The organism is Candidatus Pelagibacter bacterium nBUS_29, assembly GCF_051200905.1.
Classification (GTDB): Bacteria; Pseudomonadota; Alphaproteobacteria; order Pelagibacterales; family Pelagibacteraceae; genus Pelagibacter.
Map to the genome: position 1 here is coordinate 1 of NZ_CP172843.1, position 115,343 is coordinate 115,343.

A 115,343-nucleotide genomic window follows, 5' to 3' on the forward strand; every position below is an offset into this window, starting at 1 on the left:
ATTAAATTCTACAATCATAGATTTAATTTATTTTTAAAAAAAAATATTAAGTAGTTGCAAATTTTTTTATTTCGTTCTAACTGAGATTTCCCTACAAGTTATGAACAAATCTACAAATATAAATAATTTAAACAGTTTTAAGTCTGAAAATTTTGATTGGAAATTAGTTCAGTCTGAAATGAAAAATAAGCTAGGACAAGACGTTTATGAAAGCTGGCTTAAAAAAATTACTTTTGTGGATGAATTTAATAATTATTTATTATTATCTGTTCCAACAAGATTTATTAGAGACTGGATTACATCAAGATACATTGATCAAATTTTGCAAATAATTCGTTTATATAAAAAAGATATTATTAGAATTGAATTTAAAATTGATGACAAAAATACAAATCAAAATCTTGAAAATGTAAATGTTAATGAACAATTACCTGATAGAAGTGAAAATGTATCATTTATAAAAGATTCTTATTTGCAGTATAATCGAATTGATCCAAATAAAAGATTCGACAACTTTATAACTGGTACAAGCAATAAACTTGCTTATGAAGCATCGTTAAAGGTTTCAGAAAATATATCTCATTATAATCCACTTTACATTTATGGTGGTGTGGGAATGGGTAAAACCCATCTGTTAAACTCAATTGGAATTGAACTTAAAAAAAATAACAAAGTAATGTTTATATCAGCTGAACGGTTTATGTATCAGTTTGTGAAATCGATCAAAGCTAATGATATGGTTAAATTTAAGGAATATTTTAGAAATACCGATATTTTATTAATTGATGATATTCAATTTATAAGTGGTAAAGAAGCGATGCAGGAAGAATTTTTTCATACATTTAATGCATTATTAGATAAAGGTTCTCAAATAATCGTATCAGCTGACAGAGCACCAAACAAACTATCAAGAATTCAAGATAGAATTAAGTCTAGATTTTCTGGTGGTTTAGTTGTCGATATTCAAAAACCTGATCTTGAACTTAGAAAAAAAATTGTTGAAAAAAAAACTGAGGAATTAAACAATTTATATGCAGACCAACTACAAGTATCAAAAGAAATACAAGATTTTATAAGTACTGAAATTACAGCAAGTGTTAGAGAATTAGTTGGAGCAATAAATAGAGTAGTTTCATTTTCTAGAATCTATAACAAAGTTCCAAATTTGGCTGAAACAAAGGTTGTTTTGAAAGATTTGTTAAATCTGGCTGAAAATAAAGTAACAATAGATTTAATTCAAACAACAGTATGTAAATTCTTTAAAATAAGTAAGAATGAAATGCTTTCATCAAGAAGATCTAGATATTTAGTTAGACCTAGACAAACCGCTATATATTTAACAAAAATTTTGACATCAAAATCTTTACCAGAAATTGGAAGAGAGTTTTCAAATAGGGATCATACAACCATAATACATTCGGTAAAAACTATTGAAAAAATTAAAGAAAAAGATCCTGAGATGGTAGATAATATTAATAAATTAAAAAACCAGATATTATATAATAATAAAGATAATGAAATTTAACGTAAATCAACAAGATCTTCAGCAAGCATTGAATTACTGCCAAGGTGTAATTGAAAAGAGAAGCACTCTACCTATATTGTCTAATATTTTATTAGACGCAAGTAATTCCAGATTAACAATTACAGCAACAGATTTAGACTTAATATTTATTCACCAATTAAATAATGTTGAAGTGTTAGAAGAAGGAAGAACAACAACAACTTCTTCAATTATGTATGATATCATAAGAAAATTCTCTTCTGGAAAAAAAATTAATTTATCTTTGACAGACGTCAGTAAATTACAAGTAGAGTCAGAAAAATCTATATTCAACTTAAATTGCATTAGTGCAACAGAATTTCCATTAACTGATGAAAATTTTAATCAAAATGAATTTACAATAAAATCTAAACAGCTTTTAAAATTATTAAATAAATGTAAATTTTCAGTTTCTAATGATGAAACAAGACATTATCTAAGTGGAATTTATTTTCATCAGACAGAAGTTGAGGATAAAAATTATTTAACAGCTGTAGCAACTGATAGTCACAGAATGTCCATTTCAAAAATAAGATTAGATCAAAAAATTGATTTTGAACCAATTATACTTCCAAAAAAAACTATTTTTCAATTATGCTCGTTGCTAGATAGTTATGATGGAGATGTTAAAGTATCTAACATTAAATCAAAGATAAAATTTGAGTTAAATAATAGCATATTGATTTCAAAACTAATTGATGGGAAATTTCCAAATTATATTCAGGTAATACCAAAGAATAATCAAAAAAAACTAGAAATAGATTTAAAGTTATTTTTAAATTCTGTTGATAGAGTTGCCTCTGTATCTTTGGATAAAAAAGATGGGGTTAAATTTAATTTATCAAAAGATACTCTAGACCTTTCGGTCAATAATACAAATAGTGGTGATGGTAAAGAAACATTAAATGTAAAATTTGATCATGATTTAGAAATAAGTTTTAACTCAAGATACTTAATTGATGTTGCTTCGCAATTAGATGGAGAAAGAGTTGAAATATTTTTTAATGACACAGGCTCACCAGCTTTAATAAAAGATCCAGGTGATTTTGATAGTATTTTTGTGGTTATGCCTATGAAGGGTTAGTTTAACAAATTAAGTTCTTCATAAATATTATTTTCTAAAATTTTGATAAAATCTTTCTTCGAGTAACCTGCTATTATTGGTTTTAAGATTGAAATAGTTATTACTTTATTGCTATGTTTTAGACCCTTTTTAGGCCAAACATAACCCGAATTAATAGCAACTGGCTGGCAAGAAATTTTTAATTCTTCATAAATTCTTGATGCACCTTTTTTAAAAGGAGGTCTTTCACTTGGCAGAACCCTAGTACCTTGTGGAAAGATTATTAATGGTCGTTTAGATTCATCAATTATTTTAGAGATATCTTCAAAGAACCCCAAGTTATCTTTGGTAACTTTATTTCTCTTAATTGATATTGATCCAATTTTTTTAAGATACCAGCCAAAAATTGGAATTAAAAGTAACTCTTTTTTTAAAATGAAAACTGGTGAATTGAAAATAGTTTGAAGATAAAATGTTTCAAACATTGATTGATGAGATGCAGCAATAAAAAATTTTTCATTATTTAGAATATTTTCTTTACCTTTAATTATTATTTTCGTGGATAAAAAAAACTTTAAACAAAAACTTGTCCAATAACCCATCAATTTACCACCAAATAAAACAACTTTTTGAGGTAAAAAAAAAGCAGGTAAAAAAAATAATGAAATAATAATTATTCCAGAAAAAAAGAATATTGAAAATATAAAGTTTCTTATCATTAAAGCTACATCAAATCTTTGTGCTTTTGCCTTTTTTTAATAATTCTAATTTTTGATCCTTCAATTAGTAATTCTGCTGGTTTTGGCCTTACATTATAATTTGAGCTTAATGACATCCCATATGCACCAACATCACACATCATAATAATATCTTTTTCCTTTAATTTTTGAAAATTTTTTAATGATGTAAATTTGTCTGTACTCTCACAAATGGGACCTACAAATTCATAGATTTTTTTTGATTTTTGATTTGTTTTGATTGAGGGTAATGTTTTGTGATTTGCTCCATATAAGGCAGGTCTCATCAAATCATTCATAGCCGAATCTAGTATAATAAAATCTTTCTCATCATTTTCTTTAATGTAAATGACTTTAGAAATTAAAAAACCTATATTTCCGACTATAGATCTTCCTGGTTCAAAAATTATTTTTGTAGAGTGTTTTTTTAAAAATTTTTTAATGGCAATATTGTATTTGTTGTAACTAAGTTTTTTATTATTATCACCATAAGAAATTCCCATTCCTCCACCTAAGTCAATAAATTCAAAGTTATGTTTAGTTTTAACAATAATTTTATCAATCACATTAAGCATTTTTTCATAAGGTCTATGGTCTAAAATTTGACTTCCAATATGAACACTTAAACATTTTAGACTAATGTTTTTTGAACCCGTACAGTAATTAACAAGCTCTAAAAATGTCTTTTCATTTACACCAAACTTATTTTCTTTTTTACCAGTTGAAATTTGACTTAAAGTATTTGCATCTGTATTTGGATTTAATCTAATACCAATTTGTACTTTCTTTTTTTTATTTTTTGCTATTCTATCAATTTCTTTGATTTCACTTTTTGACTCAGCATTTATTAATAATATTTTTTTATCAATAGCATAAGCTATTTCCTTTGATGTTTTGCCAACACCTGAAAAGACAATTTTTTTTGGATTAATACCTGCTTTAAGAGCCATCATAAGCTCTCCTATTGATACAACATCTGCTCCTAAACCAAATTTTTTGATTTCTCTAATTAAATTTACATTAGTATTAGATTTAATTGCAAAACAGATTAATGGAGAAAAAGATTCAAAATTTTTTTTAAAGTCATTAATATTTTTTTTTAACTGATTATAAGAATAACAATAAGTTGGTGTATCAAATTTTTTAGCAATATCTCGAACTTTTACTTTTTCAATTGTTAGTATTTTTTTGATATATTTCATCAAGCCTTATTGGTAAGGATTATTATTTCAGCTTTTTGTTTTGGATCTTTATATTCAGGATCTCCTTTTTTTCCACAAGAGATCAATAAACAACTAAGTAAAAAGGTAAAGATAATTTTTTTAATCATTTTTGTTTCTTATATTTTATTATCATTTTTTTAATATTTTCAAAAGCTGTTCCTCCATAAGATTTTTTAGAATTTACAGAATTTGTTAAATCAAACACTTTTAAAACATCGCTAGTTAATTTTGGCTCAATTTTTTTTAATTCTCTTAAGCTTAACTCATTAAGTTTCTTTTTTTTCTTTTCAGCCAAATTAACAACAGCAGCTGTTTTTTGATAAGCTTTTCTAAATGACATGGAGTGGTTTTTTACAAGATAATCTGCAAGATCTGTTGCGGTAATGTAGCCCGTATTAGCAAGTTCAAGCATTCTTTTTTTATTAGGGCTAGAATTCTTAAGTACTTCATCAAATATTTTTAGACTATTTATTAAAATGTCATTAGATTTAAAAACAATTTCCTTATCATCCTGAAGATCTTTGAAATAAGATAAAGGCAATCCTTTCATAATCGTAAGCATAGAGAATAAATTTCCATAACTGCTCCCAGATTTTCCTCTTAAATATTCTAGAAGATCAGGGTTTTTCTTTTGTGGCATTATGGAGGAGCCTGTTACGACTTTATCTGATAAATTTAATAAACCAAATCCATCTGAGCTCCATATGATTAATTCCTCTGCAATTCTTGAAATATGCATTGAACATACAGAAATACTATACAAAAAATCTAAAACAAAATCTCTATCCGAAACAGTATCAATTGAATTATTTGTTGGTCTTTTAAAACCAAGTTTTTTACTAGTATAATTTCTATCTATATTAAAAGAAGTGCCTGTCAAAGCAGCAACTCCTAATGGATTTTCATCTAAGCTATCTAAATTATTATTAAATCTTTTTTTGTCTCTATTAAACATTTCGACATAAGCCATTAAATAGTGTGCAAATGAAATAGCTTGAGCATTTTTAAGGTGTGTAAAACCAGGCATTATAGTGTTAATATTTTTTTCAGCTAATTTTAATGTACTTTTAATTACTTTATCTAAATTAAAGTTAATCTCTTTAGTTGCAGATCTCATCCAAATTTTAAAATCTGTAATAACTTGGTCGTTTCTTGATCTTGCTGTATGAACATAGCCTGCTTCATCACCAATTATTTGAAAAAGTCTTTTTTCAATATTCATGTGAATATCTTCATATTTCTTATTAAACTCAAATTTTTTATTTGATATTTCCTTTTCTATTTTATTTAGACCATAGATAATTTTATTTTTAATTCTAAAAGAAATAATTTTTTGTTTAAAGAGCATTTCAACATGTGCAATTGACCCTTGAATATCTTCTAGGTAAAGTCTCTTATCGATATCTAAAGAATTACCTACTTTTTGAAATAAAGTTGAAGAACTTTTTTTAATTCTAGTATTCCAAATTGCCTGGTTGTTTTTATTTTTTCTCATGTTATTTAATTATACCTATTTAACATGAGATTTTTAATATTATTTATTTTTTTGATAACAAATGTTGCGGCAAATGAATTGTCTGAAATAAAAAATATAGTCATACATAAAGACCTAAAAACATACGATAATCTAATTTTTTTAGACAAAAAAGATCAAAAAATTAATATTAAAGATTTTAATGGAAGCTTGGTTTTAATGAATTTTTGGGCAACTTGGTGTGAGCCATGTAAGGAAGAAATGCCATCATTGGATAGGCTTCAAAATGATCCAAAACTTAATAATTTAAAAATTTTTGTAATTAATATTGAAAAAGAAAATTTAAAAAAGGTTAATAAATTTTTACAAGAATTGAATATTAAAAATTTAGAACCTTATTTTGACAATCCAATAACTTTAGCAAAAAAACTTTCATTACGTGGAGTTCCAACAACAGTACTTTTTAATACTGAGGGCAAAGAATTTGCAAGGATTATGGGTTCAATAGATTTTGATGATTTAAAATTTATTGAGTGGTTAAAAAATTACAATTAGTTTTTAAAAAAATAGGCAAACGCAACAAGAACAAGTATTGCTATAAATTGCAAAAGAACTCTTAATTGCATTAATTTATTAGAGTATTTTTTACTAGTCTCACCACCTTTAAATAGAGTTCCAATACCTAAAATTAGAACAATTCCAACTGCTAATAAAAGTACAATAGATATAATTTTAACTAATATTCCTGAAATCATATAATTATTGTAGTGTGTTTTAAAAAATAAAAAACATAATTAATTGACTATGACATTTTGCCTAAACTCTATAATTATAAAACCAGAAAATGGGAACGAGATCAAAAATGCTATAATCTTACTTCATGGGTATGGAGGTGATGGCAAAGATATAAGCATGCTGTCTTTAAATTGGAAAAGACATATGCCAAATACAGTTTTTATTTGTCCTAATGGACATGAAATTTGCTCAATTAATCCATCAGGATTTCAGTGGTTTGATTTAACTAAGGATGATCCTGAATATATCCTTGAACAATCTATAAAGGCTGAAAATAAAATTCAAAAATTTATTCATGAAATTAAGCAAGATTTTAATTTAACTAATGATAAAATATGTTTATCAGGATTTAGCCAAGGATGTATGATGTCAATTAATGTAGGTTTAACTTCTGAGAAAAAATTTTCATGCATTGTTGGTTTTTCAGGAAAAATTATCGATCAGGATAATCTAAAAAATAGAATAAAAAATTCTACAAATACTTTATTGATACATGGCGAGTTAGATCAAATAGTACCTTCAACAAGTTTATTAGAAGCAAAAGACTTTTTAATTAGAAATAATATTGAAGTTGAGACTCTATTAATTAAAAATTGTGATCATAATATTCCTATGGAAGCATCAAGTACAGCTCTTAATTATATTTTAAAAAATTTTTAATACCTCTTATTATTGATAAAATAACTCAACTAAGTTAAAAATAGTTAATGAATAATTTTTTTGAACAAAATGTTTCATTAGAAAAGTGCCCAGCTTTAGTTCTTAATGCTGATTATAGACCATTAAGCTACTATCCATTATCTTTATGGTCTTGGCAGGATACTGTTAAATCTGTTTTTCTGGATAGAGTTATAATTGTTAGTAATTATGATCGAATAATCAGAAGTCCATCATTTGATATGAAATTACCAAGTGTCATTGCTTTAAAAGATTATATCGTACCACAATCAAAACCTAGTTTTACAAGGTTTAATGTATTTTTAAGAGATAAGTTTTCTTGTCAATATTGCGGAAGTAATGAAGAGCTTACTTTTGATCACTTGTTACCGAGATCAAAAGGAGGTGAAACAAATTGGGATAATGTGGTTACCGCATGTTCTTTGTGCAATGTGAGAAAGGGAGGAAAATTATTAAAATATTCAGGCATGTCGCTTAATCAAAATCCTTACAGACCTTCAACGGAAGATTTACACAAAAATGGTAAAAACTTTCCACCTAATTTTTTGCATAAAAGTTGGATGGATTATTTATATTGGGATGTTGAGCTAGAGTCTTAAATTTTTTCAGAAATATTGATTGCAATTTTAGAGCCAGTTTTAATCATTAAATCTAAAATTGAATAGGCACCCTTTTTTGTTGCACCCTTTTCGTAAGCTATATCTTTATGATTTAACTCATCTTGTCTAAATTTAGTAATCTTTTTCTTTAAATTTTTTTCATTACTTCCAAGTTGTTTTATTTGATTTAAGTAGTGCTCATCAATTACCTCTTCCACAGAAGCTGTACACAGCATTGCCGCTTTTTTACCAAGTAAAGTTGAACCAAAACCTAAACCAACGCCAAGCAAATCCCAAAGAGGCAACAATTTTGTCGGAGGAATTTTTCTTTTTTTAATTTCATTTTCAAAAAATTCACAATGTTCTTTTTCATGTGTTTTCATTTCCTCAATAGTTTTTTTTAAACTTTCATCTTTTACAAATGTATTAAGAGCAAGTAATTGACCTTCATATATTTTAACTGCTCCACGTTCACCAGCATGATCAACTCTTATAAATTCTTCAATTTTCTTTTTATCTATTTTTGTCATATTCAAAATACATTTTTATTAAGATAATAGTTATTAAACATGAAATAATTATATTAAATGTTGTAAGTGATAATCCAAAGATTTTAAATGTTACATCTTTGCAACTAACACTTTTTTGTTGCAATTGCTTGAGTATTTCTTCTTTAGATAGAGTCTCAGATGCATTTTGAAGATCACACACAAGTGATTCTTGTATTAAGCCTTGCTCAATACCGAAGTGGTATAAAGATAGTAGTGTTGCACCAAGAAACACTATTATTAATAAGAAAATAAAAAATTTTTCAAAATGATTAAATTTTAAATTTAGAATAATTATAATTATTGAAAAGAAATAGGGTATTCTTTCCAATAAACAAAGATTACAAGGTTGATGGCCTAGAACAAGCTCAATAAAGTAAGCTGAAATTAATGCAATTAAACTAATTAGAAAAATAGTTTTGAATAAATTTTTTTGAATTAGACTAAGCATTAAACTTGTGAATTAAATATATAATAACAAATATTAAAACTAATAATATGCCAACAATAGTAAACCATTTAGAACCATATTTGCTCATGAACTGTGTAAATAAATGACCAAATCTATATGATAAATAAGCTATGATAAAAAATCTTAAACTTCTTGAAATTAAGCTGACCAATATAAAGCCTAAAAAATTAAAACCAATTAATCCACTTGCAATAGTAAACACTTTATAGGGTAATGGAGTAAAGCCAGCGAGAAAAAGCACCCCTAACCAAGCCAGAAAACCTTCTTCAAGTGTTAGACTATTTTTTAAGGCAGAAACTTTGTTTTCATATCCATAAAACTCAATTACTCCCATTGCCATATCAAAAAATATAGCACCTAACATGTATCCGAATATACCACCCAAAACTGAAAAAATAGACGCTATTATAAAAATCTTAATATATTTAATCTTTTTAGCAATGACCATTGGAATGATCATAACATCAGGAGGAATTGGAAAAAAAGAACTTTCAGCGAAAGAAACTATACCTAAAAAAAAATTAGAATTTTTATGAGAAGCCAAATTTAAACATTTTAGGTAAAGAGTTCTAAACATTTTTTGGTTTTATTATAATTTTAGTTCTTATACTATTTAAAATATTATTTTATTAATAATTAAGGGCGAATGGCGGAACTGGTAGACGCGCACGACTCAAAATCGTGTTTCGCAAGAAGTGAGAGTTCGATTCTCTCTTCGCCCACCAAGAATTTATGAATATAGATCAATATAATAACCTTTTAGAATTGTTTCATTATCAATTGGTAAAAGAAAAACCTGATCAAATTTTTCTTCAATCACTAAAAGACCAGAACTTGAAATTTACTTGGCAAGATACATACCTAAATATTTTAAAGTTGGCTGAAGAATTAGATAAAATTATTGATAAAAGTGATCGATGCTTGTTAATTTCAGAAAACAGGCCAGAGTGGATGATTTCCGATTTAGCCATTATGTTATCTAATGGCGTAACAGTTCCAGCTTATACCACCTATACCGAAAGAGATTATGAATATTTGATAGACGATTGCGAACCATCAGTAATAATTGTTTCTGATGAAAATCAATACAAAAAAATAAAGAATTTTATAAGTAATAAAATATTTATTAAGAAAATAATTTCATTTGAAAGCTTCAAAAACGTTCATAAAATAATTTGCATAAAAGATATTTTTAAAAAAAAACAATTTAAAGAAAAGAATTTATTAAATCTTGAAATAAAAAGAAAAGATTTAGCATGTATAATTTATACATCTGGTACACAAGGTAACCCAAAAGGTGTAATGTTAAGTCATGGAGGCATACTAAGTAATTGTGAGGGATCAATTTCATTATTAAATGAAATCATTTCAGTAAAACCAAAATTTCTTACTTGGTTACCTTTGTCTCATTCATATGAGCATACCGTACAATTTGTTCAGATTGCAATTGGTGCTCAGGTTTTTTATGCAGAAAGTATTGATAAACTAATTAAGAATATGAGTGATTGTAGCCCTGATATAATGACGGCAGTGCCACGGTTTTATCAAAATTTGTATCAAAAAATTGGTACAAGCTTTAACAAGACCAAGGGTTTCAAAAATTATCTAATAAATAAAACATTACAGCTAGGTAAAAAGAAATTATTTAAAGAAAAATTTTCCTTACTTGAGTCTTTACAAAATTTAGTTTGTGAAAAATTAGTTAGAAAAAAAATAAAATCTCAATTTGGAGGATCATTAAAAGCTTTTATATCAGGTGGAGGAGCACTTGATAAGGAAGTTGGAGTATTTTTAAACTCAATAGGACTTCCAACACTGCAAGGTTATGGTTTAACCGAAACCTCTCCAGTTGTGAGCTGCAATCCAATTCACGATATAAGAATTCAAACTGTAGGACCTCCCTTCACTGGAAATCAAGTTAAAATAGCTGATGACGGAGAAATTTTGATCAAGGGAGAAAATGTGATGTTAGGATATTGGAATAATAAGGCAGAAACAGACAAAGTGTTAAAAGATGAGTGGTTATATACAGGTGATATTGGTCATTTTGATAATAGATATTTAAAAATTACTGATAGAAAAAAAGATATTATTATTACTCTTGGAGGAGATAATATTTCTCCAGTCAAGATAGAAAATGATCTTGCTAAAATAAATTTTATAGAACAGTCATTAGTATATGGAGATAGTAAACCTTATTTAGTTGCTCTATTAATCCTAAATAAAGAATTTAAAAAAACTTCTATCAATGAAATTAATCGTGAAATAGAAATAATAAATAAAAACTTACCAAAAATAGAAAAGATAAAAAAATTTATTGTTGTTGAAGAACAATTCACAATTGAAAATGGATTAATGACTCCAACGTTAAAATTAAAAAGATTTAAAATAATTAATAAATATAAAAATCAATTAGAAAAACTTTATTAAATATTATTATTAAGTGTGTTTATTATCCGCATAAACATTAATTAAATTGATTAAATAAAATTTTGAATAAAAAATAAAAAATAAAAAATTTATTTAAAAATTCAGTTTTAATTAAAGAATTGACATAACTTACATAAAAAAATAAAAATATAGTAATAGCGAATCAACTTGATTCGTTTAACTTAAACAGGGAGCTAAAGATGCCTAAGAAAAGAAAAAAAGCTGCTAAAAAAACTAAGAAAAAAGCAGCAAAGAAAACTAAGAAAAAAGCAAAAAAGGCTAAAAAAGCTAAAAAAAGAAAAAGATAGTAATTTACTAATCTTTACTAAAAACGCTTCTCATTACAAACTGTATGAGAGGCGTTTTTTTTATTCCTCTAAATTTTCGTCTTGATCAGTTATAGGCTCTTCAACAGGTAATTCTGCTGTGGGTGATTTTGGTGCAGAGGCTATTGGTTGAGCTTGGCCCCCTAAATTTCTTTTTAATGCCTTATCAAGTTTCTTTTGCGTATCCTCTAAAGATACATTCAATATAATTTGAAACTCTGATAAAATTCTTTCATATGCCTTTTCAAACAATTGTCTTTCACTATAAGATTGGTCAACCATAAGATCATCACCCTTATTTAAATCCCTAACTACCTCTGCTAATTCATAAATTTTACCAGAAGAAATTTTAGCTTCATATTCTTGCGCTCTTCTACTCCACATAGATCTTTTAATTTTTGGCTTACTTTTTAAAATGGAAATGCATTTATTAACTTGATTGATTGTTGCTAGAGGTCTCAAGTGAGATTGCTTATTAACTGGAACCATACCGTTGGCTTTATCTTTTTCAAACTTTATGACGTATGTTTCAACATCAATACCACCAATATTTATCTTTTTAAATTCTGTGATTTGACCAACGCCATGTTTTGGATAAACAATATAGTCTTTTATTTTATATTCTCTTTTTTCAGTTTCTTGTTTTTTAACTTTTTTAATTTCAGGTTTTATTTCATTACTTTTAGAAATTCTCAAGTTATCAACTTTTGGTTCTTCTTTGGCTACAGAAGCTTTTGTTGTTTTTTTTATCTTACTTGGTTTAGGAGCAACTTTTTTTAAAACTTTAATTGTTTTTTTGGTTACAACTTTTTTAGTTTTTTTTACTTTTTCTTTAACTGATTTTTTGGCTTTAACCACTTTTTTTATTGTAACTTTTTTTTTCACTTTTTTTTCAGGTTTTGTTTTAAAGATTTTCTTTAAAATATTTTTCGTACTTATTTTGCTCATTTTTAAATTTTTCGTGATCCGTGGGAGGATCTTTTTTTTCACTTATATTAGGCCAGATTTCTGAATATTTTTTATTAATTTCTAACCACTGTTCACTCCCAGACTCAGTATCTGCTTTTATGGCATCAACTGGACATTCTGGCTCGCAAACGCCACAATCTATACACTCATCCGGTTTAATTACAAGCATATTTTTGCCCTCATAAAAACAATCCACCGGGCAAACGTCAACGCAGTCAGTTAATTTACACTTAATACATTTATCATTAACTATATAAGTCATTATAATTTTTCTTTTTTAATTCTGTCTTTAATATCGCCCATTGTTGAGCTGTCAATATAAAGTAAACCAGCTAAACGTCTCATCAAATTTGTTTCATAAATATCAGCATCATTGTTAGAGTAAATAATAGACCATAGAGCTTCAATTATTCTAATTTTGTCAGCTTCAGGTAAGTTTTTTACTTCTTTTGTAAAATCTAATATTTGATTTGAATTTTCTTCAATAGTTTTCGCCTCTTGAATAATTTTAGATATATCTTTCTTGTCTGCACCTAATTCTAAAAGAGTTTTTTTAATAATTTCTTCTTCACTTTCAGTATAATTTTCATCAATTTTAGCTGCATGAATTAATAATGCACATGTTTTAACTAAAAAGTTAATTTCAGTAACAGGTAAATCTTTTTTAAAAAACATTAGAATTAACTGAGATTTAAATTTTTTAAGATTTTAAACGGATTTTCATTTGAAACTTCTTTTGTTGAATTCTTTTTAAATTTTTTAATTGGATTATATTTAAAAAAAGTTTCATCATTTTTATCAAAAATTTTATAATTCATTTTTTGTAAAAGTTTCTTAAAATTATCTTTGCTACAACCTAATAAATTAAGCATTTCTGGTATCATCTTAATTTCTTTATTTTCTTTTGAATTTGATGTGTTTATGATTAGCATAAATAATCTTTCAAGGATGTCTATTCTTACAAATAGTGTATCAAAATTTTCAAACCCGCATAAAAGCATAAAATTTTTATTTCTAAGCTCTTTATCGTCTAAAAAATTTAGACCAAATGTAGGTGGCTTGATATTATAATATTTCTGATGGAAATTTTTCCACAATAATGTTCTTAATGATACTGCTTCTGGCTTAATTAATTGGTATAAAAATACGTGGTATCTTCCAAATTTTACACCTAAATCTCTTAAAATTTTTCTTTCATTTTGACCAAGCGACTTAAGATATTCAGAAACTTGTTCTCTTTTTAACACACCATTATTTTCATAAAGTTGATAGGCTAAAGCTTTGATCGATGAATTTTTATCTTTAAGATTCTTTAGATCTACTAAGCTTTTAAGAACCAAGTTAATTTTATTTTGTATCCATTTATTAATATAGTCACTAAGTTTTTGTTTTTGAATAGGTTCAATAATATCATCAACCATGAGTTCAAAATTTGGATTTAAATAATCATGCCCAGAAAATAATTTAGCAATTGGAAAATCATTCCAATAAATTTTAAAATCATCATTTAATTCAATCAATCCTGTGTCAATAATAATTTGAATTCTTTTTTCTAGCTCTGGTCCAATAGTCTGTCTTGCAGCTTTTTTTAAAGATTTGATATCCGTTTCTAAAGCACCTTTTTTTAAATCTAGTACCAATTTAAGACCATTTATTTTGCCAATAAATTGGTCATCAATCATTACATCGTTATTTTCAAGTATATCTGTTTTGAATTCCATATCTTGTTTTAAACCTCTTGCAAGAACACTTGCTCTTTTATCAATAAATGTTTTGGTAAGTTCTTCATGAAGTCTGTCTGAAAGTTTATCTTCTAGGTGTTTTGTTTTTTCGATCCAATAATCTTGATTTTCTGTCCAATTATTTTTATTTGAAACATAAGACCAAGTTCTAACATTTGCAATTCTATTTGATAGAGAATCAACATTTCCCTCCAATTTATCAAGCTTTATAAGCTGTAATCTCATAAAATCATCTGTGATTTGATGTTTTCCACTACTTAGATATTTAAAAACATTTCCTATGACTTCATAATGATTTCCATAAGTTTTTTTAACAAAATCAGGAATCTGACAACATTCCCATAAAAGACTGAGTAATTTTTTATCAAAATCTAAATTTAATAGGTTTTTATCTTTTAGAAAGTATTTAAGAGCTTTTTCATCTTCACATTCATGAGTTTTACGTAACCATCCCATCTGTGGTTTTTCGTCTAAAGATTTTATCAAACTAAATGTATTATTAAAATTCAAGTTTGAATTTCTCCAAAATAAAGTTCTTATATCCTCAAATTTATGGTTTTCTAATAGCTCTACATCTTCAGCTATAATTTCTTTACAATCACCCGTAACACCAAAATTACCATCATTTAAATATCTTCCAGCTCTACCTGCAATTTGACCTATTTCAGATAAATTTAGTTTTCTTAATTTTTTTCCATCAAACTTTTTAAGATTAGAAAAATAAACATAATCTAAGTCCATGTTAATGCCCATTCCTATTGCATCCGTTGCTACTAAAAAGTCAACATCACCAGATTGGTAAAGTTCTACTTGAGCATTTCTAGTTTTTGGACTTAAGGACCCCATCACAATTGCTGCCCCACCTTTTTGTCTTCTAATTAATTCAGCTATTGCATAAACTTCTTCAGCTGAAAAAGCTATAATTGCTGTTTTTCTATTTATTCTTGAAATTTTTTTATGACCTGCATATGTTAATTTTGATAATCTTTCTCTATTTATAAATTCTATATCACCATCTAATTTAGAAATTATGTTTTTGATCGTATTAGAACCCATAAGCATTGTAAGTTTTTCACCTCTCATGTTTAAAAGTCTATCTGTAAAGATATGACCTCTTTCATGATCAGCACACATTTGAATTTCATCAACACCAACAAAATCTAAATGTTTATCAATTGGCATGGACTCCACTGTGCATAGGAAATATTTAGCATTAGTTGGAATAATTTTTTCCTCACCAGTTATTAAAGCAACTTTATCTACACTGACTTTTCTTATGATCTTGTCATAAACTTCTCTGGCTAATAATCTTAGGGGAAAACCAATCATGCCTGACTCAAATGAAAGCATAGTTTCGATAGCCAGATGTGTTTTTCCAGTATTAGTGGGTCCGAGAACAGCAGTAATTTTGTGTTTAGTCATTTCTACCTTTGGTGTACTTTTTTTTACTCCTACCAGATATTGTTGGTGTTAAAGAACAAAGATAGACTAAAACATGACCGAAATCGGAGGATAAAAAGTTCTCATTTTGCTACAAACTATACTTAGATTAGCATAATTAAGATTAATTCTATAATAGTAATTTAAAAAAAAAGAATGCTAAAAAATTTAGTTAAAGATTTAAAACCATCGTCTACTTTACTGATCAATGAAACTTCAAGAAAATTAGAGGAACAAGGAAAAAAAATATATAAATTTGGCTTTGGACAGTCACCATTTAAAGTTCCAGAGGATGTTGTTGAAGAACTTAAAAATAACGCACATCAAAATAAATACCTACCAATGCAAGGTCTATTGGAATTAAGAAAGGTAGTAGCAAAATATACATCAAAAAGAAAAAATCATGACTATAAATCTGAAAATGTAATTATTGGACCTGGTTCAAAAGAATTAATGTTTTTATTACATGTTATATTTGATGGAGAAATAATATTGCCTGCTCCTAGCTGGGTTTCATACGCTCCACAAGCAATATTGGGCAGAAATAAAACACAAATTTTACAAACAAAAAGAGAGAATAATTGGTTTCCAACCGCTTCAGAAATTGAGGAGATTATTTTAAAGGATAAAAATAAAAATTATTTATTATTCTTAAATTCACCAAATAATCCATCAGGTCAAATTTGTGAAAATTTAGAGGAAATTGCTGATATTGCTAAAAAGTATAATCTTATTATTTTGTCTGATGAAATATACTCAGAATTAAGTTTTAAAGATAATTATCAATCTATTTCAAATTTTTGCCCTGATAAAACAATTGTTAGTACTGGATTAAGCAAATGGTGTGGAGCTGGTGGATGGAGGTTGGGTTATTTTTTAGTACCAGACTCATTAATACAAATTAGAGATATGATTAATGTCTTAGCTAGCGAAACTTTTTCTGCTGTAAGTGCACCTATTCAATATGCAGCGATAACAGCTTATAACAATGATCACTCACACTATATCAATATATCGAGAAAAATTTTAAGTGCAGTTGGTAAATATGTTTATGAAAATCTAAGATCTAATAAAATTTTGATCAATGAGCCTCAAGGAGGCTTTTATTTAATGCCTGAGTTTTTAAATAAAAAATTTAATACTTCATCAGAAATGTGTGACAGTATATTGAATGGTACAGGTGTAGCCTTGCTACCTGGATCTGATTTTGGTTTTGACCAAAACAAAATGTTGGCAAGATTGAGCTTTACTGATTTTGATGGTCAAAAATTTATGAATAAAATTGATGTAAATCAAAAAATTGATAATGATCTTATAAATGAATTTGCACCTAAAATTATTGAAGGTGTTGATAAGTTAAAAAAATGGTCTGAATCAATATAAAATCTTACTATACATACCTAAACATTTACTGTTAAAATTAATTTATAAAAATAACGATATAGAGGGAGAAATAATGAAAAAAATAATTACATCTCTATCAAGTGCTTTACTGATATTGGTTGCATCTTTGTCTTTAACTGGTGTAGCAAAATCAGCTGAGTTCTTCACGATAGGAACTGGTGGACCTACTGGAGTTTATTTCCAAACAGGTAACGCTATTTGTAAAATGTTACACAAATCAGCAATAAGTGCTGAACATGGAAGAAAAAAAGGTACGGCTAAAGCATATAGATGTACTGCACCATCAACTGGTGGATCAAATTATAATATTGGTCAAATAGCAGCTGGTGAATTTCAATTTGGTGTAGCTCAGTCTGACTGGCAATATCATGCTGTAAATGGATCTAGCAAATGGGAAGGAAAACAGTACAGTGATTTAAGAGCTGTTTTCTCAGTTCATAATGAACCTTTTCAAATTTGGGCTAGAAAAAAAGCAAAGATTAAAGATTTTGCTGGATTAAAAGGAAAAGTTGTTAACATTGGTAACCCTGGTTCAGGACAAAGAGGAACTATGGAAGAATTAATGAAAGCAATGGGTGTTGATAATAGTTATTTCAAATCAACAACTGAACTTACATCTTCTGAACAAGTAAAAGCTTTGTGCGATGGTAAAATTGATGCTTTTGGTTATTCAGTAGGTTTTCCTAATGGTGCCATGGAACAAGCTGCAACTTGTGCTGCTAAAGCATCTCCAATAAATTTAACAGGCTCTGAAGTTCAAGGTTTAATAAGTGGTGCTGACTATTATGCACAAGCTATTATTCCTAAAGGAACTTATACAGGTCAGAAAAAAGATGCTACAACTTTTGGTGTAAAAGCTACTGTAGTAACTTCTGCCGATGTTTCTGATGAACTTGTGTATTTAGTTGTAAAAGCTGTGATGGAAAATTTTGATGATTTTAAAAAACAACATCCTGCTTTTGGATTTTTGGAAAAGAAAAACATGATTAAAGATGGTTTATCTGCTCCACTACATCCAGGTGCAATTAAATACTATAAAGAAGCTGGATTAATGTAATCCAATTAAATAATTTAATTAAAAGGCCTGATTTTTATCGGGCCTTTTTTTTATAATAGAGTATCTTTTTCATAATGAATCAAAGTATTAATGAAAATGTAAAAAGTAAGATTAACGAAGATTTGTCACCAACTAGAAATCTTACAGGCTTTCATTTAAAAGTGGTTGCAGCTATTGCAATCATATGGTCTTTATTTCAACTTTGGTATGCATCACCATTTCCCTTTATGTTTAATGTTGGAATGTTTAAAGGGCTACCAGCTAGAGCTATCCATTTAGGTTTTGCTTTAACTTTAGCATTTTTAATTTTTCCAATTACCAAAAATAAAAAAATTTCAATATTTGATATTATAATTAGTTTGGTTGCTGCTTTTTCATGTCTTTATATATATTTTTTTTATGATCAGCTTGTTGATCGTGGTGGAGTACTTTTAAATCTTCAAATTGGAGACAACATTAATCTTCCAATTGAATTAATAATTGGTAGTTGTGGCATTATAATTTTACTTGAGGCAACTAGACGTGCAATAGGTTTACCTTTGGTTATTATTGCAATATGTTTTTTATTATTTTCTTACTTTGGTAGATACGCACCAGAAATAATTTCTCATGGTGGGCTTTCATTAAATAGATTGGTTGGTTTTCAGTGGTTAGATCAAGAAGCTATCTTTGGAATTCCAATAGGTGTTTCTGTAGATTTTATATTTTTATTTGTATTATTTGGAGCTCTTCTTGAAACAGCAGGAGGTGGAAAATATTTTCTAGACTTAGCTTTTGCAATGGTAGGAAAAATGAGAGGTGGACCTGCAAAAGCTGCAATTCTAGGCTCAGGAATGACAGGTTTAATTTCAGGCTCATCCATAGCCAACACAGTGACCACAGGAACTTTTACTATTCCTATTATGAAGAAAACCGGTTTTTCAAAAGAAAAAGCTGGTGCTATTGAAGTTTCATCATCTGTTAATGGTCAATTGATGCCACCTGTTATGGGTGCTGCAGCTTTTGTAATGGCAAGTTTTATCGGAGTTACGTATTTTGAAATAGTGAAGCATGCTTTTTTACCAGCAATAATTTCATACGTAGCGCTATTTTATATTTCTCACTTAGAAGCTTTAAAATTAAATTTAAAAGGAATGGATGAAGAAGACGTACCAAATTTAAAAAAAACATTTCTTTCCGGTCTCCATTTTTTGATACCTATTTTTGTATTAATTTATATGCTGGTTTACCTAAGGTTTACCGCTTCCTATTCTATTTTTTACGCAACTATTTCGCTCATTATTGTTAATTTAATTTACCTATCTATTAAAGGTGAGGATTTAAAAAACTCACTTAAAGTTTGGTTTAATCAAACTATTGTAGGTTTTGAAAAAGGTGCCTTAAATATGGTTGGTGTTGGAATAGCTATAGCAACAGCAGGAATAATAGTTGGAGCTGTTGGATCAACAGGATTAAGTACAAACTTAATTATAGTTATAGAGTCGATAGCAAAAGATAATGTTACAATATTATTATTTTTAACTATAATTTTATGTTTGTTATTAGGAATGGGATTGCCAACAACAGCAAACTATGTAGTTGTTGCCTCATTAATGGCGACTGTTTTAGTTGATGTTGGTAATGCATCAGGGTTTATCTTTCCATTAATAGCAGTTCACCTATTTGTATTTTATTTTGGTTTAATGGCAGATGTAACGCCTCCAGTGGGTCTTGCCTCATATGCTGCTGCAGCCATTTCAGGAGGTGATCCTTTAAAAACTGGGCTACAAGCATTTTGGTATAGTTTGAGAACAGGAATACTACCAATTGTTTTTTTATTTAATCATGAATTACTTTTAATAGGAATAGAAAATATTTGGCATGCATTAGTTGTTATTATTTCTTCTTTAGCAGGAATATTAGTGTTTACTTCGGCAACACAAGGTTGGTTTATTAATAAATTAAAATGGTATGAAATAATCATTTTTTTAATAATTTCTATCTCATTATTGTCCCCAGAGTTTGTTCTTAATAAATTTTATCCTAAATATAATTATCAGAATATTAGTGTAATTAATTCAGTTATATTAGATCCAAAAAAGGAAGTGCAATTTAAAATTATAAGACCTAGTCCATATGGAGAAAGATATAAATTATTTGTAATTAACAAAAATACTTTTGAAAAAGAATATAATTTAGAAGAATACGGAATTAGTTTAGTGAAAGAAGAGAATAGAATTATCGTTGACAATCTAAAATGGAATGGACAAGCTAAAAAAAGTGGATTTGAGATGGGTGATTATATAAGTGAATTTAAAATAGAAAATTTAAATAGACCTAATAAGGGTGTTATTTATCCTATTGCAATTTCGCTTTTAATTTTCTTTGGTTATCTGAATTATAGACGAAAAGAATAATTAACCACCTGGACCTAAATTTGAAGGTTTAACTTTTAAAATTTTCCAAACCCCAGAGGCTGAAGTAATGATCTTGTCATTACATCTTAATTCACAAAATAAAAATACAAGTGTATTTGTTTTTTTTAGTATTTTTGTGAATCCCGTTATTTCATCACCTTCTTTAGAAGCACCAATAAATTTTAAATCTAAAGAAATAGTTACGCAAGGTGCATTGCCAGATGTCCTATGAGCTGCTGTGCCCGCTCCAGCATCTATTAAAGCTGATAAATAACCACCATGGGTTATTCCAGCAGCATTTAAATGATTTTCATTTATAGTTGATTTAAATTCATATTCTGTTTCTGATATTGTTTTAAACAAAACACCCCCATTGTGTTTCATAAATCCTGGCTTAATGCTTATTTGTTCATAATCATTGCTCATAGTTTTTTATAATACAAAAGTTAAAATTAATAAAATTATTAAAACAATTATAAAAAAATAAATAACTGATTTTTGTAATGATGCTTTTAACAACCAATCTAACATTTTAACTCCTTTTTTGGTGGACCGCCCAGAACTCGAATCTGGAATCTCCCGGTTCGTAGCCGAGCGCCTTATCCAATTTGGCCAGCGGTCCTTATTAAATAATTATCTCCATATATCAAAGTTTTTGATGTAATTTAACTTATTAAATATTATGTTGAGCTATCAATGAGCAAAAAACTAGATGATGTTGTTATAACATCTGCACTAAGAACACCTATAGGTGCATATAAGGGATCTTTAAAAAGCATTAGTGCGGATAAATTAGGTGCACTAGTTATTAAAGAAGTTATTCATAATTCAAAAATAAAAGCAGATGAGGTTGACGAAGTAATAATGGGACATGTTCTTACTTCTGGTTTAGGTCAAAATCCAGCTAGGCAAGCATCTATTCGTGCTGGGGTACCTGTTTCAAAACCTGCACATATTATCAACCAAGTATGTGGATCTGGATTAAGAGCTGTAATTTCAGGCTATCAATCGATTAAACTTGGAGAAAACAAAATAATTATTTCAGGTGGGCAGGAAAATATGTCAAGGGCACCTCACTCAATATTTTATAGAGAAGATAAAAAATTATTGGAAAAAAAATTAGTAGATACCATGATTAATGATGGGTTATTAGACTCTTTTAATGATTACCATATGGGAGTTACAGCAGAAAATGTTGCTGAAAAATTTCAAATAACAAGAGATGAGCAAGATATCTTTTCATTAAATTCTCAGGAGAAAACTCAAGAAGCAATGAATAAAAATAAATTTAAAGATGAATTAATTAAATTACAAATAAATAATAATGAAGAAAGCTTCGAACTTGATAAAGACGAGCATCCAAGAAGTAATTTAAAAATAGAAGATTTAAAAAAGTTAAAAACTGTTTTTAAAGAAAATGGAACAGTTACTCCAGGTAATTCTTCAGGAATAAATGATGGAGCAGCAGCAGCAGTATTGATGACAAGAGAACAGGCGGAACATAAATCACTAGAACCATTAGTTAAAATAACTTCCTGGGCCTCTTGCGGTGTTGAACCATCTTTAATGGGTCTTGGCCCAATACCAGCTGTTAAAGAAGCACTTAATAAAGCAAATTGGAGATTAAAAGATGTTGATCTGTTTGAAATAAATGAGGCATTTGCAGCTCAAAGTATCGCCGTGATAAAAGACTTAAAAATCGATCAGTCTAAAGTAAATGTAAATGGTGGCGCAATAGCATTAGGACATCCTATCGGTGCATCAGGGACTAGAATATTAGTTACACTTATTCATGAAATGATTAAACAAAATAAAACAAAAGGATGTGCTGCACTCTGTATCGGAGGTGGAATGGGTATCGCAATGTGTGTTGAAAGAACCTAAAAAGTGCCAATTTGTTTTATTTTTACAACTTTTTGCTCAATTAAAATACATGTTCTCAAAAAAACCCTAATTAATGTGCTAAAATAAAAATCAATAAATTTTTTTTAGGTATATAAAACATTAAAAATAATGAGTGAAAAATTACTTGTCCCTGATATTGGAGATTTTGACGAAGTTGAAGTTATAGAGGTTCTTGTAAAACAAGGAGATCAACTAAATATAAATGATCCAGTAATTACGATCGAAAGTGACAAATCGAGTGTTGAAATTCCGTCAACAGTCTCAGGTAAAATAGAGACAGTTGAAGTTAAAGTAGGAGATAAAGTTTCAAAGGGAAGTTTAATCTTAAACATTGTTTCATCAGGTGAAAATAAACAAACTGCTCCAATCCCAAAAGACACTGAAAGCATCATAAAACAAGCCGAAGTAGCTATGACTAAGAAAGAGGAAGAGATTGTGGTTTCTAAACAACCAACTCAAAAAAAAGAACAATCAATTATTCAAGTAACTAATGGAAATGATATTGATCCTTTAGAAACTCAAGATTGGTTAGAATCTTTGTCGGAAGTAATTTCAAAAGACGGAAATCAAAGAGCTCATTTTTTAATTAAAGAATTAATTAATAAAGCATATCGTGAAGGAGCAAACATTCCTTATACGCAAAATACACCATATATAAATACAATCCCACCAGAAGCAGAGGTTAAATCAAATGGAGACCAAAATATTGAAAGAAGAATTAGGTCTTTAATAAGATGGAATGCAGCCGCAATGGTTGTAAGAGCAAACAAAAAGTTCCCAGAACTTGGTGGACACATAGGAACATTTGCATCGGCTGCTACATTATATGATGTTGGAATGAATCATTTTTGGAGAGCAAAAAATAATAAATTTGGTGGAGATTTAGTTTATTTTCAAGGACATAGTGCTCCAGGAGTATATTCTAGAGCATTTTTAGAGGGAAGACTAAACGAAAAACAATTGGATAGTTTTAGACAAGAAGTTAATTCTGGTGGACTTTCCTCATATCCTCATCCATGGTTGATGCCTAAGTTTTGGCAATTTCCAACTGTCTCAATGGGTCTTGGTCCTATGCTTGCAATTTATCAGGCAAGATACATGAAATATCTTATTAATAGAGGTCTTATAAAAGATGAAGGTCGAAAAGTTTGGGCCTTTTTAGGTGACGGAGAAATGGATGAACCAGAGTCTATGGGTGCAATAGGATTAGCTGCTAGAGAAAAACTAGATAATTTAATATTTGTGATTAATTGCAATCTACAAAGACTTGATGGACCTGTACGAGGAAATGGAAAAATTATTCAAGAATTAGAGGGCAGTTTTCGTGGAGCTGGTTGGAATGTAATAAAAGTAATATGGGGTTCGTATTGGGACTCGTTGATAGCAAATGATAAAACAGGTCATTTAGTTAAAATAATGAATGAAACAGTAGATGGCGAATATCAAGCGATGAAAGCTAGAGATGGTGCTTATGTAAGAGAAAAGTTTTTTGGTAAATATCCAGAAACACAAGAATTAGTTTCAAGCTTATCAGATAAAGATATTTGGAGATTAAATAGAGGTGGTCACGACCCTCATAAGGTATTCGCTGCCTATGATAAAGCCACAAAAAACCAAGGAAGCCCGACAGTTATTATTGCCAAAACTATTAAGGGATATGGAATGGGTAAGACAGGCGAAAGTGTAAATACTACTCACCAAACAAAAAAATTAGATGTAGATGATTTGTTGTATTACAGAGATCGTTTTGATGTTCCTCTAACAGATGAACAAGTTAGAAATATCGAATATTTTAAACCAGATGAAAAATCACCAGAAATTAAATACTTAAAAGAAAGAAGGTTGAATTTAGGTGGCTATTTACCTGAAAGAACAACTTATGCAAAACCAATTAAAGCACCATCAAAAGATATTTTTGATTTTATGAAAGTTTCAACTGGTGAAAAAGAGATGTCAACAACAATGGCAATGGTAAGAATGTTTACTAATTTACTAAGAGATAAAAATATTTCACCAAGATTAGTTCCAATCATCCCTGATGAAGCAAGAACATTCGGAATGGAAGGTTTTTTCCAAAAAATTGGAATATATGCACACGAGGGACAAAAATATGAACCAGAAGATGCTGCACAGTTAAGTTCTTATCGTGAAGATAAAAGTGGCCAAGTATTAGAAGAAGGAATTAACGAAGCTGGAGCGATGTCATCTTGGATTGCAGCTGCTACAGCATATACAAATCATGATATAGAAATGATACCAATTTATATTTTTTATTCTATGTTTGGTTTTCAAAGAATAGGTGATCTTGCGTGGGCTGCAGGCGATAGTCAAGCAAGAGGATTTTTAATTGGTGCTACTGCTGGGAGAACAACTTTAGCTGGAGAAGGACTTCAACACCAAGATGGACACAGTCATTTAATAGCCTCTACAATACCAAATTGTGTAACTTATGACCCAACTTTTCATTATGAACTAGCTGTAATTTTTCGAGAAGGTCTAAGAAGAATGCATGAGAAGAAGGAAAATGTTTTTTATTATATTACTACAATGAATGAAAATTATTCTCATCCTGAAATGCCAAAAGATAAAAATTGTGAAGAAGGTATTCTTAAAGGAATGTATAAGATTAAAGAATTTAATAAGTTTAAGAAGACAAAAATCCAACTTTTAGGATCAGGCACTATTCTTCGTGAGATGATAGCTGCAGCCGAAGTGCTTCAAAATGATTATCAAATTGATAGTGAAATTTGGAGTGTGACAAGTTTTAATGAATTAAGAAGAGATGGAATGGAGGTTGAGAGATATAATCTTTTAAATCCTGACAAAGAACAAAAAACTTCATTTGTTGAAAAATGTCTAGGAAAATCTGAAGGTCCAATAATGGCAGCATCAGATTATATGAGAATGAATTCAGATCAAATAAGACCATATACTAACAAAAGTTTTTACTCTCTAGGAACAGATGGTTTTGGTAGAAGTGATACTAGAAAAAATTTAAGAAAGTTTTTTGAGGTAGATAAAGAGCACTTGGTTGCTTATAGTTTAAGTGTTTTGGCTAAAGAGCAGTTGATAGCCTCAAAATATGCAGAAGAAGCAATAAAGAAATATAATATTGATGGTGAAAAACCAATGCCAACCAAATTATAATGTCAGAAACTGAAGTTAAAGTACCAAATATTGGAGATTTTAAAGATGTTGAAGTAATAGAGGTCTTAGTTTCAGAAGACCAAATAATTAAAAAAAACGATCCCTTGATAACGATTGAAAGTGACAAATCTAGCGTAGAGATCCCTTCTAACTTTGAGGGAAAAATTAAAAATTTAAAAATAAAAGTAGGAGATAAAATTTCAGAAGGTGATTTGATATTAACTTTAGATAGCAAGTCACAAATAATCCAAGTAGCTGAAAAAAAACCAGAAATTGAAAAAGAATTTAAAAGAATTAAAGTAATTAAACCTGAAATAGAACAAACTACAAAAATTCAAAATAGAAATACATCCAACGATATTTCCTATGCAAGTCCAAAAGCTCGAAAATTTGCAAGAGAACTTGGAGTAGATATTAGTCAAGTTGTGGGAAGTGAAAAAGATGGAAGAGTTATTGAGGACGATATTAAAAAATTTGTTTCTTCTAAACCTAAAAATATTGATGAAGTTAAAGAAAATAAGTCAAGTAAAATTAAAAATGAATTTGAGCATTCTGATTTTGGAGAAATTGAAATTAAAGATATTCCAAGAGTAAAGAAATTATCCTCAACCTATTTAACTAATTCATGGACAACCATACCTCATGTTACAAATCATGATGAGGCAGATATAACAGAAATGGAAAACTTCAGAAGTTCTCTGACCAATATGTATACTGGAGAAAAAATTAAAATTACTCCTTTAGCATTTATAATTAAAGCATTAGTCGCATCTTTAAAAAAATTCCCAAGTTTTAATTCCTCTATTGATGAAATTGATACTGGAAAAATGACATTAAAAAAATATTTTCATATTGGGATTGCTGTCGATACACCAAATGGTTTAATGGTTCCTAAAATCAGAAATGCTAATAACAAAAAAATTTCATTACTCAGCAATGAATTAAAAGAAGTTAGTGAACTTTGTAGAAATCTCAAAATCGATAAAAAAGAATTATTTGGCGGATCTATGACTATTACAAGTTTAGGTGGAATAGGTGGATCATTTTTTACTCCAATTATAAATTACCCAGAGGTCGCAATCTTAGGAGTGGGTAAATCGCAAAAAAAGCAAATTTTTATTAATGGAAAATTTGAAACAAGAATAATGTTGCCAATCTCTTTATCTTATGATCATAGAATTATAGATGGTGCTGAGGCAGCACGATTTAATAATGACTTAAAAGAAAATTTAGGTAAAAATTTTGCCTACAAACTAGCTGTCTAATATAAGTCATGTCAAAAACTACTTCATTATTAAGTGCCTTGTTATGTACTTTTATTTGGGGCACAACATTTATTGCTCAAGATACAGGTATGGACAACATTGGGCCATTCACATTTAATGCAGTTAGATTTTTTATTGGTTTCCTAGCTATCACGCCGTTAGTTTTGTTATTTGAGTTAAAAAAATTTAAGTCAGAGTTTAAATCTGACATTAAATCTTTCATTAATCTTTCAATTTTAATTGGTTTGTCATTGTTTTTGGGTTCTGCATTACAACAAGTTGCACTTCTTTATACAGATGTTGCAAACGCTGCATTTTTCACAATTTTTTATGTTCCGATGGTTCCAATTATAATTTTTATATTTAAAAAAAAATCAATTCATTGGAGTGTTTGGCCATCTGTTATTTTGTGTTTAATTGGAGGTTATTTATTGACAAATTTTTATGATGCAACAGTAAGACTTGGAGATAGCCTAGTAATTCTTGGAGCTTTATTTTGGAGTACTCATATTATATTCACAGGAATAATTGTTAAAAAGTATGATCTTCCTTTAACCCTTGGTGCTATTCAAACTCTTATTGTTTCTGTATTTTCTTTTGCAATAGGACTTTTCTACGAAGAGTTTATTTATATTGAAATTATAAAAGAAATAAACTCTATCTTATATGCTGGTATTTTATCAGGAGGTTTTGCTTTTGTTTTACAAATCTATGCTCAAAAAAATATAACCCCTGCCCCTGCAGCTATAATCTTTTCTTTAGAAGGAGTATTCGCAACTATTGCAGCTTGGTATATTTTAAATCAAATTTTAGATATTAATAATTTACTTGGCTGCTTTTTTATTCTTTGTGGTGTTTTATTGTCTCAACTACTACCTTTAGTTAAAAAAAAATATTCTTAATAAATCACAGCAAATAAAATTAATGCTATGATAACTCTATAAATTACAAAAGCATTCATCGAAAATTTATTTATATAAATTAGAAAAAACTTTACTGTTAAAAAAGAAAAAATAAATGAAGTCAATATTGCAATAATTGCTAAATAACTAAATTCAACTGATTGAGAAAATATATCTTTTAACCCTAAAAAACTCGCACCACTTAAAGCTGGGATAGAAAGTAAAAATGATATTTTGCTAGAGTCCAATCTATTAAATCTTAAAATCCTTGCAGCAGTAATGGTTATACCTGCCCTACTAACCCCAGGTATTAATGAAAGAATTTGAAAAATACTTATAAACAAAATTGACTGAAGATTTAAGTTTGAAGATATTTTTTTATCAAAACGATTTTTATCTGCCACATATAAAACAATTCCAAAAATTAAAGTTGACCATGCAATGACTTTAACATTTCTTAATTCATAAATAATACCTGTTGAATACAAAATATATCCAACAATAATTAATGGAATTGATCCCACAATAATAAGGCTTAAAAGTCTCTTATTATTTTTAATATCCATTAAATCCTTTTTGAAATAATAGATAATTGCAAATAAAGACCCCAGATGGAGGCTGATATCTATTAATAATGAGCTAGATTTAAATTCATACAAACTTGAAACTAATATTAAATGTGCTGATGAACTTATGGGTAAAAACTCTGATATACCCTGAATAGCTGAGAGTATTAAAACTTCTATTATGTTTTGAAACATTTTATCTAACTAACTTAAAAAATATTTATTTAAAACAATTCGATTTAGACATATTAGCTATGCAAATGTTAAAAATACTATAATTTTCAAAGTTATATAAGTTAATAAGGTCATAACAACTGACCTATTTTTTACTTTAATTAATAAAAACAACATATAACTTGCCAGAACTAAAATAATTTATGACTGATAAAATGCTAAAATTTGTAAAAATAGGTCAACAAACTCCACCTAAAAGAGAGAGTGATGTCAGAAAAAAAGACTTTAATGAGATTTATGATGAGTTTATTAGCGGTCAAGCAAAAGAACAATCAAGTAGATGTTCTCAGTGTGGAGTTCCTTTTTGTCAGGTTCATTGTCCATTAAGTAATAATATTCCAGATTGGCTTAAACTTACTGCGGAAGGAAGACTTCAGGAAGCTTATGAACTGTCTCAAAGTACAAACAATATGCCAGAAGTTTGTGGAAGAATATGTCCACAAGATAGATTGTGCGAAGGTAATTGTGTAATTGAGCAATCTGGTCATGGAACAGTAACAATTGGTTCAATGGAAAAATATATTACTGACAATGCGTGGGAACAAGGTTGGGTAAAACCTATAAATATTTCTAATGAAAAAAATGAGAGTGTTGGAATAATTGGAGCTGGTCCAGCTGGTTTAGCAGCTGCTGAGGAATTGAGAAAAAGTGGATATAAAATTACAGTTTATGACAGATATGACAGAGCTGGAGGATTATTGATTTATGGAATTCCAAATTTTAAACTTGAAAAAGAAGTTGTTGAGAGAAGAACTAAACTTTTAAGAGATGGAGGAATTGAGTTTATTCAAAATTTTGAAGTAGGAAAAGATGCAAGCTTAGAACAATTGAGAAAAAAACATGATGCTATTTTAATAGCAACTGGAGTTTACAAAGCTCGAGAGGTAGAACTTCCAGGTAATGATTTAAATAATATTTTTCCTGCAATGGATTTTTTAATGGCATCAAATAAAAAAGGATTGGGTGATAAAGTAGAATTATTTGATAAAGGAATTTTAAACGCAGAAGGAAAAGATATTGTTGTAATTGGTGGTGGTGATACAGCGATGGACTGTGTAAGAACATCAATAAGACAAAAAGCTAAATCTGTTAAATGTTTATATAGAAGAGATAAAGAAAATATGCCTGGATCAGCAAGAGAAGTAGCTAATGCTGAAGAAGAAGGTGTTGAGTTTGTCTGGTTATCAAGTCCCAAGGAATTTAGAGGAACCAACAAAGTTGAAAAATTAATAGTTGATCAGATAAAATTAGGTGAACCTGACGAAAGTGGAAGAAGAAAACCAAAAGTTCAACAAGACTCAGATTTTGAGGTAAAGGCTGATATGGTTATTAAAGCCCTAGGTTTTGATCCTGAGGATTTGCCAACTTTATTTGACTCAAGTGAACTACAAGTAACAAAATGGGGAACTGTGAAAACTGATTTTGATACAATGGAAACAAATTTGAGTGGGGTTTTTGCTGCAGGTGACATAGTTAGAGGCGCATCTTTAGTTGTCTGGGCGATTAAAGATGGAAGAGATGCAGCCACTTCAATTAAAAAGCACTTAGAAAATAAGCATTCAAAACAATCAAAAGTAGCTTAATGAAAAGTTATAAAAAAAATTTTGAATTATTAAAGAAAAACCATGTTTATTCTGAGGAGATGGAGCACGATGCTTGTGGTGTTGGTTTAATTGCATCTACTGAAGGAAAGAAATCACGTAAAGTTGTTGAGTATGGAATTGAAGCTTTAAAAGCAGTTTGGCACAGAGGAGCAGTTGATGCTGATGGAAAAACAGGTGATGGTGCAGGAATTCATGTAGAAATACCTAAAGATTTCTTTATAGAAAAAATAGAAGTTACCGGTCACTCCTACGATAATTCAGAAATATGCGTTGGAATGATTTTCTTACCAAGAAATGACTATGCAGCACAAGAGAGTTGCAAAACAATAGTTGAAAGCGAATTAACAAAAAACAATTTTAGTATTTATGGTTGGAGACAGGTTCCAGTTAATCCAAAGGTTTTAGGTGAAAAAGCATTTCAAACAATGCCTGAAATTATTCAAGTGCTTTTTAAGTCTAACAACCCAGAATTATTAAACAAAGATCTTGAAAGAAAGATTTATGAAACAAGAAGAATAATTGAAAATAAAGCATTTCAAATTTCTTTAAATAATTTTTATATTTGTTCTCTCAGTTCAAAATCAATCATTTATAAGGGAATGTTTTTAGCAGAGGCTATTTCAGATTTTTTCTTAGACTTAAAAGATGAAAGATTTATCTCAAGATATGCAATTTTTCACCAAAGATTTTCTACAAACACTGCACCAAGCTGGAATTTAGCTCAACCTTTTAGAGCTATTGCCCATAATGGAGAAATCAATACATATCGTGGTAATAAAAATTGGATGAAAGTTCATGAGCAAGAAATGAATAGTCCATTGTTTGACGACATAGAAAATTTAAAACCAGTAATTCAACAAGGTGCATCAGACTCAGCGGCATTAGATAATGTTTTTGAATTATTAAATATTTCAGGTCAGCCAGCACCTTTAGCAAAATTAATGTTAGTGCCAGATGCTTGGTCTAAAAAAAATAAAACTTTATCTAAAGATCATCAGCAATTGTTTAATTTTCTAAACAGCACTATGGAACCTTGGGATGGGCCTGCAGCTATTGCTGGTACGGATAATGAGTGGGTAATTGCTGCAAATGACAGAAATGGATTGAGACCATTGAGATATGCAATTACTAAAGATAATTTATTATTTGCAGGTTCAGAAACAGGAATGATTGAACTTAATGAAAAGAAAATTTTAACTAAGGGAAGATTAGGTCCTGGAGAAATAATTGGAGTTAGAATTGAAAAAGGAAAAGTATTTACTAATAGTAAAATTAAAGATTATTTGGCCAAGGAATATAAACATTTTAACTCTCAAATTATTGATTTAGATGAAAAAATTACTATTTCTGGAGAAAAACATTCATTTTCTGGAGATGATTTAAGAAGAAGACAATATACATTTGGAATTAGCCTAGAAGATTTAGAGCTTATTTTGCACCCGATGGCTGAAGATGCAAAAGAAGCAATAGGTTCTATGGGTGATGATACCCCACTTGCTGTATTGTCAGATAAATACAGACCTCTTTACCATTTCTTTAGACAAAATTTTAGCCAGGTAACAAATCCTCCAATTGATTCATTAAGAGAAAATAAGGTTATGAGTTTAAAAACAAGGTTTGGAAATTTAGGTAATATTCTGGACTTTGATAATTTAACTAAGCAAAATATTTATGTTTTAAATAGTCCAATTTTATCAAACTCTCAATTTGACAAATTTATTAATTTTTTTGGTAAAAATTCGTTAGTCATAGATTGTACTTTTTCTAAAAATCAGTCTTTATTTGAGGCAATAAAACAAGTTCAAAAAGATGCAGAGATAGCTGTAAGACAGGGTGTTACTCAATTAATTTTAAGTGATAAAGGATTATCAGAAACTAATTTGCCTATTCCTATGCTTTTATGCGTAGGAGCAATCAATTCATTCTTAATAGAAAAAAAATTAAGAGGATATGTTTCCATAAACGTCCAATCTGGAGAAGCTTTAGATACACACTCATTTGCTACTTTAATTGGTGTAGGAGCAACCACAGTAAATCCATATCTTGCTTTTGATAGTTTGTATCAAAGACACGAAAAAAAACTTTTTGGAAAATTTAGCTTTGATGAATGTGTGGAGAGATACATCAAATCAGTGAATGCTGGTCTCTTAAAGATTATGTCTAAAATGGGAATTTCTGTTTTAAGCTCTTATAGAGGAGGATGTAATTTTGAAACTGTTGGATTAAGCAGAACAATTGTTGCTGATTATTTTCCAGGTGTTGTATCTAAAATATCTGGGATTGGATTAACAGGAATAGAAAAAAAAATTAGATCTATTCACAAAGAAGCATTTGAAAGTTCTGAAACTATTTTACCAATAGGTGGAATATATAGATACCGTAAAAATGGTGAGACACATCAGTATCAAGGAAAATTAATTCATTTATTACAAAGTGCTGTAGGATCTAACTCTTATGAAGCATACAAGAGATATGCTGATGGAATATATAATTTGCCGCCAATAAATTTGAGAGATTTAATTGATTTTAGATCAAAAAAATTGAAAGGACCGATAGAAATTTCAGAGGTTGAGCCTATACAAAATATTCTTAAAAGATTTGGAAGTGGAAGCATGTCACATGGAGCCCTCTCAAAGGAAGCGCATGAAACGCTTGCAACTGGAATGAATAGAATTAAAGGTGCCTCATGTAGTGGCGAAGGTGGAGAAGATGAGAGCAGGTTTAAAGTATTAGAAAATGGAGATAGTGCAAATTCTAGAGTAAAACAAATAGCTTCAGCAAGATTTGGCGTCACTGTAAACTACCTAAATAATTGTAATGAAATTGAAATTAAAATAGCTCAAGGAGCAAAACCAGGAGAAGGTGGGCAATTACCAGGGTTTAAAGTTACAGATGAGATTGCAAAACTAAGACATTCAACACCTGGAGTTACTTTAATATCTCCTCCGCCACATCATGATATTTATTCTATAGAAGATCTTGCTCAACTTATTTATGATTTAAAACAAATAAACCCTAAAGCAAGAATTGGAGTTAAACTTGTTGCTTCATCAGGTGTAGGAACTATTGCTGCTGGTGTTGCTAAAGCGAAAGCTGATATAATATTAATATCAGGACACAATGGTGGTACTGGTGCAACACCACAAACTAGTGTTAAGTATGTTGGAATACCATGGGAAATGGGCTTAACAGAGGCCAATCAAGTTTTAACTTTAAACAACCTAAGACACAAAGTTACTCTTAGAACTGATGGTGGTATTAAAACAGGAAGAGATGTTGTTATTGCAGCGATGATGGGAGCCGAAGAATACGGAGTGGCAACCACTGCTTTAGTTGCGATGGGCTGCATTATGGTTAGACAGTGTCACTCAAATACATGCCCAGTTGGCGTTTGTACTCAAGATGATAAACTTAGAGAAAAATTTACAGGTACTCCAGATAAAGTAGTTAACTTATTTACTTTTATTGCATCTGAAGTAAGAGAAATTTTAGCAAAAATAGGCTTTAAATCATTGAATGATATAATTGGTAGAACAGATCTTTTAATGCAGGTCAGTAAAGCTTCTCCAAATCTTGATGATTTAGATCTGAACCCACTTTTTGTACAGGCAGATAATGGTAATAATAAAAGATATTGTGAAAATCAGGAAATAAATCATGTACCAGATACACTTGATCAAGAAATTTGGCCAGAGATTGAAAAAACTTTAGATAATTCTGGAAAGTTTGAAAAAGAATACATTATTAAAAATACTAATAGAGCTGTTGGAACAAGAATATCTCATCATCTTTATAAAAAATATGGATATGAAAAACTAAATGAAAACTTTTTAGTATTAAATTTCAAAGGATCAGCAGGTCAGTCATTTGGTGCTTTTTCAGCAAAAGGCTTAAAACTTGTTCTTAAAGGAGATGCTAATGATTATGTGGGTAAGGGATTGTCTGGTGCAACAATTTCTATCAAATTGTCTGATGAAAGTAATTTAATTTCAAATGAAAACACCATTATAGGTAATACAGTTTTATATGGTGCAACTTCAGGAAAATTATTTGCAGCTGGACAAGCGGGAGAAAGATTTGCTGTTCGAAATTCTGGAGCGACTACTGTAATTGAAGGATGTGACTCAAATGGCTGCGAATATATGACAGGTGGAACAGTAATAATTTTAGGTGATGTGGGTGATAATTTTGCAGCTGGAATGACAGGAGGTATGGCATTCATTTATGACAAATCAAGAGAATTTGAAAAAAAGGTAAACAAAGAGTCTGTTGTGTGGCAAAATGTAGAAACAGATTATTGGAAAACATATCTTAAAGATTTAATCAAAGAGCATTTTGACGAAACAGGGTCTAATTTATCAAAGTTGTTAATTGAGAATTATAATGAGGAGTTAAAGAATTTTGTTCAAGTTTGTCCAAAAGAAATGTTAGACAAGTTAAGTAATCCAATTAGCCTCAAACCAGCTATTAAAGAAGTTAGTTAAATAATCAATTTAAGTTCTTTAATTATTGTTTTAAGCCACTTTTGACTTGATAAACTGTGATCACCATCATTAATAATTACTAATTTTTTTTTTGCTTTTTGAAATATTTTTAAAACTTTTCTTGAATAAGAAACCGGCACTACTTCATCTTTTTGACCGTGAACCATAGTAACATTTATTTTGGAATTTATTTTTTTGTTTAAAACCTTATTTTTTCTGCCATCTTTTATCAATTGAAGAGTAATTGGATATTCATAGTTGCCATGTTTTAATTGTAAAATTCCTTTTTGAATAGTTTCGGACTTCATTTTTTTTGTGAATTTTTTCCACATCAAATTTTCTAAAAATTCAGGCGCAGAACCAATGCCTAAAAATCCTTTTATTTGATTTTTAAATTTTTGAAACTGTTTAAGGGCTAACCACGCACCCATGCTTGAACCAATAATAATAAAGTCATTCTTTTTAACAAATTTTTTAATAAGAGCAGATGTTTCATTGCTCCATTTAGTAATATTGCCATTTATAAATTTTCCTGATGACTTTCCATGTCCTGAATATTCAAGTGCTAAAAAACTTAGTTTATTTTGCTTAGCAAATTTTAAAAAAGCATTAGGTTTTTTTCCCTCTAAATCAGACATAAAACCATGTAAAAAAACAATAAAAGGGGCACCTTTATGAATGTTACAAATAAATCTTATTTTCTTACTTTTTGAAACTTTGTGATATTTGAAATGAGTCATAATCGTTTATATGTTTAATCTAATATTATATAATCATATCAAATGTCATCTAATTTAAAAGTTTTACAAGTCATACCAAAATTAGGTTATGGAGGAGCTGAGACAGGCTGTTATGACATTGCTCATTATTTACCAGAAAATGATTGTGGATCTTATATTGTAACTAGTGGTGGAGAACTTCTTAAATTTATTGATAAAAAAAAAGTAAAAATAATAAAACTTCCTGTTCATAGTAAAAATCCATTAATTATATTTATAAATTTTTTAGCTTTAATTGGTGTGATATTAATTAACAATATTTCAATTGTGCACGCTAGAAGTAGGGCTCCTGCTTGGTCATGTTTGTTAGCAGCAAAAATTACTGGCAGAAAATTTGTTACCACATTTCATGGGACCTATAATTTTAACAGTAAAATTAAAAAATTTTATAATTCTGTGATGGTTAGGTCAGATTTAATTATAGCAGGATCTAATTTTATTTTTTCTCATATAAAAGAAAATTATACAAAATATTTTGATGCTAAAAAAAAACTTTTAGTTATTTTTAGAGGTATCAACGTTGATTATTTTGATCCAACTACCAAACTAGATAGTGATGAAAAAAAATTATTAAAAAAATGGCAAATTGAAAAAGATAAAAAGATAATTCTCTTGCCTGGAAGGCTAACAGGATGGAAAGGACAAGAAGTTTTTATAGAAGCAGTTAATTTAGTTAATATCGAACTTGGGTATGAGGCTTTTTATGCTGTAATACTTGGAAGTGATCAAGGTAGAGATTTATATAAAAAAAAACTTATCAGACTTACAGAGCAACATAGATTAAATAATCAGGTAAAATTTATTGATCATTGTAATGATATGGCTTTAGCTTACAAAATTTCAGATATAGTGATATCTGCATCAATTGAGCCGGAGGCTTTTGGAAGAGTAGCTGTTGAAGCTCAATCAATGGAAAAACCAATACTAGCAAGTGATATTGGCGGGTCTAATGAAACTATAATTGACGAAAAAACTGGTTTTTTATTTGAGTCTAACAACGCGAAATCATTAAGTAAAAAAATTTTAAAAGTACTTTCTATGGATGAGGCATCATTACAATCGATTGGTAAAGAAGGAAGAAAAAACATAATTCAAAAATTTAATGTTGAAAAAATGTGCTTTTCTACTTATTCAGAGTATAAAAGAATATTAAATTAATGCCTATAATTACATTACCAGATGGAAATAATTTAACATTTCCAGACAAAGTTACAGGTCTAGATGTAGCTGAAAAAATTAGTAAGTCACTTGCTAAACAAGCCATGGTTATAAGTGTTGATGGTGATTTAAAAGATTTAGATTTTTTAATAGAAAAAGATTGTTCTATTAAAATTTTTACGTCTAAAAATCCTGAGGGCCTAGAAACCATAAGACACGATACAGCACATATATTAGCAATGGCAGTACAAGAATTATTTCCAGGAACACAAGTTACTATTGGGCCAGTTATTGAGAATGGTTTTTACTATGATTTTGCAAGAAAAGAACCTTTTACTGAAGATGATTTAGAAAAAATTGAAAATAAGATGAAAGAAATTGTGGATAGAAATGAAATCACAAAACGAGAAGTTTGGGAGAGAAATAAAGCTATTTCACATTTTAAAGAAAAAGGAGAAACTTATAAAGCAGTGTTAATCCAAGCAATCCCAGAAAATGAAGATGTGTCTATTTATTTTCATGGAGACTGGCATGATCTTTGTAGGGGGCCACATCTTTCTTCAACTGGTAAAATTGGAAAATTTTTTAAACTTACGAAAGTTTCAGGAGCCTATTGGAGAGGCGACTTTAACAATGAAATGTTGCAAAGAATATATGGTACAAGTTGGGCAACTCAGAAAGATTTAGATGAATATTTAAAAAGAATAGAAGAAGCTGAAAAAAGAGATCACCGAAAACTTGGAAAAGAAATGGATTTATTTCATTTTAGAGAAGAAAGTCCTGGTTCAGTATTTTGGCATGAAAAAGGATGGGCTTTATTTCAAAAATTAATTAATTATATGAGAGCCAGGCAGGATGTTGCGGGCTACAAAGAAGTTAATACACCAGAGATATTAGATAGACAATTATGGGAAAAATCTGGTCATTGGGAAAAGTATGGTGAAAATATGTATACATCAGAAACACCAGATGAAAAAGTATTTGCAATTAAACCTATGAATTGTCCTGGACATATTCAGGTATTTAATCAAGGTTTAAAAAGTTACAGAGATCTACCTTTACGTATTACAGAATTTGGAAAGGTACATCGTTATGAACCATCAGGAGCGTTACATGGCCTATTAAGAGTAAGAGCATTTACACAAGATGATGCTCATATATTTTGCTCTGAGGATCAAATTACAAGCGAATGTTTAGAGGTCACTAATTTAATTTTAGATATTTATAAAGATTTAGGTTTTGAAAATGTAATTCTTAAATATGCAGATAGACCAGATATAAGAGTTGGTGAAGATGAGGTTTGGGATAAAGCAGAAGCTTCTTTACTTGAAGCAGTCAAAGCATCTAAGTTGGAATATAGCATTAATAAGGGTGAAGGTGCATTTTATGGCCCAAAAATTGAATTTGTATTAAGAGATGCAATAGGTAGAGATTGGCAGTGTGGAACTTTGCAAGTCGATTTAAACTTACCTGGTAGATTGGATGCTTCTTATGTTGACAAAGATGGAGCTAAAAAAGTACCTGTTATGCTTCATCGAGCGCTATTTGGTTCTTTAGAAAGATTTATAGGTATTCTTATAGAAAACTATGCGGGCAAGTTTCCTTTTTGGATTTCCCCATTGCAAACAGTTGTGATACCAATATCAGAAGAATTTGATGATTATGCCATCGAAGTGTCAAAAAAAATTAAACAAGCAGGGATGAGTTCAAACGTTGATTTAAAAAAACATAATTTAAATTACAAAATAAGAGATCATTCATTAGCAAAAATACCTCTTTTATTAATTTGTGGTAAAAAAGAAGTTGACTCTAACTCGGTAACGATTAGAAGATTAGACACGAACAAACAAGAAAATATGGATTTAAATTTATTCTTAAAAACTTTCTCTGCTTTAAACAAAGCATCTTCAAACTAAGTGGCAGATTTTAAACAAAATTATTTTCAAAGAAGAACAAAAGATAGAGGTCCTAGGTCTAATAATAGAATCTCGTCTCCTGATGTTCAGGTTATAGCAAGTGATGGTGAAAACCTTGGTGTGATGAATACTAATGAGGCAATCTCAATGGCAAAAAATCAGGGATTAGATTTAATAGAGATAGCAGCTAATGCAAACCCGCCTGTTTGTAAAATTATGGATATGGGTAAATTTAAATATGATGCCCAAAAGAAAGCAAATATTGCCAAGAAAAAACAAAAAATTGTTTTATTAAAAGAAATTAAAATGAGGCCTGTTACAGAGACTTCATGATTATGATTTTAAGGTTAAAAATGCAAAAAAATTTATAGCTAAGGGAGATAAAGTAAAATTTACCGTTAGATTCAAAGGCCGTGAATTACAACACTCTCATTTAGGAAAAGAATTGATGGACAAGATCAAAGAGGACATGAAGGATATTGGCAAGGTAGAATTGCATCCTAAATTTGATGGTAAGCAAATGATTATGGTAATTCAGCCTTTATAGGCCTTAATATAGGTTGTAAATTTATATCAATCTTTGTATAAGACCGCAGAATTATGCCAAAATTAAAAACAAAAAGCTCAGCTAAAAAAAGATTCAAGATATCTGCAAAGGGTAAAGTTATGACAGCCCAAGCTGGTAAAAGACACGGCATGATTAAAAGAACGAATTCTCAAATAAGAAAATTAAGAGGCACAACAACTATGTCTAAGCAAGATGGCAAAATTGTTAAATCATACATGCCTTACAGTTTAAGAGGTTAATAATGGCAAGAGTAAAAAGAGGTGTAACTAGCAAAGCAAAACATAAAAAAGTTTTAAAAGCTGTCAAAGGTCAATGGGGCAGAAGAAAAAATACGATCAGAGTTGCAAAGCAAGCGATGGAAAAAGCGATGCAATATGCTTACAGAGATAGAAGAAATAAAAAAAGAGATTTCAAATCATTGTGGATACAAAGAATTAATGCTGGTGTAAGAGCCGAAGGTTTGACTTATTCTAAATTTATCAATGGCCTAGGAAAATGTGGTATTACAATTGATAGAAAAATTCTTGCTGAAATTGCTTACGACAGTCCAGAAGCATTTAAAACAATTGTACAAAAAGCTCAATCAGCTTTAAATTAATCTTCTCTATTGTTTTTATTTCTTAAGGAAATAATCTATCAATATGTCAGACATAAAAAATATTAAAAATGACTATTCGACTAAGCTTAATAAAAATTTAAGTTTAGAAGAAATTAATCAAATCAAGACAGAGTTATTTGGCAAGAATGGTCTGATTTCTTCTCAATTCAAAAATATTGGATCTATACCAGAGATAGACAGAAAAAAATTTGCATCAGATCTAAATCAAATTAAGAACGAGTTACAAAATTCAATAGCCAATAAAATTAATGAAATTGAGTCAAAAAAAATAAATGAAAAATTAGAAAAAGAAAAAATTGATGTAACTCTTCCTGAGCGATCATTTGTTAGAGGTAAAATTCATCCTGTTTCACAAACTATAGATGAAATTTCGTCGATCTTTTCTGAGATAGGTTTTAGTGTTGAAGAGGGTCCAGATATTGAAAATGAATATAATAATTTTACAGCGTTAAATACTCCTGACAATCATCCTGCAAGAGATATGCATGACACATTTTATCTTGATGAGAATAAAGAAATTCTATTAAGAACTCACACATCGCCAGTTCAAATTAGGACAATGTTAAAAGACAAACCTCCATTTAAGATTATTGCACCTGGAAGAACTTACAGATCTGATAGTGATCAAACACATGCACCAATGTTTCATCAAGTAGAGGGCTTACATATAGATAAAGATATAAATATGGGACATCTAAAAGGTTGTTTAAATTATTTTATTAAAGAGTTTTTTGAAGTTGAAAAAATTAAAATGAGATTTAGACCAAGCCACTTTCCATTTACTGAACCATCAGCAGAAGTAGATATTGGTTATGAAATTAAAGATGGAAAATTAGTTATAGGAGAAGGTGATCAATGGCTTGAAATTTTAGGTTGTGGAATGGTTCATCCTAATGTTTTGAAAAATGTAAAGGTTGATCCATCAAAATATCAAGGATATGCATTTGGAATTGGGATTGATAGATTAGCGATGCTTAAATATGGCATTAATGACTTAAGAGCTTTCTTTGATTGTGATTATAGATGGTTAAATCATTTCGGTTTTGATCCTTTGGATGTACCAACAAATTATAGAGGCTTGAGTCGATGAAAATTACATTTGATTGGTTAAAAGATCATTTAGATACAAAATTAAAAGAAGACAAGCTTTTAGAACAGCTAACAAGTGTTGGGCTAGAAGTTGAAAGCGTAGAAAATTTATCTGCTGGTCTTGAATTATTCAAAATAGCAAAAATTTTAAAGACAGAAAAACACCCAAATGCAGACCGACTTAAAGTCTGCGATGTTGATGTGGGAGAAAAAGAAATAAAAAAAGTTGTATGCGGTGCTACTAATGCAAGAGAGGGATTGATAACAATATACGCTCCTCCTGGGGCTGTTGTTCCAAAAAGTAAAGTAAAGTTAGTGATAGCTAAGATTAGAGATGTTACTTCATATGGAATGCTTTGTTCTGAATCCGAATTAAATTTATCTGACGAAAGCGATGGAATAACAGAATTATCTCCAAAAAAATTTGAAAAGAGTATTGGAAAAAGTTATTTTTCAGAATCAAGCTCTAATCTTATAGATCTGTCAATTACCCCTAACAGACCAGACTGTCTTGGTGTGAGAGGAATAGCAAGAGATCTTGTTGCTTCAGGTTTTGGAAAATTAAAAGATTTAAAAGAGAAAAAAATAAAATCAAAATTTAAACAAACTGTAAAAGTAAAAATTAATAAAGAAAAAAACCAAGGATGTAGTGCATTTGGAAGTTGCTTAATTACTAATGTAAAAAATGTTGAAAGCCCACAATGGTTAAAAGATAAATTAGTTTCAATTGGTGAAAAACCAATTTCAGCAATAGTTGATATTACAAATTATGTTATGTTTGATATCAATCGTCCATTACACGCTTATGATGCTGAAAAAATTGAAAAAGGTATCATAGTTCGAAATTCAAAATCTGGAGAAGAATTTACAGCTTTAGATAATAAAAATTACAAACTAGAAGATGGAATGTGTGTAATTAGTGACAGTAAAGGTGTATTGGGATTAGGTGGAATTATTGGAGGTACAAGGTCTGGTACAGAACTTGATACTAAAAATATTTTATTAGAGTCAGCATATTTTGAACCTAGATCAATTAGAAGCACATCAAAAAAACTAAATATAGATACAGATGCAAAGTTTAGGTTTGAAAGAGGTATTGATCCATTATCAATTGAAGATGGTTTAAATAAAGCGTCATTATTAATTAAAGAGATTTGTGGTGGAGAAATTAGTAAAATTGATATTCAAACAATTGAAACAAATAAAATTAAAAACATCAAATTTGACACGGATTTATTTGAAAAAATAACTGGATTTAAAATTTCAACTAAAGAAATGATTAAAATCTTAGAAGATCTTGGTTTTAAAATTAAAAAAGAAAAAAAATATTTAAAATTAACAATTCCAACATGGAGACCAGATATTTCACAAGAAATAGATATTGTCGAAGAGTTAGTAAGAATAACTGGTTATGATAAGATTGAAATTATAGATCCAATAAAAGAAAGAACCAAATCTACTTTAACTCAGACTCAAAAGTTATTTCATTTTTTACAAAGAGCGGTTGCTTCAAAAGGTTATCTAGAGGCAATAACATGGTCATTTACTGACTCAAATTATAATGATCATTTTAAAAATAAGAATAAAGAAATTAAAATTATAAATCCCATAAGTTCAGAATTAGGAGTTTTGAGAAACTCAATATTTTCAAATTTAATCATGTATATGAATAAAAATCTGGACAGAGGTCTTAAAGATTTATCAATATTTGAAATAGGACCAATTTTTACTGGTTCAAACCCAGGTGAACAAAATACTGTAGTCTGTGGTTTGTCAGCAGGTAAAAGATCAAGATTGTCATGGATTGAAAATGAGAGAAATGTTGATGTATTTGATGTTAAAAGAGATGTGGTTCAATCTTTAGTTGAAGCTGGGTACAATTCAGATAAATTTTTTATAGATAGCGAAACACCAAATTATTATCATCCAGGCAAGTCAGGTAGATTATTTTTAAATAGAGGCAAAGATCAAGTAGCAGCTTATTTTGGTGAAATTCATCCCAATATTTTAAAAATGATAGATATTAGAACAGAGTCTTTAGTGGGTTTTGAAATTTTTCTAGATAATTTAAAATTACCAAAAAAAACTTTAAAAGACCAAAAAACTAAATTTGAAGTATCCGATTATCAAAAATCTGAGAGAGATTTTGCTTTTATAGTTGATAAAGAAGTTAAAGCTCAAGATTTAATTAATGCTGTTTCAAGTGTTGATCAAAAACTGATTAGTAATATTAAAGTTTTTGATGTTTATGTAGGCGAAAATATTCCAGAAAATCAAAAATCAATAGCAATTAGTGTGACCATACAATCATCTGAAAAAACATTAAATGATAGTGATTTAGAAAACATCAATAATTCTATAATTAAAACAGTTGAAAATAAAACTGGCGCTAAGATACGATCTTAAAGCAAATGAGTAATATCGATAACATTAGAAACTTTGCAATTATTGCGCATATTGATCATGGTAAATCTACAATAGCAGATAGAATAATTCATAGCTGTGGAGGGCTCACAGAAAGAGAAATGAAAGCTCAAGTATTAGACTCAATGGATATTGAGCGTGAAAGAGGAATTACAATTAAAGCTCAGACAGTAAAACTTAATTACAAAGCAAAAAATGGTAAAAATTATATTTTAAATATCATTGACACTCCTGGTCATGTAGATTTTAGTTACGAGGTTAGTAGATCTCTTTATGCCTGTGAAGGTTCAATCTTAATAGTTGATAGTACTCAAGGGGTAGAAGCCCAAACACTTGCAAATGTTTATCAGGCTTTAGATATAGATCATGAGATAGTACCAGTTTTGAACAAAGTTGATCTTCCAGCATCAGATTTAGATAGAACAAAAAAACAAATCGAAGAAGTAATAGGTATTGATACAGAAAGTGCTATTCCTTGTTCAGGGAAAACAGGTGAAGGTATTGATGATATTTTAGAACAAATTATTACAGTCTTACCTAGTCCTATAGGCGAAAGTTTGGGAGATTTAAAATGTTTATTGGTTGATAGCTGGTACGATACTTACCTTGGAGTTGTTATTTTGGTTAGAGTAATTGATGGTAAAATTTCAAAAAATATGAAAATTAAAATGATGTCTACAAATCAAGAATATATTATTGAAAAAGTTGGGGTATTTACGCCAAAAGCGACAGATATTAATGAGTTAAATGCAGGTGAAATAGGCTTCATAACAACTGGAATAAAAGTTTTATCTGAAACAAAAGTTGGTGACACTATATGTGATGCTGCCAAACCATTAAAAGAAGCCTTGCCAGGTTTTAAGCCAAGTAAGCCTGTGGTGTTTTGTGGATTGTTTCCAGTAGATAGTTCAGAATATCAAAAATTAAAAGATGGATTGGCTAAATTACAATTAAATGATGCAAGTTTTTCATTTGAACCTGAATCTTCTTCAGCTTTAGGATTGGGGTTTAGATGTGGGTTTTTAGGATTGCTTCATTTAGAAATTGTTACAGAAAGACTGGAAAGAGAATTTGATGTGAACTTGCTAACAACTACACCAGGAGTTGTATATAAAGTTTATATGAACAATGGAGATATTGTTGATCTACACAACCCATCAAGCTTACCAGATCCAACATTAATAAAATTAATTGAAGAACCGTGGATAAAAGCAACAATAATTACACCAGATGAATATTTAGGTTCGATAATAAAGATGTGTCAGGATAAAAGAGGGGTGCAAACTAATTTAAGTTATTCTGGAAACAGAGCAGTTGTAAATTATGAGTTACCTTTAAACGAAGTAGTTTTTGATTTTAATGATCGTTTAAAATCGATGACTAGTGGTTATGCTAGTTTTGATTATGAAATTATTGAACATAGAGAAGGTGATTTGGTAAAACTAGGAATTCTAGTTAATGCAGAACCAGTTGATGCATTAGCAATGATGATACATAAAGATTTTGCTCAAAGAACAGGAAGAGAAGTTTGTGAAAAGCTAAAAGATTTAATACCAAGGCATAATTTTATGATACCTGTTCAAGCTGCAATAGGGGGCAAGATAATAGCTAGAGAAACTATTAAGGGTTTTAAAAAAGATGTTTTAACTAAAATTCATGGTGGAGGAGCCACAGACAGAAAGAGAAAACTTCTTGAAAAACAAAAAAAAGGAAAAGCTCGATCTAAACAGTTTGGTAGAGTTGAAATTCCTCAAGAAGCTTTTATTGGAGTACTAAAAATTAATAAGGATAGCTAAATATTTATAAAAAAAATGAAAAATTTTTGCGTTTCATTAACAACTATTCCACCAAGGTTTAGCACGTTAAAAAAAACTCTAGATTCAATTTATAATCAACAAATACAACCTGAAAAGATTTTTTTAAACATTCCAAAAAACTTCAAAAGATTTAAAAATGAAAATTTTGATTTTAATAATTTGAGTAAAAATTATGGTAACCTTGAATTAAATAAATGTGAAGATTTTGGACCAGGAACAAAGTTGTTAGGTTCACTTAAACAGATTTCTAAATTCGATTATGTTATTTTGGTTGATGATGACCATGAATACAACAATCAAATGTTAAAGATATTTTGTGAACAAGCTGAAATAGATTTAAATAAATCTTATAGTTTTTGTGTTTATGATATTTTAGATTGTAAAATAGGTCAGGGAGCTGATGGTTTTTTGATTAATACTAAATATACAAATGGTATGCTTAAATTTTATGAAAAATATGTAAAAAATAACCCGAAATTATTTTTAAATGATGATTTATGGATTTCTGTTTATCTTAATAAAATTTTAAAAATTAATATTGAGTCATTATTTTCATTATTAAAACAATCTTTTTTTAAAAGATACAAGTCAATTTATTCAAAACACACCCAAGCTGGAGCAATTATTGAGACTTATAGTCCTATCAGAAAAAAAGCTAGAGAATTAAAATTTAGAGAAAATTGTGATGAATATTCTTTGTTAAAAAAACTTACTAAAAATTTTACAATTATTTAACAAATAATTATTTGGAGAGGTGGCCGAGTGGTTGAAGGCGCACGCTTGGAAAGCGTGTAAAGGAGTAATCTTTTCATGGGTTCGAATCCCATTCTCTCCGCCATCAAATAAGCAAGATTTTACAGGCTAAATTTGTCTTTTTTTGACTATTTAAGTAAAGATAAATCAGCATTTTTTTTAAAAAATGTTATAATTTTTTTTTTCCTAAATTAAAAATGACAAATAAAAATACATATCAAGCAGACTCAATTAAGGTTTTAAAAGGCCTTGAGGCGGTCAGAAAAAGACCGGGAATGTATATTGGGGACACGGATGATGGAACTGGTTTGCATCATATGGTTTATGAGGTCGTTGACAACTCTATAGATGAAGCTTTAGCAGGTCATTGTAAAAATATTAATGTAAGAATAAATTCTGATGGAACTATCACTGTTAATGATGATGGTAGAGGAATTCCTGTTGATATGCACAAGGGAGAAAAAAAATCAGCAGCAGAAGTTATTATGACACAACTTCATGCTGGTGGTAAATTTGATCATGATTCTTATAAAGTTTCAGGTGGACTTCATGGTGTTGGAGTTTCTGTTGTAAATGCATTGTCTGAAACATTACAATTAGAAATAAGTAGAGATGGAAAAAAACACTTGATAGAATTTAAAAATGGTGAAGCCAAAGCTCCTTTAAAAATCACAGGAAATTCTAAAGAAACTGGAACTCAAATTACATTTTTACCCTCAAAAGAAATTTTTTCTTCTATAAAATTTAGTGCGAATATTCTTATAAAGCGGATGAGAGAGTTAGCTTTCTTAAACAAGGGTATTAAAATAATTTTTACAGATGCTAGTTTAAAAAAAGAAAAAGTATCCCAATTTAAATTTGATGGTGGTGTACTTGAATTTGTAGATTTTCTAGATGAAAAAAGAGAAAAACTACAAAATAAAAATGGAAATGATTTATTTAAAAAACCAATTTATATTGAGGGAAAAAAAGATAATATTGAACTTGAGTGTTCTTTGAAGTGGAATGCAAGTTATGCTGAAGATATTTTTCCTTACACTAATAATATTTATCAAAAAGATGGTGGAACACATTTATTAGGTTTTAGAAGCGCATTAACAAGAGTTGTTAATAAATATGCGAACGAACATAATCTACTTAAAAAAAATAAATTAGCAATTTCAGGGGACGACATTAAAGAGGGACTTACTTGTGTGTTATCTACAAAAATTCCTGATCCAAAATTTTCTTCCCAGACAAAAGATAAGTTAGTTTCATCAGAAGTCAGAATGATTGTGGAAAACATTGTTAATGAAAAATTATCTATATGGTTTGATCAAAATCCTTCGATCGCTAAAATAATTTTAGCAAAAGTTATTCAAGCAGCAATGGCGAGAGATGTGGCTAGAAAAGCTAGAGAAAATGTAAGAAGAAAAGGTGCTCTAGAATTAAGTGGTCTTCCAGGAAAATTAGCTGATTGTCAAATTGGAAAACAAGATGGCACAGAATTGTTTATTGTAGAGGGTGATTCAGCAGGAGGTTCTGCAAAACAAGGAAGAAACAGGGCTAATCAAGCCGTTTTGCCTTTAAGAGGTAAAATTTTAAATACTTACGTAGAAGATTTAGCTTCTAAAAAGAATGGTAATGGTGATGGTTCAGAGCAGCAAAGAACAAAGGCTTTATCTAAAATGATTTCATCCAATGAAATAGTTACTTTAATTAATGCATTAGGTTTAGATCCAAAAGTACAAGAAATAGATTTAAAAGATCTTAGATATGGAAAGATTATTATTATGACCGATGCAGACGTAGATGGGTCTCATATTAGAGCTCTTTTATTGACTTTTTTTAATAACAAACCATTTAATAAACTGATTGAAAATGGACACGTGTATTTAGCTCAACCACCATTATTTAAAATAAATAAAGGATCAAAAGGAATTTATATTAAAGATGAAAAAGAACTAGAGGATTATATTGTTAATAATAATAAAGAATTAAAAAAAATTAAAAAAGGATCTAAAGAATTTATTAAAGAATTAGATCTAGAAAAATCAAAAATGAATATACAAAGATTTAAAGGATTAGGTGAAATGAATCCAGAGGAGTTGTGGAGTACAACGCTCGACCCTGAAACAAGAAATCTATTACAAGTGCAGTATTCAAAAGATCTTAAGAAGGATCAAAGTTTGATACATACTTTAATGGGAAATGATGTTGCTTTGAGAAAAGATTTTATAATTTCTAATGCAATTAATGTGCAAAATCTTGATATCTAATAATGAAGTTCTTTGAAACTTCAAAATATCATTTCTTTAAAAAATCAACTTATATAAGCCTTAGATGGATTGGAATTATTGGGCAATTAGTATCAATTAACTTTGTATATTTTTTCTTAAATTTTAAGTTTGATTTTATAATTTCTAATCTGGTTATATTCTTAGGTATTTTAAGTAATTTATTTTTAATATTTATTTATAAAAAAACACAATTATCAGATAGATCGGCTTTTATTTTTTTAGTAATAGATATATTACAATTAGGAGCTTTACTCTATCTAACAGGGGGTGTCACCAATCCGTTTGTTATTTTTTTATTAATTCCAAGTGTTTTTTCATCATCAAATCTAAGTTTCAAAACAAATTTTTTATTAGTATTTCTATCAATAATTATAATCTTTATACTTACATTTTATTCATTAGATTTGCCCTCTCCCATGAGTAATCACTTTCATGTAAGTCCGTATTATTTTTATTCAATTCCAATTGCTTTAATAATAGCTTTAATTTTTTTAAATTATTTAGCAATGTCATTTGGAGCACAATCTAGATTAAGAAGAGAAGCGTTGGCAAAAATGGAAGAAGTTATGGCTACTGAACATGAACTTTTGTCATTAGGAGGACAAGCTGCAGCTGCAGCTCATTCACTTGGAACACCTTTGTCCACAATTAAGATTATTGCTCATGATCTTGAGAAACAATTCAAAGAACAAGAAGATGTTAAAAAGGATATAGAATTATTATCCAGCCAAGTAGAAAGATGTAATGATATTTTAAAACGCTTAACTTTAAATCCAGTAGAGGAAGATGATTTTATTGATAAAGATCTTACAATGAGAGATTACTTGGGTGAAATTATTTCGTCATTCAGGGAGATAAGTAAAAAAAATTTTATTTTCAATTATGATCAATTTTCAAACATAAAAAAGATAACAAAATCAATAGAAATTGTTTATGGTTTAAGAAATTTTATTGGAAATGCTAATAAATTTTCTAAAGAAACAATCTATATAAATTTAAAAAGTGATAGTGAAATTACAGAAATTATAATTGAAGATGATGGAAATGGATATCCAAGGGATGTCTTGTCAAAAATTGGAGAACCATATTTAAGATCAAAAGACATAATTTACAAGTCAAAAACAGGATTAGGATTAGGTTTATTTATTGGTAAAACGCTTTTAGAAAAAAATTTTGCTTCAATTAATTGTAGAAACTCCCAAACAAGAAGTGGGGCAGAGGTTATCATTAAATGGAATAATAAAGATTTATTTAATCTTTAGTGAAATTTTTTTTTGTTTCAAACAAAGAGCTTAACTGGGATACCATAACATCTCCTAATTCATTTACATCGGTAATTTTTATTGCTTTATCATAATATCTTGAAACATCATGACCAATGCCAATCGCTAGTACCTCAATTTCAGTTTTGTTTTCAATAAATTTTACCATTTTTTTAAGATGTTTTTCTAAAAAATCACCTGAATTTACTGAAAGTGTAAAGTCGTCTACCGGTGCACCATCAGAAATTACCATCATAATTTTTCTTTCTTCTTTTCTTTTTTTAATCCTATTGTAAGCCCACGAAATAGCCTCTCCATCAATATTTTCTTTTAATAAACCTTCTTTTAGCATTAGGCCTAGATTATTTTTAGCTTGTCTCCAGTGGGTATCTGCACCTTTATAAATTATATGTCTTAAATCATTTAATCTACCAGGGGTTTTGGGTTTAGAGTTCTTGTTCCAAAGTTCTCTGCTTTGGCCACCTTTCCAGTTTTTTGTTGTAAACCCTAAAATTTCAACTTTAACAGAACATCTTTCTAAAGTTCTAGATAATATATCTGCACATATCGCAGCTATTGTAATGGGTCTTCCTCTCATTGATCCAGAATTATCTATTAACAAAGTTACGATTGTGTCTTTAAAATCCAAGTCTTTTTCTTTTTTAAACGATAATGAGTTATAGGGGTCCATAATAATTCTTGGCAATTTTGAACTATCAAGCAGTCCCTCTTCTAAATCAAAATTCCATGCTCTATTCTGTTTTGCAAGCAATTGTCTTTGTAGTTTATTTGCAAGCTTTGTTATTACATCTTGAAAACCAACTAATTGTTGGTCTAGTGTTCTTCGAAGTTTTGCTGCTTCATCTGCATTTTCTAATTTTTCAGCTTTTGTTACTTCATCATATTGAGTTGTAAAAATTTTATAATCTAAATTGATATTATCAAGATTTTTTTGAACAATTTGTTCTGAGCTCTGTTCATCAGACTCGGTATCTGAAAGTTGTTCATCAAGATTAAATTCATCTACATTGTAATCAGCGTCTAAAGTGGCTTGAGTTTCTTGATCATTATTTTCATCTTTATTATCCTCTTGATCTTTATCTTGATCGTCATTTGATGGATTGTCTTGTTCTTGATCTTGATTATCTTCTTTTTTTTCTTCGTCTTCTTCACTTTGAAAAATATTCATCTCTTCTAAAATTTGGGAGAATCTTGAGCTATAGTTGTTTTGATTTTCTAGATTTTCTTGCAAAAATTTTTTATGTTTTTCTATCGATTGCTCAAAGTCTTTTTCCCAAAAATTTAACATTTTTGTTGTTAAAGGGTTTAATTTTATTTGATGAAAATTTTTAAGCATATATAGCTCAAATGCTTCGGTTACAGGAACATCTTCTTTTGTTTTTAATTGATCCTTTCTTTTTGTATTTATAATATGTGAGTAATTTTGTTGAAAATTTTTTTCAATACCTTTAAGCATTTTGCCACCTAAGGCCTCATATCTTATTTTTTCAGCTATACTATATAGTGATCTTGATGAAGTGTTAGCAGGAAGATTTTTTTTATAAATGAATTCATTAGAAAATTTTTTTTTTAAAGCAGAAGAGTCTGTTTCTGCTCTCAATTTAATGAAGTCACTTGGTTTTGTTAAATTATCAATTTCAACAGATTGTAAATTTTGTTTCTTTTCATTTTCAGATGATTTGTTGATTAAATCGAAATCATCGGAAATTACTTTTGCTGTTGATGTTAAGGCTAGTCTAAATTTTTCTTTTAAATTATCTATCTTATCGTTCATTTAAATCTGAATATTTATCAACGACTCTGGAAGTTCTTCCCCAAAGCATCTTTGATAATATTCTGCGATAGTATTTTTTTCAATTTCATCACACTTGTTAAGAAAAGTTACTCTAAAAGCATACCCTGTATCTTTAAAAATTTCTGAGTTTTCTGCCCAATGTAAAACTGTTCTAGGGCTCATTACTGTTGATATATCACCTGCAATAAATCCTTTTCTGGTTAATGAGGCTACCTTTATCATATTGGCAACTTTTTCTTTACCCTTGGCGTTATTAAGGTTCTTATTTTTTGCTAGAACTATATCTAGCTCTCTTTCAAGACTTAGGTAGTTTAGGGTAGTAACAATATTCCATCTATCCATCTGCCCTTGATTTATTTGTTGGGTTCCATGATAAAGGCCTGTTGTATCTCCTAGGCCAACAGTATTTGATGTTGCAAATAATCTAAAAAATTTATTTTGTTTAATAACTTTATTTTTATCAAGAAGAGTAAAATTACCTTCAGCTTCCAAAACTCTTTGAATTACAAACATTACGTCAGGTCTTCCAGCATCGTACTCATCAAAAACAAGTGCTACTGGATTTTGTATCGACCAGGGCAAAATACCCTCATTAAATTGAGTAACTTGTTTTCCATCCTTAAGTACAATTGCATCTTTTCCTATTAAGTCTATTCTACTTACATGGCTATCTAGATTTATTCGAATACATGGCCAGTTTAATCTTGCTGCAATTTGTTCTATATGAGTTGATTTTCCAGTACCGTGATATCCTTGAACCAACACTCTTTTATTGTAGGCAAAACCAGAGATTATTGCCATCGTAGTATCTCGATCAAATTTATAACTTTTATCTATTTCAGGAACATATTCATTTTTTTTTGAAAACGCTTCCACTTCCATTTCGGAATCAATACCAAAGGTTTGTTTTAATGAAACTTTTATATCAGGTTGAATATTTAGATTTGGTGTCAATTTTTTCTCTATATGTATTTTTAAGCTGTGTATAAGCTAAAGTAATTAATTTAAGTTTTTCTTCATATTTTTTGTTACCAGCATTTATATCTGGGTGATATTTTTTGACAAGCAATTTGAACTTATCCTGCACTTTTTTCCATTTCAATCCTACAGAAACTCCTAATATACTAAAGGCTTTGATGTCTTTGTGATTAAATTTAAATTGACGCATATGATCGTACTCACCATTAATCCTATCTTTATCTAGCTCGTCTCTCAAAGTATTATTCCAAAGAACTTTAAAAAAATTATCTGAAGAACTAAAACTTTGAGTTGGTTTATGCCAAATCATATCTGACTTTAAAAAATTTAAAACCTGATCATCATTCATACCTGAAAAATAATTCCAATTTTTATTGAACTCTTTCACATGCTCTAAGCATAGCATTCTATACTTTTTGCTATTATCTTTTTCTACTGGTGCTCTGTAGTCACCAATTTCGTTACAATTATTCCAGTCGCAAATATTTTTCATGATGTATAATAGTTTCAATTTATGGATATAAACGAGTTAATTACAATTGTAAAAAAAAAACTTACTGACCAAATTGATTTTGAAAGTATAAAAATTGAGGACAAATCATTTCTTCATAAAAATCATATCGGCAATCAAGAGGGCAAATTTCATCTAAAAATTATTTTAAATTCAAGTGAATTAAAGATTTTGAGTAAAATCGAAAGTAATAAGAAAATCTATAAAATTTTAGATAAAGAGTTAAAAGAGAATATTCATTCAATACAAATATTAATTTCTTAACTCATTTTTTAGAAATACGCTCAAACTATTTTTTTTATATGTTTTGTTTATAATGGGTAATCCAATTCTTTTTAATAAAACTAAATTAATTTTATCTGAGTTATTTTTTTTATCTTTAATCATGAAAGATAATATTTTATTTAAATCTTTAATTTTAAAAAAATTTTTCATTTTAGATGGTAAATTTGCTCTAGAAATATGATTTATGATCGAATTATAGTCATTTTTTTTAAGCAAATTATTCTTTAAACTAAAACTCAACGCACTTTTCATACCAAGTATTACAGCTTCACCATGATTGAGTTTTTTTGAATAGCCTAAAGAAGCTTCGTAAGCATGTGCAAAAGTATGACCAAAATTTAAAATTTTTCTAAGATTTTTTTCTTTTTCATCTTTTTCGACAACACTTTTTTTAATATTACAGCTTTCATAGATCGCTTTTTCAATGGATGGAGATATAAGTTTTAAAATTTTATCACTATTTTTATCTAAAAAATTAAAAAATTTTTTATTAGCGATCAAAGAATGTTTTAAAATTTCGCCGTAACCACAAATCACTTCTCTTTTGGGTAGTGTTTTTAAAAATTGAATATCAGATATAACTAAATTTGGTTGATAGAAACTTCCTATTAAATTTTTTCCATATTTAGTGTTAACACCAGTTTTACCTCCAATGGAAGAGTCGACTTGTGATAATAGAGTAGTTGGAATGTTTATGAATTTTAAACCTCTTTTAAATAGACTTGCTGCAAAACCACTTATATCACCTGTAATTCCTCCACCAATGGAAATTACGCAATCCTCTCTTGAAAAATTTTTATTTAATAAAATATCTAAGATCTTATTTACACTGTTTAAATTTTTGTTAATTTCATTAGCTTTGAAATTATGAACATAAAGTTTTTTTTGATTTAAAGATTTTTTGATTTTTGACACTGATTGTTTTGAAATATTTTTATCAACAACAAGTAAACATTTTTTAAAATCTATTGAATTATCTTTTATAATTTTTGATATATTTGATATTAAATTTGAACCAATAATAATTGAATAGTTTTGAGTTTTAGTATTTATTTTTAACTTAATAGGTTTCATAATTTTTTATAACATTTTTAACAATATTATTTTTTGATAGTTTATCACATTTAATTTCATATAAAGCTTTTGAATAAATGTTAGATCGTTTTTTTATTAAATCAATCAATTCATTTTCTGTGGAATTATAAGCAAGAGGTCTTTTTTTACTATTTTTAATTCTATCAAGTAATATTTTATTATCCCAGTTTAACCAAAAAGAAATATGATTTTTTAATATTTCTTTTCTAATGACGTTGTTCACAAATGCTCCTCCACCAAGAGATACTACAGTTGAATTAATCTTTAGTATTTTTAAAGTAATTTTTTCTTCAAATTTTCTAAAATAGTCTTCACCTTTTATCTCAAATATTTCTGATATCGATAGGCCTAATTCTTTTTCGATTTCTTTATCAACATCTATGAAATCTAATTTTAATTTTTTTGCAACTAACAAACCAATAGAACTCTTCCCAGATCCCATCATACCTAAAAACACAAGATTTTCTTTTGATTTCATAAGTTTCTTTATTGAAAAAACACAAATATGTCTTAATTTGAAATTAGTTAAAGTTATATGCAATTTAATAAAAATACAAGTTCAGGCAAAACCAGTTTTATTGGTCTAACCATCAAATCTATTATTGGTCTTGCAGTAATCATGGGGATTATGTTTTTTATTAATAAAGTTGATTATCCAGCTCCAAAAAAAGAAATAGAAAAAATTATTCCAAATGAAAATTTTAAAATTGTTAAATAAGAAAAATTTATCAATTATAATTGTTTCTTTATTGTTATCTTTTTCCACAATTGCTGAGGAAAAACCAGTCGATATTTGGAACCTAGATAAACAAGAAGTAGATACTGTATCTGAAGAAAAAATAACAGTCGAAAAAACTGAAGAGGTATCACAAAGTAGCATCTATGAAACACAAACAGATAAAAACAAAGACTCTATAAAACTAGACGAAGACTTAACATCAAAAACAATTAAAATTGCTGGATTATATGATCCACAGGATTATGGTCTGAGTATTAGTATGTGGTCAAATTCTGATGGCTTAAAATTAAAAAAACTTTTTAAAAACATTGATAAATATAATCTTTCAAAAGATGCATCTGAAATTTTAAATATTTCATTATTAACAAATGCTTATTATCCAAATCAAAATATTACAGATAAAGAGTTTATAAAATTTAAAACAAATTGGTTAATAAAAGACTCTAACTTAGAATTAATTGAAGAATATCTTATTAAAAATCAAATAACAAATTTGCATCCAAAATTGATGAAATATATGGTTGATAATTATTTGTCTCAATCGAATGTAAAAAAATCATGTGAAATATTTTCAAAAATTAATGAACCTTTAGAAAATGAATATTTATCAAAATTCAATCTATATTGTTTAATAAACTATGGAAAAAATGAAGAAGCTCAATTAATTTTAGATTTAAAAAAAGAATTAGGCTTTGAAGATGAATATTTTGAAAATAAAGTTAATTATTTGTTTGGATACATAGATGAAGCAAATAAAGAAGTCTCTGAGAATTCTATTTTAGATTTTCATTTAGCCCATAGAACAAATCCTGAATTTTCATTTGAACCAAAAAAAGATACTCCTAAATTAATTTGGAAGTATTTATCAACATCTAATTTATTATATAGAATTCAAGATTTAGAAATTACTGATATAGATAAAATTTCTACTATTGAAAAAGCCACCCATGATAAAAATTATTCAGAAGAAGAGTTGTTTGAGTTTTATAAGCGATTTCAATTTAACATAAATCAGCTGTTAAACACCAAAGAGTCCTATAAATCCTTATCCTCTATTGAAGGTAAAGCCCTAGTATATCAAAGAATACTTTTAACAGAAGAACCAAAACTAAAACTTGAACTGATGAAAATTTTGAAAGATATTTTTGAGTTTGAGGGTATTGGTAATGCTTTTGAATTAAAGCTAGGAAAATTTTTAAAAAAAATTGATGAAACAGATGTACCTTCTAATTTTACTACTTTTTATAATCAGCATATAAAAAATGATGAAATTATTAATAAAAAAATTAAATATAATAATAAAATATTACATCAATCAAAGTTAGTAAATTATTTTAATGGGGATTATGCTAAATCAAAAATTGAAGAAGATCTAAATAAGTTTTTAAAAAAAATAAAAAAAGACAAAAAATATTTCTTATCAAAGAAAGATATAATTTTCCTCGAAGCATTAAAATCTGACGGAATTGAAATCTCAAAAAAATATGAAAATCTTTATGAAATTAATAAATCAGAGATGCCGACAGATATACAAAAAATGATAGATAATAAAGAAATTGGAGCAGCGCTACTTAGAATTATAGAGGTTATTGGACCAGAAAAAATTGAAGATATAGATGATGATACAGTATATTTTATAATTAATACGCTGAATCAATTAAATGCTGACTTAATTAGGAATAAACTTTTATTAAAAGTTCTTCCTTTTAAAGTTTAAAAATTATAATAAAATAATCCACCATGGCTGTTAAAACTATAATCACTGAACCTAATAAATTACTTAGACAGATTTCAAAACCTGTTGAAAGTGTAGGTAAAGAAGAACAGCAACTTATGGATGATATGCTAGATACTATGTATGATGCTAACGGTATAGGGCTTGCAGCAATTCAAATAGGTGTCCCAAAAAGAATTATAGTAATGGATATTAGTAAGGATGAAAAAAAAGAACCAAAATATTTTGTAAATCCAGTTGTTGTGAATAAAGACCCAATTAAAAATACACATGAGGAAGGATGTTTGTCAGTACCAGAGCAATTTGCGGAAATAGACAGACCAAGTAAATGTAAAGTAGAGTATTTGGACTACAATGGAAAAAAACAAATGTTATTGGCTGATGGGTTGCTTGCAACATGTATACAGCATGAAATGGATCACTTAGAGGGAATACTATTCATTGATTATCTATCAAAATTAAAAAAATCTATGATCATAAAAAAACTATCTAAATTAAAATCAAATACTGCAATTCTTTAATTTATGGCAAAAAAGATAGTTTTTATGGGTACACCAATGTTTGCTGTGCCTATTTTAAAATCATTGTATCAAAATGGTTATCCAATTTCAGACGTGTACACACAGCCTCCTCAAAAATCACAAAGAGGACAAAAAATAAATAAATCACCTATACAAGGAATTGCAGAAACTTTAAATTTAGAGTTTAGAACTCCAAAATATTTAAAAGATAATAGGGAGGAGTATGAATATTTTAAAAGTATAAATGCTGATTTAGCAATAGTTGTTGCGTACGGACAAATTATTCCAAAAGAATTTTTAAGTTTAACTAAAAAAGGATTTATTAACATTCATGCATCTCTTCTACCCAAGTGGAGAGGGGCAGCACCTATACAAAGATCTATAATGAATTTAGATAAAGAAACAGGGGTTAGTATTATGAAAATAGCTGAACAGCTTGACACAGGTCCAGTGTGTAACACTTACAAAATAAATTTAGAAAATAATTTAAATGCAAGTGATATAGCTGATAAATTATCTTTAATAGCTGCAGAAAAAATATTAGATAATATTGACTATATATTGGATGATAAAGCTAAATTTATTAATCAAGACCATTCAAAAGCAACATATGCATCTAAAATTCAAAAAGCCGAAGGAGAAATCAATTGGAAAGACAATTCAAAAATTATCATTGGAAAAATAAATGGTTTGTATCCCACACCTGGTGCTTTTTTTATATACAAGGGCGAAAGATACAAAATTCTAAAAGCAGAAATTGGTAATGGGATTGGAAAACCAGGCGAGGTTGTTTCAAATTATTTAGAGGTTGTTTGCGGTGACAAACAAACAATAAAAATCAAAGAAATCCAAAGACAAGGAAAAAAGCCTCAAAATATTGGTGAATTCATGCTTGGATCTCAAATAAAACAAGGTGCAGTTATCTAAATGGCTAGGTATCAACTGCTTATTGAATATGTGGGTACAGACTTTAGAGGTTGGCAAATTCAAAAAAAAGGATCAACTATTCAAGGTCTTATACAGCAAAAATTGACAAAGCTTCTTAAAGAAAAAATAATCTTAAATGGATCTGGTAGAACAGATACAGGCGTTCATGCAATTGAACAGTCTGGTCACTTTGATTGTAAAAATAAGATTGCAGATTTAACAAAGTTTTTAAAATCAATTAATCATTTTTTAAACGATCAAGGTGTTTCAATAAAAAAAATAAGGAAAAGAAGTAATAAATTTCACTCAAGATTTTCTGCAAAACAAAGGATTTACAAATACATAATTTTTAACCAGATAAGTGCTCCAGTAATTGAAAAAAAAAGAGGCTGGCATGTAAGAAAACCATTGGATTTAGATTTGATTAAAAAAGGTGCAAAGAAATTAGTAGGAACTCATGATTATTCTACTTTCAGGTCCTCTAGCTGTCATGCAAAAAGTCCAATTAAAACAATCAAATCAGTAAAAGTTAAATCATCAAAAAATAAAATAGAAATTGAATTTAATTCACAATCCTTTTTGCAACAACAGGTTAGGTCTATGGTTGGTTGTTTGAAATATTTAGGTGAAAAAAAATGGGATTTAAAGACTTTTAACAAAGCTTTTAGGTCAAAAAAAAGAATATTGTGTGCACCACCCGCACCACCTGAGGGACTTTTTCTAGCGAGAGTTATTTATTAGTTTTTTTTTGTTACTCATTGAAAATTTTTTATTTATTCGCCATCTAGACTCTGCTCTTACAATATAACCACAGCAATTTTTTGATTTACATTTGCAAGGAAATTGTTTGTAATTTTCATCATAACCAAATCCATAATCACAAGTAAATTCTTCACCTTTTTTAATATCTTTGATGGCTTTAACCCAAATTTTAAGTCCCTTACCATCATAATCACAATTATTATTGCAAGAGTGATTAATAAGACCCGCTGTATTCCAAGCAAAATCTCCGTCAAGATCATATCTTTTGTTTATAGTAAATAAATAAATTGGTTTTCCATTATCATATTTATCAGACTCTTCGGTTTGTTTTTTAGTAATTAATTTTCCAACATAATCAATTATTTTGGTTCCATCTTTGATGTCTCTTGTAGCGTAAAGTCCTCTACCTTTTTTATCAATTACAGATTTATTAATTTTATACAATTTCATAAAGTTTTTATTTAGAGGGTTATTTAGAATTATCAATCAAATTCTATAAGAGCATCTACATGACGTTTAGTACTGTCTTGAAGTGCTTTAAGATCATATCCACCTTCAAGAATAGAAACAACATTCCCATTACAAAATGATTTGGAAAGTTCCAATGTTCTTTTTGTTAATTGATAAAAATCTTCTGAGTTCAACCTTAGTTGTGCTAAAGGATCATCAATATGTGCGTCAAAACCTGCAGAAAACAATAAAAATTCAGGTTTAAATTCTCTTAATTTTTTTAAAACATGCTCGTATGCATTTAGATATGCTTCAGCAGTGGTGCCAGCTTCAAGTGGAATATTAAGAATATTATTAAACTTACCTTTTTCTTGTTCTGAACCTGATCCAGGATAGTAGGGGTATTGATGAGTTGAAACATACAACACTTTTTCATTATTGTAGAAAATATCTTGTGTTCCATTTCCATGATGAACATCAAAATCAATAATAGCAATTTTATTATATTTATATTTTTCTATTAGATAATTGGCTCCAACAGCAACATTGTTATATATACAAAATCCCATTGCCTTATTTTTTTCTGCATGATGTCCTGGAGGTCTTACTGCACAAAATGCATTTTTAAATTCTTTCTGTTGAACACCATTAATGGCTGTAATTATGGACCCTACAGCATCCTTTGTTGCTTCTTTACTTCCAGGTGAAACAACTGTGTCTCCATCAAGAAAAGCTAAACCATTTGCTGGAAATGATTTACCTACTAAATCTAAATATTCGGAAGAATGTGTATTAATTAAAAAAGATTGATCAAATTTAGTTGGTTTTTTCCAAATTAATTCTTTGTTATTAATTTTCTTAAAGTTATCAATAACAGCTGTAACTCTATCAATTTTTTCTGGATGTCCTTCGCCTGTATTGTGATTTTGATAAGTATCAGAAGTAACTAAACCAGTTTTCACTTAAAATAATTTTGTAAAATATTTGAATAAATCAACGTAAGTTTTTTCAAATCAGACAACGAAACAGCCTCATCTACTTTGTGCATTGTTTTACCGACTAAACCAAATTCTAAACAAGGAGCTATTTTTCTAATAAATCTTGCATCAGAAGTACCCCCAGTTGTTGAGAGCTGAGGTTTAATTTTTGTAATTTTTTTAATGATATCTCTAATCATAAAAGTCGTATTATTTGGTTTTGTAAGAAATGCTTCTCCAGAAACACTATAATCAACTTTGTATCTTGATTTATTTTTATTACTTATTTTTTTTATAATACTATCAATTTTCTTTTTTATAGAACTTGAAGTGTGCTTGTTATTAAATCTAATATTAAATTTAGCACTAGCTAACCCCGGGATTACGTTATCTGCAGAATTATCTATATTTATCTTAGTAATCTCAAGATTTGTTGGTTGAAAATTCTTTGTACCATTATCAAATTTAATTTTTTTTAGTTCGTTTAAAATTTGTACAAGTGCAGTTGATGGATTATTTGCTCTTTGAGGATAAGCCACATGACCCTGAACACCCATAATTGAAAGTCTACCATTTATGCTTCCTCTTCGTCCTATTTTAATCATTTCACCCAATTTATTAGGATTTGTAGGTTCACCTACTAAGCAAAAATCTATTTTTTCTTTTTTCTTTCTCAAGTAATCAACTACTTTTTTAGTTCCATTTATTGCCACTCCTTCTTCATCTCCTGTAATTAAAAGACTAATAGAGCCATTAAATTTTCTTTTATTACTTACAAAATTACTCACCGCAGAAACAAATGCTGCGATCGAACTTTTCATATCATTAGCACCTCTTCCAATTAGATGTCCTTTTTTAACAGAGGGTTTAAACGGGTTTACTGTCCATTCTTTTAAATTTCCTGCTGGCACAACATCTAGATGACCTGCATAACAGAAATTTGGACCTTGTTTACCAAGTTTTGCGTAAAGATTTTTTACTGGTTTACTATTCTTCTCTTTAAACTCTAAAATTTTAGTGTTGAACCCAAGTGTTTTAAGTTTTTTTTCTAAGAACTTCATTATTCCAGCATCAGTAGGTGTCACAGATGGAAATTTAATTAGCTCCTTAGCTAATTTAAGTTCATTTATAGAAGGCATAATAATTCTATTCTCTTAAAAGATCGTTGACAGACGTTTTAGATCTTGTTTTTTCATCAACTTGTTTAATTATAACTGCACAATATAGTGATGGGGCAGACGTATTATTTTTATCAGGTAATGATCCAGGTACAACTACAGAATAAGGAGGAATTTTTCCATAAGTTACTTCTCCAGTTTTTCTATTTACTATTTTAGTAGATTGTCCAATGTACATTCCCATACTCAAAACAGATCCTTCTCCAACAATAACACCCTCAACAACTTCTGACATTGCACCAATAAAACAATTATCTTCAATAATAGTTGGTAATGCTTGAGCAGGCTCTAATACTCCACCAATCCCACTTCCTGCTGAGATATGACAATTTTTTCCTATTTGGCAACAGCTACCAGCTCGACTAAATGTATCCATCATAGTACCTTCATCGATATAAGCTCCAATATTCACATAGCATGGCATTAGCACTGCATTTTTTCCAACAAATGATCCTTTTCTAACAGGAGAGTTTGGTACCATTCTAAATCCAGCTTTTTCATGATCTTCTTTTGTCCAACCAGCTGTTTTACCCTTTAACAAATGTGCTTTGTCATACCAACTACTGTAGGGACCATTTAAATTTTCCATTGGGTAAATTCTAAAGCTTAGCATTATAGCTTTTTTAATATGTTGATGAGTAACCCATTCACCATTAATTTTTTCTGCAACTCTAACTTTACCACTATCTAAATCAGCAATCATTTGATTGATTGTATCTTTTAAACTTTGCTCAGAGTCTTGGTTTACGTTATCTCTATTTTCCCATGCTTCATTTATTATTTTTTCTATATCGCTCATATTTTTTTTTGGATAGTTAATTTAATTGTTTTTTAATATATTAATTTCTTGAAGAAAAGAAGGCAAGTTCTTAATCTTGTAATCTATATATGGTTTGTCCGAGTCTTTTTTGGCAAAGGCTTCTTCATTTTCTAACCAACATGTTTTCATTCCTAAATTCTTAGCCTGCTCTAAATTGTGAGCGATATCCTCGATTAAAATTGATTGTTTTGGATCTAAATCAAACTTTTTAATTAATTTTTGATATGGATCTAAGTGAGGTTTTGGAACATAATTTGCATCAGTTATATCAAAAGCTCCATCAAATAAGCCATCAATACCAAGTTGTTTTGTGACATTTTCAACATGAGCATGGGAACCGTTAGTAAAAATAATCTTTTTTTCTTCTATCTTAATAAGTTCTTCTCTTAAAACTTCATCTTTTGGCAGCCAACTAATATCAATATCGTGAACAAATTCTAAAAATTCTTGTGGATTGATATTATCATGGTTCATTAAACCCGAGAGTGTTGTCCCATACTCATAAAAGTATTTTTTTTGAATTTCTTTTGCTTTTACAAGATCAACATTAAATTTTTCAGAGATAAATGAAGACATTTTTTTATCAACTTCAGAAAAAACCTGAGTTTGACCACTATAAAGAGTGTTATCAAGATCAAATATCCAGTATTTTATATTAACTAAATCTTTCATTGTCTTATCAGTGTTCCCGATCCTTTATCAGATAATAGTTCAAAAAGAATAGAATGGTTTTTTCGGCCATCAATTATTACAACACCTTTTACCCCATTACTTGCAACATCTAAACAATTGTTAATTTTAGGAATCATACCTCCAGTAATTGTTTCATTATCAATTAAATCTTTAATTGAAATTGAATTAATTTCAGGAATTAGTTTTTGACTATCATCTAAAACACCCTCAACATCACTCATAATTATTAATCTTCTTGCTTCAATTTTCTTTGCAATAGAGCCAGCTGCGGTATCTGCATTTATATTATAAGTTTGATTACTTTCATCTAAACCTAAAGGTGCAATTACTGGAACCTTTTTATCATTAACAATTTTGTCTATAATAGTTTTGTTAATTTTAGTGGGCGTTCCAACATATCCTAATTGATCATTTTCTCTAATTACATTAATGATATTATTATTTTTAGAGTTAATTGTTTCACTATTACAAGATTGTTTTTTTAAAGCTTCAACTATCTCTTGATTAAATTCTATTAAAACTTTCTCGACTACTTCAATTGTTTCTTTTCCTGTAACCCGAAGTCCTTTAATAAATTCACTATTAATTCCTAATTCATTTAATTTATTACTTATTCTTTTACCTCCACCATGTACAACGATAGGAATAAACCCCAACTTATTTAGTGTGGTAATATCTTTTATAAAAATATTAAATAAATTCTGATCAACTAGGACACTTCCACCACATTTAATAACGATGTATTCGTCATTATATTTTTCTAAATATTTTTTTACTTCATCAATTGAGGGACCATCAAATGGTAGTATCTTTTTTAACTCTTCTTCTTTGACTTCCAACATTAAGTGGTTGTTTTAATGGTAGTTCTTTTCATAATGAACACTTGTTGAGCCATTGTTAAAATATTATTAACAGTCCAGTAAATTACTAATCCTGCAGGAAATGGTGCCAGTATTACTGTTAGGAAAAGTGGAAAGAACATAAATATTTTTGCCTGCATAGGATCTGTCGGAGCAGGATTAAGTTTTTGCTGAATAAACATTGATACACCCATTGCAATAGGCCAAGCACCAATCATTAAAAATGAAGGAACATCATAAGGCAATAAACCAAATAAATTGAAGAGTGACGTAGGATCTCTCTCTGATAAATCTTGTATCCATCCAAAAAATGGCATTTGTCTCATTTCAATTGTTACAAACAGTACTTTGTATAATGCAAAAAATACTGGAATTTGAACTAGTATAGGCAAACATCCAGACATGGGATTAACTTTCTCTTTTTTATAAAGAGCCATCATTTCTTGCTGTAATTTCATTTTATCTTCTTTATGAAGATCTTTAAGTCTAGCCATTTCAGGCTGTAGAGCCTTCATTTTTGCCATACTTTTAAATGAGAAGTTTGCAAGTGGAAAGAATGCTAGTCTTATACAAAATGTAATTGCTATAATTGCCAGACCATAATTTCCTAATAATTTAAAAAAGTAATCTATGCCATGGAACAAAGGTTTTGTAATGAAATACAAAAATCCCCAATCAATTGCTAAATCAAATTTATCTATATTTAGAGACTCTGCGTATCCATCAATTACGTCTACTCTCTTAGCAGCTACTATTACTTGCAATTTATCTTCGATACTCGAGTTTCCTTTTAATTCTAGAGGTTCTGTACCTACAAAATTAGCACGAAACTTTTCTTTATAATCAAATGTAGTCTTGAATTCCTTACCACTTGGTGGAATCAATGAGGTTATCCAAAATTTGTCTGAAATTCCAAGCCACCCCTTTTGAGAAGTTTTTGAAAACTTTTCTTCTTGAATATCATCATAATCTTCTTCAATTAATTCTTCATCTAATGTTGCTATTAAACCTTCATGAAGAATGTAAAAATTGGAAATATCTGGAATTTCTTTTCTGATAATTTGACCATAAGTGTAAAAATCAAACTCTTTTTTAGTTGAATTGATTACTCTTTGATTAATTGTGAAAAGAAATTTATCATCTAAAGTTATTTCTTTCTCAAAAGTAATTCCTTGATCATTAGTCCATGATAATTTTACAGATGACCGGTCAGTTAATTTATTATTTCCTGATACAGACCAAACTGAATTAGAATTTGGAATATCAATATTTTTATCAGAAGTTATAAAACCACTCTCTATAAAATATCCATCTTTAGTATTTCTTGGTGTTAAAAGAGTAACTTTCTCTTCACTATTTAAAGCTACATTATATTCTTTAAAAGTTAAGTCATCGATTGCAGCACCCTTTAAAGAAATCGAACCAACTATATTTTGATTTTCAAATTGAATTCTTTTATTTTGGTTTAAAGCCTCTTCTCTTGTAATTTCAGTTATAGTCTCTTTTTGATCCAAACTAGGCGCATCTGAATTTTGTTCAGTTTTATTTTTTTCAGCTAAGTTCTCTTTTGTAATTGGGGGAGGCGCAAAAAATAAGCTATATAAAATAATAACTGCAGCAGACAAAGAAATAGCTGCAATAACGTTTTTAGTATCCATTATTTTTTAGCTCTCATTTCTTTTTTAACGGGATCAAAACCATCACCACCCCCTAAAAACTTTATAGGATGACATGATAATATTCTCTTTAAGCTCATTAAACTTCCTTTAACAAAACCAAATTCTTTTAAAGCCTCAATACTGTATTCAGAACAAGTTGGCAAATATCTACAAGATTGACCTAGCAATGGACTAATAAGAAATTTATATCCTTTAATAAATTTAATTAAAATATTTGTGAAAATGTTCATTATTTAATTTTTTCTAAATCCTGAAATAGAGTTTCTTTTATAATTTTGTACTCATTGTTTAGCATAGTTGACTTAGCAATAACAAGATATGAATAGCTAAATTTTAATGTTACTTTTTTTACTGCTTCATTAACAATATTTCTTAATCTACGTTTAATTTTATTTCTTTTTACTGCATTTCCAATTTTCTTTTTGGTCACAAAACTAATATTTAGTTTACTGTTATCTTTGTTGGTTAGATTGCCAAAAAAAATTGTAACGTATTTGTTAGAAATTTTTTTTTGCTTTAGTAGATTTTTGAATTCTTCGTTTTTTGAAAGAGCAAGTATTTTGCTTTTCATTTATCTAGACTGATACGGTTAACGATTTTCTTCCTCTTGCTCTTCTCCTAGCCAAAAGTTTCTGTCCACCCTTAGTCTTCATTTTTGATCTAAAACCATGTTTTCTGGCTCGTTTAACGTTAGATGGTTGATATGTTCGCTTCATAAAATGTGGTTAAAATTTATTAATTTTTCGCTCTTTATAGTAACTAAATATATAAATAGCAAATAGAAGATTATAGAATTAGCATTGTATTTAATGGAAAAAGCTAAAAAAATTAAATTATTTATAGGATTATTTTACCTAGTAGCTATTTGTATATTTTTATATTTTTTCTTTTCAAATTTTAGCCTTCAGGAATTAACGTCTTATGATTTCATTAGAGAAAATAGATCTTATTTTTTTGAACTTAAAAATTCTAATTTATTTTTATTATCAGTAATTTTTTTAGTTCTTACAATATTATGGGTATTTCCATTTTTGGGATTTGGGTCACCAGTTGCATTGCTAGGAGGATTTATATTTGGAAAATGGATTGGAACATTACTTGTTGTGTTTGGATTAAGCATTGGCGCAACCTTTATTTATTTGTTTGGCAATTATTTTTTAAAAGAATTTATTAGAGAAAAATTTTTAAGTAAATTCAAAAATCTTGAACAAAAATTTAAAAAATCTGAATTTATCTATTTATTAATATATCGTTTTATAGGAGGGATACCATGGCAATTAAGCTGTCTCCTGCCGACTGTTTTTAATGTAAAAGTGAATAATTTTTTCTTTGCAACTTTAATTGGAATTATACCTCAAATATTCTTAGCTGTTTCTATTGGTAGTGGATTAGAAAAAGTTATTGATCAGAACTCGGAAGTTCCTGAAATAACTGATATTATTTTTTCAGCAGATATTTATTTACCAATTCTAGCTTTTTTTGGATTAATTTTAATATCAATTTTTTTAAGAAAAATTTTCTACAAAGATTAATTATGGTGCTCCCACCCTGTACTGACCAGGAAATTAGTCATTACCAATGACTTGATATACCATTTATCTATAGGAGCTTATTAACAAAATAATATTTATTGATAATAAAGCATTTTTTTCAAAATATTGCCTTAATTTTTTGGTTATTATGCTTTATATCTACGTGAGGAAAATTTTATGGGAATTCATTACGATTATAAATCTACCAAAGGTAATAAGCTTATGGAGAAGCAAGCTAAAAGAGAGAAGAAGCTTGCAGAAAAAAAAGCTAAACGTTTAGCAAAAGAAGGCCCAAAAGAAGAGGAAGTTAAACCTAAAACTTTAGATGCCTCAAAGCCAATTACATTAGACTTCCTTACTAATCCAGATAAAGAATGAATTCAAAAGAAAAAAATGAGCGTTTAAGCTTAGCGTTAAGAAAAAATTTAAAAAAACGAAAACTTTTTCAAAAAAAAACTAAGAAGAAAACTAAATAATGTCAGTTCTTTCAGATAAGTGGATTAGAAAAATGTCTAAAGAAGAAGATATGATTTCTCCTTTTGAAGAAAAACAAGTCAGAGGTGACAGCATCTCTTATGGGCTATCATCATTTGGTTATGATGCTAGAGTTTCTGATGAATTTAAGATTTTTACAAATGTGAATTCAGAAATAGTGGATCCAAAAAATTTTAAACCAACAAACTTTGTTACAAAAAATGTATCAGAATGTATTATTCCACCAAATTCATTTGTTCTAGCCAGAACAGTTGAAAAGTTTAAAATTCCAGATGATGTATTGGTTATTTGTCTTGGCAAATCTACTTATGCAAGATGTGGGATTATTGTAAATGTTACACCCTTAGAACCAGGCTGGGAAGGGTACGTAACACTTGAATTTTCCAATACCACACCTTTACCTGCAAAAATATATGCAAATGAGGGTGTTGCACAATTTGTCTTTTTAAAGGGAAATGAAAAACCAGAAGTGACATATGCTGATCGAGATGGAAAGTATATGGGTCAAACTGGGGTAACGTTACCCAAAGTTTAGTTATGCAAAAACTAGAAGTCTTTGGAGCTAATAAGCTCAAAGGACAAATAAAAATATCAGGCTCAAAAAATGCATCCTTACCAATTTTAGCTGCAACTTTACTTTCAAGAAAAAAAATTTACTTAAAAAACTTACCTAGAGTAAAAGATATTGAGACGATGGCTAGTTTATTGCAATCCTTAGGTTCTAAAATTAAATTCAATCAGAACAACTTAGTCATTGATAATATAAAACAAAGAAAAAGTTTTGCACCTTACAGTTTGGTTAAAACTATGAGAGCAGGAATTTTAGTTCTTGGGCCTTTATTAGCAAAATTTGGTAAGGCAAAAGTATCTCTACCAGGAGGTTGTGCGATTGGTACTAGACCTGTTGACATACATCTAGATGCTTTATCAAAGTTAGGAGTTAAATATAAAATTGTTCAAGGGTATGTTCACGCAATCGCAGCAAAAGGATTAATTGGGAATAAAATTCGATTTTCAAAAATCTCAGTTGGTGCTACCGAAAATTTAATAATTGCAGCAAGTTTTGCTAAAGGAACAACTGTTTTAAGTAACTGTGCAATTGAACCTGAAATAAAAGATTTAGTTAATTTTTTAAAAAATATGGGATGTAATATTAAATGGATAAGCAAGCGTTCAGTAAAAATTGAAGGAGTATCAGAGGTAAAAGAAATTACTTATCAGGTTATGTTTGATAGAATTGAAGCTGGAACTTATTTGGTTGCAGCAGCTGTAACAGCAGGAAATTTAAAGATAAAACATATTATTCCAAAAATAATTCAAACAGAAATTAATACTTTAAAAAAAATAGGTGCAAAAATTAATGTTAAGAAAGATGAAGTTCATATTATTGGTAATAAAAAGATTAAAAATACGAACATCAAAACAGCACCATATCCTGGTTTCCCAACTGATTTGCAGGCTCAAATAATGGTATTGCTGTGTAAAGCTAACAAACAATCTGTCATTAAAGAAGATATCTTTGAAAATAGGTTTATGCACGTTGCTGAATTGAATCGAATGGGTGCTAAAATTTCTACTAATGGTAATACTGCTAAAGTTACTGGTAATATTAATTTTGCGGCAGCTGAATTGATGGCAACAGACCTAAGAGCCTCTGTTTCATTAATTTTAGCAGCCTTAACAACAAAAGGAAAATCAGTGATTAATAGAATTTATCATCTTGACCGTGGATATGAAAATATAGAAAAGAAACTAAAAAAAGTTGGAGCAAAAATTAGAAGAGTTAATTAATGGATAAGAAATATTTGGCAAAAATTATAGCTTCAGATAATGAAGGTTTACAAATGATTTCAGCATGTACTGCTGGAGCAAAAGTTAAAGTTTCAGATATAAAATACCTAGCAGAAAATAAAGTTTTCTTGATATCGATTGAGAGAACCAAAATTGAAACTGATCAGGATGATAAGAAAATTAACAGCATTTGCAGGTTTGATTGTGTAGATAAAGTTAAATCTAAAAATATAGATCAAAAAAATGAAGATTTAGTTTTAGAATTAATAGCAATAGATTATCTAAAAAATAAAGATGATTGTGAGATTAATTTAATTTTCAACAATAATGCTCACATTGCTTTGACTACAGAAACAATTGAAGTAAGACTGGAAGATCAAAACGAAATCAAAGATTAATGAAAATATTAAATAGTAATAATAAAAATTTTAATAAAAACTTAGATAGTTTGCTTTTACAAAGAAAGAAAAAAGTACAATCTAATTCAGTTTCGGTTTCAGGTATTATTAATGATGTAATAAAAAATGGAGATAAAGCTTTAGTAAAATATGAAAAAAAATTTAATCAAAACACTGTAATTATTCCTTCTCAAAAACAGATTTCTAATTCAATAAAATCACTTGATAAAAAAGTGAAGCAAGCAATTGATATTGCCTATAATAGAATTTACAAATTTCATTCACTTCAAAAATTTAAGAATATCTCTTACGTAGATAAGTATAAAAATAAACTTAAGTATAAATATATTCCCTTAGAATCTGTTGCAATTTATGTGCCTGGCTCAACAGCTTCATATCCATCTAGTGTATTAATGAATGCTATCCCAGCAATTGTTGCAGGAGTTAAAAGAGTTGTGATGATTAATCCAGGATTTAAAGGAAAACAAAATGCAGCAGTATTATATGCGGCACGTAAATGTAAAATTAAAGAAATTTATTCAATAGGTGGACCTTCTGCAATTGCAGCAGCAGCTTATGGAACAAAGAAAATAAATAAAGTTAATAAAATAGTAGGCCCTGGTAATGCTTATGTAGCAGCTGCTAAAAAAGAGGTTTTTGGTGATGTTGGAATTGAGGGAATGACTGCAGGCCCTTCAGAAGTCACTATTGTTTGTGATAAATTTTCAAATCCAGAATGGGTTGCAAGCGATTTAATCGGACAAGCAGAACATGATAATCTTGCTCAATGTATATTAATTTCAAAAGACAAATCCTTAATTGATAAAGTTAAAAATGAAATCTCTAAACAATTAAAGGAAATTCCAAGATCTTCTATTGCAAGACAAAGCTTATCAAGTAATGGAATTTTAATGCATATTAGTTCAGATAAGAAAATAATTGATGTTATAAATAAAATAGCACCTGAGCATTTGGAACTAAATGTTAAAAATTATAATTCATTTGTACCAAAAATTAAAAGTTCAGGATCTGTTTGTCTTGGAAAATATGCTGTTATGGCAATGACCGACTATAATGTTGGCTCAAACCATATATTACCAACCAATGGTTCAGCTAAATATTCAAGTGGAGTAAGTGTTAATGAATTTTATAAACGGATTTCCTTTATAAACTTATCTAAAAAGGGTATTGAAAGTCTTGGCCCTTCAGTTATAACACTTGCAAATTACGAAGGATTAGCAGGACACGCTCAATCTGTAAAAAAAAGAATTAGGAGAAAATAAAATTGTCTAAACAAGATTTGCTTGAATTTAAAGGAAAGGTCATGGACTTACTTCCAAATGCAATGTTTAGAGTCAAGCTAGAGAATGGGCATACGGTTACAGCTCATACTGCTGGTAAGTTGAGAAAAAACAGAATTAGAGTATTGCAAGGCGATAACGTGACAGTTGAGATGACACCTTACGACCTTACAAAAGGTAGAATAATCTTTAGGGGTTAATTTTTGCCTCGGTAGCTCAGGAGTAGAGCAGAGCCCTGAAAAGGCTTGTGTCGGAGGTGCGAATCCTTCCCGAGGCACCACCATCAACTTTTCATCTTGAAATAATTTAAAAATCAAATTAGCTTTATAAAATAATAAATAACATAGGGACTAAGAAATAAGATGAGTAAACTAACTGGTAAAATTAAATGGTATAATGGTAAAAAAGGCTATGGTTTCATCGAAAGAGATGACAAAGAAAAAGATGCCTTTGTGCATGCATCAGCAGTTAAAGAAGCTGGCATGAGATATCTAAATGAAGGGGACAAACTAGAATTTTCATTAGAGGACGGTCCAAAAGGTCCTTCTGCAGTTAATCTAAAAAAAATAGATTAATTTTAAATATTTCTAAGGGCGTTAAATCTGCAAAATAGATTAATGCCCTTTTATTTTTACTTGAATAATGACAATTATTGTCTAAAAGACTGTTCATGATTATAAATATTACATACAGAGAGACTTCAAGAAGCACTCATAGAATCTGTTTCCATAGCCTGTAGGCTATTTATTTATAATATAATTTTTAATCCACACAAAAATAATATAAAAACAAGGAATGCCTGGGTGGTGTAACGGTTAGCACGAAAGTTTGTGGAACTTTAAGTTTGAGTTCGATTCTCAGCCCGGGTACCAAAAAATGAATAAAGAAAATAAATTAGTACCTGGATTACCTTCAGGTTTTGAAGATCGTTGGGATAAAAAACTTCTTCTCAAAAAAAAGCTATTAAAAGCTATTGAGAATAATTTTATCAAGTTTGGAGCAGAAGCTCTTGAAACACCTTCGTTTGAAATTAGTGAAAATATAGGATCTTTTCTTGCAGAAGACGAGGCAAATCCTATGTCTGATGTATTCTCATTTCAAGACGGTGAAAAAAATATCACTCTTCGATACGATCTATCAAGTCCACTTGCAAGATTTGTTGCACAAAATAATCAAGAGCTACCTTATATTTATAAACGTTATGCTATTCAAAATGTATTTCGTAACGAAAAAGCAGGAAATGGACGTTACAGAGAATTTATGCAAGCTGACTTTGATATTGTTGGAAATGTTAATCCTGCTCAAGCAAATGCTGAACTTTGTAATTTAATATCAAGCACATTATCAGATTGTGGCTTAAACAAAGATCAATTTACAATAAATGTGAGTAATAGAAAAATAGTTCAAGGCTTAATTGATGAATTAAAAATTTCTGAAGAAAAACAAACTAAAGTCATTAGAGCAATTGACAAACTAGACAAACCTGGTTTTGGATTAAAGGGAGTTGAAGATTTATTAAAAAAAGAGAGAAAAGACCAAAGCGGAGCCATCACAAAAGGTGCAGAATTATCAGATGATCAAGCTGCACAAATATTAAATTTTCTAAAAATAAAAGATTTAAAAGAATTAAAGGAAACTTTAAAAAATCCATTATCTCAAGAAGGTATAAATGAATTAGAAAATGTATTTGAAGTACTTGGATATGGATCAAATTTAAATCAAGTTAAAACCAATTTTACAATCGTGAGAGGCTTAGCTTATTACTCAGATTTTATTGTAGAGACCAACTTAAATTTTAAAGTGACAAACAACAAAGGTAAAGAAGTAGATATTGGAAGCATATGTTCAGGCGGAGCTTATGCAAAATTGATATCAAGATTTAGAGGAGTAGATATTCCAGGAACAGGAATAAGTTTTGGTGTTGATAGATTGTTATTTGCTTTAATGCAGTTAGATCAAATTAAGGTTGAGGATCAAAAACCAGTTTTGGTTTGTGTCATGGATCAAAAATATTTGAAAAATTATTATGAATTAGTTGATCAATTAAGAGAAAATAATTTTAATGCTGAAATTTTTTTAGATAGTAAAAAAAATCTAGGTAAGCAATTAACCTTTGCAAATAAACGTGAATTACCAGTCGCAATTATTTGTGGAGAAAACGAGTTTAATGATAACACTGTAACCATTAAGAACCTTCGAGGTGTTAAGGGTGAAAACAACCAAACAATTCCAAAAGCTGATTTAATTAATGAAGTCAAAAAACTTATCTGAAAATATCCTTAGATCAGTAAAATCTAAAGGATTTAAGTATATTGATTTACCCTCAGTAATTGAGGCCAATCATATTGTCCAAAGATCAGGTGAAAACTTTAGAAAATTTATTTTCTCTTTCATTGATCAAAATGGTAGTGAGCTTTGTTTAAGACCTGACCTAACTATTGCATCATGTCTTAGATATCTAGAGAATAATTTTAATGGCAAAGAGAAGATTTTTTATAGCGGTCAGGCGTATAGAAAATCACAAAATAAAAAAGACTCTATAATAAGAGATCAAGTAGGTTTTGAGATAATAGGATCCAAGGACGAGAAGAATGATGATAAAGAAATCATAAACACTTCTCTAAAATCTCTACAAAATATTAAATATACATCAGGTACGTTAACAATTGGTAATGTTGAGATCTTTAATTTATTAATTTCAAAACTAGATATTCCAAAACGTTGGAAGTTAAGATTATCAAGGCATTTTTGGAGAGAGAAATATTTTAATGATCTATTAAAAAGATTAGAGACTAATTCAGATGTAGACCCAACCATTGTTGAGATTGATAAAAAAAGATATTTTCAAATGTTAAAAGAAGATCTATCCAAAGTCATCGCAGGAAGGTCAATTAATGAAATTTTAAAAAGATTTGATAATAAGATTAGGGACCCACGAGGAGCAAAAAAAGGTGAAAATGTTTCAAAGATTATTAAAGAGTTTTTAAAAATTAAATGCCCAATTAATAAAGCTGCAAATGAACTAAATAAATTTTTTAAAAAGAATAAGATCAATTTAATAGTTGATCAAAAATATTTTCCAATCTCAAATAATAAAATATCAAAACTTAATGTTGTTTTCTCAGCTTCATTTGGAAGACAATTAGAATACTACACAGGAATGGTATTTAAAATTGACATCAAATCTAAATCAAAGATCAGAAATATAATTAATGGTGGAAGATATGATAAATTAATTTCAGATCTTGGGGCCAAAAATCAAGTAGCAGCAGTTGGAGCTGCTTTAAATTTAAATTACTAATGAGCAAAAATATAATTAATATTGGTATTCCAAGCAAAGGTAGACTTAGAAAAGATATTCTAAAAATATTTAAAAAAAATAAATTAAGTTTAGTTTCTGAAAGAGGAGAAAGAGATTTATTGGGATCAATAAAACAATTAAAGAATATTAAAGTTTTATATCTCCATGCCAGAGAAATAGTTGAAAGACTTGGAGATGGTTCATTAGATCTTGGTTTTTCAGGATATGATTTATTAAAAGAGAGTGAAGTAAATATTCAAAATAAAATTAATGTATCTAAAAGATATGATTTTGGAAAAGCAACTTTAGTTGTGGCTATTCCTGATCCTTGGATTGATGTTCAAACAGTTGCAGATTTAGAAGAAATTGCATTTGAATTTAAAGATAAAAAGAAGAAAAGATTAAGAGTTGCAACCAAATATCCAAACTTAACTAGAGAATTTTTATTCTCAAAAGGAGTTACTCAATTTAAATTAGTTGGAAGTTTGGGAGCTACTGAGGCTTATCCGTTCACAGGATCAAGTGAAATTATCACTGACATAACCTCAACTGGTGAGACTTTAAAAGCCAACAATCTTCGTATTTTAAAAGATGGTGAGATCTTAGAATCTGTAGCTTGTATGATGACATCAAAATCATCTGTTAAAAAACCAGAAGTTAAAAAATTAATTAAACTACTTTCTAAGAATTAGATCTTTCCAATAAATTAAAATAATCTTAATAATATCAAGGTTTCTGGCAACAGCATAAAGTGCTACAACAGCCCCAATAATAAATACAATTTTTAATATTAAGAATAATTCCATCGGATAAATTTTAAATATTTTAATATATTAATCAAATTTTCATATAAAATAAAATAATAGAATCATGGATATAATTTTAATCTCATTGTTAGTTTTACTAGTAGGAATTGCTTCGGTAATTCTTTATTTAAATTTAAGATCCAAGCCTAAAGACGAGAATGAAAATAAGGAAGCTGAAGAGATAGCTAATTTAAAGACTGAAATACAAAGTTTAAAAGACACCTTAAACAATACTATTAACACCTCGCTGGGTTCAATGTCGACTTCATTTAACAACTTATCTACTGGTGTTACTAAAGATATGACAGAGGCTTTGACTAAAGTTGACGAAAAAGTTGGAAACTTTAATAGTCAGGTTGAATTATTAAATAAAAGCCAAGAGAGTATAACTAAAATTTTAGCTGGTGTTAAAAAGTATGGAACTCTTGCTGAGTTTAGTTTGGATGCTTTGATTAAAGATTTATTACCAGCTACTCAATTTATGACCAATGTAAAGATGAAAGAGGACACAAGTGAAAACGTTGAATTTGCAATTAAGCTTCAAGGCGATGTTTTAGTTCCAGTTGATAGTCATTTTCCAGTAGAAAAATTCAAAGCAATTACCGATGGTCATGACGCGCAGGACAAAAAAGCTGTTGCAGATGCTAGAGCAAAATTGGCCACTGCTTTTAAAGCTAAAGCTAAAAGTGTTAATGAAAAGTATATTGTTCCACCAAAAACTACAGATTTTGCAATTGTATACGCTCCAACTGAAAGTTTATACAAAGAATTAACTGAATACCAAGATCCAAGCACTAAAGAGTTATTAACTCAAGAATTAATGAAAAAACATAAAGTAGTAATCTGTGGACCCAATACGCTTTCAGCTTACCTGCAATCTTTGCATATGGGATTTCAATCTTTAAAAGTTCAAAAAGGTGCAACAGAAATTTATAATCATTTAAAAACAATAAGTTCAAGATTTGGAAAACATTTTGAAAACATAGTTTCTCTTAGAAAAAAATTAGAAGAGGCCATGTCTGTTGTGGATAAGTTTGGGACAGACGCAAGATCAATTACTAGAACACTTGAAAGTATTAAAGATCCTGAACAACTTGAAAAAGCAGTCCAAACAGAAAATGTAGAAAAATTTGTTGATCGTTCAAAACAAGCAAATAATTAATTTCTTTTTTTCTAAAATAGCGAATATAAGAAATCACATGGAGTGGAATAATAAATATATTTATCCAAAATCAACTAGATCAATAGTAGATGGCTCAAGGCATTACTCTGTAAATGAAGAACGATTACCTTCAGTGACAACTATTTTAAAAGCAACTGAGTCTGAAGAAAAAAAAGCATCTCTTCAAGCTTGGAAGCAAAGAGTAGGTCATAAGCAAGCAGCAATTATTACTCAAGAAGCTAGTAGCAGAGGTAGTTCAATGCATGAGTATTTGGAAAAATTTCTACTTGGAAAATTAAATTTAGATTTATTGGGAGATAACACTAGAGAGCGAATGATGGCTGATCAAATCATTGAAAATGGTTTAAGAAATAAATTGGATGAAATTTGGGGCTGTGAAGCAACATTATATTACCCAGGTAAATATGCAGGAGCTGCAGACTGTGTGGGTGTCTATGAAAATAAAGAGACAATTATAGATTTTAAACAAAGTAATAAGCCCAAAAAAGATGAGTGGATTGATGATTATTATTTGCAATGTAGTGCTTATGCTTTAGCACATGATACTGTACATGGATCTAATATCACTCAGGCTGTTATTTTACTTTGTACAAAAGACAATATGTTTCAAAGGTTTTTAATAGATGGTGAAAGATTAAAAGATTATCAAAATAAATTTTTAGAAAAAGTTGAACAATTTTATGCACAAAGGAGAGCAAATTGAATTACGTAGTATGGGATATTGAAACAGATTCTGCTCAAACAGATTGGGCAACTATTATTGAAATAGGTGGAATATTATTAGACGAAAACTTTAAAGAACTAGAGCGTTTTTCAGCAAGATGTAGACTACCCCAAGATAGAGTTCCAAGTGCTACCGCTCTTTGTATTAATAAATCAAATGTCGACTTATTAACCAAAGGCAATCTAAGTCATTACGAAATGTTAACTCAGGTGGAACAAAAATTTAGACAATGGTCACCTGCAACGTTTTTGGGTTATTCAAGCATCAACTTTGACGATGAAGTAATTAGAAAAGAATTTTTTAAATCTTTAAGAAAGCCATATTTGACAAATACTGAGGGAAATGTTCGTCATGATGCTTTAAATATTGTTAGAGCAGCATTTGCTATAGATGATGATGTTTTGAAGACAGAATTAAATCCTAAAGGAAATAAATCAATGAAGCTAGAGTCTTTAGCTAGATTAAATGGCTTCGAATCTGCTGGTGCTCACTCTGCATTATTTGATACAGAACTTACTGTTAAGATTTTAGATTTAATTAAACAAAAACAACCAACACTGTGGCAAGAATATTTTAAAACAAGCAGCAAGGTTATTGTTGAGAATATGGTCAAGCAGGAAAAAATATTTACATTGAATGAATATTTTTATGGAACAAGCCGTTTATATTTGTGTGCTCCACTACATCCAAATGCTTGCATGCATCCAATTTATAAATGGGGTCAAGCAGTAGATTTAAGAGTTGATGTGGAAGCTATTCAAAAATTAAATTATGAAGATTTAAAAAAAGAGATGAAAAAATCTCCTAAGTTTTTAAGAACTATTAGATCAAATAAAGCACCAATAATTTTAGATCAAAGTTTTGGAATGAAAGTTGAGCCTTATAGTAAACTAGATCCAAACCTAATTAAAAAAAGAGCTGAGTTAGTTAAAACTAACGAAAAGTTCTCACAAGATATTTGTAATATTTTAAGAGAAGCTGCAGAAGAGAAAATGGAAATTTCTTCACAAGAGGATATTGAACCAGAAGAGTCTATTTATTCAGGAGGATTTACCTCTGCTAAAGACCAAGCTTTATTTCCTAAATTTCACACAGGTAACTGGAAAGAAAAATTTGCACTATTAGATAAGTTTGATGATCAAAGACTTGTTACTTTTGGTCATGGATTGATATTTAATGAAGCACCTGAAATTTTACCTAAAGAAATTCATAAAAAAATTAAACGTCGTATAGCTTCAAGAATTTTAAGTACCAATAAAGAGAAATGGTGGACAATTTCTGCCTTTTATTCAGAATGCGATGAGATTAGAGAAAATGAAGACAAGATGTTCTCCTTTAAAACAGTAGATGAAAAGCTTCAATTTCTTGATGGAATTAATGATTATGTGATGAATTTAGAGCAAAAGTATTCTGAGGCTTAATTTAATAAATCAAAAAAAGTTTACTTTTGCCCATTGAATAATCAATTGAATCAATTATATCAGATATATGCTTAATGATTTTAAAGACGACGATTTTGATAGTAAAATAAAAAACGAAGATATTTCAGTTATTCAGTTTAGTGCTGCTTGGTGTGGACCTTGTAAAGCTCTTGTTCCAGTAATGACTAAGCTTTCAGACGAATACAAAGATAAAGCTGGTTTTTATTACGCAGACATCGAAGATGGTGGAATTAATACTGGAAGCGCTGCAGGGATAAGAGGTGTGCCGACAGTTATAATCTACAAAAAGGGTGTCGAAGTAGATAGAAAAGTTGGTGGAGTTCCCGAAAGCCACATGAAAGAATTTTTAGATAAAAATATCTAATTTAAATTCAATACTTCCCCAGCAAGGTACAAAGATCCTGTAATAAGGATTATGTCGTTTTCCTTGACCGGAATTGATCTGATAGCATCCTCTATACTTTCTTTGTAATTGATATTTTTGAAGCTATTTAACTTATCTTTAAGCTCCTTTCCTCTTATGGAGTTTGGTTGATTAGGAATATCAATAGTTGTCAAGGTTGTAATATCCTTAAAGTAACTCATATACTCATTATGATCTTTGTTAGCCATCATCCCAAGAATAATATGTTTGTTACAATTTAAACTTTCCAAGTATTCATTTAACACTTTTGCACCTAAAGGATTATGAGATCCATCAACAAAAAGCTGATGATCTTTAACAAGCTCTTTAAGGTTGCCAGATTTGATCTCTTGTAATCTTGCAATACTATTTATTTTTGTAATTCCTTTTTGAATGTGATCATCTTTTATATCAAATTCCTTTAAAGTTCTTAGAGCAGCTATAGCTGTTGAGACATTCTCTAATTGAAATTGACCTTTTACATTTGGCATTGGTAACTTTATTCCTCCAAATCGATCTTCATAATAAAAGAAGTCATTTTCTTTCATGGTAAAGCTATAATCTTCATTATAAAAAATTTTGTTTGAACTATTACTTGAGATTGTCTTTTTGATATGGTTTGTAATTTCTTTATCACTTTGTTTGGCAACAATAATATTTGAGTTTAAAAGAGTTGAAGTTTTCTCATAAATAATTTTTTCAACAGTCTGTTCGTTCTCAGGTAACCAATCTAAATGATCAAGACCAATTGAGGTTGCTATACTTGCTAGATTATTCTTTAAAATATTAGTGGCGTCAAACCTATGAAATAGGCCAGTTTCTATCAAATTTATATTGTCTGGATATTGAGAAGCTTTTAAAAAATAAGCTGCAGTTAGTATTTCAAAAAAGGTAATAGGTTCATTATTGTTAGCGCTTTCAATTTCTTCAAATAATTTTGCTAATTCTTCATCGTTAAGTTGTTCATTATTAAAAACAAACCTTTCATTGATACTTTTAATATGAGGACTTGTGTAGATATTACATTTTATATTTGCTTCTTTTAAAATAGCAAACATTGCTTGGATTGTTGAATACTTACCGTTTGTGCCAACAATTGAAATGGCCTTAAGTTTATCTTGAGGGTTGCCTAATCTTTTACAGAGATCTTGAATACGATCTAAACTTAGATCTATTTCTTTAGGATGCAGCTCTTGTAAGCGACTGACTATCTTCTGAAGTTTCATTTTGTTCAGAGCTTATAACAGAATTTTGTTTTAACAATATTGATAATAAAGTTCCTATTTTTAACACAAGATCTTTACGTTCAACAATTAGATCAACGAAACCTGTTTTTTCAACATATTCACTTTTTTGAAATCCTTCAGGTAATTCCTCTTTAACAGTTCCTTGAATAACTCTAGCACCTGCAAAAGCTATTAAGGCACCTGGTTCTGCAATATGAATATCTCCCAACATTGCATAAGAGGCTGTAATGCCACCTGCTGTAGGATCGGTGATGCATACTAAATAAGGTAAACCATTTTTCTTTAATTCATTGATTGCAAGAGTTGTTCTGGTCATTTGAGACAATGAAATTAAACTTTCCATCATTCTCATTCCACCACCAGCACTAATACATATAAAAGGAGTTCTGTTTTCTATAGCATGTTGAATGCCATATAAAAAAGCTTCTCCCTCAGCTGCAGCCATTGAAGCACCTAGAAAGTCAAAGTCTGATGCAACTGCTGTTATCTTAATATTGTTGATAGTTCCACAAGCAACCATCATTCCACATTCCATACCCGTTTTTTTACGAGCACTTTTTAATCTATCTTTATAAGATTTAGAGTCAGTCCAGTTTAAAGGATCATCTTTTGGAATAGGGGTTTTAAATACTTCATAATTATTTTTACCAAATAAAATATCAAATCTTTGGCTAGGCTTTATTCGGTGATGCTTGTTACAATCAGGGCAAACCCATAAGTTTTGCTCTAAATCTTTTTTTAGAATGGGACCTCTACAACAACTAGTCCAATCACTTTTTGCAATATCTTCTTTCGAAGCTCTTTCATGTAAAGCAGTTTTGATCTTCTCTCCTGCCTTGATTATTTTAGTTATCCAATTGACCATATTAATTTAATTCTTCTGTAAAATTTTTTACTAAATTGCCTAAACTTTGTGGTAAATCTTTGTTCTTAATATTATCTTGAATATATTTCACAAATGCCGATCCAACAATAACGCCATTACAACCACTATTTGCCATTTTTTTAGCATCTTTAGGACTTTTAATTCCAAATCCAGAGCAAATAGGGATGTCAGTTAAATTTCTGATTCTTTTTACAAAATTTGTAACATCAGTTTCGTTTGCTGATTTAACTCCTGTTACACCCGAAACATTGACCTGGTACAAAAATCCAGAGGCTATATTAACAATATCCTTTAGCCTGTTATCATTGGTGGTAGGAGCAGCTAGTTTAATAAGTGATAATCCGTTTTTATTTAGAGTTTCCCTTAGTTGATTTTCTTCTTTCAACTCATGAGGGGCATCCACAACTAAAACAGCATCAGCGCCAGACACTTTAATATCGTCTACAAAGTTTGAAATAGGATACTTGTATAAATTAGCAATATAGCCCATCAATACAATTCCCACATCTTGATTATAATCTCTTATATCCCTAACTAGTTTAATAATATCATTAAGATTATGTCCATTATTCAATACATGGTCATGAGCAGCTTTAATTATAGGTCCTTCTGCACTTGCTTCAGATGTGCAGTATCCAATTTCCAATATAGACACCCCATTATCAATTGCTTGCTTGATCAACTCTAAACTTATTTCTGGAGTTGGGTAGCAGCCTACAAAATAAGAAACTAATTTTGTTTTAGGAGTAGGTGACTTAAAAATTTTATCTAATCTTTCACTCAAAATCTTTACCAATATGTTCTTGAATTGTGTCTAAATCTTTTTCACCTCTGCCGCATAGGCTAAGGCATATGATATAATCTTTAGGCTTATCTTTTGCTTGTCTAAAAATGATTTCAGCAGCACCTGCCATAGGTTCTAAAGCTGAACAAATCCCTTCTGTTTGTGCAATCATTTTATAGGCATCTAGCATTTCTTGATCAGTTGCAGATGAGTAGATGACAGCTTTTTGATCTTTTAAATATGAATGCATAGGCCCAACTGAAAAATATGTTATTCCAGCACCTAAACTCATTCCACCTAAAGATTTAGCACCATCATCAGTCTGCAACATATAAGTTTTCATACCCTGCATAATTCCAGGTGTACCATTTGATAATGCAGCAGTTTCTGCTGCTTCAACTCCTATTTTTGTAACACTAGGTTCATCTAAGAATTCGTAAATAGCTCCTGCAAAATTTGAGCCACCTCCAACACATCCCACAATCATATCTGGAATTTTTCCTTCTTGTTCTATTGATTGCTCTCTTATTTCTTTTCCAATAATACTTTGAGCGAATGCAACTAGTTTAGGAAAGGGTGCTGATGATACAGCAGACCCACATATGTAAGCATAATCTGGATTGCTAGACCAAATTTTAATCGCGGATGTAATAGCTTCTTTAAGAGTACCAGGAACCGTTTCTAATTTTGCACCATAATGTTTTGCTTTAATGATATTTTGATTAACTCTCTTTACATCAACGTCACCCATTACACCTATTAAAGGCATATTGAATTTTGCAGCAACTGCAGCTGTCGCACTATAATGTTGTCCAGCTCCAGACTCACAAATTAAATGAGTTTTACCCATTCTTTTTGCAAGCAAGACCTGAAATAGACTGTTATTAATTTTATGACTTCCAGTATGATTTAAATGTTCTTGCTTAAACAAAATTTTTGCACCACCTAATTTTTTTGTTAGATTTTCTGCATAATACAATGGTGAAGGTCTTCCAATGTAGTGTTTACAATAATAAGCATATTCATCTAAAAAATCCTTATCTTTAACAGCTTCTTCAAACCCTTTACTTAATTCATGAAGTGCTGGCATTAGTGTTTCACCAACTGCCATTCCGCCCATAGCAGCGTCACCATCGCCGTAATAACCTAATTCATCTGGGCCTGTTTTTAACGAATTTTTTGTCATAGATAATTTTTAAGAACTTATATTATGGACTGTATTTAAAAACTTATCAATTTTATTTATATCCTTAATACCTTTTTCTGACTCCAAATTGCCACTGACATCTATCAAAAAAGGCTTATCTTTAAAAATATTTAAATCATCAGTTTTGATGTTACCAGCAACCATAATTGGTTTTGAACTATTTATATTGTCTAAAAAATCATGATTAAAAGACTCAGTTTTTTCATAACCTTTAGAGTCAAAAAGTAATATGTCAGAAATATCTTCAAAATTTTTGTATTTATTAATGTCATTTTGATTAGAAACAGTAAGAGCTGAAATAATCTTTTTATTATACTTTTGTTTAATCTTTTTTACTTCTTCGGGTGCACAGTCATAAATTTGATAATAATCAAAAGGTAGATGTTTAATTTTTTCTAAAATTTCCTCATCCGGTTTTACTAGCACTGCTACAAAATTAGATTTCTTTTTATCTAATATTAATAATTCGTTTAGCTTTTCAACCTCAACATATCTTGAGCTTTTTATATAATTACAAATGAAACCAATAAATTGAGGTGGATAGGGATGATTGATTATAAAATCAAGAGTATCAAGATTTGAGATCCCACAGATTTTAGACCCCTTGATCATTTATTTAAGTGGTCAATTAATCTTTGGGTATTATTCTTAATATTTCCTTTAATTAACGATCTTCCCATTACAATACCTGACACATTATTCTTAAAAGCATCATTAGGGGTCATTACTCTTGATTGATCGTTAACACTATCACCAGGCAATCTTATTCCAGGTGTTACAATAAATAATTTTTTAAATTTTTTTCTAACCATTTTCGCTTCTTGTGCAGAGCAAACTATACCATCACAACCTGATTTTTTTATTAAACCAGCCTGTTTTAATACTAATTGCTCTACAGACTTTGTGTATCCTATTTCTTTAAGAGATTTATTATTTAAACTTGTCAGAATTGTAACAGCAAGTACTTTTAAATCTTTATTAATTGATTTTGCTTTTTTTTTAATAACTTTTAGCATTTCCAGACCACCATTTGAATGCACAGTTATATATTTACATTTTTTTAAATCTTTTAAGCTGTCTAATGCAGATAATGCTGTTTGTGGAATATCGTTAATTTTTAAATCTAGCCAAAAGTCTTTTTTAAAATTTTCTAAAAATTTTCTTCCATTTTTTGAATAAAAAAATTGCAGGCCAAATTTTGGAATAACTTTGAGTTTATTTGTTTGGGTTTGTTTTATTATTTTTTTTATTTCACTTAAATTAGAAGTATCACAAGCAACAAAAATTTTTTTATGTTTCATCGTTTAATTTTTTAAACAAGTCTTTTGACATTTTAAAGTGAATTGTTTTCTTTTCTGGTGTGTTTACTTTTTCACCTGTTTTAGGGTTTCTTGAGATACGAGCTTTTTGGGTATTTGTTGAAAACACCCCGAAACCCCTTAGCTCAACTCGATCACCTCTTTTAAGGGCACGTTTAATTTCACTTAAAATTATATTAGTAAATTTTTTGAGGTCTTTTTTTAAAAAATTAGGATAGTTTTCGGAAAGTTGTCTTAAAAGCTTTGATTTTACAATAGCCAATTTAAAATCTTCTGTTTACTCTTTATCTTCTTCTTTTTTCTTTAAATCTTCAGAAAGAGATGAGAATGGTAAGTTTTTACCAGATCCCTCAGATCCATATTTGTCCAAAGCTTCTTTTTTCTCAATTTCTTCTAATAGTTTAATACTTAAAACTACTTTTCTTTTATCTTTTTGAATTTCTTTTATAGCAACATCAACTTTTTCACCACCTGTCCATCTTGACGGCCGGGCATCTGCTGAATTTATAGCAATCTCTGATTTCTTAATTTGAAAATCCATTTCACAATTTTCAGGTCTTACAGTTAAACCTTTGTTATCAGTAGATATAATTTTGACAGTAATAGTTTGATTTTTTTCCTTATCATTAAAGTAATCAAAAGGATCTGCTTGAGTTTGTCTTAAACCAACTCTAATTTTTTGTTCTGAAGCTTTTACCTCAAGTACTTTAACTTTAATTTTATCACCTTTTTTGTACTTCTCTAATTCTTCTTCACCATTGTTAAGATAAGTTAAATCATTGCAGTGCAAAAATGCATCGACATCTAAGTCTTCAACTTTTACAAATAGTGAGTATTCATTTTTATTTACTACTTCACCTTCAACAATTGTTCCAACAGGATATTTTGTCTCAAATGTTTCAAATGGATTGTCCTGAGTTAATCTGTGTGAGATTGCAACACGTCTTTTATCTTTGTCAATTTCAGTAATTATACAGTCAATCTCATCTCCAATTTTAAACATTTTTTTAGCTGAAACATTTTTCTTAGTCCAACTTAGCTCACTTGAGTGAAGTAATGTTGTAAGTCCTGGTTCTAATTCACAGAATGCACCAAAGTCCATTAGCTTAACAACTTTAACTTTATAGATTTTATTTAACTCATAGTTTTCAATATGCTCAAAAGGATCTGGAGATAGTTGTTTTACAGAACAGCCAACTTGTAGTTTTTCTTTATCCACTGTAATAACTTTTAAATCATGTTTTTCACCGATGTTAAAAACTTCATCAGGGTGATTAACTCTAGAATAAGAAATTTCTTGCAAGTGGACTAAAACATCTAGCTCGCCATTTACGTTAAAGAAACATCCAAAGGAGCTATAACCTTTAACCTCAGCACCCCTAATGATATCTCCAACTTTATATTTTTCAATAATTTTTGCTTTATCCTCTTTTTTAAATGAAGAAATTATTTCTCTTCGGGACACACAAGCATTTCCTCTAACTTTATCTAATTTAATTAAAGCAAATTTTTGAGGTTCGTTTATTAAATGGCTAATATCTTTTAATGGCTTATCACTAATTTGTGATCCAGGTAAAAACATGAGAGAACCAGTATCGATATGTTCTACAATACATCCACCTTTGCATTTTGATGTAATTTTACCCATGATTGGTTCATTTTTTTCATAAGCTTCAACAAGCTTGTCCCAACCTTTAATTTTTTGAGCTTTGCTAGCAGAAACTAACACTTCGCCATGTTTGTCCTCTATCTTTTCTAATAATACTGGAATAGTTTCACCAACTTTAATCTTTTCGCCAAGACCCATGCTCTTTAGTTCATTTACATCAAGTACGGGTTCACTTTTTAAGCCCTCAACAAATAAGAAAACAAATTTTTCAGTAATTTTGTTAATCTTACCTTCAATGATTTTACCTTCTTCAATTTGGATTTTAGAAAGTTGGCTGTTTAGTAATTTCTCGAATTCTTGTGATGCTGGATTTGAAAGATCTTTGTATATTTCCATTAAGTATTAATTGTCCTGTCTATAATTTTTTTTATTTTTAAAAAACACGCTCTTTTAGTAAGTTTCGATGTATTTAGCAACACCGAATCTTTAGTTTTCTTTAAAGGTGATATTTTTCTATTATAGTCATTTTTATCACGTTTTTGGATACTTTTTAATACTTCTTGGAAAGAAATTTCCTTCTTTAGACTTTTTAGCTCTTTATATCTTCTCAGAGCTCTTGTTTTTACATTTGCTGTAATAAAAAATTTAAAATCAGCATCTGGTACTATGTTGTAAGTGATATCTCTTCCATCAAGACATGATCCTTTGTAGTTTTTTGGAGGGTTATAAGCAAAATTTAACTGGAAAGAATGAACAAGTTTTCTTGTGCTTTTTACTTTTGATATAATTGACGCTTCTGTTCCAACCTCATCTGACAACAGGGCTTTATTTGAAAGATCTTTTACTTTGAGTGTTTTAATTTTAGATTTGATAAAGTTTTGATTAAACTTTTTTGGAAATTTAATTTTTAGATAAGCAATCATTCTATAAATTTTTCCAGTATCTAAATAAAAAAGATTGTAATGTTTAGATATTGCCTTTGCTAATGTCCCAGCTCCTGCAGCAGCTGGAGAGTCGATTGCAATTTTAATAATATTTTTTCTTTTAACCATTATTTTTTTAAATCATTTATTATATTCAAGAACGTAGGAAAGGAAGTTTTAATAGAGTCCTTATCATGAATATTCCAAGTTCCACCGAAAACTGAGGCTGCGATTACACTGGTCATGAAAACTCGATGATCTTTTAGATAGTCCTTAATAACAATCTTTTTATTAATTTTTAAGTTAGGGTTGCCAAATATCTTTATTGAGTTATCAGTTGTTATTGTTTTAATTCCCATTTTGTTCAAAATTTTTGCACCCCATTTCAATCTAGGACTTTCCTTCTGGTTAAGCTCACCAATATCTTTAAAGTAAGAAACTCCACTTGCTTTAGCAGCAACTAAAAAAATTGTTAAAAATTCATCAATGGCTCCACTATTTAATTTGGGTGGGCAATTAATCGCTTTAAGCTTTTTTGTACTAGTAATTGAAACATCAGCTATTAGCTCACCTTTGTAATTCTTTTTATTCTTAAATTGGATGTTAACACCCATTTTTTTCAAAATAGTTATTATACCAATTCTAGATGGATTGATGTTTACGTTTTTAATCAATAATTTTGAGTTACTAGATAGAGCAGTTAAAACAATAAAAAAGGCACTTGAGCTAATATCTGAAGGTATCTTATAATTTAAAGGCTTTATTTTTTTAACTTTTTCAACTTCTATTAAATCATAGTTTTTTTTCTTATTAACTTTTAAAGGTAGCTTTAAATATTTACACAAAAGTTCAGTATGATTTCTTGACTTTTTTGCTTTGATAAAAGTTTTTCCTTCTGTCTTTAAACCTGCAAAAATAACACTACTTTTACATTGTGCTGAGCCTTTGTTCTCTAAATAATTAATTGGTAAAGAACTTTCATTTCCCCTTATTGTTAAAGGCAATCCTTTATTTGTTAGTTTAATATCTGCGCCAAATTTTTTTAACGGTTCTGCAATTCTATTAAAATCTCTTTTAGACAAACTTTTGTCCCCAATAATTTTTATTTTATGAGGCGTATCAATCAGAAGACCCATAATTAATCTTCCCAACGTTCCTGAATTTTCTGAATTAATTGTTATATTTTTTCTATATTTGTAGCCACTTGGTCCATTACCAATGATTGTGCAATAATTTTTATTAAATTTTACTTTTGCCCCTAGTTTTTTTACTGCATTGATCGCAGCAAGAACATCTTCAGATAAAAGTAAATTATAAGCTTTAGATTTACCCTTTGCTATTGAAGAAAACAAAACCCATCTAATACTTAAGCTTTTATCTCCTGAAACAGTTATGCTTTTATTAAAGTTATCGATCCTATTTTTTACAGTGATTTGATTAGTCATTAAATTTATTTAAAACTAAAAGAATCACCAAAATACGCACTTTTAGCATCTATATTATTTACCAATTCCTGAGGCGAACCTTCTGCAACAATTTTACAGTTACCAAGTATCATGGCTTTATCTACACAAGCAAGCAAGTCTCTTGCTTGGTGGTCACATATACAAATTGTTATATTTGACTCTTTTTGTAAATTTACGATTATTTCTTGCAACATTTTAATTGTTAAAACGTCAAGTGCAGCAAAACATTCATCTAGAAGAAGAACTTTAGGGTCACTCAATAGTGATAAAGCAATAACTAATTTTTTTTTCTGACCTCCTGATAAAAATTTAGCTTTAACGTTTTTTAAATTTTCTAGTTCAAATTTTGAAATTAAGGAATTGATTTTATAGTCTTCTGTACTTTTGTCATTGATTACAATCTCAGCAATTGCTTTTAAATTTTGATATAAAGTTAGATCATTAAAATAACCACCATATTGAGGAACATAACCTATGTGAAATTTTTTTGTTCTCAAATAAATCGGGTAATCCAAAACATCTGTATTATTTAATTTAATTTTTCCACTATTTGGCTGTATTAGACCTGTTATTAAATTAAAAATTGTACTTTTCCCAACTCCATTTGGGCCAAGCATTCCAAAAATTTGACCTTCATTAATTTTGAAATTTATATTCTCTAAAATTAATCTACTTCCATAAGAAAGATTTATATTTTCAAAAGAAATAATCGAATTAGGTTTTTTGTGAGATTTAATTCTAAATTGTTTAACTAATCCCATTTTATTTTATATTCGTAACGTTAACTTGTTCATTTGAATTATACATAAAAATTTTTGTATCTTTGGTCGTTGTATCAAGTTCGATCACATCTGCCTTCATTGTATTTTCTAGGTTTTTGTAAACCACATTTCGTGAAATAATAATTAAATTCTTAATCATGGAAAAATCTAAATAATCACCTGTTATTATATTGTCAATATAATCTATTTTTACATTTTTTGAAAAAATAGTGTCATAATTTATGGTATTATATTTGCCATAATTAGAGGTAATTACAATTAATTCAGAATTTTTAACTAATTTTATATACGCTGTAACATCAGTAAGAAAAATTATATCACTATTATCCAAATCAATTTCACCTACTTTTGCTACAAGAATATATTCATTGCCCTTTAAATCTCTTGAGGTGTAATTTATATCTTTGATAATATTTGAATTATAGACAACTTCTTCTTCAATTTTAGTTGATAGATTAACTGTCTTGGACAATAAGCTTTTATCTTTTTTAAAATATTCTGAATAAACAAACCAAGCTATTATTATTAGAGATAAGATTAATATTATCTTTAGAATTTTTTTTTTTTCATCAACCAATATTTGATTGCAGGATATTATGTATATGAAGAACACCTATTGTTTTATGCTTATTTTTTTTATCATGTACGCAAAGTGAGGTAATTTTTTTTTCATTCATTAGTGCCAATGCTTTTGCTGCTAGAGACTGTTTATCAATACTAATTGGGTTTTTTGTCATTATTTTTGTAACATTCATTTCATTCAAATTTTGTTTTTTTTCGTTATAACGTCTAATTTGACCATCAGTAATTACACCAATAGTTTTTTTTTGTTTATTTTGAATAATTAAAACTCCTAATTTTTTATTACTTAATATTTTGATAGCACTTTTCATATTTGAATTTTCTTTTACAAAAGGAATTTTTCTTCCTATTAACATTATGTCTTCAACAGTTTTTAATTGAGCTCCAAGATTACCTGCAGGATGTATTTTTTTAAAATCAAATTTACCAAATTTTTTATATTGCATAGCTGATATTGCTAATGCGTCTCCTAAGGCTAGCTGTGCCGTAGTGCTTGAAGTTGGAACAATACCACCTGATTCTTTTACCTCAGGAATCATAAGTTTTATATCTGATGCTTTATATAAAATAGAGTCTCTTTTAGACATAATTCCTATCAGCATAATTTTATTTCTGTTTGCATATTGAATTATATTTTTTAGTTCATTAGTTTTACCTGAATAACTAATTAAAATTAAAATATCTTTTTTTGAAACACTTCCCAAATCTCCATGAGAAGAATCGCTTGCAGATAAATTGAAAGATGGAGTGCCAATAGAAGATAAAGTTGCAGATATTTTTGCTGCTATCAATCCACTTTTGCCTACGCCACACAAAATTACTTTAGATTTACATTTTGCAATTTCAATTACAGCTTTATTAAATGAATTATCAATTTTATTTTTTAATTTTTGTAATGCATGTATCTCAAGATCAATTACTTTTTTTGCTAAGGGTATAAATTTTTTTGTCATTAGTGAGACCAGATATCATCTTTAAATAACGCTAAGTCTAAATTTACTCTAGTTTTCAAAAATTTTAAGCAATCCTTATAAAGATCTATTCTATTTTCTCTTTCTAAAATCTTATTAAGTTCTTCATGAATTTTGTGCAAGTACATCACGTCATTAGCACAATATTTTAGTTGAGCTGGAGAAAGTTCCCCACCAAAATCTGAACTTTGAAACTGTTTGCTTATGTCAATATTAACAAATTCTTTAATTAATGTTTTTAATGAGTGACTATCAGAGTATGATCTTGCTAATTTTGATGCAATTTTAGTATCAAGGATATTATTAGTATCTGTTTTTAAATAGTATTTGATATGGGCCATGTCCGCTCTTCCATAATGAAATATTTTTGTAGTATTTTCATCAGTAAGTAATTTTGTTAAATTTGGAGCGTTGTAATTCTTCCTATCAAATTGGATTATGTGGGCATCAGAATTTCCTGAAGATATCTGAATTAAGCAAAGAGGATCTCGTCTGACATTCAGACCCATAAACTCACCATCAACAGCTATTAGATTGCCTAAATCTAAATCATCTGGTAAATCATTTTTGTGAAGTCGAATATTATTACTCATATTTAAACATATATAATGGAATTCAAATGAAAGCAAAAAATTGTCTAATTTTTGGTGGCAGTGGTCAAATTGGTCGAAACTTAATTAGGAAGCTAACAAAAAATAACTATAGAGTAACAGTTGTAACAAGAAATATTCATCAAAAAAGTTACATAATCAAAACTCAAGGTAATGCAGGGTATATTGATGTAGTAGAGGCTAATATTTTTGATGAAAATAAAATTAGAAGTCTTTTTCAAAAAGCAGATATTTGCATAAATTTAATCGGAATTTTATTTGAAAAAAAACATGGCAATACATTTAAAAATATTCATTCAACCCTACCTTCATTGTTAGCTAAACTTTGTAAAGAGTATAATCTAAAGCATTTTATTCATTTATCAGCTTTAGGAATAAATGATGCAATAGACTCTGATTATGCGAAAAGTAAATTAGAGGGAGAAGGCAATGTATTAAAAAATTTCCCGTTAGCTACAATCTTAAGACCATCAGTTGTATATTCTGTCGATGATAACTTTACTACAAACTTTATGACCTTGCTAAATAGATTGCCAGCTTTTCCAATCTATTATGAAGGTAAGACAAAATTTACACCAATCCATTGTTCTGATTTAACAGATACTATTTATCACGTTATCTCTAAAAATATTTATTCAAAAATAATTGAATGCACTGGTCCAGAAATCATTACTTTCAAAGAGCTTCTAGAAAAATTACAGATATTAATTGGTAAAAAAAGAATTTTGCTACCTTTCCCATTGCCAATTGCTAAGTTAACAGCAAGATTTTTTGAAATGCTACCAACTCCGTTGCTTACAAGAGATCAATTAAGATTACTAAAATATAACAATGTTTTGTCTGGAAAATACAAAACTAATTCAGATATTGGAATTCCTAGTGTTAGATTCTTTGATCAAGAAGTTAAAAAGTATTGTTATATGTGGAGAGAAGGCGGCCAATTTTCCACAGAAAAATATTTAACAAATAAAGATTTAGAAAACAATATTAACAATTAGTTTTTAAGCAGTCTTAATTTTTTTCTCAATAAACTCTGGCACTTCTTCTTTGTCTGTAACTTCTTCTTTTTTACCTTTAGGTTGGTAAGCATACAAAAGGTGTAACTTACAATAAGAAAAGTCTTTTAGTGAAGATCTACCACAAAAATAAAATGATTTTTCATCTGGATGCCCAATTGGCCATTTACATAAACTTTCATCTAATTCTTCTAATTGTTTAGGATTTTCTGGCTCAAAGTCTTTTTCAATAATTAAGGATTTAAATTTACTTTTTCTACCTCTTTTGCTTTTGATATTTTTTTCTTCTAAAGAGTTTTCAAAATTTTGATTTGAAGTTGCAGTTCTAGTTTTAATCTTTGCCGAAAGGTTTAATCTATGGGCCTTACCAATTACAGCATTCCTGCTAATACCACCAATGATCTCAGCAATTTGGCTTGCAGTGTTTCCTTTACCCCAAAGTTCCTTAAGTTTATTAACTTTTTCTTCGTTCCAGCTCATATCAACATATTGTATTTTAGTTTATTAAAACCACAATATACTGATACATTAAGAAATTAAACAAGTAAAATCTCAAAGTTATCAACAAAAATAAATTAAAATTGGTTTATAGGTATTTTCAATCATCACTTGTATCTAATAATTAAAATTTATAAAAACTGATTAAAATTATGAGCTATTTAGCAAAAAATTATAACAGAAAAAAAATTTCATTTAAATATGGAAAGGGAAGCTTTTTATATTCAAATAACGGAAATAAATATTTAGATTTTGTTCAAGGTATAGCTGTAAATTCCTTAGGACACGCACATCCCAAATTGGTAAATGCTGTAAACAAACAATCAAAAAAACTTTGGCATGTTTCAAATGCATTTCAAATTCCAGAAGGAGAAATGTTAGCTAAAAAATTAGCTAAAAAAACTTTTGCTGACTATGTTATGTTTCAAAATAGTGGTGCAGAAGCAACTGAGGCTGCAATAAAAACCGCAAGAAGATATTTTTACTCAATTGGAAAACCCAAAAAAAACAGAATTTTATGTGTCAAAAATAGTTTTCATGGAAGAACACTAGCAGCAATATATGCAAGTGGTTCAAAAAAAATGACTGAGGGTTTTGGACCAAAAGTAAATGGATTTGATCATTTTGATTTTGGTAACCATAAATCTTTAAAAAAGAAAATTACAAAAAACACTGCAGCTATAATGGTTGAAACTATTATGGGTGAAGGAGGTATTAAGGTAATTCCTGATTGGTGCTTAAAAGAGCTTAGAAAAATTTGTGATAAAAAAAATATGCTTCTAATATTAGATGAGGTGCAATGTGGAATTGGAAGATCAGGTGATTTCTTTGCTTTTGAAAAATCTAGAGTAAAACCAGATATTGTTCCAATTGCAAAAGGTATAGGAGGTGGATTTCCAATTGGGGCAGTTTTAATGAATAAAAAAGTTGCTTCAGGAATGACAGCTGGAACTCATGGATCTACTTTTGGCGGTAATCCATTAGCAATGACTGTTGGAAATTCAGTAATGGATATAATTTCAAATAAGAAATTTTTAAAAAATGTGAAAAGTATTTCAGAATATTTTTTAACAAATCTTATTAAAATTCAAAAAGAATATCCTAACATTATTAAAGAAATAAGAGGTAGAGGCCTGTTAATTGGAATACAGCTTAAAACAGATCAAACAAAATTTATAAAGAAACTTATGGATAATAATTTATTAACAATTAGAGCAGCTGAAAATGTTGTTAGAATTTTACCACCACTTAATGTAAAAAAGAATGAAATCAACCAATCGCTAAAAATAATAAAAAAAGTTTGTTCAGAATTAAATTAAAATGAAACATTTTATAAATTTAAAAGATATACCAGCTAAAGATCTTAGAAAAATCATTGTTGATGCAAAAAAAAGAAAAAACCTTAGAAAAAAATTAAGCACTTTAGAGGTTGATAAAGGGTCTCCATTAAAGGGTAAAATGCTTATCCAGATGTTTGAAAAAGCAAGTTCGAGAACAAGAATAAGCTTTTATTTGGCAATAAAGCAGCTTGGTGGAGGAACTTTAACCCTTAGATCCAATGAGTTACATCTTGGCCAAGGTGGCGAAAGCATATCAGATACAGCCAAGATACTATCAACTTATGGTGATGGTTTTATGTTAAGAACAGATAGTGATAAAAAAATTGAAGATTTTAAAAATTATTTATCAATCCCAATAATAAATGGTCTAAGCCCATCTTCACACCCAACTCAAGTTTTGTCAGATGTTTTTACTGCTGAAGAAATAAAAAAAAAACCAATTTCAAAATTAAATATTTGCTGGATAGGAGATTCTAATAATGTTTTAGATAGCTTAATAGCTGCGTCTGTAAAATTTTCATTTAAACTTAGCATAGGATGTCCAAAAAACTTTGAACCAGGCAAGGAAGTAAGAGCATGGGTAAAGAATAATAACAAAAAAATATTTATTTATAATGATCCTAAAAAAGCCCTCATAGGAGCTGATGTTATATTTTCAGATAAAGTTATTTCTCTAAACGATAAAGTAAATAAAAAGAAAAAAATTGAACAATTTAAAAAATTTAAAATAGATAAAAAATTAATGAATTATGCAAAGAAAGATTGTATTTTTCTTCATTGTTTACCTCGTGGGTCTGAAGTAAGTGATGAAGTTTTTTTAGGAAAAAAATCCCACGTATGGCAACAAGCTCTTAACAGAGTTCATGTCCAAAAAAGTATTTTATTATATTGTTTTGGAAAATTAAGGTAGCGGTACAGGATTATCTGAATTTTGATTTAAGTATTTTATAACTGAGGCTCTATCTTTTTCTTTTCTAAGTCCTGCGTATGCCATTTTTGTACCTTTAATATATTTAGCTGGTTTTTGTAAAAACCCATTTAGTTCTTCAAATGTCCAATTTTTATTGTAAGCAGCTAAAGCTTTAGAATATTTGTAATCAGCAACTTCTCCAACTTTTCTATCAACCACATTATATAATGCAGGGCCAATTTTGTTTTTACCACCCTTAACTATTGAGTGACAAGCTGCACATTTTTTGAAAATTTTTTCACCTACAGTCACATCTCCCATTGACATCAATGCTGCTATATCAATTTTTTCTTCTACTGTTGTTTCCGTGGAAGACGATACAGTTGTAGGCTGTTCAACTTCTACTGTATAACCAGGAGTTTTTGGTTTTTCCACATGAAATACGACACTTGACAGTTTTCCAATACCAATAACTAAAAGAGCTACCATCAAAACAGCAGCGACTATTTTATTTATTTCAAAAGAATCCATTTTTCTAAATATTATGTAGGAACATATATCACGATAAATTGAAAAATTACTAAAATTTAATGTATAAATTTGCCTCTATTTCTATTTAATAGGCATAAATATAATTCAATTATTAATGAAAACATTAACCATTATACCTTCAAGATTATTAGCAACAAGGCTGCCTGGTAAGCCTTTGCTAAAAATAAATGATTTATCAATTATATCTCATGTATTTAGAAGAGCTCAGGAAGCAAATATTGGCGAAGTAGTTGTTGCAACAGAAGATCAAGAAATAGCAGATGATGTTATTAAAAATGGAGGTAGAGCTATTTTAACAAGTAAAAATCATAAAACTGGAACTGATAGAATTTATGAGGCATTCGAAATGTTAAAGATTAAAGATGTGGATTTAATATTGAACTTACAAGGTGATGAACCTGCAATTAATATTAAGGACATTATAAACTTAAATAAAAAAATGGTAAGTAGTCAATCTAAAATGGGCACACTTGCTGCAACAATGAAAGATCTCAAAGATTTAGAAAATGAAAATATAGTAAAAGTTATTACCAAAAAAGATTTAAATGAAGATGAGTTTTCTAAAGCAAATACCTTCCTAAGAAGTTCATCAAAAATAGCAAATATTTATCATCACATAGGAATTTATTGCTATTCAACAGAAACATTAAAAAAATTTGTTGAGCTTAATCAGTCAAAAAATGAAATTGAAAATAGACTGGAACAGTTAAGAGCACTAGATAATAATATAGAAATAAATGTTGCTCTTGCTAGCTCCTCTCCAATAGGAGTAGACACTAAAGAAGATTATCTGGCCTTAAAAAAAATTATGGAATATAAAGTTTAATGAGTAAAATTTATTTTCAAGGAACTTTTGGTGCATATTCTCATTTAGCAGCTTTATCAGTTGATCCAGATGCAGAAATAATACCCTGTAAAACATTTGATGAATGTTTTAATAGAGCAAGTTTAGAACCAGAGTGTAAAATAATCATTCCTGAGTCTAATAGAATTACAGGAAATATTGGTATTGAATATTTAATCTTTAAACACAGACTTAATATATACAAAGAACATTTTCAAAAAATAGAACACAATTTGCTTGGTCAGCCTGGTGCAAAACTTAATGACATTCAAGAAGTATATTCTCATGCTCAAGGTTTATCTCAATGTTCAAAATTTATAAAAGAGAATAATATAGTGGAACATATTAGAGCTGATACAGCTGGTTCTGCAGAAATGATCTCAAAAACAAAAGATGTTAAGCAAGCAGCAATAGCTTCTTCTTTAAGTGCTGAAATTTATGGATTAGATATTGTTAAAAAAAATATTGAAAATGAAAGTGGTAATTTAACAAGGTTTTTAGTTATGGGAAAAAATATTTCTCAACCTGAATTTGGAGAAAAAAAATATATTACTTCGTTTTTATTTAAGCTTAAAAGTAAGCCAGCAGCTCTTTATCAATCTCTTGGTGGTTTTGCAATTAATGGAGTTAACTTAACAAAATTACAGAGTTATCCTGAAAAAAATACATTCGACTCATTCTTTTTTTTATGTGATCTGGATGGACATATAGAAGATCCAAAAGTTCAAAAATCTTTGGAGGAACTAGGACTTCATTGTGAAGATTTTCACGTCTTAGGTGTTTTTGAGGCTGATAAGTTAAGAGATAAAAAAAAATAAACTTTTCTTGTAGAATAGAAAATATAACTGCTATAATAGTTCTGGAGGCTAGAGGTGGATGCTGCTTGAACCCGACCAGATCCTAACGGAAGCAGTCGTAGAGACAGTTATTCAGGTTCTAGTCTCCTTTAAATAAATAAAATGAACAACAATTCTAAAGTATTAGCTTTAAAATATAGACCACAAACTTTTGATGATTTAATTGGTCAAGAAGTAGTGGCTGAAACTATAACTAACTCCATTAAAGCAGATAAAATTCCTAACGCCTATCTATTCACTGGGATTAGAGGAATTGGTAAAACTACAACTGCTAGAATAGTTGCTAAAGGGCTTAATTGTTTAAATGGAATTGAAAATTTATGTAAGAAAGATTTATGCGAAAATTGTAAATCTATAGCTAACTCAAGTCATATTGATGTGCTTGAAATGGATGCGGCCAGCAAAACAGGTGTAGATGATGTAAGAGATCTAATTGAATTTTCTAGATATGGCCCAACGTCAGCAAAATATAAGATTTTTATAATTGATGAAGTTCATATGTTAAGTAAGCAAGCATTTAATGCTTTGTTAAAAACACTTGAAGAGCCACCAGAATATTTAAAATTTATTTTTGCAACTACAGAAATTAAAAAGATACCTATTACAGTGGTCTCAAGGTGTCAAAGATTTGATTTGTCTAGAATTAAATCATCAGAATTATTTGAGTTTATTAAAGATATTAAAGAAAAAGAAAAAGGTAAAGCTTCAGATGAAGCTTTGAAGCTGATTGTTAAAATATCAGAAGGGTCTGTAAGAGATGCCTTATCTTTATTGGATAGAGCCTTGTTGAGCTTAGATGAAAAAACAGAACTAGATCTTAATGCCGCACAAAAAATTTTTGGATATTTTGATAAGTCTCAATTAATTAATTTATTTGAATTAATATTGAGAGGTGAAGAGGAAAAAGTTATTAATATTTATAGAAAAATTTATGATCAAGGTGTTGAACCAAAAGTATTTATGAATGATTTTTTAGAAATACTTTATTATTTTAAAAATATTAACTCATTATCTCTGGAAAGTACAAATTTCTCTCTTAATGATGAAGAGTTTTCAAAAATCAAAGATATTTCTAATCAGGTAGATTCTGAAGTTTTAATCTTATTTTGGCAGTTTACAATATCCTCACTTGAAGAATTAGATATTGTTTCCAATCAACATCTATCAATAGAAATGTTTTTAATAAGATTAATGCATTTAAGTTTAATTAAGTTAAATAAAAATTTAGATCAAGAAGAAAGTAATGATACTTTGGTTAATCATAGAGCCAAAGAAGAAAACGAACAGAAGTTAGAGGATAATTCAAGAACTGTTAATCAAATTAAAAATATAGCTCAAGAGGAAAAACAGAAACCAGAAGTTAAACCAGAGATAAAAACAATTGATAAAAGTTTAATCAATTCATTTGACGATCTTCTTAGTGTCTGTACTTTGAAAAAAGAAATTAAATTGAAATATGAATTAGAAAAAAATGTAAATTTAGTAAAATTTGAAAAAAATAGAATTGAAATTTCATTTAATGATAATTTAGATAAAGATTTTGTAAAAGATCTTTCTTCAAAACTCTATGAATGGACCAATGAAAGGTGGATTATTACTTTTAGTAAATCTAAAGGTGAGATGTCAGTTAAAGAAAAACAAAAAAATAAAAAAGATGAATTAATAAATGAGGTTAAAAGCTTAGAGATTTATAAGAAAGTAATGGAAAAATTTCCTGATGCAGAACTTATAGATGTAAAGTTGAATAAAAAAAAGAGGATAAAAATGACTGATTTTAGTAAGATTTTGGATAAGGCTAAGGAGCTAGAGGCCAAAATGAAAGAAAGCCAAGAAAAAATTAAAGAAATAAAAGCCGTAGGAATTTCAGGCTCTAATTCTGTTAAAATTACTCTTGATGGTGAAGGAGAGATGCAAAAAATTCAATTATCAGATGAAATTATTAAGGAAGATAAGACGATAATAGAAGATCTAATTGTTGCAGCTCATAATAGCGCAAAATCACAGTTAAAATCAAAAACCACAGAGGAAATTTCAAAAGCCACAGGAGGTTTTGGAATACCTGGTTTTAAGTGGCCATTATAATAAATGCAAAATATTAATGAGATTGAGGAGCTAATTAAATTAATTTCAAAGCTTCCTGGGTTAGGCCCTAAGTCAGCTAAAAGAATTGTTCTTAAATTAATCAATAATCGAGACGAATTAGTTAAACCGATGGCAAGCACATTGGCTCAGGTTTATAAAAACGTAACAAGATGTAATTCATGTGGTTCATTAAAATCTAATTTAAATGGATGTGTAAATTGTGAAAGTGTAAAAGAAAAATATACAAAAATTTGTGTTGTGGAAGATATTGCGGATCAGTGGTCAATTGAAAACTCAAATATCTTTCAGGGATACTTTCATATTTTAGGTGGAACAATTTCTTCAATAGGACAAAGAAAAGAAGATCTTTTAATTAACTCTTTAGTAGAACGAGTGAACAGAGAAGGCATTGAAGAGGTTATACTTGCAACAAGTGCAACTGTTGAGGGGCAGACTACTGCGTATTATATTCAAGATAGTTTAAAAAATACTAATGCAAAAATTACTAAATTAGCTCAAGGATTGCCAGTTGGTGGTGAAATTGAAAATTTAGATGATGGAACTTTATTTTCTGCTTTTAAAAATAGAGCTAATTTAAACTCTAATTCAGATTAAATTTTTTTTTTAATCTGTTTTGATGCAACAATGGTTCAGTGTAACCTGAAGGCTGTTCTTTACCTTTGAAAATTAAGTTACATGCAGTCTGAAAAGCTAAAGATCGATCAAAGTCGTCGGACATTTTAGTGTATCCAGTTCTTCCACTTCTAGTATGAGCAGAATCTTTTTCATTTTGTTTGTCTACTATTTTGGCCATTTCTTTCATAATTTCAGTAACCTGAATTTTAGTAGTAATTCCATGATGTATCCAGTTAGCAATATGTTGTGAAGATATTCTAAGTGTTGCTCTATCTTCCATCAGTCCAATGTTGTTTATATCTGGAACTTTAGAACACCCAACCCCTTGATCAATCCATCTAACTACATAACCAAGCAATGTTTGTGCAGAGTTTGATATTTCACTATTTATTTCTTCTACTGACCAATTTGGTCTGTTTGCAACAGGAACTGTTAAAAGATCATCTAATTTTGCTTTTTCTCTTTTTATAATATTTTTTTGTTCATCAAAGATATTGATTTCGTGATAATGTAATGAATGTAAGGCAGCTGCTGTTGGAGAAGGAACCCAGGCACAATTAGCTCCTGCTTTTAAGTGTCCTGTTTTTTGCTCCATCATATCTTTCATTTTATCAGGCATTGCCCACATTCCTTTTCCAATTTGAGCCTTTCCTGATAAGCCACATTTTAGCCCAACATCAACGTTGTTATTTTCATATGCCAAAATCCATTTAGAAGATTTCATATCTCCTTTTTTAATCATTGGTCCAGCTTCCATTGAAGTGTGCATTTCATCACCTGTTCTGTCTAAAAATCCAGTGTTAATGAAGAAAACTCTATTTTTTAAAGTTCTTATACATTCTTTTAAATTTGATGATGTTCTTCTCTCTTCATCCATAATTCCTATTTTACAAGTGTATTTTTTTAAACCCAATACTTCCTCAACTTTAGAAAAAATCAAGTCTGTAAATTCAGTTTCATCTGGTCCATGCATTTTTGGCTTAACTATATAGATTGATCCAGTTCTTGAATTTGTTTTATTTTTTAAATCATGAATTGCTGCAGCAACAGTTATAAATGCATCCATAATACCTTCAGGCACTTCGTTACCATTACTTAAAATTATCGAAGGGTTAGTCATTAAATGACCAACATTTCTAACCAACAATAAACTTCTTCCATGTAACTTAAGTCCTTTTCCATCTTTTGAAATATAACTTCTGTTTGGGTTTAGTTTTCTTTCAAATAATTTACCATCTTTTTCAAATTGTGTTTTAAGATTTCCTTTCATTAATCCAAGCCAGTTTCTGTAGCAAACAACTTTGTCTTCAGCATCTACTGCAGCCACACTGTCTTCGTTGTCACAAATTGTTGAGACAGCAGCTTCTAAAATTATATCACTAATCCCAGCATGATCTTGTTGAGCACTAAAAGCTCTTGGATCTCTTAAAATTTCAATATGTAAGTTATTATTTTTCAATATAATTGCTGAAGGATTATCAGCTTCACCTCTATGACCAATAAATTTTTGTTCTTCAGCTAGATCAAATATGTCAGCACCCTTTAGGGTTTTTAACTTACCTTCTTTAATAGCAATACTCGTAATTTTGTGCCAACTAAGATTTTTAAGTGGAAAATGCTTATCTAAAAAATCTCTTGAATATTTAATAACCATTTCTCCTCTTAAAGGATCGTACCTCTCAGATACACTATCTTCAGATTGCTCTATAACATCAGTTCCATATAGACTATCATACAAACTCATCCATCTTGCATTTGCCGCATTAAGAGCATAGCGCGCATTCATAATTGGTACGACTAATTGTGGTCCAGCTATTTTTGTTATTTCTTCATCTACATTTTCAGTTTCTATTGAAAAATCTTCTCCTTCTTCTTTTAAATATCCAATCTCATATAAAAACTTTTTATATTCATCTAGTTTAATTTCATTACCTTTGTTTTTAATATGCCAATCATCAATTTTTTTTTGCAAAGTTTCTCTAAAGTTTATTAATTCTCTATTTTGAGGCTCGAGTTCATTAACAATTTTCTCAAACCCTAACCAAAATTTATCAGATGAAATACCTGTATCTGTTAATAGCTCCTGATTAACAAAATTTAACAAACTTTCTGAAACTTTGAGAGTACGAATGTTTATATATTTATCTGGCATAGCACTTTTGTTACCCCATCTGTATTTTTGCCTGAGAGTTTTGCTCCTTCGGCGGAAATTAATCTCTTTCCAGAGTGTTATGCTTCGATCGGTCCTTTTGCCTGAGAGTTTCCGGGGTGGTTGCTCCTTCGGCGCTAAAAAGTTAATTAGTCTCTCCCGATGTGAAATTTGTATCCTTAAAAAATATTAAGTCAATTAATATTGCTAATAATTATTTTAATTAACATTTTATTGCCTTTTTTATAATTTAAATTCTACTATAAATACTCCATGAAAAATTATCTCAATTTTGAAACAGACATTAAAAATTTAGAATCTGAGATAGAAAAATTGAAAGATCCTTATAATCAAGATGGTCTTTCCGAGGTAGACACTCAAAAAATATCTAGTACACAAGCTGAGCTTGATAAAAAATTAAAAGATATCTACTCAAACCTTGATCCTTGGCAAACCACGATGGTTGCTCGTCATGAGGACAGACCAAAATCTAAGTTTTTCATTGATAATTTGTTTGATGATTTCATTTCTTTGTCTGGAGACCGTTTCTATGGAGAGGATAAATCTGTTTTAACAGGATTTGCTAAATTTAATGGCACTTCAGTTTTAGTAATAGGTCAAGAGAAAGGTGAGAATTTAGAAACTAGAATTGAGAGAAATTTTGGAATGATGAGACCCGAAGGTTATCGTAAAACAATTCGATTAATGAATTTAGCAAATAAATTTAATATCCCAATAATATCATTTATAGATACGCCAGGAGCATATCCGGGTGTTGGAGCGGAAGAAAGAGGTCAGGCAGAGGCTATTGCTAAATCAATTGAATGTTGCATGGAACTAAGTGTTCCAACTTTGGCAATTATTATTGGAGAAGGAGGTTCTGGTGGTGCAATCGCTTTGGCCTCATCAAATAAAGTTATAATGTTAGAAAATGCTATTTATTCAGTAATTTCCCCAGAAGGGTGTGCAACTATTTTGTGGAGAGATCCAAAAAAAATGCTTGATGCTGCAAAAGCAATGAAGCTTTCAGCAAAAGATTTATTAGAATTAAAAGTTATTGATGAAATTATTCCTGAGCCATTAGGCGGTGCTCATAGAGATAGAGATCAAATGTTAGAAAGTTTAAAAGACTCAATATCAAAAAATTTAAACTATTTTAAAGATTTATCGTCTGAAGAAATAATGAATGAAAGAAAAAATAAGTTTTTAAAAATTGGAAGAAATCAAGGATTTATTAGCAATTCTGAAGATTTAAGTACTCTAACAATTAAAAATAATAATTTTGATAAAATTTTAAAATCAAAAAAAGTTTTAATTGGATCGATACTTGCAGGCTTAGTTTTATTGATTGCTGTTTTTAGTCTGTTCTAAATTTATAAAGCACCACAGCAATGCTTAAATTTTTTACCTGATCCACATGAGCAAGGTTCATTCCTGCCAATTTTTTTACCACTTTTAATTTGATCTACCATTGATACTTTTCTTTCTTCTTGTTGCTCAGTGACAACTTTTAGATTCATTAGAATAGTTACGTAATCTAATTTTAATTTTTCAAGAAGATTAGAAAATAAATCGAAAGCCTCTTTTTTATATTCAACCAAAGGGTCTCGCTGACCATACGATCTAAGTCCAATTACTTGTCTCAGTTGTTCAAGATATTGAATATGAGATTTCCAATTCAGATCAATTGATTGCAAGAAAATTCTTTTTTCAATTTCTTTTGCATGATCCTCTCCTAAAACCTTTATCCTCTCATCTCTAGATTCTGAAAATTCATTGATAATTTTTTCTTTTAATTCATCATCTTTTGCAGAAATTAATGATTTTAATTCTAACTCATCAAAACTTTTACCAACAATCTGTTTTAGGCGATTACTAAACTCATTACTTTTAGGATTCGATAAACTTTGGATTTTTAACTTGATGATATCGTCAATTATATCCTTTAAAAACTCATCAGAATAATCAAATATGCTTCGACTATTCATAGCATTTTTTCGTTGAGAAAATACGACATGCCTTTGATCATTCAAAACATTATCAAATTTTATTAAGGTTTTTCTTATATCAAAATTTCTAGCCTCTACTTTTTGTTGAGCTCTTTCAAGAGCCTTATTAATCCATGGGTGATCAATACTTTCTCCATCTTTAAGTCCTAATTTTTCAAGCATTTTATTCATAGACTCTGATCCAAAAATTCTCATTAAATCGTCTTCAAGACTTACATAAAAAATAGAACTACCTTCATCACCTTGTCTTCCAGCTCTTCCTCTTGCTTGATTATCAACTCTTCTTGATTCCATTCTTTCAGTCCCAACTACAAATAAGCCACCTAGAGATTTTATTTTGTTTTTATCGATTTGAAGTTGAGCCTCTTTGATAGATCCTTTTTTACCACCCAGCTGAATATCCACACCTCTACCAGAAATACTAGTTGTGATGATTACTGATTTTTCTTTACCCGCATTGGCTATTATATCTGCTTCATTTTCGTGATTTTTTGCATTTAATATAACATGTTTAATATTTTTTTTATTTAACAAGGTTGAATAAATTTCTGACTTATTAATACTAGATGTGAAAATTAAAATTGGTTGGCCAGCATTATGACGCTCAACAATTTTGTCAACAATTGCATTATTTTTTTCTTCCTCAGTTCTGAAAATTTGATCATTATAATCTTTTCTAATCATTTCATTATTAGTTGGAATAATCACAACAGCTAAACCATAGATTTCATAAAATTCTTCAGCTTCAGTTGCAGCAGTTCCAGTACATCCTGATATTTTTTTATAAAGTTTAAAATAATTTTGATATGTTATTGAAGCCAAGGTTTGATTTTCTGCTTGAATATTTATTTGTTCTTTTGCCTCCAAAGCTTGATGTAAACCATCTCCAAATCTTCTACCCTCAAGTATTCTGCCAGTCAGTTCGTCTATAATTTTTAAGCTTTCATCTCTAACAATATAATCTTTACCTTTTTCAAATAAATGATTAGCACGAAGAGCTTGATTGACATGATGAACTAGATGTAAATTTTCTGGATCATAAAAGTTATTGTTTTTTAAAATTCCAGCAGTAGAAAAAATTCTTTCTACATTATTTATTCCATCATTAGTTAAAAGAATACTTTTTTCTTTTTCATCTATCTCATAATCTTTATTACTTAACTGTCTTACAAGCTTATCAACAGCAAGATACTGAGCTGTTTTATCTTCAGCAGAACCTGATATGACTAGTGGAGTTCTAGCTTCATCGATAAGACAAGAGTCTATTTCATCAACTATAGAAAATGAATGTTCTCTTTGAACCATTTCATTTTCTGAGAATTTCATATTATCTCTTAAGTAATCAAATCCAAGTTCACTATTGGTTGCATATGTGATGTCACAATTATAATTTTTCTTTCTTTCATGATCATCTTGGTCGTTATTAATGTAACCTGATGATAAACCTAAAAAGTTATAGATTTGCCCCATCTCTATGGAGTCTCTTTTTGCTAGGTAATCATTAACAGTTACAATGTGAACACCTTTTTCAGTTAGAGCATTTAAGTATGCAGCAAGAGAAATTGTAAGAGTTTTTCCTTCTCCAGTTCTCATTTCAGCAATTTTACCTTCATGAAGAACTACTCCCCCAATTATTTGAACATCAAAGTGTCTTTCATTTCGAGTTCTTTTTGATGCTTCTCTTACTAATGCAAATGCCTGTGGTAAAAGTTCATCCAAGGTTTTTCCTTGTTTAATTTGTTCTTTATATTCTTGGGTTTTTTTTGGAAAATCTAAGTCGTCAAGTTTTTTAAATTCATCCTCAAGTGAATTTATTGTCTTTACAATTTTACCAATTCTATCCAACTCTTTTTGATTGCTAGATTTAATAAATTTTGTAATTAGATTTAAAGGATTGAACATGAGTATTTGATTTATTCTTTACTTATAATGTTTAATATATGTATTAAATAATTATTTTAAACACTATGGGAATTAATTTATCAAACTTTTTATCTTCAAAATCAAAAAATGCCAGAATGATTGATTTTCAAGACCTTGATCATATTGATGGTGTATCTATTTCTGTTGTAAGTGCAAATCTATATAATGATAATAGAGATGACTTATCCATGTTCTATTTTAGAGACGGAGCTAATCATGCATCAGTTTATACTCAGTCAAAAATAATATCTGAAAATATCAAGTGGAACTTAAATCAAAATAGTAAAAAAATTTATTCTCTTATAGTAAACACTCGGAATGCCAATGCTTTTACGGGTAAGCAAGGTTATGAAAGTTTAAAGAAACTATCACATATTATTTCATCAGAATTAACAAAAAAACAAGAGCAAGATGAAGATATTCTAAAAAAAATTTCTTCAAAAGATATAATCTTTGGCTGCACAGGAACTATTGGGGAACCTTATCCTTATGAAAAAATTTCACATCAAATCCCAAGTTTAATTAATAAAATTAAATATACCCAAAATAAATTTATTTGGATGAAGGCTGCACTTTCCATAATGACAACTGATACTAAGCCTAAGTTAGCAATGGAAGAATGCACAATTGCAAATAAAAAAATTAAGATTTATGGAATAGCAAAAGGTTCAGGAATGATCCATCCAAATATGGCAACTACTTTAGCTTATGTTTTTACAGACGCTAAACTTTCAAATGACATTTTAAATAAATTACTTAAAAAAAATATAGCAACAACTTTTAATGCCATAACTTGTGATGGCGACACAAGTACCAATGATATGGCAACAATTTTTGCAACTGGTAAAGTAGATAATGCACAAATTAAAAATATAAATGACAAAAAAATTCAAAATTTTGATAAGGCTTTAAACAAGGTTTTGTTAAATCTAGCAAAAAGAGTCGTTTCAGATGGGGAGGGATCTTCAAAGTTTGTGACGGTAAATGTTAAAAAGTGTAAATCAGAAATTGAGGCAAAGCAGATTGCTCTTTCTATCGCTAATTCTCCTTTAGTTAAAACCGCAATTGCTGGTGAAGATCCTAACTGGGGTAGAATAATTATGGCAATAGGTAAAGCTGGACCAAAAATAAATTTGAAAAAACTTTTAATTAAATTTGGAAATTTAAAAATTGTACAAGATGGAAAACTACATCAAGGTTATGATGAAACAAAAGCTTCAGAGTACATGAAAAATGAAAATATTGATCTTGATATTGAAATATTTACTGGAAAGAAAAGCTTTACTGTTTACACAATGGATTTTACAAAAAAATATATTGATATTAATGCAGATTATAGAAGTTAGTGGTATGGAAAATTTTTTAAGGATTATTAATTAAATATCATGATTAAATATAAACTAGCGTGTAAAGACTGCCAAACAACATTTGATAGTTGGTTTGCTTCATCTAAGGAATTTGAAAAATTAAAAAAAAAACATCTTTTAATCTGTCATATTTGTAATTCTAAAACAGTAGATAAATCTCTAATGGCACCCAGCTTAAGAAACAATAAAAAAGATAAAAAAAACGATTTGCAATTAGATAAATATAATAATGTAAAAAAAACTATTAAAAGTTATCAAAAATTTATTAAAGAAAATTTTAAATTTGTTGGTGAAAATTTTGCTTATGAAGCACGATCTATTCATTATAGTCCTAAAAAAAAAACTAAAGGTATCTATGGAAATGCTTCCAAGAAAGATCTTATGGAACTTAAGGAAGAAGGCATCGATGCTCAGATGATACCTTGGGTAGAGGACAAAGATAATTAGAGTTTTATAGATTTTACAATATAATTAATTGAAGTGTCTGAAGAAACAGTCCACTCATCCTTAATTATATTAAAATTCATTCCATTTAACTTTTCTAATTTTAAATTATTTTTGTTTAAAATTTTTTTAAGATCTTCTGGTCTTACAAATTTTTCCCAGTCATGAGTTCCTATCGGAAGCCATCTTAAAACATATTCTGCCCCAACTATTGCAAATATATAAGATTTTAATGTTTTATTAAGAGTGGCGACAAACATAAGGCCATTTTTTTTTAAAAGTTTTGAACAAGAATCTATAAAAAAATTAATATCTTCTACATGTTCAACTATTTCCATATTCAAAATAACATCAAATTTTTTTTTAATTTTTAATTTTTCAGGTGATGAGCATAAATAATTAATTTTAAGTTTATTTTTTTTTGCATGTAACTTAGCAATACTGATATTTTTGCTTGATGCGTCAATTCCAGTTACATTTGCACCTAATCTTGTCATTGGTTCAGATAGAAGTCCTCCGCCACAACCAATATCTAATATATTGATTTTATCTAGAGGTCTTTGTTTGTCTTTTAATTTAAAACTATTAATAATGTTTTCTTTAATATACTTAATTCTTATAGGATTGAATTTATGAAGTGGCTTAAATTTTCCTCTTGGGTCCCACCATTCAGCCGCCATTTTTGAAAATTTTTCAATTTCTTTTTTATTTACAGTGCTCATAATCGATAATTAGTTGACATAACAACTTAGATGTATTTTATCAATTATTTATTAAAATATAATAAATAAATTTGATCAATGAAAACTGTTGTTTTAAAGTTTGGTGGGACTTCTGTTGGAAGTATCGATAGAATTAAAAAAGTATGTAAAATTATATCTTCTTACAAAAAGAAGAAGAATAATGTAGTGGTTATTTCCTCTGCAATGAGTGGAGTGACTAACGAACTAGTAAATAAATCTAAATTAATTAGTAATAATTTTGACAAAGCTGAATATGATTCTCTACTGTCCACAGGAGAACAAGTTTCGTGTGCTTTAATTGCTGGAAGACTAAAGCATATAGGGTTTAAATCTAGATCTTGGTTATCTTGGCAAATACCTATTGTAACTGAAGGACCTTATTCTGCAGCAAGAATTAATAAAGTAGTTTCAAAAGAATTACAGAGCTATCTTAAAAGTGGAGGAATTCCTGTAATCACTGGCTTTCAAGGAATAAACAAGGATTATAGGCTAACAACTATCGGCAGAAGCGGTTCAGATGCTACTGCAATAATGTTAGCTAAATTTATTAAAGCAGATGAATGTATTATTTATACTGATGTAGATGGTGTTTATACCACTGATCCCAGACAGTACAAAAATGCAAAAAAAATTAAAAAAATATTTTATGATGAAATGTTAGAAATGGCATCTTTGGGCTCAAAAGTAATGCAACCAACTTCTGTGCAAGATGCAAAATTGAACAAAATAGACATAAAAGTTAAATCTTCATTTGTTTCAAAGCCTGGAACTTTAATCACAAATTCATCAAAAGCCTTTAGCGATCAAATTATTACTGGAATTTCATCAACAAAAAATGATGCAAAAATTACAATTGAAGGAGTTAAAGATAAACCAGGTGTAGCAGCTTCAATTTTTAAACCTTTGTCTCAAAATTTAATAAATGTTGATATGGTTGTTCAAAATATCTCACTTAATGGCAAGGAAACAGATCTCACATTTACAATAAAAGCTGATGACTTAAAAAAAACAGAAAAATTTATAAAACAGAATAAAAAAATATCTTACAAAAAGTTATCTTTTGATAAAGATGTATCTAAAGTCTCAATAATTGGGGTAGGAATGATAACAACCCCTGGAATAACCTATCGAATGTTTCAAGCTTTAGCTTCAAAAAAAATAAATATCCTAGTAATATCTACTTCTGAAATTAAAATTTCAGTTTTAGTTGCTACTAATCAAGTAAAAAAAGCTATAGCAGTATTGCACAAAGAATTTAAATTAGACTAAATTTTATGAGCCTTAGGCCCTTCAGAAATATTAATCGGAAAAAAACCAGAGTAATAAATGTTGGTGATGTAAAGATTGGTGGGGATAATCCAATTTCAGTTCAGTCCATGACCAATACTTTAACAACTGATGTTAAAGCTACAATTGATCAAATAAATGCAATTCATGAAGAAGGAGCAGACATTGTAAGAGTTTCATGTCCAGATGAAGACTCTACAAAAGCTTTAAAAGAAATAACAAACAATGTAAAACTACCTATAATTGCTGATATTCATTTTCACTATAAACGAGCAATTGAGGCTGCAGAAAACGGAGCAAAATGTTTAAGAATAAATCCAGGAAATATTGGTGATAAACAAAAAATTCATGATGTTTTAAGTGCTGCAAAAAATAATGATTGTTCAATCCGGATTGGTGTAAATGCAGGATCCCTTGAAAAAGATATTTTAGAAAAATATAAAGAACCTTGTCCAGAGGCTTTAGTAGAGAGTGCTTTGAGAAATATCAAAGTTTTAGAAGATCAAGATTTTTTTAACTTTAAAGTTAGCGTTAAGTCGTCAGATGTTTTTTTATCAATTGCAGCTTATCGTCAACTTTCAAAAGCAATGGATTATCCCTTGCATCTTGGAATTACAGAAGCTGGAAGTTTTGTCTCTGGAAGTGTGAAATCGTCTATTGGACTTGGAACGTTGCTTTTAGACGGAATTGGGGACACTATCAGGATTTCACTTTCTGATGACCCGGTAAAAGAAATAAAAATTGGTAATGAGATTTTAAAGTCATTAGGACTAAGAAATAGAGGGGTAAAAATTATTTCTTGTCCATCATGTGCCAGACAAGCATTTCAAGTAATCGATACTGTAAAGGTTTTAGAAGAAAAATTATCACATATTAAAACTCCAGTTACGCTGTCAATAATTGGATGTGTAGTGAATGGCCCTGGTGAAGCAGCAATGACAGATGTGGGTATAACAGGTGGCGGAAAAGGAAACAATATGCTTTATCTTTCTGGTGTTCAGAGTAAGAAAGTCTTAACAAATGAAATAATTGATAAAGTAGTGGCTGAAGTTGAAAAAAAAGCTTCAGAGTTAGAAAAAAAATAATGATACCTGCAAAAACAATTGAAGAACTTATATTAAAGCACTCAACTTTAGAAAAAGATTTATCTTCAGGTGCAATTGACAAAAAGCTATTTGCTGAAAAATCAAAAGAGTACTCTGATCTTAATGAAATTATAATAAATGCTAAAAAATATTTATCATATGAAGAGGATAAAAAAGATTTAGAAAAAATTTTAAATGATGTTTCAGCAGATAAAGAATTAAAAGATATGGCTGAACTTGAATTATCTGAATTAAAGACTGAATTCGAAATAAATGAAAAAAAATTAAAATTATTTTTACTTCCAAAAGATGAAGCTGATAAAAAAAATGCAATCATAGAAATTAGAGCAGGAACTGGAGGACTTGAAGCAAGCCTATTTGCTTCAGATCTTTTTAAGATGTATGAAAAAGTTAGTCACAAAAAAAAATGGACACTAGAATTGATATCAATTTCAAGAAGCGATGCTGGAGGATTAAAAGAGGTTATAGCATCAATAAAAGGAACCAATATTTATTCAACTTTAAAATATGAAAGTGGCGTTCATAGAGTTCAAAGAGTGCCAGATACCGAAACTCAAGGAAGAGTTCATACTTCAGCAGCAACCGTTGCAGTATTGCCTGAAGCAGAGGAAGTTGATTTAAAAATAAATGAGTCTGATTTGAGAATAGATGTTTTTAGAGCAGGTGGACCAGGAGGACAGTCAGTAAACACAACTGATAGTGCAGTTAGAATTACTCATATTCCAACAGGATTATCTGTTTCACAGCAAGATGAAAAGTCCCAACATAAAAATAAAGCCAAGGGTATGAAAATTTTAAGGTCAAGGTTATATGAATTAGAAAGATCAAGAATTGACCAAGAAAGATCACAAGACAGAAAAACAAAAATAGGAACAGGAGATAGATCTGAAAGAATTAGAACATATAATTTTCCTCAAGGAAGAGTAACAGATCACAGAATTAATTTAACACTTCATAGATTAGAGGAATTTTTAGAAGGTGAAGCTTTTGATGAAATGATCGAGTCGTTAACATTACAAGCACAAGAAGATAGTTTAAGTAGTTTAAATTAAATGAACATTAAGTCAGCAGTTATTGAAGGAACAAATATTCTTAAAGATAAATCTATTCTATCAGCTCAACTTGACACAGAAATATTAATGGCCAAAGCTCTAGATAAAAATCGTGAGTACATAATCTTAAATGATGACAAAGTTTTAAATATTGAAAATTTAGAATATTTTAAAAAATTGGTTAATGAACGAGCCACTAAAAAACCAATAGCTTATCTATTAAACAGAAAGTTTTTTTGGAAAAGCGAATTTTATGTTAATAAAAACACCCTTATACCCCGTCCTGATACAGAAATTATTATAGAGCAAATTTTAAAAGTTACTAAGAATAAGGATTGTTTAAGAATTCTTGATATTGGAGTTGGCTCGGGGTGCATTCTCTTGAGTGTTCTAAAAGAAAAAAAGAATTTTTACGGATCAGGAATAGATATTAGTAAAAATTCATTAAAAATATCGAAAATTAATGCAAAAAAGCTCTTTGTAGACGAAAGAGTAAAATTTTATAAATCAGATGTTGACAAATTTACTCAAGGCAAATATGATTTAGTTGTTTCTAATCCCCCTTATATTAAAAGAAATAATTTAAAATATTTGGAGAGAGATGTTTTAAAATTTGAGCCTAAATTAGCTCTAGATGGTGGATTAGATGGTTTATCAGTAATCAGAAAAGTAATAAAAAAATCATCTGAACTGTTAAAAAAAAATGGAAAATTTATTTTAGAGATTGGTTTTGATCAAAAAAGTAAAGTTATTAAATTATTAAACAGCAAAGGTTTTTATATAAATAGTACTGTCAAGGATCTTGCAAATAACGATCGTTGCATAGTAAGTACTAAAATATAATTAATTAGATATATGGTAACATTTAGAAACAATAATAACGTTAGAAGAAATAATTTCAGAAGAAATGATAGAAATTTTAAAAGTAGTGGAGATAGACCTAAATTTGGATCAAATTATTCAAACAATGAAAACTTTAGAAGAAAGGCTCCTGGCAGAAATAACCATAATGCTCCGAAGTTAATAGAAAAATATAATGATTTAGCGAGAGAGGCTTCTTCTAATGGAGATAAGATATTATCTGAAAATTATCTTCAACATGCGGACCACTTCACAAGAATTTTGAACGAACAAGAAAATTATAAAAAACTAAAATTTGCTGAGAATAAATCTACTGAAAATACACCTGAAACACAGGAATTATCAGTGAAATCTGAAGAAATTAATAGTGAAGATAAAAAAATTGTAGCTGAAATTAAACCCATTTCTAAAAAAAAACCAGAGGATAATTAATTTAATCCAATAATTTTTTCTGACTTTAAAACGTTTAATTTTATTTTGTTAGTTTCAAAAAGTTCTCTATTTTTTCCTTTCAAAACCTTACCTGATGGAAGTTTTAGTTTTTGAGAGTTCACTTTTTTTCCATTAACAATAACTTCATAGTGCAAATGTGGACCAGTTGATTTTCCAGTTGAGCCAACATAACCAATAGTTTGACCTTGTTTAATTCTAACTCCCTTTTTAATTCCTCGTGCAAATTTTGACATGTGCGCGTAAACAGTTTCATATATTGAGTTGTGTCTTATTTTAACACAATTTCCACCACCTCCACACCAACTGGCTTTTTTGATTATACCATTGCCAGAAGCCATAATAGGTGTTCCTTTGGGTGCAGCAAAATCAGTTCCTCTATGCATTTTGTTAAATCCATCGATAGGATGTTTTCTCATTCCAAATGATGAAGATAATCTTGCACCGTTAATAGGTGTTTTCATTAGTGCCTTTTGCACACTCTTTCCATTTTTGTCGTAATGGCCCTCAACGTTTTCTTTATCAAAATAATACAATGAATTATCCTGACCACTTAACTTAAGATTCGCAAAAAGAATTTCTCCTGTTTCAATTACTTTATTATTTTTATCAATGAATACTTCGTACATAATTTGAAATTTATCTTCTTTACGAATATCTCTTTGAAAATCTACTTGAAAACCATAAATTCTTGCAAATTCAATTATAGTATTTGGTGGTATATTTTGATCAGTTGCAGATTTATAAAGACTTTGAAGTATTATATTTTCCTTAAAAATAATTTTTTTATCTAATTGTATAGTTAATATTCTTTCATTAAAATCTAACTCCCCACTACTTTTTGAAAGATATATTTTTTTAGTATTTGAAATTTGAAAAACAAATTCTTTAATTTTGTTATTACTTTGATCTAAGGTAATTTGAATTTTTTGATTAGTATTTAACTTATTTATGTTAAATTTTTTTAACAGACTTTCTTTTATGGCTCTTATCTCTTTTTTTTCTATTGAATAACTATCAAGTATTTTGTCAAAAGTTTCTCCAGATTTGATTCTGTGATTAAATTTTTTATATCTAGGTTCTAAATTATTTACAATTTCATTAAGAGTTTTTTTTAAATAAATATTATTAATAAAGTTATTGTATTGACTCTTACCTATTTCTTTTTGGTGATAAGATAACGTTGCAACTATTATTGAAAAAATAATTAAAAAAATTAATCCTAATATTTTTAGGTTTTTTAAAAAAGTTGATTGAAGTTTTTTTAGCATTTAATAATGTTTTGATTAGAATTATTAGTTTAGCAGCACAAAAAAATCAAAAAAAACCCAATAAAATCATCAATTTTTAGTATTTTTTTTATTCATAAACGCTTGATTTCCTTTTATTTTAGCCTATAAGCGTCACACTTTCTCACGAAAATTATTGTTAACACAATAAATTTGTGTGGATTATTGGGCTTTTTAGACCCAATTAGCTATTTAAAAAGTAAAAATTTAAGAAGAGAAGTGTGGACGGTTAAGGTTACCAAAATTTGTCGTACACACTTCAACATTATATAAATTTTATTCTTAGAATTTATATAGAAGCTAGTGTGCGCCGTTTTTAAACTTGAGAGTTTGATCATGGCTCAGAACGTACGCTGGCGGCACGCCTAACACATGCAAGTCGAACGAAGTAGCAATACTTAGTGGCAGACGGGTGAGTAACATGTAGGTATCTGCCCTTTGGCCTGGAATAACACGAGGAAACTTGTGCTAA

The 115,343-nt window shown here is 29.0% G+C and carries 111 protein-coding genes, 5 tRNA genes, 1 rRNA gene, 1 pseudogene and 1 riboswitch (1 of these 119 running past the window's edge); of the genes and pseudogenes, 67 read left to right on the forward strand and 51 right to left on the reverse strand.

The window, feature by feature from the left end; all coding sequences use genetic code 11:
• The first annotated feature begins 100 nt into the window (after positions 1-100).
• Positions 101-1,525, forward strand: coding sequence for a chromosomal replication initiator protein DnaA (gene dnaA, locus ACIJYA_RS00005; RefSeq protein WP_435088452.1), 1,425 nt, complete (start codon positions 101-103; stop codon positions 1,523-1,525).
• Positions 1,515-2,627 (forward strand): DNA polymerase III subunit beta, encoded by a 1,113-nt coding sequence (gene dnaN / locus ACIJYA_RS00010; protein WP_435088453.1) that lies wholly within the window; start codon positions 1,515-1,517, stop codon positions 2,625-2,627. The genes dnaA and dnaN overlap by 11 nt, the downstream gene beginning before the upstream one ends.
• Here dnaN and ACIJYA_RS00015 read toward each other — a convergent pair.
• The 3 genes from ACIJYA_RS00015 to argH all read right to left on the reverse strand — a co-directional run bounded on the left by ACIJYA_RS00015 (position 2,624) and on the right by argH (position 6,061).
• On the reverse strand, positions 2,624-3,325 hold the full coding sequence (locus ACIJYA_RS00015) for a lysophospholipid acyltransferase family protein (RefSeq protein WP_435088454.1): 702 nt from the start codon (positions 3,323-3,325) through the stop codon (positions 2,624-2,626). The genes dnaN and ACIJYA_RS00015 overlap by 4 nt on opposite strands.
• Positions 3,326-3,330: 5 nt before the next feature.
• On the reverse strand, positions 3,331-4,545 hold the full coding sequence (gene lysA, locus ACIJYA_RS00020; protein ID WP_435088455.1) for a diaminopimelate decarboxylase: 1,215 nt from the start codon (positions 4,543-4,545) through the stop codon (positions 3,331-3,333).
• Positions 4,546-4,669: 124 nt separating this feature from the next.
• Positions 4,670-6,061, reverse strand: a complete 1,392-nt coding sequence (argH, locus tag ACIJYA_RS00025) for an argininosuccinate lyase (protein WP_435088456.1) — start codon at positions 6,059-6,061, stop codon at positions 4,670-4,672.
• A 24-nt stretch (positions 6,062-6,085) separates the two neighbouring features.
• Here argH and ACIJYA_RS00030 point away from each other — a divergent pair, with 24 nt between their 5' ends.
• Positions 6,086-6,595, forward strand: a complete 510-nt coding sequence (locus ACIJYA_RS00030; protein ID WP_435088457.1) for a TlpA family protein disulfide reductase — start codon at positions 6,086-6,088, stop codon at positions 6,593-6,595.
• On the opposite strand, the gene ACIJYA_RS00035 is transcribed toward ACIJYA_RS00030, so the two are convergent.
• Positions 6,592-6,795 carry a twin transmembrane helix small protein gene (locus ACIJYA_RS00035; RefSeq protein WP_435088458.1) on the reverse strand — a complete coding sequence of 68 codons (204 nt, stop codon included), beginning with the start codon at positions 6,793-6,795 and terminating at the stop codon, positions 6,592-6,594. The two genes, ACIJYA_RS00030 and ACIJYA_RS00035, sit on opposite strands and share 4 nt — an antisense overlap.
• 49 nt (positions 6,796-6,844) lie before the next feature.
• Between ACIJYA_RS00035 and ACIJYA_RS00040 the strand changes: the two genes are divergently transcribed.
• A complete protein-coding gene (locus ACIJYA_RS00040; RefSeq protein WP_435088459.1) occupies positions 6,845-7,495 on the forward strand; it encodes an alpha/beta hydrolase in 651 nt (216 codons plus the stop codon).
• 47 nt (positions 7,496-7,542) lie between these two features.
• Positions 7,543-8,112: an HNH endonuclease gene (locus ACIJYA_RS00045; RefSeq protein WP_435088460.1), complete on the forward strand. Its 570-nt coding sequence runs from the start codon at positions 7,543-7,545 to the stop codon at positions 8,110-8,112.
• Here the strand turns inward: ACIJYA_RS00045 and ACIJYA_RS00050 are convergent.
• The 3 genes from ACIJYA_RS00050 to ACIJYA_RS00060 are packed head-to-tail and all read right to left on the reverse strand — an operon-like array spanning position 8,109 to position 9,709.
• The gene (locus tag ACIJYA_RS00050) at positions 8,109-8,642 is read right to left on the reverse strand and encodes a demethoxyubiquinone hydroxylase family protein (protein WP_435088461.1); all 534 of its coding nucleotides are present in this window, start codon (positions 8,640-8,642) and stop codon (positions 8,109-8,111) included. The genes ACIJYA_RS00045 and ACIJYA_RS00050 overlap by 4 nt on opposite strands.
• On the reverse strand, positions 8,626-9,111 hold the full coding sequence (locus ACIJYA_RS00055; protein ID WP_435088462.1) for a disulfide bond formation protein B: 486 nt from the start codon (positions 9,109-9,111) through the stop codon (positions 8,626-8,628). The genes ACIJYA_RS00050 and ACIJYA_RS00055 overlap by 17 nt, the downstream gene beginning before the upstream one ends.
• Positions 9,104-9,709, reverse strand: a complete 606-nt coding sequence (locus tag ACIJYA_RS00060; protein WP_435088463.1) for a YqaA family protein — start codon at positions 9,707-9,709, stop codon at positions 9,104-9,106. Before ACIJYA_RS00060 ends, ACIJYA_RS00055 begins: the two co-directional genes overlap by 8 nt.
• Positions 9,710-9,772: 63 nt before the next feature.
• Here ACIJYA_RS00060 and ACIJYA_RS00065 point away from each other — a divergent pair.
• A tRNA-Leu gene (locus tag ACIJYA_RS00065) sits at positions 9,773-9,857 on the forward strand.
• 7 nt (positions 9,858-9,864) lie between these two features.
• Positions 9,865-11,562 carry an AMP-dependent synthetase/ligase gene (locus ACIJYA_RS00070; RefSeq protein WP_435088464.1) on the forward strand — a complete coding sequence of 566 codons (1,698 nt, stop codon included), beginning with the start codon at positions 9,865-9,867 and terminating at the stop codon, positions 11,560-11,562.
• 368 nt (positions 11,563-11,930) lie between these two features.
• On the opposite strand, the gene ACIJYA_RS00075 is transcribed toward ACIJYA_RS00070, so the two are convergent.
• From ACIJYA_RS00075 to ACIJYA_RS00090, 4 genes are read right to left on the reverse strand one after another with little or no spacing between them, the layout of a single operon-like run.
• Positions 11,931-12,836, reverse strand: a complete 906-nt coding sequence (locus ACIJYA_RS00075) for a CarD family transcriptional regulator (protein ID WP_435088465.1) — start codon at positions 12,834-12,836, stop codon at positions 11,931-11,933.
• On the reverse strand, positions 12,793-13,119 hold the full coding sequence (gene fdxA, locus ACIJYA_RS00080; RefSeq protein WP_435088466.1) for a ferredoxin FdxA: 327 nt from the start codon (positions 13,117-13,119) through the stop codon (positions 12,793-12,795). Before fdxA ends, ACIJYA_RS00075 begins: the two co-directional genes overlap by 44 nt.
• Complete coding sequence (locus tag ACIJYA_RS00085; protein WP_435088467.1) at positions 13,119-13,532, reverse strand: TerB family tellurite resistance protein; 414 nt, start codon at positions 13,530-13,532, stop codon at positions 13,119-13,121. The genes fdxA and ACIJYA_RS00085 overlap by 1 nt, the downstream gene beginning before the upstream one ends.
• Before the next feature lie 5 nt (positions 13,533-13,537).
• Positions 13,538-16,021 (reverse strand): helicase-related protein, encoded by a 2,484-nt coding sequence (locus ACIJYA_RS00090; protein ID WP_435088468.1) that lies wholly within the window; start codon positions 16,019-16,021, stop codon positions 13,538-13,540.
• A 174-nt stretch (positions 16,022-16,195) separates the two neighbouring features.
• Here ACIJYA_RS00090 and ACIJYA_RS00095 point away from each other — a divergent pair, with 174 nt between their 5' ends.
• From ACIJYA_RS00095 to ACIJYA_RS00105, 3 genes are all read left to right on the forward strand, one after another.
• Positions 16,196-17,422 carry a pyridoxal phosphate-dependent aminotransferase gene (locus ACIJYA_RS00095; RefSeq protein ID WP_435088469.1) on the forward strand — a complete coding sequence of 409 codons (1,227 nt, stop codon included), beginning with the start codon at positions 16,196-16,198 and terminating at the stop codon, positions 17,420-17,422.
• Between the two features lie 73 nt (positions 17,423-17,495).
• Positions 17,496-18,500, forward strand: coding sequence for a TAXI family TRAP transporter solute-binding subunit (locus ACIJYA_RS00100; RefSeq protein ID WP_435088470.1), 1,005 nt, complete (start codon positions 17,496-17,498; stop codon positions 18,498-18,500).
• A gap of 74 nt (positions 18,501-18,574) precedes the next feature.
• Positions 18,575-20,896: a TRAP transporter fused permease subunit gene (locus ACIJYA_RS00105; RefSeq protein ID WP_435088471.1), complete on the forward strand. Its 2,322-nt coding sequence runs from the start codon at positions 18,575-18,577 to the stop codon at positions 20,894-20,896.
• On the opposite strand, the gene ACIJYA_RS00110 is transcribed toward ACIJYA_RS00105, so the two are convergent.
• Positions 20,897-21,322, reverse strand: a complete 426-nt coding sequence (locus ACIJYA_RS00110; protein ID WP_435088472.1) for a PaaI family thioesterase — start codon at positions 21,320-21,322, stop codon at positions 20,897-20,899.
• Between the two features lie 119 nt (positions 21,323-21,441).
• Positions 21,442-21,518 (reverse strand) — tRNA-Arg (locus ACIJYA_RS00115).
• A gap of 74 nt (positions 21,519-21,592) precedes the next feature.
• Between ACIJYA_RS00115 and ACIJYA_RS00120 the strand changes: the two genes are divergently transcribed.
• The 4 genes from ACIJYA_RS00120 (at position 21,593) to ACIJYA_RS00135 (ending at position 28,115) form a co-directional block, all read left to right on the forward strand.
• Positions 21,593-22,780, forward strand: a complete 1,188-nt coding sequence (locus tag ACIJYA_RS00120; protein ID WP_435088473.1) for an acetyl-CoA C-acetyltransferase — start codon at positions 21,593-21,595, stop codon at positions 22,778-22,780.
• A 129-nt stretch (positions 22,781-22,909) separates the two neighbouring features.
• Positions 22,910-25,948 carry a pyruvate dehydrogenase (acetyl-transferring), homodimeric type gene (aceE, locus tag ACIJYA_RS00125; protein WP_435088474.1) on the forward strand — a complete coding sequence of 1,013 codons (3,039 nt, stop codon included), beginning with the start codon at positions 22,910-22,912 and terminating at the stop codon, positions 25,946-25,948.
• On the forward strand, positions 25,948-27,213 hold the full coding sequence (locus ACIJYA_RS00130; RefSeq protein WP_435088475.1) for a 2-oxo acid dehydrogenase subunit E2: 1,266 nt from the start codon (positions 25,948-25,950) through the stop codon (positions 27,211-27,213). The genes aceE and ACIJYA_RS00130 overlap by 1 nt, the downstream gene beginning before the upstream one ends.
• Positions 27,214-27,221: 8 nt before the next feature.
• Positions 27,222-28,115, forward strand: a complete 894-nt coding sequence (locus ACIJYA_RS00135; protein ID WP_435088476.1) for a DMT family transporter — start codon at positions 27,222-27,224, stop codon at positions 28,113-28,115.
• On the opposite strand, the gene ACIJYA_RS00140 is transcribed toward ACIJYA_RS00135, so the two are convergent.
• Positions 28,112-28,876 (reverse strand): undecaprenyl-diphosphate phosphatase, encoded by a 765-nt coding sequence (locus ACIJYA_RS00140; protein ID WP_435088477.1) that lies wholly within the window; start codon positions 28,874-28,876, stop codon positions 28,112-28,114. The genes ACIJYA_RS00135 and ACIJYA_RS00140 overlap by 4 nt on opposite strands.
• A gap of 182 nt (positions 28,877-29,058) precedes the next feature.
• On the opposite strand from ACIJYA_RS00140, the gene ACIJYA_RS00145 reads away from it, so the two are divergent.
• Together ACIJYA_RS00145 and gltB are read left to right on the forward strand one after the other, a co-directional pair.
• A complete protein-coding gene (locus tag ACIJYA_RS00145; protein ID WP_435088478.1) occupies positions 29,059-30,498 on the forward strand; it encodes an NAD(P)-dependent oxidoreductase in 1,440 nt (479 codons plus the stop codon).
• Complete coding sequence (gene gltB, locus ACIJYA_RS00150) at positions 30,498-35,003, forward strand: glutamate synthase large subunit (protein ID WP_435088479.1); 4,506 nt, start codon at positions 30,498-30,500, stop codon at positions 35,001-35,003. Before ACIJYA_RS00145 ends, gltB begins: the two co-directional genes overlap by 1 nt.
• On the opposite strand, the gene ACIJYA_RS00155 is transcribed toward gltB, so the two are convergent.
• The gene (locus tag ACIJYA_RS00155; protein ID WP_435088480.1) at positions 35,000-35,743 is read right to left on the reverse strand and encodes an alpha/beta hydrolase; all 744 of its coding nucleotides are present in this window, start codon (positions 35,741-35,743) and stop codon (positions 35,000-35,002) included. The genes gltB and ACIJYA_RS00155 overlap by 4 nt on opposite strands.
• Positions 35,744-35,785: 42 nt before the next feature.
• Between ACIJYA_RS00155 and ACIJYA_RS00160 the strand changes: the two genes are divergently transcribed.
• The 12 genes and pseudogenes from ACIJYA_RS00160 to ACIJYA_RS00215 all read left to right on the forward strand — a co-directional run bounded on the left by ACIJYA_RS00160 (position 35,786) and on the right by ACIJYA_RS00215 (position 49,667).
• Complete coding sequence (locus ACIJYA_RS00160) at positions 35,786-36,940, forward strand: glycosyltransferase family 4 protein (RefSeq protein WP_435088481.1); 1,155 nt, start codon at positions 35,786-35,788, stop codon at positions 36,938-36,940.
• A complete protein-coding gene (gene thrS / locus ACIJYA_RS00165; RefSeq protein WP_435088482.1) occupies positions 36,940-38,856 on the forward strand; it encodes a threonine--tRNA ligase in 1,917 nt (638 codons plus the stop codon). Before ACIJYA_RS00160 ends, thrS begins: the two co-directional genes overlap by 1 nt.
• Positions 38,857-39,403: pseudogene (infC, locus tag ACIJYA_RS00170) on the forward strand (translation initiation factor IF-3).
• A 53-nt stretch (positions 39,404-39,456) separates the two neighbouring features.
• A complete protein-coding gene (gene rpmI / locus ACIJYA_RS00175; RefSeq protein ID WP_008545827.1) occupies positions 39,457-39,663 on the forward strand; it encodes a 50S ribosomal protein L35 in 207 nt (68 codons plus the stop codon).
• 2 nt (positions 39,664-39,665) lie between these two features.
• Positions 39,666-40,022, forward strand: coding sequence for a 50S ribosomal protein L20 (rplT, locus tag ACIJYA_RS00180; RefSeq protein ID WP_023649116.1), 357 nt, complete (start codon positions 39,666-39,668; stop codon positions 40,020-40,022).
• Between the two features lie 43 nt (positions 40,023-40,065).
• Complete coding sequence (pheS, locus tag ACIJYA_RS00185) at positions 40,066-41,133, forward strand: phenylalanine--tRNA ligase subunit alpha (protein ID WP_435088483.1); 1,068 nt, start codon at positions 40,066-40,068, stop codon at positions 41,131-41,133.
• Positions 41,130-43,538, forward strand: coding sequence for a phenylalanine--tRNA ligase subunit beta (gene pheT, locus ACIJYA_RS00190; protein WP_435088484.1), 2,409 nt, complete (start codon positions 41,130-41,132; stop codon positions 43,536-43,538). The genes pheS and pheT overlap by 4 nt, the downstream gene beginning before the upstream one ends.
• Positions 43,539-43,543: 5 nt before the next feature.
• A complete protein-coding gene (lepA, locus tag ACIJYA_RS00195) occupies positions 43,544-45,352 on the forward strand; it encodes a translation elongation factor 4 (RefSeq protein ID WP_435088485.1) in 1,809 nt (602 codons plus the stop codon).
• 15 nt (positions 45,353-45,367) lie between these two features.
• A complete protein-coding gene (locus ACIJYA_RS00200) occupies positions 45,368-46,108 on the forward strand; it encodes a hypothetical protein (protein ID WP_435088486.1) in 741 nt (246 codons plus the stop codon).
• Positions 46,109-46,121: 13 nt separating this feature from the next.
• Positions 46,122-46,211, forward strand: a tRNA-Ser gene (locus ACIJYA_RS00205).
• Positions 46,212-46,323: 112 nt separating this feature from the next.
• On the forward strand, positions 46,324-48,384 hold the full coding sequence (locus tag ACIJYA_RS00210) for a DNA gyrase subunit B (RefSeq protein WP_435088487.1): 2,061 nt from the start codon (positions 46,324-46,326) through the stop codon (positions 48,382-48,384).
• A 2-nt stretch (positions 48,385-48,386) separates the two neighbouring features.
• Positions 48,387-49,667 carry an ActS/PrrB/RegB family redox-sensitive histidine kinase gene (locus ACIJYA_RS00215; RefSeq protein WP_435088488.1) on the forward strand — a complete coding sequence of 427 codons (1,281 nt, stop codon included), beginning with the start codon at positions 48,387-48,389 and terminating at the stop codon, positions 49,665-49,667.
• On the opposite strand, the gene ACIJYA_RS00220 is transcribed toward ACIJYA_RS00215, so the two are convergent.
• From ACIJYA_RS00220 to ACIJYA_RS00230, 3 genes are read right to left on the reverse strand one after another with little or no spacing between them, the layout of a single operon-like run.
• Positions 49,657-51,462 (reverse strand): cobaltochelatase CobT-related protein, encoded by a 1,806-nt coding sequence (locus tag ACIJYA_RS00220; RefSeq protein WP_435088489.1) that lies wholly within the window; start codon positions 51,460-51,462, stop codon positions 49,657-49,659. The genes ACIJYA_RS00215 and ACIJYA_RS00220 overlap by 11 nt on opposite strands.
• Positions 51,463-52,437, reverse strand: a complete 975-nt coding sequence (gene cobS, locus ACIJYA_RS00225) for a cobaltochelatase subunit CobS (protein ID WP_435088490.1) — start codon at positions 52,435-52,437, stop codon at positions 51,463-51,465.
• Positions 52,409-52,954 carry a J domain-containing protein gene (locus ACIJYA_RS00230; RefSeq protein WP_435088491.1) on the reverse strand — a complete coding sequence of 182 codons (546 nt, stop codon included), beginning with the start codon at positions 52,952-52,954 and terminating at the stop codon, positions 52,409-52,411. The genes cobS and ACIJYA_RS00230 overlap by 29 nt, the downstream gene beginning before the upstream one ends.
• A 21-nt stretch (positions 52,955-52,975) precedes the next feature.
• Here ACIJYA_RS00230 and ACIJYA_RS00235 point away from each other — a divergent pair, with 21 nt between their 5' ends.
• Complete coding sequence (locus tag ACIJYA_RS00235; protein WP_435088492.1) at positions 52,976-53,236, forward strand: BolA/IbaG family iron-sulfur metabolism protein; 261 nt, start codon at positions 52,976-52,978, stop codon at positions 53,234-53,236.
• Here ACIJYA_RS00235 and aroB read toward each other — a convergent pair.
• Positions 53,225-54,331 carry a 3-dehydroquinate synthase gene (aroB, locus tag ACIJYA_RS00240; protein WP_435088493.1) on the reverse strand — a complete coding sequence of 369 codons (1,107 nt, stop codon included), beginning with the start codon at positions 54,329-54,331 and terminating at the stop codon, positions 53,225-53,227. The genes ACIJYA_RS00235 and aroB overlap by 12 nt on opposite strands.
• A complete protein-coding gene (locus ACIJYA_RS00245) occupies positions 54,318-54,830 on the reverse strand; it encodes a shikimate kinase (RefSeq protein WP_435088494.1) in 513 nt (170 codons plus the stop codon). Before ACIJYA_RS00245 ends, aroB begins: the two co-directional genes overlap by 14 nt.
• Positions 54,831-54,887: 57 nt before the next feature.
• Here ACIJYA_RS00245 and ACIJYA_RS00250 point away from each other — a divergent pair, with 57 nt between their 5' ends.
• The 5 genes from ACIJYA_RS00250 to truA are packed head-to-tail and all read left to right on the forward strand — an operon-like array spanning position 54,888 to position 59,015.
• On the forward strand, positions 54,888-55,070 hold the full coding sequence (locus ACIJYA_RS00250) for a hypothetical protein (RefSeq protein ID WP_435088495.1): 183 nt from the start codon (positions 54,888-54,890) through the stop codon (positions 55,068-55,070).
• The gene (locus ACIJYA_RS00255; RefSeq protein ID WP_435088496.1) at positions 55,045-56,808 is read left to right on the forward strand and encodes a hypothetical protein; all 1,764 of its coding nucleotides are present in this window, start codon (positions 55,045-55,047) and stop codon (positions 56,806-56,808) included. The genes ACIJYA_RS00250 and ACIJYA_RS00255 overlap by 26 nt, the downstream gene beginning before the upstream one ends.
• 23 nt (positions 56,809-56,831) lie before the next feature.
• A complete protein-coding gene (def, locus tag ACIJYA_RS00260; RefSeq protein ID WP_435088497.1) occupies positions 56,832-57,347 on the forward strand; it encodes a peptide deformylase in 516 nt (171 codons plus the stop codon).
• Positions 57,348-57,350: 3 nt separating this feature from the next.
• The gene (gene fmt, locus ACIJYA_RS00265) at positions 57,351-58,274 is read left to right on the forward strand and encodes a methionyl-tRNA formyltransferase (RefSeq protein WP_435088498.1); all 924 of its coding nucleotides are present in this window, start codon (positions 57,351-57,353) and stop codon (positions 58,272-58,274) included.
• On the forward strand, positions 58,275-59,015 hold the full coding sequence (truA, locus tag ACIJYA_RS00270; protein ID WP_435088499.1) for a tRNA pseudouridine(38-40) synthase TruA: 741 nt from the start codon (positions 58,275-58,277) through the stop codon (positions 59,013-59,015).
• Here the strand turns inward: truA and ACIJYA_RS00275 are convergent.
• Genes ACIJYA_RS00275 through rpmH form a run of 10 tightly spaced genes read right to left on the reverse strand, consistent with a single transcriptional unit; the run spans position 58,995 to position 66,409 of the window.
• On the reverse strand, positions 58,995-59,486 hold the full coding sequence (locus ACIJYA_RS00275) for an SET domain-containing protein (protein WP_435088500.1): 492 nt from the start codon (positions 59,484-59,486) through the stop codon (positions 58,995-58,997). The genes truA and ACIJYA_RS00275 overlap by 21 nt on opposite strands.
• 32 nt (positions 59,487-59,518) lie before the next feature.
• Positions 59,519-60,448, reverse strand: a complete 930-nt coding sequence (locus tag ACIJYA_RS00280; protein WP_435088501.1) for a histone deacetylase family protein — start codon at positions 60,446-60,448, stop codon at positions 59,519-59,521.
• The gene (dapE, locus tag ACIJYA_RS00285) at positions 60,445-61,602 is read right to left on the reverse strand and encodes a succinyl-diaminopimelate desuccinylase (RefSeq protein ID WP_435088502.1); all 1,158 of its coding nucleotides are present in this window, start codon (positions 61,600-61,602) and stop codon (positions 60,445-60,447) included. Before dapE ends, ACIJYA_RS00280 begins: the two co-directional genes overlap by 4 nt.
• A gap of 7 nt (positions 61,603-61,609) precedes the next feature.
• Positions 61,610-62,440, reverse strand: coding sequence for a 2,3,4,5-tetrahydropyridine-2,6-dicarboxylate N-succinyltransferase (gene dapD, locus ACIJYA_RS00290; RefSeq protein WP_435088503.1), 831 nt, complete (start codon positions 62,438-62,440; stop codon positions 61,610-61,612).
• 21 nt (positions 62,441-62,461) lie between these two features.
• Complete coding sequence (locus tag ACIJYA_RS00295; RefSeq protein WP_435088504.1) at positions 62,462-63,133, reverse strand: pyrimidine 5'-nucleotidase; 672 nt, start codon at positions 63,131-63,133, stop codon at positions 62,462-62,464.
• Positions 63,130-63,996: an acetylglutamate kinase gene (gene argB / locus ACIJYA_RS00300; protein WP_435088505.1), complete on the reverse strand. Its 867-nt coding sequence runs from the start codon at positions 63,994-63,996 to the stop codon at positions 63,130-63,132. The genes ACIJYA_RS00295 and argB overlap by 4 nt, the downstream gene beginning before the upstream one ends.
• Positions 63,996-65,672: a membrane protein insertase YidC gene (yidC, locus tag ACIJYA_RS00305; RefSeq protein ID WP_435088506.1), complete on the reverse strand. Its 1,677-nt coding sequence runs from the start codon at positions 65,670-65,672 to the stop codon at positions 63,996-63,998. The genes argB and yidC overlap by 1 nt, the downstream gene beginning before the upstream one ends.
• Positions 65,672-65,923 carry a membrane protein insertion efficiency factor YidD gene (gene yidD / locus ACIJYA_RS00310; protein WP_435088507.1) on the reverse strand — a complete coding sequence of 84 codons (252 nt, stop codon included), beginning with the start codon at positions 65,921-65,923 and terminating at the stop codon, positions 65,672-65,674. Before yidD ends, yidC begins: the two co-directional genes overlap by 1 nt.
• Positions 65,923-66,264, reverse strand: coding sequence for a ribonuclease P protein component (gene rnpA, locus ACIJYA_RS00315; protein ID WP_435088508.1), 342 nt, complete (start codon positions 66,262-66,264; stop codon positions 65,923-65,925). The genes yidD and rnpA overlap by 1 nt, the downstream gene beginning before the upstream one ends.
• Before the next feature lie 4 nt (positions 66,265-66,268).
• Positions 66,269-66,409, reverse strand: coding sequence for a 50S ribosomal protein L34 (gene rpmH, locus ACIJYA_RS00320; RefSeq protein ID WP_008545591.1), 141 nt, complete (start codon positions 66,407-66,409; stop codon positions 66,269-66,271).
• A 93-nt stretch (positions 66,410-66,502) separates the two neighbouring features.
• Here rpmH and ACIJYA_RS00325 point away from each other — a divergent pair, with 93 nt between their 5' ends.
• The 13 genes from ACIJYA_RS00325 to hisG all read left to right on the forward strand — a co-directional run bounded on the left by ACIJYA_RS00325 (position 66,503) and on the right by hisG (position 75,203).
• Complete coding sequence (locus tag ACIJYA_RS00325; RefSeq protein WP_435088509.1) at positions 66,503-67,225, forward strand: TVP38/TMEM64 family protein; 723 nt, start codon at positions 66,503-66,505, stop codon at positions 67,223-67,225.
• 177 nt (positions 67,226-67,402) lie between these two features.
• Positions 67,403-67,603 carry a hypothetical protein gene (locus tag ACIJYA_RS00330; RefSeq protein ID WP_028036218.1) on the forward strand — a complete coding sequence of 67 codons (201 nt, stop codon included), beginning with the start codon at positions 67,403-67,405 and terminating at the stop codon, positions 67,601-67,603.
• A gap of 97 nt (positions 67,604-67,700) precedes the next feature.
• The gene (gene dcd, locus ACIJYA_RS00335; protein ID WP_271507166.1) at positions 67,701-68,255 is read left to right on the forward strand and encodes a dCTP deaminase; all 555 of its coding nucleotides are present in this window, start codon (positions 67,701-67,703) and stop codon (positions 68,253-68,255) included.
• 2 nt (positions 68,256-68,257) lie between these two features.
• On the forward strand, positions 68,258-69,511 hold the full coding sequence (gene murA / locus ACIJYA_RS00340; RefSeq protein ID WP_435088510.1) for a UDP-N-acetylglucosamine 1-carboxyvinyltransferase: 1,254 nt from the start codon (positions 68,258-68,260) through the stop codon (positions 69,509-69,511).
• Entirely contained in the window at positions 69,511-69,909 is a 399-nt protein-coding gene (locus ACIJYA_RS00345; protein WP_435088511.1) for a DUF2948 family protein, read from the forward strand. The genes murA and ACIJYA_RS00345 overlap by 1 nt, the downstream gene beginning before the upstream one ends.
• Positions 69,909-71,192 (forward strand): histidinol dehydrogenase, encoded by a 1,284-nt coding sequence (gene hisD, locus ACIJYA_RS00350; protein WP_435088512.1) that lies wholly within the window; start codon positions 69,909-69,911, stop codon positions 71,190-71,192. The genes ACIJYA_RS00345 and hisD overlap by 1 nt, the downstream gene beginning before the upstream one ends.
• A 2-nt stretch (positions 71,193-71,194) precedes the next feature.
• On the forward strand, positions 71,195-71,410 hold the full coding sequence (gene infA, locus ACIJYA_RS00355; RefSeq protein WP_023649077.1) for a translation initiation factor IF-1: 216 nt from the start codon (positions 71,195-71,197) through the stop codon (positions 71,408-71,410).
• A gap of 5 nt (positions 71,411-71,415) precedes the next feature.
• Positions 71,416-71,490, forward strand: a tRNA-Phe gene (locus ACIJYA_RS00360).
• An 82-nt stretch (positions 71,491-71,572) separates the two neighbouring features.
• Positions 71,573-71,785 (forward strand): cold-shock protein, encoded by a 213-nt coding sequence (locus ACIJYA_RS00365; protein ID WP_435088513.1) that lies wholly within the window; start codon positions 71,573-71,575, stop codon positions 71,783-71,785.
• Positions 71,786-72,007: 222 nt separating this feature from the next.
• Positions 72,008-72,082: transfer RNA gene (locus ACIJYA_RS00370), tRNA-His, on the forward strand.
• A 4-nt stretch (positions 72,083-72,086) separates the two neighbouring features.
• Entirely contained in the window at positions 72,087-73,481 is a 1,395-nt protein-coding gene (hisS, locus tag ACIJYA_RS00375; protein WP_435088514.1) for a histidine--tRNA ligase, read from the forward strand.
• Positions 73,459-74,511: an ATP phosphoribosyltransferase regulatory subunit gene (locus ACIJYA_RS00380; protein WP_435088515.1), complete on the forward strand. Its 1,053-nt coding sequence runs from the start codon at positions 73,459-73,461 to the stop codon at positions 74,509-74,511. Before hisS ends, ACIJYA_RS00380 begins: the two co-directional genes overlap by 23 nt.
• Positions 74,511-75,203: an ATP phosphoribosyltransferase gene (hisG, locus tag ACIJYA_RS00385; RefSeq protein ID WP_435088516.1), complete on the forward strand. Its 693-nt coding sequence runs from the start codon at positions 74,511-74,513 to the stop codon at positions 75,201-75,203. Before ACIJYA_RS00380 ends, hisG begins: the two co-directional genes overlap by 1 nt.
• Here the strand turns inward: hisG and ACIJYA_RS00390 are convergent.
• Positions 75,186-75,317 carry a hypothetical protein gene (locus ACIJYA_RS00390; protein ID WP_435088517.1) on the reverse strand — a complete coding sequence of 44 codons (132 nt, stop codon included), beginning with the start codon at positions 75,315-75,317 and terminating at the stop codon, positions 75,186-75,188. The genes hisG and ACIJYA_RS00390 overlap by 18 nt on opposite strands.
• A 64-nt stretch (positions 75,318-75,381) precedes the next feature.
• Between ACIJYA_RS00390 and ACIJYA_RS00395 the strand changes: the two genes are divergently transcribed.
• From ACIJYA_RS00395 to ACIJYA_RS00410, 4 genes are all read left to right on the forward strand, one after another.
• Positions 75,382-76,479: a DNA recombination protein RmuC gene (locus ACIJYA_RS00395; protein ID WP_435088518.1), complete on the forward strand. Its 1,098-nt coding sequence runs from the start codon at positions 75,382-75,384 to the stop codon at positions 76,477-76,479.
• A 37-nt stretch (positions 76,480-76,516) separates the two neighbouring features.
• Positions 76,517-77,203: a hypothetical protein gene (locus ACIJYA_RS00400; RefSeq protein ID WP_435088519.1), complete on the forward strand. Its 687-nt coding sequence runs from the start codon at positions 76,517-76,519 to the stop codon at positions 77,201-77,203.
• Positions 77,200-78,645 carry an exonuclease domain-containing protein gene (locus tag ACIJYA_RS00405; RefSeq protein WP_435088520.1) on the forward strand — a complete coding sequence of 482 codons (1,446 nt, stop codon included), beginning with the start codon at positions 77,200-77,202 and terminating at the stop codon, positions 78,643-78,645. Before ACIJYA_RS00400 ends, ACIJYA_RS00405 begins: the two co-directional genes overlap by 4 nt.
• A 67-nt stretch (positions 78,646-78,712) precedes the next feature.
• Positions 78,713-79,030 carry a thioredoxin family protein gene (locus ACIJYA_RS00410; protein WP_028036230.1) on the forward strand — a complete coding sequence of 106 codons (318 nt, stop codon included), beginning with the start codon at positions 78,713-78,715 and terminating at the stop codon, positions 79,028-79,030.
• Here ACIJYA_RS00410 and ACIJYA_RS00415 read toward each other — a convergent pair.
• The 14 genes from ACIJYA_RS00415 to ACIJYA_RS00480 are packed head-to-tail and all read right to left on the reverse strand — an operon-like array spanning position 79,027 to position 91,438.
• Complete coding sequence (locus ACIJYA_RS00415; protein ID WP_435088521.1) at positions 79,027-80,295, reverse strand: bifunctional folylpolyglutamate synthase/dihydrofolate synthase; 1,269 nt, start codon at positions 80,293-80,295, stop codon at positions 79,027-79,029. The two genes, ACIJYA_RS00410 and ACIJYA_RS00415, sit on opposite strands and share 4 nt — an antisense overlap.
• Positions 80,249-81,181 carry an acetyl-CoA carboxylase carboxyltransferase subunit beta gene (locus ACIJYA_RS00420; RefSeq protein WP_435088522.1) on the reverse strand — a complete coding sequence of 311 codons (933 nt, stop codon included), beginning with the start codon at positions 81,179-81,181 and terminating at the stop codon, positions 80,249-80,251. The genes ACIJYA_RS00415 and ACIJYA_RS00420 overlap by 47 nt, the downstream gene beginning before the upstream one ends.
• 1 nt (position 81,182) lies before the next feature.
• Positions 81,183-81,986, reverse strand: a complete 804-nt coding sequence (gene trpA / locus ACIJYA_RS00425; RefSeq protein WP_435088523.1) for a tryptophan synthase subunit alpha — start codon at positions 81,984-81,986, stop codon at positions 81,183-81,185.
• Positions 81,979-83,172, reverse strand: coding sequence for a pyridoxal-phosphate dependent enzyme (locus ACIJYA_RS00430; protein WP_435088524.1), 1,194 nt, complete (start codon positions 83,170-83,172; stop codon positions 81,979-81,981). The genes trpA and ACIJYA_RS00430 overlap by 8 nt, the downstream gene beginning before the upstream one ends.
• Positions 83,173-83,181: 9 nt before the next feature.
• The gene (locus tag ACIJYA_RS00435; protein ID WP_435088525.1) at positions 83,182-83,805 is read right to left on the reverse strand and encodes a phosphoribosylanthranilate isomerase; all 624 of its coding nucleotides are present in this window, start codon (positions 83,803-83,805) and stop codon (positions 83,182-83,184) included.
• Positions 83,802-84,494 (reverse strand): orotidine-5'-phosphate decarboxylase, encoded by a 693-nt coding sequence (gene pyrF / locus ACIJYA_RS00440; protein WP_435088526.1) that lies wholly within the window; start codon positions 84,492-84,494, stop codon positions 83,802-83,804. Before pyrF ends, ACIJYA_RS00435 begins: the two co-directional genes overlap by 4 nt.
• Entirely contained in the window at positions 84,484-84,774 is a 291-nt protein-coding gene (locus ACIJYA_RS00445; protein ID WP_435088527.1) for an HU family DNA-binding protein, read from the reverse strand. Before ACIJYA_RS00445 ends, pyrF begins: the two co-directional genes overlap by 11 nt.
• Positions 84,775-84,789: 15 nt before the next feature.
• The gene (locus tag ACIJYA_RS00450) at positions 84,790-86,517 is read right to left on the reverse strand and encodes a S1 RNA-binding domain-containing protein (RefSeq protein WP_435088528.1); all 1,728 of its coding nucleotides are present in this window, start codon (positions 86,515-86,517) and stop codon (positions 84,790-84,792) included.
• Positions 86,517-87,173 (reverse strand): (d)CMP kinase, encoded by a 657-nt coding sequence (cmk, locus tag ACIJYA_RS00455; protein WP_435088529.1) that lies wholly within the window; start codon positions 87,171-87,173, stop codon positions 86,517-86,519. Before cmk ends, ACIJYA_RS00450 begins: the two co-directional genes overlap by 1 nt.
• Positions 87,173-88,489 carry a 3-phosphoshikimate 1-carboxyvinyltransferase gene (aroA, locus tag ACIJYA_RS00460; RefSeq protein WP_435088530.1) on the reverse strand — a complete coding sequence of 439 codons (1,317 nt, stop codon included), beginning with the start codon at positions 88,487-88,489 and terminating at the stop codon, positions 87,173-87,175. Before aroA ends, cmk begins: the two co-directional genes overlap by 1 nt.
• 5 nt (positions 88,490-88,494) lie before the next feature.
• Positions 88,495-89,271 carry an ATP-binding cassette domain-containing protein gene (locus tag ACIJYA_RS00465; RefSeq protein ID WP_435088531.1) on the reverse strand — a complete coding sequence of 259 codons (777 nt, stop codon included), beginning with the start codon at positions 89,269-89,271 and terminating at the stop codon, positions 88,495-88,497.
• A gap of 1 nt (position 89,272) precedes the next feature.
• Positions 89,273-89,869 carry an LPS export ABC transporter periplasmic protein LptC gene (locus ACIJYA_RS00470; RefSeq protein ID WP_435088532.1) on the reverse strand — a complete coding sequence of 199 codons (597 nt, stop codon included), beginning with the start codon at positions 89,867-89,869 and terminating at the stop codon, positions 89,273-89,275.
• Positions 89,862-90,827: a KpsF/GutQ family sugar-phosphate isomerase gene (locus ACIJYA_RS00475; RefSeq protein ID WP_435088533.1), complete on the reverse strand. Its 966-nt coding sequence runs from the start codon at positions 90,825-90,827 to the stop codon at positions 89,862-89,864. The genes ACIJYA_RS00470 and ACIJYA_RS00475 overlap by 8 nt, the downstream gene beginning before the upstream one ends.
• Positions 90,827-91,438 (reverse strand): ribonuclease D, encoded by a 612-nt coding sequence (locus tag ACIJYA_RS00480; protein WP_435088534.1) that lies wholly within the window; start codon positions 91,436-91,438, stop codon positions 90,827-90,829. The genes ACIJYA_RS00475 and ACIJYA_RS00480 overlap by 1 nt, the downstream gene beginning before the upstream one ends.
• 26 nt (positions 91,439-91,464) lie before the next feature.
• On the opposite strand from ACIJYA_RS00480, the gene ACIJYA_RS00485 reads away from it, so the two are divergent.
• Complete coding sequence (locus tag ACIJYA_RS00485) at positions 91,465-92,454, forward strand: complex I NDUFA9 subunit family protein (RefSeq protein ID WP_435088535.1); 990 nt, start codon at positions 91,465-91,467, stop codon at positions 92,452-92,454.
• A 3-nt stretch (positions 92,455-92,457) separates the two neighbouring features.
• On the opposite strand, the gene ACIJYA_RS00490 is transcribed toward ACIJYA_RS00485, so the two are convergent.
• On the reverse strand, positions 92,458-92,952 hold the full coding sequence (locus ACIJYA_RS00490) for a GcrA family cell cycle regulator (protein ID WP_435088536.1): 495 nt from the start codon (positions 92,950-92,952) through the stop codon (positions 92,458-92,460).
• 170 nt (positions 92,953-93,122) lie between these two features.
• On the opposite strand from ACIJYA_RS00490, the gene ACIJYA_RS00495 reads away from it, so the two are divergent.
• Positions 93,123-94,289: an aspartate aminotransferase family protein gene (locus tag ACIJYA_RS00495; protein WP_435088537.1), complete on the forward strand. Its 1,167-nt coding sequence runs from the start codon at positions 93,123-93,125 to the stop codon at positions 94,287-94,289.
• Position 94,290: 1 nt separating this feature from the next.
• The gene (argF, locus tag ACIJYA_RS00500; RefSeq protein WP_435088538.1) at positions 94,291-95,220 is read left to right on the forward strand and encodes an ornithine carbamoyltransferase; all 930 of its coding nucleotides are present in this window, start codon (positions 94,291-94,293) and stop codon (positions 95,218-95,220) included.
• Here the strand turns inward: argF and ACIJYA_RS00505 are convergent.
• Entirely contained in the window at positions 95,212-95,751 is a 540-nt protein-coding gene (locus tag ACIJYA_RS00505) for a c-type cytochrome (RefSeq protein ID WP_435088539.1), read from the reverse strand. The two genes, argF and ACIJYA_RS00505, sit on opposite strands and share 9 nt — an antisense overlap.
• Positions 95,752-95,866: 115 nt before the next feature.
• Between ACIJYA_RS00505 and kdsB the strand changes: the two genes are divergently transcribed.
• From kdsB to recR, 4 genes are all read left to right on the forward strand, one after another.
• Positions 95,867-96,598, forward strand: coding sequence for a 3-deoxy-manno-octulosonate cytidylyltransferase (kdsB, locus tag ACIJYA_RS00510; protein ID WP_435088540.1), 732 nt, complete (start codon positions 95,867-95,869; stop codon positions 96,596-96,598).
• Entirely contained in the window at positions 96,598-97,434 is an 837-nt protein-coding gene (locus ACIJYA_RS00515) for a prephenate dehydratase domain-containing protein (protein WP_435088541.1), read from the forward strand. The genes kdsB and ACIJYA_RS00515 overlap by 1 nt, the downstream gene beginning before the upstream one ends.
• A 141-nt stretch (positions 97,435-97,575) precedes the next feature.
• Positions 97,576-99,555 carry a DNA polymerase III subunit gamma/tau gene (dnaX, locus tag ACIJYA_RS00520; protein ID WP_435088542.1) on the forward strand — a complete coding sequence of 660 codons (1,980 nt, stop codon included), beginning with the start codon at positions 97,576-97,578 and terminating at the stop codon, positions 99,553-99,555.
• A 3-nt stretch (positions 99,556-99,558) separates the two neighbouring features.
• On the forward strand, positions 99,559-100,170 hold the full coding sequence (recR, locus tag ACIJYA_RS00525) for a recombination mediator RecR (RefSeq protein ID WP_435088543.1): 612 nt from the start codon (positions 99,559-99,561) through the stop codon (positions 100,168-100,170).
• On the opposite strand, the gene ACIJYA_RS00530 is transcribed toward recR, so the two are convergent.
• Positions 100,157-102,343: a malate synthase G gene (locus ACIJYA_RS00530; protein ID WP_435088544.1), complete on the reverse strand. Its 2,187-nt coding sequence runs from the start codon at positions 102,341-102,343 to the stop codon at positions 100,157-100,159. The genes recR and ACIJYA_RS00530 overlap by 14 nt on opposite strands.
• A 79-nt stretch (positions 102,344-102,422) precedes the next feature.
• A riboswitch (glycine riboswitch) is annotated at positions 102,423-102,512 on the reverse strand.
• Between the two features lie 101 nt (positions 102,513-102,613).
• Here ACIJYA_RS00530 and ACIJYA_RS00535 point away from each other — a divergent pair.
• Positions 102,614-103,711 (forward strand): acetyl-CoA carboxylase carboxyltransferase subunit alpha, encoded by a 1,098-nt coding sequence (locus ACIJYA_RS00535; RefSeq protein WP_435088545.1) that lies wholly within the window; start codon positions 102,614-102,616, stop codon positions 103,709-103,711.
• A 2-nt stretch (positions 103,712-103,713) separates the two neighbouring features.
• Here ACIJYA_RS00535 and secA read toward each other — a convergent pair whose 3' ends face one another.
• Positions 103,714-106,251 (reverse strand): preprotein translocase subunit SecA, encoded by a 2,538-nt coding sequence (gene secA / locus ACIJYA_RS00540; RefSeq protein ID WP_435088546.1) that lies wholly within the window; start codon positions 106,249-106,251, stop codon positions 103,714-103,716.
• Between the two features lie 65 nt (positions 106,252-106,316).
• Here secA and argJ point away from each other — a divergent pair, with 65 nt between their 5' ends.
• Entirely contained in the window at positions 106,317-107,618 is a 1,302-nt protein-coding gene (gene argJ / locus ACIJYA_RS00545) for a bifunctional glutamate N-acetyltransferase/amino-acid acetyltransferase ArgJ (protein WP_435088547.1), read from the forward strand.
• Positions 107,619-107,657: 39 nt separating this feature from the next.
• A complete protein-coding gene (locus tag ACIJYA_RS00550) occupies positions 107,658-108,086 on the forward strand; it encodes a DUF1178 family protein (RefSeq protein WP_435088548.1) in 429 nt (142 codons plus the stop codon).
• Here ACIJYA_RS00550 and ubiG read toward each other — a convergent pair.
• Positions 108,083-108,805: a bifunctional 2-polyprenyl-6-hydroxyphenol methylase/3-demethylubiquinol 3-O-methyltransferase UbiG gene (ubiG, locus tag ACIJYA_RS00555; protein WP_435088549.1), complete on the reverse strand. Its 723-nt coding sequence runs from the start codon at positions 108,803-108,805 to the stop codon at positions 108,083-108,085. The genes ACIJYA_RS00550 and ubiG overlap by 4 nt on opposite strands.
• Positions 108,806-108,883: 78 nt before the next feature.
• Here ubiG and ACIJYA_RS00560 point away from each other — a divergent pair, with 78 nt between their 5' ends.
• From ACIJYA_RS00560 to ACIJYA_RS00580, 5 genes are read left to right on the forward strand one after another with little or no spacing between them, the layout of a single operon-like run.
• Positions 108,884-110,095, forward strand: a complete 1,212-nt coding sequence (locus tag ACIJYA_RS00560; RefSeq protein WP_435088550.1) for an aspartate kinase — start codon at positions 108,884-108,886, stop codon at positions 110,093-110,095.
• A 5-nt stretch (positions 110,096-110,100) separates the two neighbouring features.
• Positions 110,101-111,198 (forward strand): flavodoxin-dependent (E)-4-hydroxy-3-methylbut-2-enyl-diphosphate synthase, encoded by a 1,098-nt coding sequence (gene ispG / locus ACIJYA_RS00565; RefSeq protein ID WP_435088551.1) that lies wholly within the window; start codon positions 110,101-110,103, stop codon positions 111,196-111,198.
• Positions 111,198-112,271 carry a peptide chain release factor 1 gene (gene prfA, locus ACIJYA_RS00570; RefSeq protein ID WP_435088552.1) on the forward strand — a complete coding sequence of 358 codons (1,074 nt, stop codon included), beginning with the start codon at positions 111,198-111,200 and terminating at the stop codon, positions 112,269-112,271. The genes ispG and prfA overlap by 1 nt, the downstream gene beginning before the upstream one ends.
• A complete protein-coding gene (prmC, locus tag ACIJYA_RS00575; RefSeq protein ID WP_435088553.1) occupies positions 112,272-113,114 on the forward strand; it encodes a peptide chain release factor N(5)-glutamine methyltransferase in 843 nt (280 codons plus the stop codon).
• A gap of 12 nt (positions 113,115-113,126) precedes the next feature.
• Positions 113,127-113,564, forward strand: coding sequence for a DUF4167 domain-containing protein (locus ACIJYA_RS00580; protein WP_435088554.1), 438 nt, complete (start codon positions 113,127-113,129; stop codon positions 113,562-113,564).
• On the opposite strand, the gene ACIJYA_RS00585 is transcribed toward ACIJYA_RS00580, so the two are convergent.
• Positions 113,561-114,853: a peptidoglycan DD-metalloendopeptidase family protein gene (locus tag ACIJYA_RS00585; RefSeq protein WP_435088555.1), complete on the reverse strand. Its 1,293-nt coding sequence runs from the start codon at positions 114,851-114,853 to the stop codon at positions 113,561-113,563. The two genes, ACIJYA_RS00580 and ACIJYA_RS00585, sit on opposite strands and share 4 nt — an antisense overlap.
• A 336-nt stretch (positions 114,854-115,189) precedes the next feature.
• Between ACIJYA_RS00585 and ACIJYA_RS00590 the strand changes: the two genes are divergently transcribed.
• Positions 115,190-115,343: ribosomal RNA gene (locus ACIJYA_RS00590) — 16S ribosomal RNA — on the forward strand (it continues 1,321 nt past the right edge of the window).

Coding starts and splice junctions, on each gene's coding strand:
- dnaA (WP_435088452.1), top strand. CDS start 101: ATGAACAAATCTACAAATATAAATAATTTAAACAGTTTTAAGTCTGAA.
- dnaN (WP_435088453.1), top strand. CDS start 1,515: ATGAAATTTAACGTAAATCAACAAGATCTTCAGCAAGCATTGAATTAC.
- ACIJYA_RS00015 (WP_435088454.1), bottom strand. CDS start 3,325: ATGATAAGAAACTTTATATTTTCAATATTCTTTTTTTCTGGAATAATT.
- lysA (WP_435088455.1), bottom strand. CDS start 4,545: ATGAAATATATCAAAAAAATACTAACAATTGAAAAAGTAAAAGTTCGA.
- argH (WP_435088456.1), bottom strand. CDS start 6,061: ATGAGAAAAAATAAAAACAACCAGGCAATTTGGAATACTAGAATTAAA.
- ACIJYA_RS00030 (WP_435088457.1), top strand. CDS start 6,086: ATGAGATTTTTAATATTATTTATTTTTTTGATAACAAATGTTGCGGCA.
- ACIJYA_RS00035 (WP_435088458.1), bottom strand. CDS start 6,795: ATGATTTCAGGAATATTAGTTAAAATTATATCTATTGTACTTTTATTA.
- ACIJYA_RS00040 (WP_435088459.1), top strand. CDS start 6,845: ATGACATTTTGCCTAAACTCTATAATTATAAAACCAGAAAATGGGAAC.
- ACIJYA_RS00045 (WP_435088460.1), top strand. CDS start 7,543: ATGAATAATTTTTTTGAACAAAATGTTTCATTAGAAAAGTGCCCAGCT.
- ACIJYA_RS00050 (WP_435088461.1), bottom strand. CDS start 8,642: ATGACAAAAATAGATAAAAAGAAAATTGAAGAATTTATAAGAGTTGAT.
- ACIJYA_RS00055 (WP_435088462.1), bottom strand. CDS start 9,111: ATGCTTAGTCTAATTCAAAAAAATTTATTCAAAACTATTTTTCTAATT.
- ACIJYA_RS00060 (WP_435088463.1), bottom strand. CDS start 9,709: ATGTTTAGAACTCTTTACCTAAAATGTTTAAATTTGGCTTCTCATAAA.
- ACIJYA_RS00070 (WP_435088464.1), top strand. CDS start 9,865: ATGAATATAGATCAATATAATAACCTTTTAGAATTGTTTCATTATCAA.
- ACIJYA_RS00075 (WP_435088465.1), bottom strand. CDS start 12,836: ATGAGCAAAATAAGTACGAAAAATATTTTAAAGAAAATCTTTAAAACA.
- fdxA (WP_435088466.1), bottom strand. CDS start 13,119: ATGACTTATATAGTTAATGATAAATGTATTAAGTGTAAATTAACTGAC.
- ACIJYA_RS00085 (WP_435088467.1), bottom strand. CDS start 13,532: ATGTTTTTTAAAAAAGATTTACCTGTTACTGAAATTAACTTTTTAGTT.
- ACIJYA_RS00090 (WP_435088468.1), bottom strand. CDS start 16,021: ATGACTAAACACAAAATTACTGCTGTTCTCGGACCCACTAATACTGGA.
- ACIJYA_RS00095 (WP_435088469.1), top strand. CDS start 16,196: ATGCTAAAAAATTTAGTTAAAGATTTAAAACCATCGTCTACTTTACTG.
- ACIJYA_RS00100 (WP_435088470.1), top strand. CDS start 17,496: ATGAAAAAAATAATTACATCTCTATCAAGTGCTTTACTGATATTGGTT.
- ACIJYA_RS00105 (WP_435088471.1), top strand. CDS start 18,575: ATGAATCAAAGTATTAATGAAAATGTAAAAAGTAAGATTAACGAAGAT.
- ACIJYA_RS00110 (WP_435088472.1), bottom strand. CDS start 21,322: ATGAGCAATGATTATGAACAAATAAGCATTAAGCCAGGATTTATGAAA.
- ACIJYA_RS00120 (WP_435088473.1), top strand. CDS start 21,593: ATGAGCAAAAAACTAGATGATGTTGTTATAACATCTGCACTAAGAACA.
- aceE (WP_435088474.1), top strand. CDS start 22,910: ATGAGTGAAAAATTACTTGTCCCTGATATTGGAGATTTTGACGAAGTT.
- ACIJYA_RS00130 (WP_435088475.1), top strand. CDS start 25,948: ATGTCAGAAACTGAAGTTAAAGTACCAAATATTGGAGATTTTAAAGAT.
- ACIJYA_RS00135 (WP_435088476.1), top strand. CDS start 27,222: ATGTCAAAAACTACTTCATTATTAAGTGCCTTGTTATGTACTTTTATT.
- ACIJYA_RS00140 (WP_435088477.1), bottom strand. CDS start 28,876: ATGTTTCAAAACATAATAGAAGTTTTAATACTCTCAGCTATTCAGGGT.
- ACIJYA_RS00145 (WP_435088478.1), top strand. CDS start 29,059: ATGACTGATAAAATGCTAAAATTTGTAAAAATAGGTCAACAAACTCCA.
- gltB (WP_435088479.1), top strand. CDS start 30,498: ATGAAAAGTTATAAAAAAAATTTTGAATTATTAAAGAAAAACCATGTT.
- ACIJYA_RS00155 (WP_435088480.1), bottom strand. CDS start 35,743: ATGACTCATTTCAAATATCACAAAGTTTCAAAAAGTAAGAAAATAAGA.
- ACIJYA_RS00160 (WP_435088481.1), top strand. CDS start 35,786: ATGTCATCTAATTTAAAAGTTTTACAAGTCATACCAAAATTAGGTTAT.
- thrS (WP_435088482.1), top strand. CDS start 36,940: ATGCCTATAATTACATTACCAGATGGAAATAATTTAACATTTCCAGAC.
- rpmI (WP_008545827.1), top strand. CDS start 39,457: ATGCCAAAATTAAAAACAAAAAGCTCAGCTAAAAAAAGATTCAAGATA.
- rplT (WP_023649116.1), top strand. CDS start 39,666: ATGGCAAGAGTAAAAAGAGGTGTAACTAGCAAAGCAAAACATAAAAAA.
- pheS (WP_435088483.1), top strand. CDS start 40,066: ATGTCAGACATAAAAAATATTAAAAATGACTATTCGACTAAGCTTAAT.
- pheT (WP_435088484.1), top strand. CDS start 41,130: ATGAAAATTACATTTGATTGGTTAAAAGATCATTTAGATACAAAATTA.
- lepA (WP_435088485.1), top strand. CDS start 43,544: ATGAGTAATATCGATAACATTAGAAACTTTGCAATTATTGCGCATATT.
- ACIJYA_RS00200 (WP_435088486.1), top strand. CDS start 45,368: ATGAAAAATTTTTGCGTTTCATTAACAACTATTCCACCAAGGTTTAGC.
- ACIJYA_RS00210 (WP_435088487.1), top strand. CDS start 46,324: ATGACAAATAAAAATACATATCAAGCAGACTCAATTAAGGTTTTAAAA.
- ACIJYA_RS00215 (WP_435088488.1), top strand. CDS start 48,387: ATGAAGTTCTTTGAAACTTCAAAATATCATTTCTTTAAAAAATCAACT.
- ACIJYA_RS00220 (WP_435088489.1), bottom strand. CDS start 51,462: ATGAACGATAAGATAGATAATTTAAAAGAAAAATTTAGACTAGCCTTA.
- ACIJYA_RS00230 (WP_435088491.1), bottom strand. CDS start 52,954: ATGAAAAATATTTGCGACTGGAATAATTGTAACGAAATTGGTGACTAC.
- ACIJYA_RS00235 (WP_435088492.1), top strand. CDS start 52,976: ATGGATATAAACGAGTTAATTACAATTGTAAAAAAAAAACTTACTGAC.
- aroB (WP_435088493.1), bottom strand. CDS start 54,331: ATGAAACCTATTAAGTTAAAAATAAATACTAAAACTCAAAACTATTCA.
- ACIJYA_RS00245 (WP_435088494.1), bottom strand. CDS start 54,830: ATGAAATCAAAAGAAAATCTTGTGTTTTTAGGTATGATGGGATCTGGG.
- ACIJYA_RS00250 (WP_435088495.1), top strand. CDS start 54,888: ATGCAATTTAATAAAAATACAAGTTCAGGCAAAACCAGTTTTATTGGT.
- ACIJYA_RS00255 (WP_435088496.1), top strand. CDS start 55,045: ATGAAAATTTTAAAATTGTTAAATAAGAAAAATTTATCAATTATAATT.
- def (WP_435088497.1), top strand. CDS start 56,832: ATGGCTGTTAAAACTATAATCACTGAACCTAATAAATTACTTAGACAG.
- fmt (WP_435088498.1), top strand. CDS start 57,351: ATGGCAAAAAAGATAGTTTTTATGGGTACACCAATGTTTGCTGTGCCT.
- truA (WP_435088499.1), top strand. CDS start 58,275: ATGGCTAGGTATCAACTGCTTATTGAATATGTGGGTACAGACTTTAGA.
- ACIJYA_RS00275 (WP_435088500.1), bottom strand. CDS start 59,486: ATGAAATTGTATAAAATTAATAAATCTGTAATTGATAAAAAAGGTAGA.
- dapE (WP_435088502.1), bottom strand. CDS start 61,602: ATGCCTTCTATAAATGAACTTAAATTAGCTAAGGAGCTAATTAAATTT.
- dapD (WP_435088503.1), bottom strand. CDS start 62,440: ATGAGCGATATAGAAAAAATAATAAATGAAGCATGGGAAAATAGAGAT.
- ACIJYA_RS00295 (WP_435088504.1), bottom strand. CDS start 63,133: ATGAAAGATTTAGTTAATATAAAATACTGGATATTTGATCTTGATAAC.
- argB (WP_435088505.1), bottom strand. CDS start 63,996: ATGTTGGAAGTCAAAGAAGAAGAGTTAAAAAAGATACTACCATTTGAT.
- yidC (WP_435088506.1), bottom strand. CDS start 65,672: ATGGATACTAAAAACGTTATTGCAGCTATTTCTTTGTCTGCTGCAGTT.
- yidD (WP_435088507.1), bottom strand. CDS start 65,923: ATGAACATTTTCACAAATATTTTAATTAAATTTATTAAAGGATATAAA.
- rnpA (WP_435088508.1), bottom strand. CDS start 66,264: ATGAAAAGCAAAATACTTGCTCTTTCAAAAAACGAAGAATTCAAAAAT.
- rpmH (WP_008545591.1), bottom strand. CDS start 66,409: ATGAAGCGAACATATCAACCATCTAACGTTAAACGAGCCAGAAAACAT.
- ACIJYA_RS00325 (WP_435088509.1), top strand. CDS start 66,503: ATGGAAAAAGCTAAAAAAATTAAATTATTTATAGGATTATTTTACCTA.
- ACIJYA_RS00330 (WP_028036218.1), top strand. CDS start 67,403: ATGGGAATTCATTACGATTATAAATCTACCAAAGGTAATAAGCTTATG.
- dcd (WP_271507166.1), top strand. CDS start 67,701: ATGTCAGTTCTTTCAGATAAGTGGATTAGAAAAATGTCTAAAGAAGAA.
- murA (WP_435088510.1), top strand. CDS start 68,258: ATGCAAAAACTAGAAGTCTTTGGAGCTAATAAGCTCAAAGGACAAATA.
- ACIJYA_RS00345 (WP_435088511.1), top strand. CDS start 69,511: ATGGATAAGAAATATTTGGCAAAAATTATAGCTTCAGATAATGAAGGT.
- hisD (WP_435088512.1), top strand. CDS start 69,909: ATGAAAATATTAAATAGTAATAATAAAAATTTTAATAAAAACTTAGAT.
- ACIJYA_RS00365 (WP_435088513.1), top strand. CDS start 71,573: ATGAGTAAACTAACTGGTAAAATTAAATGGTATAATGGTAAAAAAGGC.
- hisS (WP_435088514.1), top strand. CDS start 72,087: ATGAATAAAGAAAATAAATTAGTACCTGGATTACCTTCAGGTTTTGAA.
- ACIJYA_RS00380 (WP_435088515.1), top strand. CDS start 73,459: ATGAAGTCAAAAAACTTATCTGAAAATATCCTTAGATCAGTAAAATCT.
- hisG (WP_435088516.1), top strand. CDS start 74,511: ATGAGCAAAAATATAATTAATATTGGTATTCCAAGCAAAGGTAGACTT.
- ACIJYA_RS00390 (WP_435088517.1), bottom strand. CDS start 75,317: ATGGAATTATTCTTAATATTAAAAATTGTATTTATTATTGGGGCTGTT.
- ACIJYA_RS00395 (WP_435088518.1), top strand. CDS start 75,382: ATGGATATAATTTTAATCTCATTGTTAGTTTTACTAGTAGGAATTGCT.
- ACIJYA_RS00400 (WP_435088519.1), top strand. CDS start 76,517: ATGGAGTGGAATAATAAATATATTTATCCAAAATCAACTAGATCAATA.
- ACIJYA_RS00410 (WP_028036230.1), top strand. CDS start 78,713: ATGCTTAATGATTTTAAAGACGACGATTTTGATAGTAAAATAAAAAAC.
- ACIJYA_RS00415 (WP_435088521.1), bottom strand. CDS start 80,295: ATGAAACTTCAGAAGATAGTCAGTCGCTTACAAGAGCTGCATCCTAAA.
- ACIJYA_RS00420 (WP_435088522.1), bottom strand. CDS start 81,181: ATGGTCAATTGGATAACTAAAATAATCAAGGCAGGAGAGAAGATCAAA.
- ACIJYA_RS00430 (WP_435088524.1), bottom strand. CDS start 83,172: ATGACAAAAAATTCGTTAAAAACAGGCCCAGATGAATTAGGTTATTAC.
- ACIJYA_RS00435 (WP_435088525.1), bottom strand. CDS start 83,805: ATGATCAAGGGGTCTAAAATCTGTGGGATCTCAAATCTTGATACTCTT.
- pyrF (WP_435088526.1), bottom strand. CDS start 84,494: ATGAAACATAAAAAAATTTTTGTTGCTTGTGATACTTCTAATTTAAGT.
- ACIJYA_RS00450 (WP_435088528.1), bottom strand. CDS start 86,517: ATGGAAATATACAAAGATCTTTCAAATCCAGCATCACAAGAATTCGAG.
- cmk (WP_435088529.1), bottom strand. CDS start 87,173: ATGGTTAAAAGAAAAAATATTATTAAAATTGCAATCGACTCTCCAGCT.
- aroA (WP_435088530.1), bottom strand. CDS start 88,489: ATGACTAATCAAATCACTGTAAAAAATAGGATCGATAACTTTAATAAA.
- ACIJYA_RS00465 (WP_435088531.1), bottom strand. CDS start 89,271: ATGGGATTAGTTAAACAATTTAGAATTAAATCTCACAAAAAACCTAAT.
- ACIJYA_RS00475 (WP_435088533.1), bottom strand. CDS start 90,827: ATGACAAAAAAATTTATACCCTTAGCAAAAAAAGTAATTGATCTTGAG.
- ACIJYA_RS00480 (WP_435088534.1), bottom strand. CDS start 91,438: ATGAGTAATAATATTCGACTTCACAAAAATGATTTACCAGATGATTTA.
- ACIJYA_RS00485 (WP_435088535.1), top strand. CDS start 91,465: ATGAAAGCAAAAAATTGTCTAATTTTTGGTGGCAGTGGTCAAATTGGT.
- ACIJYA_RS00490 (WP_435088536.1), bottom strand. CDS start 92,952: ATGAGCTGGAACGAAGAAAAAGTTAATAAACTTAAGGAACTTTGGGGT.
- ACIJYA_RS00495 (WP_435088537.1), top strand. CDS start 93,123: ATGAGCTATTTAGCAAAAAATTATAACAGAAAAAAAATTTCATTTAAA.
- argF (WP_435088538.1), top strand. CDS start 94,291: ATGAAACATTTTATAAATTTAAAAGATATACCAGCTAAAGATCTTAGA.
- ACIJYA_RS00505 (WP_435088539.1), bottom strand. CDS start 95,751: ATGGATTCTTTTGAAATAAATAAAATAGTCGCTGCTGTTTTGATGGTA.
- kdsB (WP_435088540.1), top strand. CDS start 95,867: ATGAAAACATTAACCATTATACCTTCAAGATTATTAGCAACAAGGCTG.
- ACIJYA_RS00515 (WP_435088541.1), top strand. CDS start 96,598: ATGAGTAAAATTTATTTTCAAGGAACTTTTGGTGCATATTCTCATTTA.
- dnaX (WP_435088542.1), top strand. CDS start 97,576: ATGAACAACAATTCTAAAGTATTAGCTTTAAAATATAGACCACAAACT.
- recR (WP_435088543.1), top strand. CDS start 99,559: ATGCAAAATATTAATGAGATTGAGGAGCTAATTAAATTAATTTCAAAG.
- ACIJYA_RS00530 (WP_435088544.1), bottom strand. CDS start 102,343: ATGCCAGATAAATATATAAACATTCGTACTCTCAAAGTTTCAGAAAGT.
- ACIJYA_RS00535 (WP_435088545.1), top strand. CDS start 102,614: ATGAAAAATTATCTCAATTTTGAAACAGACATTAAAAATTTAGAATCT.
- secA (WP_435088546.1), bottom strand. CDS start 106,251: ATGTTCAATCCTTTAAATCTAATTACAAAATTTATTAAATCTAGCAAT.
- argJ (WP_435088547.1), top strand. CDS start 106,317: ATGGGAATTAATTTATCAAACTTTTTATCTTCAAAATCAAAAAATGCC.
- ACIJYA_RS00550 (WP_435088548.1), top strand. CDS start 107,658: ATGATTAAATATAAACTAGCGTGTAAAGACTGCCAAACAACATTTGAT.
- ubiG (WP_435088549.1), bottom strand. CDS start 108,805: ATGAGCACTGTAAATAAAAAAGAAATTGAAAAATTTTCAAAAATGGCG.
- ACIJYA_RS00560 (WP_435088550.1), top strand. CDS start 108,884: ATGAAAACTGTTGTTTTAAAGTTTGGTGGGACTTCTGTTGGAAGTATC.
- ispG (WP_435088551.1), top strand. CDS start 110,101: ATGAGCCTTAGGCCCTTCAGAAATATTAATCGGAAAAAAACCAGAGTA.
- prfA (WP_435088552.1), top strand. CDS start 111,198: ATGATACCTGCAAAAACAATTGAAGAACTTATATTAAAGCACTCAACT.
- prmC (WP_435088553.1), top strand. CDS start 112,272: ATGAACATTAAGTCAGCAGTTATTGAAGGAACAAATATTCTTAAAGAT.
- ACIJYA_RS00580 (WP_435088554.1), top strand. CDS start 113,127: ATGGTAACATTTAGAAACAATAATAACGTTAGAAGAAATAATTTCAGA.
- ACIJYA_RS00585 (WP_435088555.1), bottom strand. CDS start 114,853: ATGCTAAAAAAACTTCAATCAACTTTTTTAAAAAACCTAAAAATATTA.